Raw genomic sequence first — 85665 nt, 5'->3', positions numbered from 1 at the left:
CTGGTGAAACTAACATCGAATTCTCACGCACGAATAACTTTTCTGGGGCGACAGGCCTGATAAATAATCCTGTAGAGAGTGTTCTAGAAGGTGTATCACTAAGAACATTCGGACGTGCAGCTCAATAAGAAGGGTAATACAATGAAGCTTAATACATTAATGATCTTAACTGCCGCACTGTATTTATCAGGGATGGCGCAGGCTAGTGCTGTTGACAACATGGAAAAGAATGATATAAAGGTCAAGTCGCTAGGAACGATATCCGGAGCAAGAGCGAGCTCTGCTGAGTTTGGTATCTTTAGGGTTGAGCGATCAATGGCCAGTGTCCCATCATCGATTGCTGCACCAGAGCAGGTTGTTGCAATAAAAGGTGAAATGGCCATAGTGAATATCAATGCTGATGCAGCAACAGACATTGTTGCTAAAGGTACAATAGTACGAAATACACTTACCGATGAGCTAACAACTTTAACTGGTAATATCACAGTTTTATTAGGTAAAAATGTCAGCGCGTCAGAAGTAGCATCAGTTGCTGACATGGAAGTATTATCGGAATTTCCCGGCACTGACATTGCCATCTTGAAAGTTAGAGAAGGCATTGACTTGTTACAAGCTTTGAATGCGATAAAACAGTCGGACTTGACGCTTGAAAGTCGAGTTGAAGTTACAGAGACTATGAACAGAGCACAATAGTTAAAACTTACCTAAATTAGCAAGTTTTATCTGAGACAGACAAAGGACATCACCTTATAAGTGATGCCCTTTTTATGGTAGTGTTCAGAATTCTGAACACTACCAATAGTTTTATCTCGCATCATCCATATCGCACGCCATTCTTTTTCAGAATATACGTAAGCGCTCAACTAACACCAGGCTATAGGCAGAGAGTTTTGATAAGGGGAAATTCAGATAAAAAAGAAGAGCTCCAAATGGCCCTCTTTTCATTCCTGCGAGTTTTTGTCCAGTTTTTGTTCACCTAAAAAGAAGCCGAAAAACCTTCCCCCACAACCTCTTGATATACATGGGGAATTTGGTGGAGCTAAGCGGGATCGAACCGCTGACCTCAACACTGCCAGTGTTGCGCTCTCCCAGCTGAGCTATAGCCCCAAATGTTCTGCATTTTCTCCGAAAACGGGGCGCATTCTAACAAGGTTTGGACACCTGTCAACAGGAAAAAGCACTTTTAATCAGGGAGTTAGCAACCAACCCCCTGCGCTGAAGCCAGGAGTCCGCACATGGACTCATGCCAGTACGGCGTACTCTTTCTCCCAGCGTTTTAGCACTTTTTTCCCCGCCCCGCCCAGGGTGTCAATTGCCTGGCGCAACCGGGCGCGGCTGAGCTCTGGGCCCAGCAGTACCATCGCATCCATCACAGAAAAAGAGGTAGTGGTACCACTGATTGCCACAAACAGGGGGGCATTGAAGTCTTTGAGCTTGATACCCATGGATGCAGCCAGCCCTTTTACTGCCTGAAAAATGCTGTCGCGGTCCCATGCGCGCAACGCTTCCAGACGCCATAAGGCAAATTGCAGTAGCCGCTTTTGCTCATCCAGCGCCAGCCTGTTGCCGGTGAAACTTTCCTGTGTCAGATCGAGCTTTCCCGAGGCAAGAAAGCTGACTAGTGGTGCAAAGTCGCCAAAAGTCTCCATGCGCTCCCTGGCAAAAGGCAGGACCTTGAGCAGGTTTTCCCGATTGAACAGCCAGTCAGTCAGGCGATCTGCGAGCAATTCGTCCCCCAGTTCACGGATCCACAAGCCATTTAACCAGGACAGCTTCTCTACATCGAAAACCGGGCCACCAAGGGAAACCCTCTGAATGTCGAAGTGCTCAAGCATATCCTCAAGGGCGAACTTTTCCCGCTCATCCGGCATGGACCAGCCCATACGGGCAAGATAGTTCAACAGAGCCTCTGGCATAAAGCCGGCGCGCTGGTAATAGAGGATAGAGGTTGGGTTCTTGCGCTTCGAGAGCTTGGTTTTGTCCGGGTTTCGCAATAGTGGCAGGTGGCAGAGTACCGGCATCTCCCAGCCCAGATATTCATATAGCAGTTTGTGCTTGGGTGCAGAGCTGATCCACTCCTCACCTCGCAGCACATGCGTAATCTCCATCAAGTGATCATCCACCACATTGGCCAGGTGGTAAGTGGGCATACCATCGGATTTGAGCAAAATTTGTGCATCAACCTGGGCCCAGTCTATCTCTATGGGCCCCCGCAACAGGTCCTCTATCACACAGGTACCACTCTCCGGCACCTGTAAACGCACCACAAAAGGCATTCCGTCGGCACGGCGCTTTTCCACTTCTTCCAGCGGCAGTGCCAAATCACCGGGCTTGAGTGCTATGCGCCCGGATTCCCGCAGTGCTTCGCGGAGCTGTTCCAGTTCCTGTGCAGTTCGGTAACAGTGGAACGCATGACCTCTTTCCACCAGTTCATCGCAATAGGCCCTGTAGATATCACCGCGTTCACTCTGGCGATAGGGGCCATGGGGGCCGCCCACATCTGGCCCCTCCTGCCAGTCCAGCCCCAGCCAGCGCAGACTATCGAGAATCGCTTTTTCTGACTCCGGGGTACTGCGTTGCCGATCGGTATCTTCTATACGCAAAATAAACTGGCCGCCCTGTGCCTGGGCAAAACACTGGTTGAACAAGGCGATATAGGCTGTACCAACATGGGGATCGCCTGTGGGGGAGGGTGCTATTCGGGTTCTTACACTCATGGCAAACCTGATTCAAGCTAAAATTAGAGGCTGTTAAAAATGCGGGATTATAGCGCTGGCCAGCCGTGGGGCACAGACAGGGGAAGTAAAAAGTCCTTCACGCCACAGGGCAATGAGGGCATTAGAACTCGGCAATTCGTGTTACCGATAAACGTATTTTCACCGTGGCACAGAGGATACAGCCCGTTGAGCCTAAGAATCCAAGTTTCGCAAAAATTACTTTGACCAGCATCTATCCATACATTGGGCCAACTTCCTGACAAGCCACACCCTGTGAAAACATGTCGTTTATTCACTGCATACTCCCTTGTCAGCATTTCGGCAGCCCACGTCTCTCTCAAGGGTTATAGGACTGGTTGATGCCATCCTTTCCAGCCCGTTTGCAACAAGGTCCACAGCGTCTATTTTTCCTGTAAGGCTCGACTGTAGACCGGGGCCAAATCGCCTGTGTAGTGCTGAATAACGACGTGCCCCAGCTCTGCCAGTATATAGTATCTGCGTCCTGGAGCTGATTTACATGCCAATTACCGATCAGGACGACAACCTCTTTCCATCGGATAAAGTCACCTCCGTCCTTGAGGCAGCTCAGTACCAGGGGGCCTATGCCGTTCGGCACAATATCTGCTTCAGCCGCAGTGATACCCACCGGTATTACCGCAACGAACAGCCGTGCGACAGGCATTCGCGCTTTTCCTTCAAGCTGAAGGGCTCCCAGCCCCCAGTGCTGTTGCTGGATAGTTTTCATCTTATCGGCTTCGCTTCCAACGCAGCTGGGGTGAAACTACAGGACTGGAAGTGCAGTCGCCACATGCCCAATGTCCCGGCTAGCCAGAACTTTTACAGCTTACCCACCGCCCTGTCTATGGGGTGGTACAGGATGGTATTGCAGGTTACCAGCCTATCCCGCCGCCTGTCGGTGGATATTGAGACACTCGCCCAAGAGCACCTCCTGGCCCGGCACTGCTATATCAGGCACAAGAAATTACCACCAGAACCATTGCAACGGGTCTTCTTCCGGATCACAGCTGAGCCTCGGCAGACACAAAAGGGCATGCCATTCCCTGTCTTCAGGGAGCCTGCTGCAATTTATGTGCTTGCGGGAAATAGCTAATGTCTACGGATTTTGACGTTCTGGTGGTTGGCGCAGGTATCCTAGGTGCAGGTACAGCCGAAGCATTGTCCCAGGCCCATTACTCTGTCGTTATACTGGAACAACTCGGCATTGCTGCGGCCACATCCTCGCGCTCATCCAAACTGATCCACGGGGGATTGCGATACCTGGAGACCGGCCAATTCCGCCTGGTATACGAGTGTTTACGTGAGAGGAGTTGGCTATTACAAAATAAACCCCAGTTGGTGCGTATGGTGCCCTTTTATATACCTGTCTACCGACATAGTAAAAGGCCGCCTTGGATGGTCAGATTGGGACTCAGTCTCTATGCCCTGCTCTCCGGCGTGAATAGTGGCATTTCATTTTTCCGATCATTGCCAAAATCTGATTGGGACAGCCTGCCGGGACTTAAGCGGGAGGGGCTTCTCGCAGTATTTCGCTATTACGATGCTCAAACCGACGACGCTGCCCTGACTCGCGACGTGGTCGCATCAGCGGTCGCCAACGGCGCACAAATTATTTGTCCGGGCAGCTTGGTAGGCGCCGAAATCACCGAGGACGGTGTCCGCGTGGACTATGTGGCTGGCGGAAAACTCAATACACTGCGCGCCCGCGCCCTGGTCAATTGCAGTGGTCCCTGGGTGACCACCACCAACGCACGCTGCATCCCTTCACTGCCGCTGCCACCGATCGATTTGGTTGCCGGTACACACATTTTGTTGCCGTTATCCCTAGGGAACAAAATCTTTTATATAGAAGCGAGCGATGGGCGCGCGGTATTTGTTATGCCCTGGCAGGACAAAACGTTGGTGGGCACCACTGAGCGCCATTACCATGGCGACCCACGCGATGTAGCCCCCACTGCGGAAGAGGAGTCCTACCTGCTGCGCACGGTACAAAAGTACTTCAGTCAAACCCGCAGTTTGCAAGAAAAAGACATCTATGAGAGTTTTGCCGGTCTTCGAGTACTGCCGAGGGTTGCGAGAAGTCCCTTTTCCCGCTCACGGGAATCCATGATTTGTTGTGACAACAGCAGAAATCCACGCATCCTCGCAGTAGCAGGTGGCAAACTCACCAGTTATCGCGCCACCGCGCACAAACTGATCAAGAAACTTCAGCCCACCCTGCAGGATAGACACCATGCACTTCGGGACCCTGCGCGCGCCATCAACCCTTCGGAGCGGGAACGCAGCCCCTAGAGGTTTCAGTATTGATCAAAATCCTGCCCTAAATATCACTCGCACTACAAAGCCGACACTTCAGTTTTCATCAACTTTGGCCATGTCATCCCTTGTTGCACCATCTCCTTAAGGGAGATAAATTAAAAGGCTCTGGCGGCCCGGCATGAAACCTGCAACTCCCGTAGTGCTCCGTTGGGTAAACGCTCAAGCCAACATTTTTCCCCATCAGTTAAGAGTTGGAATTTCACCGGCCTCTGCATTTCCCGGCCAGTGATCCGCATTTGACGGGAACTGCGCTCTATGAGTAAAAGACTGTCTTTGGTCAGTACATCTGGCCCAAGGGTAACCGATATACCACCTATCGCCGCAGAAACCAGTTCTTGCAGTTCTGCACGAATTTGTGGGTTAACTTCAATGAGTAAGGCAGGCTGAAGTACCAAAGCAGCTGGCTGAGATTCGCAACCGAAAGTTATAGTAGTGACAAGACATACCAGCAGCAACACAGATGCTTTCACCTTTACCGCACCATAATACGATTGCTGCGGGCAATATCTTTGGGCACACGAGCATACACCCCCGATAACCGTTCCCTGGCCGGGGAAGGTGAGAATGCATTTACAGGGATATCTCCACAGCTACCTGTATCGATATAGTTTAGTGCCGCGGCAAAGCGAGCTTCATTTGTATCCCCGAGAAAATGTGTAAAATCATCGCCGAGTTGGCACCCAGGCAGATGTGCCTCGGCCTGGTGAGAACCACCTGGTACAAAGCCATCCGAATAATCACCAAATCCTTTGGCATTCACACCGGAAAACTGGATCGTGAAATAGGTCGTGCCACAGTTGTCCAACGGGTAAAATCCATACGGCTTTCCACAGGTAGTGTCACCAATTTGGACTACTTCGACATCAATTCCACGCAAGCCGTTAATGATTGCTTCACTGGCAGAACAGGTGCCCTCACCGGTAAGTACAAAAAGCCTCTGCAGGTTTAGGGATGGGAGTGTCATGCCGGACTGTACCGCACCAAATCCCCGGCTGGTATTATGGAAAGGCGTTGGCAGTAATTGCCGATTTGTAACTGGGTTGATATTGGGATGCTGGTCATTGAATCTGGACAACTCAAAAGTCCTGCCCGAAGTAGAATCACCGGCAACCATATAAGCCAGTTCACTGGCAATATCCAGATAGCCACCACCATTGTAGCGAAGATCCAGTACCAGATCTTCGACGCCTTCTCCCCTCAGATCGGACACTGCCCTGATTAACTCCCCTTCAGCAGTGGCAATATGATCATTAAAGAGCATATAACCCACTTTCCGTCCTGAATCTGTCTGTATAGACTTTACAGATTGTACAGGATCAGAAGTTACCACTTTCGCTGTGAGTGTCACGGTAACAGGATCGGTTGCACCAGGCGGCAGGAGTCTGAAGACATGCTGTTCTCCCGCCGAAGCAGGCCACATGCCTCTGTTTAGCGTATCAATATCGTCGCTATTGACCACATTGACACCATCCACACTCAGCAATTCTGTACCACGCATTATATAGTCGGGCAAGCCTTCGGCGCTTTCGGTATCCAGATAGGCAATCACTGCCCTACGGGGTGGCACAGCAGACAACAGCGCCCATTGGAAACCGTAACCAACAGAGATACCGGACTCTGTCAGGTCCAACCATTCCTCGGTGGGTAAGGTAAAGTGAAATCTGTCTTTCTCCTGACCGGAGGCCGTCAGTGCAAAAGTTTTAAGCTCAGCAAAATATTCCAGAGAATCATCAAACCCAGCAGGGTCTTGATCAGCAATTTCGTTATACCACAAGTAAAGTTCATTACTCATGGAGCGCAGCCAGTTGTTCTCATCCAGGCGGGTGCCCTGCACCTCCGTATAGCTCCCACCAGTGGTGGGGTCAATACCGCTGCGTGGAGAAACACACTTCCCCTCAAAGTCGGAAGCAGGCAGGAACTGCCCCTTTACCCAGTTGGAACTGCCCGGTACACCCCCTATGGGAATATCTACATTACCAGCACTGTCTCTACCGCCGCTGCCACCACCACAACCGACAACACAAATAGCACAGAAAATAACCAGACATCGCAGGGCCAAACTATGCACAATGGTACTCATCATTCATCTCATTATTCTTTTTATTATATTCAACCCTAGGAAAACGGCCTCCCATTGAAAGAGAGTACCATAGCCAATTATTTTTTAAAAATTAAAACCTATTGATGTTACACATCTCCAAAGTTTCGTCATTGGCAGCACAAAACAAAGCACATAAAGTACAAAGCCAATAAAACAGGCAAGGATATTATAAAGCCCGATTCATAGTTCATTGACTTGCCTGGTCAAAAAACCCAAAAGGTGAAAACCTAGCTCTACTCCGGCTGGGATGGATATTTAATAACCAGAGCTATTTCCTACAATTACTCATTCATCTTCCCCAGCACGCCCTGCAGGCTGTCTTTTGCATCCCCAAACAGCATCCGGGTGTTTTCCTTGTAGAAGAGCGGGTTGGCTACGCCAGCATAACCGGAAGCCATAGAGCGCTTGAGCACCACCACCTTGTGCGCTTTCCACACCTCCAGCACTGGCATCCCAGCAATGGGAGAACCCGGTTTTTCGACCGCATCCGGGTTCACTGTATCATTAGCGCCAATAACCAGCACCAGATCCGTACTGGGAAAATCCGGGTTAATTTCATCCATTTCCAGCACGATGTCGTAGGGCACGTTTGCCTCTGCCAGGAGCACGTTCATATGACCGGGCAGACGGCCCGCTACGGGGTGGATACCAAAGCGCACTGTCTTTCCCATTTTACGCAGCCGATCAGTCAGGTCGCTGACAGCCTGTTGTGCGTGAGCAACGGCCATACCAAAACCGGGGACAATAATAATATTTTCAGCGGCCTTCAGATCGTCGGCCAGATCTTGTTGACTGGTCGCCACAACCTCGCCACCAACTTCATCATCGGCAACCACTCCGCCTTCTGAACCGAAGCCTCCCAAAATGACGCTGATAAACGAGCGGTTCATGCCGCGACACATAATGTAACTGAGAATCGCACCGGATGAGCCGACCAGGGCACCTACAACAATCAGCAAGTCATTGCCCAGCATAAATCCAGTAGCTGCCGCTGCCCAGCCTGAGTAGCTGTTCAGCATGGAAATCACCACCGGCATATCGGCACCGCCAATCGCCGCCACCAAGTGAATGCCAAGCAGCAGTGCAATTGCAGTCATCAAAAGCAAATTGATCAGCGTACCGGTATTTACCTCCGCCGGTACAAATCCAACGCCCAGCACTATACAGGCCAGAATCGCAGCCAGATTCAGCCAGTGCCGGGCCGGTAGTGTCAGTGGTTTGCCAGACACCAGCCCCTGCAGCTTGCAGAAGGCGACAAGGGAACCTGTGAGGGTAATTGCACCAATAAACACACCGAGATAGATCTCTGTGCTGTGCACCACATGGGCGGCTCCATGCAAAATCACTTGCGGATCGAGAAAACCACCCCAACCAATCAATACCGCGGCAAGGCCAACAAAACTGTGCAGCAAGGCCACCATCTGAGGCATCTGGGTCATGGCGACACGCCTTGCCAGGGAAAGTCCGATAGCCGCTCCCACCACCATCGCGACGGCCACCATCCACAGAGCCCCTGTGGCGATGCCGGCTATGGTAGCAATAATGGCAACAGCCATACCAACCATACCGTAGAGATTTCCCCTGCGTGCTGTTTCATGGCTGGACAAACCACCCAAGCTTAAAATGAACATCACCGCTGAAAAGAGGTAAGCCATTGCAATCATTCCGTTCATCACTCACGCCCCCTAGCGGCGAAACATTTTCAGCATACGGTGGGTTACAAAGAAGCCACCAAATATATTAATACTGGCAACCAGTACACCGACAAAAGCGAGCACCAACACCAGGACTGAGCCTGTTGTTCCCAGTTGCACCAGAGCCCCGACCACCACAATACCGGAAATCGCATTGGTAACACTCATCAAAGGGGTGTGTAATGCATGGGTTACATTCCAGATCACCTGCCATCCAACAAAAATGGCGAGAACAAAGACGGTAAAATGGGAGACAAATGCCGGTGGAGCCACCCGCCCAAGCCAAAGTAGCAACACCGCCGCTACGGCCCAAAATACAAAAATAGCCAGAGGCGATTTTTTCTTTTCAATTTTTTCCTCAACAGGACCTTTGACCAGCTCGGCCTCCCTGGCCGGTGTCTTGGGCTGGACTGAAATCTTTGGGGGGGGCGGGGGCCAGGTAACTTCCCCAGCCTTGACCACCGTTGCACCACGGATCACTTCATCGGCAAAGTCAATCTGGAGTTCACCATTTTTTCCCGGTGTCAACTCACTCAGCAGGTGGACAAGATTGGTGGCATACAATCTGGATGACTGACTCGCCGCACGACTGGGCAGATTGGTGTAGCCTATAATGGTTACGCCACTGTGCACTACTTTTTCATCGGGCACCGTGTAATCACAATTTCCGCCCATTTCCGCAGCCAGGTCTACCACAACCGATCCCTGTGCCATGCTATCGACCATATCGGCAAGCCAGAGCTTTGGGGCTGGCTTGCCAGGGATCAGTGCTGTCGTAATGACTATATCCACTTCTCTGGCCTGCTCGCGGAACAGGGCCATTTCCGCTTCAATAAACTCCTTGGACATCTCCTTGGCGTACCCACCAGTACCGGAACCCTCCTCCTCTATTTCCACAGTCAGGAATTCCGCTCCCATGGATTCCACTTGCTCACGTACCTCTAAACGGGTGTCGAAGGCGCGCACAATGGCACCCATACTCTTTGCAGTGCCAATCGCAGAGAGGCCGGCGACACCAGCACCAATCACCAGGACTTTTGCGGGGGGAATTTTTCCTGCAGCCGTAATCTGACCTGTAAAGAAACGGCCGAAATTATGTGCAGCTTCGATTACTGCGCGATAGCCGGCGATATTCGCCATGGAACTGAGCGCATCCATTTTCTGTGCGCGGGAGATCCTGGGTACAGACTCCACAGCCAGTGCATTGATCTTTCTATCGGCCAGTTTCTGCAGGAGTTCTGCATTTTGCGCCGGCTTGAGAAAAGCAATCACGGTGGCCCCTTCGGGGATCAGTGCCAGTTCCTCATCAGTGGGGGCCTGTACTTTGAGGACCACTCCTGCATCCGCCAGGCATGTCCTCAAATCATTGCGGATTTCCGCCCCGGCCTCAGCATAAGCCGTATCGGGAAAGCTGGCCATATCACCAGCCCCTTTTTCCACCGCAATGGAAAAACCCAAATCGCGCAAACGCTTTACGCTGTCGGGAGTTGCCGCTACGCGCGCTTCTCCCTCCGCGGTCTCCTTAGGTATGGCTATTATCACCGCTGTGCCCCTCTTGGTTTGTTCTCTGGATGTACTGCTGGGTCTTCTTCGGATTGCCCAATTTATAAACAGCAGGAGTGTAAACCGGTGGGCTGGAGATGAAAAGTGGTCTCTTCTAATAGCGGTAATTGGTGAAATTTATAAGTCTCTTTTAAAAAACCAGAGTAAAGACCCGCTCTACTAGACTCCATCAAAAGTAACACTTGCAACCAAGTCTGTTGGCTGGGCCAGTTAACACGAGCTTTAAACCCGGCCAGTCTGTGAATTTACCCAGTGCATAGCACACAGAACCCAGGCGCTGCCGATCATTAACCGGCCAGAAACCTTATGGCCTACCAACATCACGCTTCATTGCGCTGATAGCTAACCCAACAGCTTTTAAAAGCAATTGGATTATCGGGCACAGACCTCCAACCATCGTTGAGGAGCGCCCAGATTAAAACAAATTTCCCGGCAAAATCCGCATTGGACCCTGGTGGGGAAGACAAAGACTATAAATGGAGCCAATGCGCAGTTACGCAGTTCCACTGTTGTGAATACATCTAAATCCAAACGGTTTGATTGTACAATGTATTTCTATTATATAATGTCGTTCAGTATAATCATGACTTTCTTTTAAGCTGCTAGTCAACATAATTTTTATACCGATGTTGCCTTTTCTATCGGCTCTTGATCCAAATTCCATTGACCAAGCTTGCACTGCCCAGAATAACCCCTTGACACAAACTATTTGAGCAGAAGAAAAACCTTAGCTCAGTTATTGCCTATTATCACCACCCTACTTAATCACTTTTAATATTTACAGAGGCACCCTGATTGTGCAAGAAAAATAATAACCGCAAGGTGCTGCACCAAAAAACTGCAGTTGTCATTATTCCCACTACCTGGAACAGGAAAAATAAATTCATCTTTACGGTGCAACTGTACGAAATCGTTTTTCTGCTGCGCCTCCAAGGAACAATCACACCAACTTTGTAATAATGGCATATTAATTGAATGGCAATAAATAGATGATCCAATGACCCAACCCGGATATATTACCTCGGTGGAGCGATTCCTCCACCGACATTAATTGGCAAAAAAGCGCAACGATACCAATCTCTAGACTTCAATTGTAAACTTTATATGCATCGGGAATTTACAAACAAGGGAAATGTGCATGTCAAGTGAGCCTTTCAACTTACTCTCATTCCGCGGCAAGATAAAAATACTTCACTTAACTTGGGTGGCTTTCTTTATCACGTTCTTTGCCTGGTTTAACCATGCCCCGCTCTTAATGGCCATTGCGAAAAGTCTATCCCTGACCCCGGATCAGGTCAAAACACTTTTAATTCTCAATGTAGCCCTGACCATTCCTGCGCGTATCCTAGTCGGTATGTTCACAGACAAATATGGACCGCGACTTACGTATTCCCTGCTCCTGGCCATTGGCAGTGTGCCCTGCTTTATCTTCGCACTGGCAGACAACTTTATACAGGCAGCGATCGGCCGCTTTCTTCTGGGATTTATCGGTGCAGGTTTTGTGATTGGCATCCGCATGGTATCGGAGTGGTTTCCCGTGCACCAGTTAGGCACTGCCGAGGGTATTTATGGCGGCTGGGGAAACTTTGGTTCCGCCGCCGCAGCCATATCCCTGCCAGCGATTGCCCTCATTGTTGGTGGTGACAATGGCTGGCGCTATGCCATTGGCCTTACAGGAATCATCGCACTGATTTACAGTGTCATTTACTACTTTTCAGTGACAGACACTCCCAAAGGCCTTGCCTATTTCAAACCAAAAAAAATCGGGGGCATGGAAATTACCAGCCGAGGGGATTTCATACTGCTGTTAATTGTGAAGATTCCTATCTATGCAGCATTGGCATTACTCACCTGGAGATTGTCCAGCGGAATTGGCCTTTTCTCCAACACCACTGCCACAATAATTTACTGTGGTCTCGGTCTGCTCTATATGCTGGATACACACAAGACCTACAAGGTAAACCGCGAAGTCCTCAACAACCCGCCAGCGCCGATACACCGCTATAAATTCAAACAGGTAGTGGTTCTCAATCTGTTGTACTTTGCCACTTTTGGCTCAGAGCTTGCTGTGGTTTCCATGCTGCCCCTGTTCTTCTCAGAGACCTTTACCCTGGACCCGGTAAAAGCCGGCCTGCTCGGTTCGGCCTACGCTTTCATGAATCTGATGTCGCGTCCAGCGGGCGGACTGATCAGTGACCGCTGGGGGCGCAGGCCCACCTTACTGGTACTCACAGCGGGGCTGGCTCTGGGATACTTCACCATGGCCCTTATCGATACCCAATGGCCGCTTTACCTGGCCGTTGCCGCTGCCATGGCCTGCTCTTTCTTCGTGCAAGCTGGCGAGGGCGCAGTGTTCGCAGTGGTCCCTTTGATTCAACGTCGCCTCACCGGCCAGATTGCGGGAATCACCGGCGCCTATGGCAATGTCGGTGCTGTATTTTATCTCACCGTACTGAGTTTGGTGTCCTATCAGGATTTCTTTCTGGTTATTGGCATTACGGCACTGCTTGGTTTTGCTGCCGTATTATTATTGGAAGAGCCCGAGGGGCAAATAGCGGAGACACTCCCAGATGGCAGTGTATCAATGATCAATGTTGCCTAAAAGGCCATTCGTATATCAATCCTTGGCGTTACCGCCCCACCCTGAAACCGCCGAATAGGGATTGCCAGGAATTTGAATAATGGATAAAGCAGAAGAAAAAAAGCTGATTGTCATTGGCAATGGTATGGTAGGACACCATCTCCTGCAGAGCCTGGCAGACCACCAGCAGGTTGGCCATTTCGAAGTCTCAATCTTCTGTGCCGAGCCCAGACCAGCCTACGACCGTGTGCATCTTTCGGAATACTTTGCCGGCTCCACTGCCAAAGATCTGGCAATGGGAAACGCAGAACAGTATCGGCAATGGGGTTTTGAACTGCATATCAAGGAGATGGTCATTGACATTGATCGCGCGAACAAGACAGTGACTGCGCAAAGTGGGATCGTCAAAAATTACGATCAATTGGTCCTTGCCACCGGCTCTTACCCCTTTGTTCCGCCAATCCCTGGAAGTGAACACAAAAAATGCTTTGTCTATCGCACACTTGAGGATCTGGATGCGATACGCAGTGCTGCAGACAAGGCAAAAAACGGCGTGGTAGTGGGCGGTGGGTTGTTGGGATTGGAAGCGGCAAACGCATTAAAAATACTGGGGCTCGAAGCCCACATTATAGAGTTTGCACCCGGGCTTATGCCAACCCAGCTGGATGCAGGTGGTTCGACTTTGCTGAAGAAAAAAATAGAGGAACTTGGTGTACACGTGCATGTTGATACTGCTACAGAGTTGATTGAGGAAGTTGGTGGGCGTCTGCGTATACAGTTCCAGGGTGGTAGTGACCTACTCACCGATCTGGTTGTATTTTCTACCGGTATTCGTCCCCGAGACAAACTGGCTGCATCGGCCGGATTGCAGCTTGGGGAGCGCGGCGGTATTGTCATTGATCAGTGCTGTCGCACCTCCGATCCTGATATATTTGCCATTGGCGAATGTGCCCTTTTTGAGCAACGCATTTTCGGCCTTGTTTCCCCCGGTTTTTCCATGGCACGCACTGTTGTCGCGCAACTGGCCGGCGAACAGAAATTTTTTTCCGGAGCAGATCTGAGTACCAGGCTGAAACTCCTCGGAGTTCAGGTTGGCTCCATCGGCGATGCACACGGGCACACTGAAAATGCCGCTGCAATTACTTTTATGGATGAACAGGCCGGTATATACAAACGCATGATCACCGACGCAGGTGGAAAGCAACTGCTTGGGGCCGTACTGGTGGGAGACACCGACGACTACGATACTCTGCTGCAATATTACCTCAATGCTATCACATTGCCCGAGCATCCAGAGCAATTAATCCTGCCCAGCGCGGACGACGCGGTCATTGCACCGGGTACTGTGGCCCTTCCCGCAACAGCAACCGTGTGTTCCTGCCACAATGTCAGCAAAGCCCAGATCGCTGATGCCATTGCCGAAGGGTATCTTTCCCTGGGCGAAATTAAAGATGTCACCAAAGCCGCAACCGGCTGTGGCGGCTGTGCCGCCTTAGTGAAAACTATCGTCGACGAAGCCTGCACCGCTTTGGGTATGGAAGTGAACAATCACCTCTGCGCCCATTTTCCCTTCTCACGACAGGAGATATTCCAGATAGTACAGGTAGAGCGCATTAAGACGTTCCCGGAGCTTTTGCAGAAACGCGGTCGCGGTTACGGTTGTGAACTCTGTAAACCTGCCGTTGCTTCCATTCTCGCCTCCTTGTGGAATGAACATATCCTGGAGCAACCTCATATAGGGCTACAGGATACCAATGACACCTTTATGGCAAATATGCAAAAAAACGGCAGCTACTCGGTAGTGCCACGTATTCCCGCTGGAGAAATCACCCCACAAAAATTGATCGTGATCGGACAGGTGGCAAAGCGCTACAACCTTTACACAAAAATTACCGGGGCTCAGCGTATTGATTTATTTGGAGCCCGCCTGGAACAATTACCGGAGATTTGGCGGGAACTGATCGACGCCGGGTTTGAAACCGGCCATGCCTATGGGAAATCCCTGCGCACAGTGAAATCCTGTGTGGGCAGCACCTGGTGTCGATTCGGCGTTCGTGACAGCGTTTCTATGGCACTGCATCTGGAGAACCGCTATAAGGGGCTGCGTGCACCGCATAAAGTAAAAATGGCAGTTTCAGGCTGTACCCGTGAATGCGCCGAGGCGCAGAGCAAAGACGTTGGTGTTATCGCTACCGAAAAAGGCTGGAATATGTTTGTCTGCGGCAATGGTGGTATGCGCCCACGCCATGCAGACCTGTTTGCTACCGATCTCGATGACAAATCCCTGGTCTGTTTTATCGATCGTTTTTTAATGTTCTATGTACGCACTGCAGATAAGTTACAACGCACTTCAAGGTGGCTCGAAAGCCTCGATGGTGGTCTCGAGTATCTGCGCGAAGTCATCATTGAAGATAAACTAAAAATCTGCAAGGAGCTGGAAACACAGATGGCCCGGGTGATTAATACCTATCAGTGCGAATGGAACACGACCATTAATGATCCTGAAAAGCTCAAGCGCTTTAGACAATTTATCAACAGTGATGCGGTCGATGACAAGATTGTCTTTGTCAAGGAGCGCGGGCAACCGCGCCCTGCCAATGTGAAAGAAATTTCAGCGCTCTCAAGCCAAGAAGAAATGATCGAATAAATTCATCTTTAATCCAGCGAGGAAAAGATCATGGCCTAGGCTGTGTTAAAACCACCCCGAAACAAGGCAATTGTGATCACCCACACTCACTGGCAACCGATTTGTCAGCGATCGGATCTGATCAGAGATTCCGGAGTCTGCGCCCTCTGGGAGAATATGTCCACATACAAGGAGAGAAAAGCCTGTACACTTTCTAAAAAGAGTATTGCGCTCTTTTTCCTGCCCGGCCAGGCGCAGCAGCTTTACGCCATTGACAATTGGGACCCGATCGCGCAAGCTGGCATCATTGCGCGCGGCATTCTCGCAGAAGTGGAGGGAGAATTAACCATAGCCTCTCCGCTTTTTAAGCATCACTTTCGCCTTGCAGATGGACTTTGTGTGGAAAACAGCAGTATTCAACTGGCCACCTATCCACTGACCTTTTTCGGGAACACCGTATTTATCGGCAGCAACAGCATACAGTGATGACCGTTAAGGAATACCCGGGTACGCATACTACCTGCCCCTATTGTGGCGTAGGCTGTGGAATTTCAATCAACGGGAAAAGTCACCCAGGCCCATCCGCAATCACGGTGCGTGGCGATACACAGCATCCCTCCAATGCCGGTCGTCTTTGTATCAAGGGCTCGGCTTTGGGGGAAACGCTGGGAGATCGCGGCCGTTTGCTGCGCCCGCACCTGCACGGCCAAGCAACTGACTGGAATACGGCCATGTCTTTTGTGGCCGACGCCTTTGCCGATAGCATTCGCGCACATGGTCCTGACTCCGTAGCTTTTTATCTTTCTGGCCAGCTACTCACCGAGGACTACTATGTCGCCAATAAACTGATGAAGGGCTTTATTGGCACTGCCAATATTGATACCAATTCGCGCCTGTGCATGTCTTCAGCGGTGGCCGGCTACAAGCGCGCCTTTGGTGCCGATGCAGTACCCTGTTGCTATGACGATCTGGATCGCGCCGATCTGGTTGTATTGACTGGCTCTAATGCCGCGTGGACTCACCCAATCCTGTTTCAACGCATGCAGGCGGGCAATGCCAAACTGGTGGTTATTGACCCGCGTGCCAGCGCTACAGCCGAACTGGCAGATTTATATCTGGGAATCCGCCCCGGCAGTGACACAGCACTCTTTAATGGGCTATTGTATTTCCTCGCACAACATCAGTATCTGGATAACCATTATATCCAGCATCACACCAGCGGTTTTCAGGAGGCACTCACCTCAGCCCGGGCGTGGTCTCTGCAACAAACTGCATTGCACTGTGGAGTGCCCGCAGAAAAACTGCTGGCGTTCTTCAGACTCTTTGCCGAGACGGAAAAAACGGTCAGCTTTTACTCCCAGGGTATCAACCAGTCCGGCAGTGGTACCGATAAGAACAACGCAATTATCAATTGCCACTTGGCCACAGGACGTATCGGCAGAGTCGGGGCAGGTCCCTTTTCCATCACCGGGCAACCCAATGCCATGGGTGGAAGGGAAGTGGGTGGCCTGGCCAATACGCTGGCTGCGCATATGGAATTTACCCGGGATAACACCAATCGACTGGGTCGTTTCTGGCACGCCCCACAGGTTGCATTGACGCCGGGGCTCAAGGCTGTGGATATGTTCCGTGCAGTGGAGAGCGGCCAGATCAAGGCAGTCTGGATTATGGCCACCAATCCCGCGGTGAGTATGCCCGAAGCCGGACGAGTGGCTGAAGCCCTGAGCAACTGCAAATTTGTTGTCGTTTCCGATTGCGTTGCCGATACAGATACCACCCGCTGTGCACAGGTGCTGCTGCCGGCCACGAGTTGGGGGGAAAAAAATGGCACTGTCACCAATGCGGAGCGACGCATTTCCCGACAACGCCCCTTCCTGCAACCACCCGGAGAGGCCCGCCATGACTGGCAGATCATTTGTGATCTTGCACAGCGGCTGGGTTATACAAAAGCCTTTGATTATTCGCATCCAGTGGAGATATTCCGAGAGCACGCAAGGCTCTCAGGCTTTGAAAATAATGGCAGTCGCGCCTTTGATATCTCCCTGCTAGAAAACATCCAGCGCCAGGAATACGATGCGCTGCAACCGGTACAGTGGCCGGTAAACCAGGATAACCCCCAGGGATGTGCGCGGTTGTTTAATGACGCCCGGTTTTTCACCGACAATGGGCGCGCGCACTTTGTGCCGGTCACACCACAAGCACCACTCCAGCAGACCTGTGCCCTCTACCCACTGTGGCTTAACAGCGGTCGCATGCGCGACCAATGGCATACCATGACCCGCACTGGCCGCGCACGCAAACTGCTGAACCACAGTGAAATTGCGGAAATCCAGATTAATCCGCAGGACGCACGGATGTACAACATTGAAGAGGGCAGCCTGATCGCCCTGAACAGTGCCCAGGGCAGAATGTCCGGGCGCGCTACCCTGAGTGAGGCACAAAGGCCCGGCGAACTATTCGCCCCCATCCACTGGAGTGAAACCCTGGCTCGGGACGCCAGGGTCAGTGCTCTGGCTGCTGCAGTTGTAGACCCCCACTCGGGCCAGCCGGAATTCAAACAGGTGCCAATCCAGGTGGAGCTACTTCCCTGCAAAAGTTTCGCCACCCTGATCTGCCCCGACATTGTCGCAGAAAAACTGTGGCAGCGGCTGCATAGTGCCAAAGACAAAAACCTGCTGCACTGGTACCGGGTACCCTGTGCCGAAGGCTATCGCTACGAGCTGGCCCTGCGCCATCCTCTGAACGGGCGCAGCCTGGGCACACAATTATTAGGTGATATCCGTGGTATATACTGGCAACAGATTGAGACGTTAAAAAACCAGCGCTGTCTGGCCTATAACAACACGCTACAATTGCTGATCATCGCGGGCAACCGCTGGCAAAACTTGCCAGACCGGCGCCCGCTTGAACGCTATCTGGAGATGGAACTCCCTCGGGTTCCCGCAAAACTACTGCGTCCCATTGCACCCGGTGTGAAGGTCCTCTGCACCTGCATGCAGGTTTCCCGTACACAAATTACCGAGGCTATTGGCAAGGGTCTGCACAGCCTGGCGGCCCTCGGTAACGTCTTGGGCTGCGGCACGCATTGTGGCTCCTGCAAAGCGGAAATATCCGCCCTGTTGCGCACCGCCCGGGTTGGTGTGGCAGAGGAATAAGGGCGCAGCGGCAACTTGGTGTCTTGTTACAATGTAGTGAAAATAGTAACAGGTTCGCTGTTTCACTCTCCCAAACACAGTCAGGCGTTAACAATTGCTATAAGACGCCACAAAATGCCCCCTTGTGACTTGCACCCCCAGCGACCTCCTACACTTAGAGCCGGTACGTCGCCACTTCCGCTAATGCCCGCGACACGCCTCCCCTAAAATTAAAGAGCTCCCATGTTCACTATTCAGCAGATTGATCACCTTGTATTGCGCGTAAAATCGCTGGATATCGCGCGTCGTTTTTACCAGGATATTCTCGGCTGCAAAATGGAACGGGAGAATCCCAGCCTCGGCCTGTATCAAATGCGCACCGGCCGCTGTCTGATTGATCTATTGCCGGTGGATCAACAGATTGAACGCACAGGCGCTTCCACTCCAGAATACGAGGGACGCAATCTGCACCATTTCTGTCTGCGTGTGGACCCTTTCAACGCCGACAAGATTCAGAGTTTCCTACAAGAGAGGCATATTAGTGCCTCACCGGTGGAGCAGCGCTATGGCGCGGAAGGCATGGGCCCCTCTCTCTATATCTCTGACCCCGAGAACAACCTGATTGAGCTAAAGGGACCGCCGGATGGCTAGGGAACCCCTGAGCAAGGGTGCCATCATGCTCTTGCCTGAACACCAACCACTGAGAGAAAAAACCCCTGAACTGGTGGAATTATGGCATCGGAAGTCATTGAATATGCAGTAGATGGGCAATCCTATACCGGCTATTTAGCCTGGGATGATCGCCTTGCCGACAAGCGCCCAGGCATTATTCTGGTGCACGAATGGTGGGGGCAGAATGCCTTTATGCGGGATCAGGCAGACCAGCTTGCCCGGCATGGCTACCGCGCTTTTGCAGTGGATATGTTTGGCAAAGGCAAGCACACTGACGATCCCGCCGAGGCACAGAATTTAAGCGATAAGGCGCGCAAAAGCCCCGTGGCTCTGGAAGCCCGTTTTCGCACAGCCCAGTCACTGCTACAACAGCACACCAGTGTCGACCCGACCCGTATTGCGGCCCAGGGTTATTGCTTTGGCGGAGAAGTGGCATTGAACATGGCACGGCTCGGCCTGGACCTGTGCGGTGTGGTCAGCTTTCACGGTGCCCTGGCCAGCGATATCTCCGCGCAGAAGGGCGGGATTCAAGCAGAAATCCAGGTGTATACCGGCGGTGCCGATGTCATGATCCCACCGCAACAAGTGGGTGCCTTTGTGGAAGAGATGCAGGTGGCAGGTGCCAAACTCACCCTGATCAGCTACCCCGGTGTGCTGCACGGATTTACCAATCCTACTGCCACAGAACGGGGCGAGAAACTCGGGCTGCCCCTTGCCTACAATAGGGAAGCAGCGGAGGATGCCCGGCAGGGAGCGCTGAATTTTTATCAGAAGATATTTAGTTGAAAGGGAATTCGGGCAGATACTGCCACTGGGCGGCTCTAAATCTGAAAGGCCATCCGGTCCCTCCTATGAGGATGGCAGCCAAAGGTCGCATGAAAAGCCCATTGGATTGCGGGGTTCCCAGAGATATAGGGAACTTCACTACAAATCCGGTCTCCACTCTCCGCCTTGCCCCGACCGGGAACGACTGCCCACCCAGCTATTCACCTTCCAAATAATTCGCACCACCCCCCTGCTCCGCCGCCCGGTCTCCGGGATTGCGCAACGGGCAACTGTCCATAGAGAGGCAACCACAACCGATACAGTCCTGCAGGCGATCGCGCAGTTGGGTCAATTGGCGAATGCGCTGATCGAGGGCTTCGTGCCAGCCCGTTGAGAGCCTCGCCCAGTCTTTGGCGGTAGGTGCACGGCCATTGGGCAGCGCGCCAAGCGCCTCGCGAATCCGGGCCAGGGGAATGCCGGTACTCTGTGCAACTTTGATAATGGCCACGCGGCGCAGTACATCCCGAGAATAACGCCTCTGGTTGCCACTGGTGCGCCAGCTGCTGATCAGACCCTTACTTTCATAGAAATGCAGCGCACTCACCGCCACACCACTGCGCTCGGCCACCTCCCCCACGGTCAGCGCGCAGCGAGTACTTTTCCCGGCGCCAGCTATCGTTTTGCGATTTTGCTCCCCAGTCATCGAAAAGTCCCCTACAGCCATTGACCTCAATATTGCTTGAGGTTTTACACTGCACAGCATTTCAATGCAAGTGGAGGGAAACAAGCAATGGACCGGAATCGCCAGCAAGCAAACCCTAGGCCCAAGACACCGGCAGTACCGTGCTTCTATTTATTGATGGTGGCTGCGCAAAGCCTGAGTATCGACCTCGCCCGGCAAATCCTAAACCACAGGCGCTCACCCACAGCCAACTTGAGCCCGGAAGACCGCGCAGAGGAAACCGGGCAACAAGCTTCGCAACTACCGCCACAGCATCCATGGCGTTAAAGGTACCCATTGCGCACCCGCTGACGCTGTGGTATCCGGCAAATTTCCCGGCCAGAACCGGGACGGCCGGACACAGCCACTGCCGGCGCTGCATACGCACCTTGCCGGCCATCTCAACCGTGCGCACCGGCTTAGAATCTAAAACATCCACTGAATTATTGTGCGGTAGGATGTAGAATGAACCGACAGCGCAAAGACGGAAAGCCCCGATCACCTTACTTTGACAAGGAGAAAAAGTGGAACCCATTATTTCCATTCGGGACCTCGGCAAAACCTATGCCGGTGGTTTCACCGCCCTGAAAAATATCAACCTGGATATTCGACCCGGGGAAATTTTTGCCCTGCTCGGTCCCAATGGTGCCGGCAAGACCACTCTGATCAGTATTGTGTGCGGCATCGTCAATGCCAGTCAGGGCAGTGTCACTGTCAGTGGCTACGATATCCAGCGGGATTACCGCAGGGCCCGCCGGGAAATCGGATTGGTACCCCAGGAGATCTCCACCGATGCGTTTGAGAGCGTTTGGAGTGCAGTGAAATTCAGCCGCGGGCTGTTTGGCAAAGGACCCAACTCCAATTATCTGGAAAACATCCTGCGGCAGCTGTCTCTGTGGGAAAAAAAAAGCAACAAAATCATCACCCTGTCCGGGGGCATGAAGCGCCGCTTAATGATCGCCAAGGCACTCTCCCACGAGCCCCATGTACTCTTTTTGGATGAACCCACGGCCGGGGTCGACGTAGAACTGCGCCAGGATATGTGGGCCATGGTGCGCGGACTGCGGGATTCCGGCGTAACAATCATTCTCACCACCCACTATATCGAGGAAGCGGAGGAGATGGCCGATCGTGTCGGGGTGATCAATCGCGGTGAGCTGGTCGTGGTGGAAGAGAAAAATGTCCTGATGCAGCGCATGGGGGAAAAGGAGCTCAGCCTGACACTGCCGGAACCGTTGCAAAAGATTCCCGACGCCCTCGCCGACCTGCCACTCAGGCTGAATAGTGATGGCAGTGAATTGATATACCGCTTTGACATCAAGAGCGAGGATACCGGTATCGCGGAATTCCTGCGCTGCCTCAATGCCGCCAATATCGATTTTCGCGATCTGCACACCAGGGAGAGCTCCCTGGAGGAAATCTTTGTGAATCTGGTACACGGTGGACATCAGAAACACGAGGGACAACTCAGCGGGGAGATGCAGGAATGAACTGGTATGGCATTGGTGCAATTTACAAGTTTGAAATGGCGCGCACCTGGCGCACCCTGATGCAGAGTATCGCCTGGCCGGTGCTCTCCACTTCCCTTTACTTTATCGTGTTCGGTGCCGCCATCGGTGCACGAATGGGCAACATTGAGGGTGTCAGCTATGGGGCCTTCATTATCCCCGGACTGATCATGCTGGCGCTACTGAGCGAGAGTATCTCCAATGCCTCCTTTGGCATTTTCTTTCCGAAATTCTCCGGCACTATTTACGAAATCCTGTCCGCACCAGTATCTGTATTCGAGATTGTGGCGGGTTATGTGGGAGCCGCAGCAACCAAGTCTATCGTCCTGGGTCTCCTGATACTGGTGACGGCGCGCTTCTTTGTGGACTATGAAATTGCCCACCCAGTGTGGATGGTGGTATTTCTTGTATTGACCGCCCTCACCTTCAGTTTGTTCGGCTTTATCATCGGTATCTGGGCCGACGACTTCCAGAAGCTGCAGATTATTCCCCTGATGGTGATCACACCACTGACCTTCCTTGGAGGTGCCTTTTACTCTATCAGTATGCTGCCGGCAGTCTGGCAGAAAATTACCCTGTTCAATCCGGTGGTCTACCTGATCAGCGGTTTCCGCTGGGCATTTTACGACGTGGCGGATGTCAATATTGGACTCAGTGTGGGCATGACCCTGCTTTTCCTGATCCTGTGCCTGCTTGCCACCTGGTGGATATTCCGCACCGGCTACCGAATCAAAACCTGATCAAATACAACCGGAATGGTATAGCGGCGATGTATGGCGGGAGAGTCTCGCGCAGGCGTCTATGGCCGGCGCATGCCCACACTCACTGAACCAGCACTGACAGTGGCGACCTGAGCGGATTTAACGGTAGGCCCGTATAAACAAATCCACCGCCCTGCACACCCGCGCGCGCTGCTCCGCCCCTGTCTCCACCTCTGAGTGCCCGATCAACACGCCCAGATGCCCACCGCCCAGCAAAATGCCGAGAAAGTTCTCTGCGGCAGCAGCCGGGTCCTCTACCCGCAACCTCTCCAACTGGGTGGCCCTGATCAGCAACTGCTCGATTTCACCAAGGATACGCTGGGGACCCGCATCAAAGAACAGCTGCGCCATCCTCGATTCCTGTGAGGCCACAGAACACAACAGTCGCAACAGCCGGACGCTATCCTCGCTGTACACCATCTCCAGAAAAGCCTGGCCGATCCGCTCCAGCACGTCCGCTACCGAATCCTCCTCTTCGAGCACAAAGATCGGCAGGGGCATCATACTTTCACAACGATCAGTAATCGCGGCACTGAAGAGCGTCTCCTTGTCGAAAAAGTGGCTATAGACGGTGAGTTTCGAGACCCCCGCCGCGGAAGCCAGTGCATCCATGCTCGTGGCGGCAAAGCCCTGGGTCAGAAACAACTCCTTGGCTGCATCGAGTATGGCTTGACGCTTGGCCGGGTCCTTGGGACGACCGCGCTGGACGTTTGCCGTTGACTGCTCAGACATAGTGCTCCATATACTGGACTCTCCAGTTTAATAAATTTACTATACTCGCCAGTATAGCATTGCTGGCTACCGGGCCCTGTCTACCCACTCCCGGTTTCAACCTGTTGCCTCGCCGTTGAGGAAGGGAACCCCTATGTATCGATCACTAATGCACACTGTATTGTTAATCAGCCTGCTTGCATCCGCCTGTACGCCATCCGAATCCACTGACCGGGAGGAAAAGCCACGCCCCGCAGTGATGGTTCGCCCGGAGGTGGCCAGCACCCGGTTGGATGTTTACCCCGGAGAGATACATGCCCGCTTCGAACCGGCCCTTGCCTTTCGTATCGACGGCAAGATCCACCGGCGCCTGGTCAACGTGGGGGATCGGGTTGAACAGGGCCAGGCCCTGGCCGAACTGGACACCGATGACCTGCTTCTGCAACTGGACTCCGCCCGCGCAAACTTCAATTCTGCCGAGGCCGACCAGCGTCTCGCCGGCAGTGAGTTGGAGCGTCACCGCAAATTGCTGGCACGCCAGTTGGTCAGCCACTCCCAGTTCGACGCCGTAACAACCCGTTTTGAGGCCAGTGAAGCCCGCCTGCAGCAGGCCCGGGCACAGCTGGATGTGGCGCGCAACCAGGCTGCCTACGCGGTGTTGAAAGCACCGGAGAGTGGCGTGATCGTCCGCCGTATGGCAGAGGCCGGCCAGGTTGTGGCCGCAGGCCAGGGCATTTTCACACTGGCTGCAGACGGCGAACGGGAAGTGCGTATCGACCTGCCGGAACAGTCCATCAACCGCTTTCGTGTGGGCCAGCCCTTGACAGTGGAACTCTGGTCGCAACCGGGCAAACCTTTCCCCGCCCAGGTGCGCGAGCTCTCCCCTGCCGCAGATCCCATATCCCGTACCTTCGAAGCCCGAGTGGCTTTCGACAACCAGGCCGTTGGCGCTGAACTGGGCCAGAGTGCGCGGGTTTTCGTGCCCCAGGCTACCGCCACGGACGTATTCCAGGTGCCCATGTCCGCCGTGAGTGCCGATAGTGGCCAGGCCTTTGTGTGGGTGCTGGACCAAGAACACCAGACACTGCACAAAACGGCAGTGACCCTGGGGCCCTTCGGTCAGGAGTTTGTCCCGGTTTTTGCCGGCCTGCACGCCGACGACTGGATTGTGGCAGCCGGCACCCACCTGTTGCGCGAGGGCCAGCGCGTGCGACCTGTAGACCGTATGAACCGCCCCATCAATCCGGACCGCACCCTGGTCAGCCAGGATTAAACGGCCGGTCAAAACACAGCGAAAAACTGCAGGGGGCAGTCCGTTAGGTGCCCCGACAATTTTACCAAAGCGTGGTCCCAACAAACCCGCCGCGCCCACCAGACAGAGACACTGCCATGGGATTTAACCTCTCCGAATGGGCATTGCAAAACCGCCCCCTGGTACTCTACACCATGATCCTGCTGGGGCTACTGGGCGCCGTCTCCTATACACAACTGGGGCAGAGCGAAGACCCACCCTTTACCTTCAAGGTGATGGTGATCAATACCCTTTGGCCCGGTGCCAGCGCCGGAGAGGTTTCCCGCCAGATCACCGAGCGGGTGGAAAAAAAACTGATGGAAACCGGCGACTATCAACACATCTCCTCCTTCTCACGTCCCGGACAGTCCCAGGTACTGTTTGTCGCCCGGGACGATATGCACTCTCGGGAGATCTCGGACCTCTGGTATGAGGTGCGCAAAAAGATTGGCGACATCCGTCACACGCTGCCCGCCGATATTCGCGGTCCTTTTTACAATGACGAGTTTGGCACCACCTTCGGCAATATTTATGCGCTTACTGGCAGTGGCTTTGACTATGCACTGTTGAAGGATTACGCCGAGCGTTTGCAACTGTCCCTGCAGCGGGTCAAAGATGTGGGCAAAGTGGAACTGCTGGGACTGCAGGATGAAAAAATCTGGGTGGAACTCTCCAACACCAAACTCGCCTCATTGGGAATCCCTCTGGCCGCGGTGCAAAACACCCTGCAGGCACAAAACCAGGTCACCGACGCCGGATTTGTAGATACCGAGAGCGACCGGGTGCGCATACGTGTGAGCGGACAGTTCCAGTCCGTAAAAGAAATTCGCCAGTTCCCCATCACTGCCGGCGGCCGCACCCAAAGGCTCGGCGATATCGCCGAGGTGCACCGCGGCTTCAGCGATCCGGCCCAGCCGCGTATGCGTTTTATGGGTGAGAATGCCATCGGCCTCGCCGTCTCCATGAAGGAGGGCGGGGATATTCTCCAGTTGGGCAGGCAGTTGGACGCAACCTTTGCCGAACTGCGACAGGACCTGCCCCTGGGTATGGCATTACACAAGGTATCGGACCAGCCCGCTGCAGTAAAACGCGGGGTGGGGGAATTCTTACAGGTACTGGCCGAGGCACTGGCGATTGTATTGCTGGTGAGTTTCTTCTCCCTGGGCACCCGCCCCGGCCTGATCGTGGCACTGTCGATTCCGCTGGTGCTGGCCATGACCTTTGCGCTGATGCAGTATTTCAACATCGGACTGCACAAAATTTCCCTGGGCGCACTGGTGCTGGCGCTGGGACTGATGGTGGACGACGCCATTATCGCGGTGGAAATGATGTCGATTAAAATGGAGCAGGGGGTCAGCCGCCTCAAAGCCGCCGGGTTCGCCTGGACCAGTACGGCCTTCCCCATGCTCACCGGCACCCTGATCACTGCCGCCGGGTTTCTCCCCATTGCCACGGCACAGTCTGGCACCGGCGAATACACCCGTTCCATTTTTCAGGTGGTCACCCTGTCACTGCTGGCTTCCTGGATCGCCGCAGTGGTGTTTGTGCCCTACCTGGGCCACTACCTGCTGCCCAACCTGACACGTCGCGACCACAGAGGTGAAGTGTGTGACCCCTATCAGAAACCCTTTTACCAGCGCTTCCGCAAGCTGATCGTCTGGTGCCTGCGCCATCGCAAAACCGTGATTGTGGCAACCCTGGCAATCTTTGTTGGTTCACTGGCTCTGTTTCGTCTGGTACCCCAGCAATTTTTCCCCTCTTCCGGGCGCCTGGAGCTTATGGTGGATCTGAAACTCGCCGAGGGCGCTTCCCTGGCCTCCACCGAGTACCAAGTCCAACGCCTGGAATCCCTGCTGGAAAAGAATCCGCTAGTAGAAAACTACGTCGCTTACGTGGGCACCGGCTCACCCCGTTTTTACCTGCCCCTAAACCAGCAACTGCCGGCGGCCAGCTTTGCCCAGTTCGTTGTCATGACCCCCAGTGTCGAAGCCCGCGAGCAGGTGCGCAGTTGGCTGATTGAGACCATGGAAACGGTATTCCCCACCCTGCGCAGCCGTGTTTCCCGCCTGGAGAATGGCCCGCCGGTGGGCTACCCGGTGCAGTTCCGGGTTTCCGGTGAGCATATTGCTACTGTTCGCAGCCTCGCCCGCGCGGTGGCCGGACACCTGCGGCAAAACCCCCAGATCACCAATGTCCACCTGGACTGGGAGGAACCCAGCAAGATGGTCAACCTGAATATCGACCAGGATCGCGCCCGCGCCCTGGGCATCAACAGCGCTGACCTGTCCCGCGCTCTGCAAAGCTCCCTTACCGGCATCACTGTAAGCCAGTACCGCGAAGACAACGAACTGATCGACGTGCGCGTGCGCGGAAAGGAGCGTGAACGCCACGCCCTGGGCCAGCTTGGCAACCTGGCGGTGCAGACCGACAGCGGCCGCAGCGTACCCCTAAACCAGATCGCTACCCTGGAATACGGTTTTGAAGAGGGTATTATCTGGCATCGTGACCGTCTGCCCACGGTAACCGTGCGGGCCGATATCTACGGTACAGCGCTGCCCGCCACCGTGGTGGATGCGATGTGGCCGCGCCTGCAGGCCGTTCGCAACCAGCTGCCACCGGGTTACCTGCTGGAAGTGGGCGGCAGTGTGGAAGAGTCTGCGCGCGGGCAGGCCTCCGTCAACGCGGGGATGCCACTGTTCCTACTGGTGGTGTTTACCCTGCTGATGCTGCAACTGCGCAGTATGTCCCTCTCTGCCATGGTGCTGATCACCGCGCCACTGGGCCTCATCGGCGTTACCCTGTTCCTGCTGCTGTTCAATAAGCCTTTCGGATTTGTAGCCATGCTCGGCACCATCGCCCTGGCCGGCATGGTGATGCGCAACTCGGTGATTCTGGTGGACCAGATCCAGCAGGATATGGCCCAGGGGCTCAGTGCCTGGAACGCTATTGTCGAGTCTACTGTGCGACGCTTCCGCCCCATTGTGCTCACTGCCCTGACCGCAGTTCTGGCAATGATCCCACTGTCGCGCAGTGACTTCTTCGGTCCCATGGCGGTGGCGATCATGGGTGGCCTGATCGTGGCTACGGGGCTGACCCTGCTGTTCCTGCCAGCCCTCTACGCAACCTGGTATCGGGTGCGGGAGGAGGCCGCCCCTACAATGGCCCAGCTTGAAACAAGGTTCACAGCGGATAGCGCGCTATAGAAACGCCGAGCAGAATGGCAAAACCCGAATTGCGGTCTGCACTAGCATTTTCCAAGCTAAATTCTCACGGGAAATTAGCCATCACATCTGTATTGAATACATTACAAAAAGGACTCGGGTTGCATAGCCTTAACTCTCTATGATCTCTCGAGAGACAGCATGGAAAACGCTGTGTCGCCGAGTACAGCAAAGCCAGTTAAAGATAAGCCGTCAAAATTCCCTGAAGCACCCCCCCACCGTGCAACCCTTCGCTAGTATAACTAGTATAAAGAGAGGCTGTAATGGGCTATCCCTCAAGCTCAAATACCCGAATCGCATTCTCGGCCAAAAACAACCGCTCTGTTTTTTCATCCAGCGCCAGGGTGTCAAATTCCTGCAGCGCTTTCTTGGCACTGATCATTGGATAGTTGGTACCAAAAAGCACTTTGTGAGCTCCATAGCTCTTCATATAACGCACCAATTCAGGAGGGTAGCGTTTGGCAGTATAAGCGGACGTATCGATATACACATGCTCATGCTTGGTAGCCACAGCGATGGCTTCTTCCGTCCATGGATAACCGATATGGCCAGCCACAATCTTGAGCTCCGGGAAATCCAGTGCAACCTGATCAAGATAAATTGGCCTGCCCACTTCTGAAGGCATCAGTGGCCCTGTGTGGCCAATCTGGGTGCAAAAGGGAATGCCAAGTTCACAACAAGCCGTGTAAACCGGATAAAACCAGCGATCAGTTGGTGGTTTGGACCAAAGCCAGGGCAATACACGAATGCCCTTAAACCTCAATGTCTTTACACAACGATGCATTTCCCTGACTGCTTTCATGGGATGACTGATATCAACCGACCCAATGCCAACGAACCGATCTGGTGCACTATCAACAACCGAAGCTACCTCATCATTGGAGATCATGGATTTGCCCGGTGCTTCCCATGCGCTGATCAAACTTTTGCTAACACCGGCTTCATCCATTTGTCTGATCGTCAGCTCTACAGGCAACTCTTCATTCAGATAATCCATTTTTTTCCAGCGTTTCAGGGAATCAAAAATCGGGTCATTGATATGACGAAGTGTGGGATGCTGGGCCCAGGCATCAATGACTACTGGCCGATCCTGTAGGTGAATATTCATATAATCCCTTTGAATCCTTAAGGAAGCTCCAATGACAGTTGCAAGCGAATTCGAGTGGGGTGTGACTGTTTTTTTCTTTTCCATACTATGGGAAACGGCCCTTATCCCCCAGGGGCCGAAGGACCTTGTCGTCCCTTCGGCGCAATCATAAACTGCCTTCCCGGTCTGCCTTGTACTAGGATTCCCCGCTTTTTCCCCGCTTCAGGGAGTCATAAACGATGCCAGTCCAATTATCCGGTGTCATAAAGCCCTGGCCATACTGGGCATCGAATTCCAGGGTAGGCCGGGCAGCAATGACCTGCTCGCGGCTCTTGCCAGTATCAATCAGCTTCTGTATACGACCTCGCAACTTAACCAGCATATCCCGCTGTTGCTTCAACTCTGCGGGATCGCTCAGGGGCCCGTGACCGGGAATAATTTTGGTTTTCTCACCGGTCATGGCCAGGGCCATATCCATCGCTTCTATCATCCCATCCACCGAGCCACCAGAAGAGAGATCGATAAAGGGATAGGTACCGTTAAAGTAGATGTCCCCCATATGAAGGACATCGGCCTCAGTGAAATAGACAATGGAATCTCCATCGGTGTGGGCAGGCCCCACATGCTGTACCCGCACCCTGTCGCCATTCCAGTGAAATGTAGTCGCATCAGTAAAGGTAATCACCGGAAGTGCTGCCGGCGGTGAGGGCATCACCTTGCTTTTAAAGGCTTCGATAAACTGCTCGGTACTCAAGCGCTTGCGCACATTTTCATGGGCCACAATCATGGCGCCGCTACTCCCCAGGTTTTCGTTGCCTCCGGTATGGTCACCGTGCCAGTGAGTGTTGATGACAAATCGCAGGGGCTGCTCTGCCAAGCCCGCCAGCACCTTCTGTATTTTGGCAGTCAATGGTGCATACTGGTCGTCCACCATAAAGGTGCCGTCTCTCCCCACCAATACGGCGATATTGCCACCAGCGCCCGTGAGCATATGGACATTACCTGCCACCGGAATACTGTTGATTTCTACCTTGGCAAAGCGGTCTTCTGCGAAAATTGGCGCGCAGAGCAGTGATACTGCCAACGCTGCAAAACCTGCCAACTGTTTCATAGGAAGCTCTCTGTTGTTATTGTCAATGGGTCTGGTTCAATGGTTGTGATGCTTTCATTGGGCCCGAACCGGACAATATAGCCATCAATAAGTCCGGCCGGTCGGTTACAATACCATCCACACCCAAACTGATATAGTGTTGCAAATCCGCTCGCCCGTTCACTGTCCACACCGATAGATGCAGGCCCAGTTTGCGGGCCGCGCGCAAGGTGCCTGTGGTGACCACCTCAATACCGAAATGATTCATAGGCAGTTGCACAGTCTGGTAGCGGGGCGAGAGCAGATTTTCTGCGCGGAACAGCTGGGCCACATACAACAGTATGGCTTCATCAGTCACCGCACCAGTCGCCGTATCCGGGCTCAAACGCCTGAACGCCCGGATTACACCCCGATGAAAAGAACTCACTATCACTTGATTGTGCTTGCTGGTGCGCTGCAGTACCCGGCTCAAAACCTGTGCAGCGCGGACTTGAGTACTCTTCAATTCCAGGATCAGCAAAGTATCCCCTACCGCCTGCAATGCTTCCTCAAGGGTAACAATACCCAGGGAATGACTTCGGAATGGATAGGTCACTCCATCGCGGGTCCAGTGATAGGCGATGTTCAACTCGCGCAACTGCGCCAGAGTCAAGTCACCAACAACGCCGCGCCCATCTGAAAACGCTTCCAGATCCGGGTCGTGCATCAGTACCAAGTGCCCATCGGCAGTCAGCCACAGATCCACTTCAATTCCATCAACTCCCAGCTCCACCATCTTGTGTAAGTACAACAGCGTATTACCGGGATAGAGTCCGTTGCCACAATCGTTGCCATGGGCAATCACCATAGGCCCCCTGTCCTCAGGAAGGGACAGGGCAGACTTCGGTGCCGGTCCGGAACAGGCATAGAGCAGCAACACGATCAATATGAGGCAAAAAACAAGCCACAGAAACATGAATCACCGTCATTTTGTACCAATAGATCCAATTATTCACGATGTGGAGATGCAGGAAAACAGGCTTCGAAGACGCTGTTTTCCCATCACACAACTTATACTTCTTTTGCCACAGGCTGTGCCTTGCTGGCAGACTGCGCAGAGGAGCTGTCTTTGTATTCCCCGATTCGATCTGCCACAGTTTTTGCACCAAGGGCAGCGGCCCGCTTTTCCCAACGCCGGCGCAAATAAAAAGTCTGCAACCACAGAAGCGGAAAAATGACCAGATCGTAGACCCGGTTGCACAAAATACCGACCTGCAGTGAGACTTTGGCAAGCAAGCGTACACACTGCGACAACACCCGCAACAGAAATACCAGAAACATCCCAAAGACCATGCGCCCTGACACAATACATTGCTCCAGGGGAACTGCCGTGAAGGCCAAAATCAATGGCAGGAGAAAACCGAGCCCCATCTGCGCCAGGGTGAGTGCCCAGGGTAAGCCCGAATCTGCCGAGGCTGATGCGCTCTGCCCAACAACCCCCGTCAACAGCGGGTCCCGCTGCACCAACAGTTCCCTGGAAAAGGCCAGGCTCGCCTCTACGCCTGCAAACAGAAACAACAAAAGCAGAGCGGCCCAAAGCAGGCGTTTACGTATCCTGTCTGCTAAGTAGCCAAGGGTGGGAAACAGCCGCGTCACCTGCAGACACTCCATCACCATAAGGCCAAGGCTGACTTGTATGAAAATCATCACAAAGGCAAAAATTTCCGCCGTGGCATACTCGCCGAGAAAAGCAGTACCTCCGAGTACCTCGGTGACAGGACGGACAATGAGTTGGAAATTTACCAGTATACCGCCCGCAGCCACAGCGACAGCGAAGGCGGCAATCAAAAAACGGGTAAAAGACGAGGCCGAAAGCATACGCAGGCTGCGATCATTCTTTTGCAGAATTTCCTCGTACTTCAGCATAAGACGATCGAGCGTCTTGGCCCTCAGAATCACGGATTCCACATTCTTGTTGATACGCTCAAGCACCGTCAGCATAGCCCGCCATTTGGGCAACATCCGCCTCAACAACTGGTGGCGCACACGGGTGGACTCCCGATAGGACTCGAGCGCCCTGGATTCCGCCCTGCGCATGGAATAGTGAATCGTGTCCAGTACATCCGCTACCACAGCGTCGTCCTGCAGGGGAATTTCCGCTACCGAGCGCACAGCCCGCTGCCAATTGGAGGGCTGTGGAGGCACTTCTGCACTGCTTGCATAATCCTCATCGACAGCGTTCATTTGTTCCACAAGCCGGCGATGCAATGCTGGATACTGCGCCAACTCACGCTGTATGGTGCCCGTGATAAGTTGAAATTCCCTTTCGATCCGGCGCTCTGTGTCCTCTCTTGCGACCACAAAGCCTATCTCCCGGTTGCGTTGAACCAGGCGCTTTTCCGTCACGTCCAGTGCATTGGCAGCATGCCTCAAAATGCGGGAGCAGAAACGTACCAGCGCGTAGATAACTCTGTGAGCAGGACCCCGGGCTAGGAACAGTATAAAAAATCCCGGCAGGCACCAAAGCCAAAGGGGTAGTCCAGTTGTTAACTGGGTCACAATGTACACTCCGTCTATGTGGCAGACTAATGTGCCATCCTAACAGTTGGTGGCAATAGAATCGCCCCAAAATTCACAGTTTGGATTCGCTAATCTGCTTGGCTTTTACCCGACAACTGGTTTGATCACAGCAATAACAGACTCGTACTGCGATCTATCGATACTGGGACAGCAGTATCACGGTGTATAGCCGATTGATTGCCATAAGAACAGGAAAAGAAAGAGCAGCATGAGGATATCTATCAAAGCAACGGTGTCCGGCCATATTCATAGGTATGCTTGCAGCATTGGTCTTAGCTGCCTCTCATAAAGCCTGTCAGAGGCTATCTTGCAAAAACAGTTTTTTAAAAATCGAATCATCTGTCGGCTGACTTTCGATGTCGCGCGATAGAAGAACGCGTACCATAGAATACGCTGCCCCTCTTTGATGTATTTCTGGTCAATGCGATCGGACTGCTTCTTGAGGCTTTTTTCATCACCCATCTGCCAGCTGTCCTGACGCCGGTGCACGAACATCAGCAACAATAGCGATGTCATGATCGCCGCCCAGGCCTGAGCCGTCAATCCGGTTATGCTCTTGCTCCATGCCTTACTGCTTGCAAAATCGTTCTTCCAGGTGTCGAAGCATTTTTCCTCATCCCAGCGGCGCAAGTATAGAAACGCCACCATACCGGGCGCCAGCTCCATTTCGTTGGTGAGAAACTCGAAGCTGTGTCCATCCGGTGTCTGGTATTGAATCAGTCACCAACGCACCTGAGAGCGTCACTTCCTCGTCCGATAGCACCCCTTCGTTGATTATGTCCTGTTCAAAGTCCAGAGCCTTTCTCTCTTCGATGATCAGGTTGTCTTTCAGGCGGGTAATGACGGTCTGTCGGAGGCGTCGATACTGGCTGTCCCAGAAGGGCATGTCCACATAGGCACGGTCCGCAACCCACAGCGCATGGCGCTCCCTGAGAAGGCTGTCCTCTCTTTGTGCGTACTGTGAATCCCCCCGGGTTTCTCGGAGGCTAACTTTCTTGAGAGAATTAACCAATGAGCAAACGACCTGGATACTCCCCCGAAGTACGGGAACGCGCAGTTCGCATGGTGTTGACCGGCGAGCACGAGCATCAATCACGCTGGGCAGCGATTACATCTATCGCTTCCAAGATCGGCTGCACACCCGAGACCCTACGATCATGGGTCAACAAGATGGAAGTCGACAATGGTACTAAGCCCGGCACCACCAGCAGTGACGCAGCCCGTCTCAAAGAACTGGAGCGTGAGGCGCACGGTGTCGAGTCAATCTGTGAGGTTCTGCCGATTACACCGTCGACCTTCTACCGCTACAAGCATCTACAGGCCAATCCAGAGCAACGCTGTGTGCGCGCTCAACGTGACGATGAGCTGAAATCTGAGATCCAGCGGGTCTTCGAAGAAAACCTTCACGTCTATGGTGCTCGCAAGATCTGGAAGCAGCTTAACCGAGAGGATGTAAAGGTCGCCCGATGCACAGTTGAACGGTTGATGAAGGTGCTACAGCTGGAAGGCGTCCGAAGAGGCAAACGCTGCATTGCGACTATCCCGGATGAGCTAGCCCAGATTTTGCACGGCCAGCTTCACACCGCAGCATTTTATGCTTTCGGCCTGAGTGGTGCTGGAACTGCTGACTTTTGCTGGCAATTTATCCTCTTCGAACAGATTTTGTTCGATTTAGGCTGCGTTGGACACAACTTCCCCTTACCCCGTTATTTGTCTGTGTCGGGAGCAGCACTTCAAGACTCTACGTCGGTACCAAACGGGTAGCCAGTTTGCAGAAGATTTCTCTGTCAGGAAACAATGTCGGCAGCATTGGCAACTCCTATGACAACGCACTGGCAGAAACCATCAATGGCTTATTCAAAGCGGAGGTCATCCACAGGGCAGGCCCCTGGAAAGGGCTTTTGAAATAGCCATAGGGTATTTTCTGTTAATGTCAATAAAGAAAATGTGAATAAGCGCGGCAAAAGTGACGCGCTTATTCATATGGCCAATATGGCAAAAGAGTTAAAAATCTACGGTTAAGCCCAGGAAGGCATAACGACCCAAAGCATCGTAGATGCCTGCGAATGTATTACCATTTCCAAAAATTCCTGCCCCTGCGTTTGCGGTCAGTGGAGGCTCTTCACCAGTAATATTATTGATACCTCCACGAATCACTACGCTCTCTGTAGCTGCCCAGGAAGCAGACAGGTCTAAGTAATTGATTGCATCGAAGTCCTGGTTGACATCAACGGTGTGAATTACACCATTAGCATCCTCAACACCAACGGTATTGGTGTCATTTACATCACTAAAGTGACGCCAGGCAGCAGTCACGTCAACCCCAACCGGAGTAGCCCAAGTAGCTCTCAAAGTGCTGACGAATTCCGGGGTGGGAGTTCCACAGGAGCCGCCCCATTGACCCACACAGTCCTCTACTTCAGCGCCTGGGATCTCTTGTTGGTCCCACTTGGTTAAATAAGTAGCAATGTAGTTTAGGTTTACAAACCCCATAGAGGCGAGATCAAAGCCATAGCTGGCATTAATATCAAAACCGGCCGTTTCAAAGAAGCCAATGTTGGTATTAATAGACTCTATATAGCTGTCTGGAAGCCATAGGCTACCATTCGAGTCGCGATTAATTTTACCACACAAGGTTGGATCACCAGTGCTTAAGCACTGGTTGAGTAAAGTTTGTGGATCTACAAAAGCAATAGCGTCAGTTACATCGATATTGAAGTAATCCAGACTCACATTTAGACCGTCAATGAAGCTTGGCGTAAAGACAATGCCAGCAGAAATGGTTTCGGACTCTTCGGGAGCCAAGTCCGGGTTACCACCCTGCCGATAATTGTACTGATTGGCTGGTGAGTTCGGGATGTTACCGTACTGATCTGCGGTTACCCCCGTCCGGGCGCATTGCTCTAATGTAACCTTAGGTGATGGCCCACCACAAGGGTCGACGTTCATGTCAAACAGAGCGAGGCCTTGACCGGTAAAAAGCTCACGAATGTTGGCGTGACGAACAGCAGATTGGAAGCTGGCACGGACCCTGACATCGGAAATTGGCTGCCAGTCGAGGCCGAACTTGTAGGTATCGGTAGTGACGCCAGTATCGTAATCGGAATAGCGGTAGGCAATTTCAAGGCCTGCATACTCAGCACCAGGCAAACCACTCAGTACTGGGATATTGGCTTCTGTGAAAAACTCCTTAACACTGAGGGAGCCACTTACCGGCAGAGTTGAGCCACCTTGACCGGCCCCATCGCCCGATTGGAAGCCACTATCGGGATTGAAGGTCAGAGCTTCACGGCGAGTTTCAGCTCCTATAACCACTGCGACGCCACTATCGGCAGTCGGCAGTTTCACTCCGTAGTCACCTAAGTTACCAGTTGCGTATGCAGAATAGATTTCCTGCTCAGTAGTGCCGCGTGCGAACAGTGGCAATATTAGATAGTCAAGCGCTTCCTGAGTGACGCCGCCCTCTTGGAAGATGTTCCAGGGCACGCAGTTCGGATCGGTACCGTCGAGAACCGATTGACACACGGCGTCTCCAGTGTCCGGATCGGTGACCACGTCCAGGGCGCGGCGGATATTGGTGTTGGACATATCATTGAGGTAGGTTTCCTCCATACTCACTTCGGCGTATTGAGCGTAAGCATCGTAAGACCAGGTCTCATTGATATCGCCACGCAAGCCAAATACACCACGGAAGGTGGTGTGGCGGAGGTCATCCTGCCGTGGACCACCCTCTACGTTACGCCGACCAATAAAATAGGGGGCGTCGTCTTCTGGGCCCAGCCCGGCACTCGTACAGATTAAATCGCGTTGTTGATCGGACAGAAGCGGATTGTCACAATTGATACTGCTAGTTTCGTAGAAGTTACCAGATGGTGCAATCTGCGCAACGGTGCGATCATCAGCGTAAGATAGCTGAGTGTAAGCAGTGACATTTTCGCTGATGTCATAGTGACCGAATACGCCCATGGTCCAGCGCTCATCTGGGCGTTGGAAGTAGTTTAATGGGCCGTAATTGTAGAGTTGCTCATCCCAAGGCACAAACTCATTGCCGGAAACAGTGTAGTCGTTCACACCATCAAACAGAGTAAATCGCCCGCTGGGCAGAGTGCCAGAGCCCCCGCATTCATCTCTCAGGTCGTCAGAAGTTGGGATGCCAGTGACGGTATCCGGGTCAGGTATGCTGATACCGAGAGCGCAACCACTATAGTCGCGGTCAGACTGGAGAACAGCATCGATTTTACGATAGTTGGCGTAAGCAGTGACGTTGCCACGGCCGTCATCCAGGTTGGCACCCATAATCATAGAGAAGTCGTTGATTTTTCCATCTGTTTGGTTGCCATCCGCCACATCATAGCCAGAGGATGTGACTAGATTCTGCATGCGGCTATTATCATTATTGTGTTGGTAAACACTGGTCTGGGTTTCGAAGCGTACGCCTTCGAAGTCATCCATCATTACGAAGTTCACAACACCAGCGATCGCATCAGATCCATACGCGGCAGATGCACCACCTGTGAGTACTTCTACTCTCTCTACCAGAGCGCCAGGAATCTGGTTCAAGTCAGCGGAGCTACCGCCAGAAATCGGAGAACCTGCTGGCATACGGCGGCCGTCAATCAGCACCAGAGTGCGCTCTGAACCAAGGTCGCGCAGATCCACGGTGGCTGTACCAGTGGCCCCATTAGCTTGACCTGCAGTCTGGGTGGCAGCTACTTGTGGCAAGTCATTGATTAGGTCTTCCACTCGAACAACGCCAGTCGCTTTAAAATCTTCCGCATTTACAGAAGTTACCGGGCTAACGCTTACTTCGTTTGCATCACGTTGTATTCGAGAGCCAGTAACGACAATTTCTTCTACCATTTCCGCATCTTGCTGAGCGAAAGCAGGCATAGCCGGAACCATAATCGCAGCTGCGCTGAAGCCCAAAGCCCCCTTTACAGCTACAGACAAAAGGTTCTTTTTCATTGTTAATCCTCTCTTAATCGTTGGATTTATAGTCTTTTGCCATGAAAGGCGATAATCGGAAGCGGTCACCCCCAAAGTAACCTGACTCCTCCCAACACCTTCCATGACGGCTAGAGTAAAAAATACCTCAATTTTTTAAAAAAGTCGCAATGGCATTCTCGACAGGTTACTCACCCACTCCAGATAGTGCTGATTCTGGATTTAGACATTGACAAGTAAAAAGTCACAATACTAAACAATTTATTAAGGCAAATTCCTATTTTTGTAATCAAATGAGGCATTTTTCTTTATTAAGCTTTTTTACTACGGCATTTTAGTCATGTTAGGATGTTATTGTCAAACCCACTATATACTCAGTATGCCATCCTCAGCGTCTCAGCCAGTGTGTCTAACCCATCATTTCCGCACTACCCCTACTTCAGATAGTATCGCTCCATCATCCGCAAAGTACTCAACTCGTGGCTGGTATCGCCACACTTCATAACCATTCATGCACCAATACAGGTCCGATCAGGGTTAATTCCGCAGCACTTGGCCAATTCTAATTCTATAGCCAGCGCTTGCACTCTCCAGGCAAACAGTAACAGCCTGCAATTGCACCTTACCTCCAACACCCAAATACCTGTGTATTATGTATCGGGTGGACCACAGCAGCAGAACGCCGGTGTCGAGCGCTGCAATCGGCCAGCGCGCAAGGATACGCTGAGCAAACCTGTTCTTCAGTGTCCAGTCAGCCCCCGCTGCTTGAACAGTTACTAAAGAGCCTTTCAGCATGGCTTCAGCGACACAATGTCTCAGCAGCAGCCATAACGCAAACATTTTGATTGTAATACCTGTCAGAGTTAAAGAGCTACCCCTTTAGGAATAGCAGACTGTGTGCAGCTATGGCGGACTTTCAAACATTTTTCCAGTGGTAAGCCGTATCTTCCACCCAGCGGGTTTTTAGATTATGAAGCCTCATTCGCAATACCTGAAAGGCCATAGAGTGACAATAAAGGTTCCCATTTGTTACGATCCTAGCTAAATCCAGTATGTGAGCTTCTGGTAAGAAGGGGCATATCAGTTTGACTGGTTGTAATTCTTTACAGCCTAACTCCCTTTATATCTAGTAAATGGTATTTATAGCCAGTTGAATCCCATAAGTGGAATTGTCCGACAGCATCAGGATGCACAACCATTAGGGAGAGGTGGCAGGTTTGGTCTGGACAAAACCATCCAGCAGCAAGTCTAATTTGCGTTTATAAGCACTGGCTGCATATGGGCTACCCACCAGGGAAAAGGCCTCCTTAAAGCTCTTGCGGGATGCGGCCATATGCCCCAGCTGAAATCTTGTCAGCCCCAGCAGGAAATGGAAACGGTGGTCATCATGATGCCAAATAGCGCGGCGCAAACGCTTCTCAGCCCGCGTGTATTTTCCCTGCTCATAGGCGTCGCGTGTCTGGTAATACAGGTAGTAGGGGTTTCGCTCCCGATGGTGGCGCGCGCGCTGCATAGGCATCGGCCAGTCTTTCACGACCACTGAAACGGTACAAGCGCGCTAAATCGCTCATGGCCACCAGATGGATATTATTGAAATACAGGGCCTGACGATAACTCTGTTCCGCCTCAGAGTAATGGCCAAAATGGCTGTAAAACGCCCCCAGGTTGGCCCACAGATCACTTTTTCTGGGGCGCAGTTCCAGAGCCTTGCGCAGATACAAAAAGGCTTTCTCGCCCTTGCCCGCACGCATAAGCTCAACCCCGCGGTTGCTGTAATACAATGAGAACGCACTGGTGTCTTCCAACCTGCGCTGGCGGTAGGCGGGATCATAAGCGGCCAGATTGAAGTCTATCACGCGGCGGCCACGGGGACCTTCCGAAACCATATTGACGTGGCGGTAGACCACAAAAGTCTGGGCCTCCTCGTGACTCCAGACCGGGGGAACCGAGACCTGGTTAAAGGAGGCCTCGACACCCAGCTCCCGCGCCATCGCCACTATCATCAGGGTAAATGACAGGCAGTTACCACGCCGATTATGAAAAGTCTGCGCGGCAGTCAGCGTTGTGGTTTGATCATATTCAACATGGAACTTCTGCGTTTCAAACGCTTTGATCAGCGATGTCAAGCGTTTCTGTGGCGATGCACCCAGAGCAATATCTGCGAGAAACCGGCGCATCTCCGCTGTTAGTGTCATCACCGGGTCTCGAGGTAATTCAGCGGCGTGCACGGGCCGGCCAAAGATCGCAGCACCAGACAGCAAGTGTTCCACCGCAACTTCTGCCGGTTTTTCCGTAAATGACTGGCCAGCGCAGGCCCCTAAAATGCCCATAAGCATTATGAGGATCAAAAGTACCAGGGCCTTTCTCATTGTGGTTTCCCTGGTCGGAGCACCCTACTTGGGCGCTTAGCATTTTTCCGACCGCTTGTGAATAGCAATGCGATGACCGGTTTGGTTGCAGTTGTAACGAGTCGCCTGCTGCACTCGCAACTGTTACACTTCGCAAGCTGCCTTGTAGGCCGGGCTGCCAGCACCACTGCAGAGCGGGCCAACCCGAGAAGGTATGGTAAAGGAAACTGCTGCGTGGCCGAGACCTCCATCGTCAATTACAACGGGAAAGTGGAATCATTTTCCAGGGTCTGGTTGGATTGCCAGGCCAATGGACCGAAATCGTTCATATGCCCCTGAATCCGTGAGCATCTTGGCAGGCCAAGGTATGCTTGAGTAAAGCTATAACAACTGGAACTTCAGCTTATGTCGTCGAATACACACCAGACTAGCGGTGGCTTCTTTGGTCACCCGAAAGGGCTTTCCACGCTGTTCTTCACCGAAATGTGGGAGCGGATGAGCTATTACGGTATGCGTGCCCTACTCGTACTGTTTATGACCGCCAGCCTTCAGGAAGAGGGCCTTGCCTTCACCGTTGCCGCTGCAGCCGCCATCTACGGCCTTTACACTGGTGCGGTCTACTTTCTCGGCCTGCCCGGCGGTTGGATCGCAGACCGCCTGCTCGGTGGGCAGCGCACTATATGGTATGGCGGCATCATTATCATGTGTGGCCATATCGTGCTGGCGATCCCCAGTGACAACACTTTTTTTCTGGGCCTGATCCTGGTTGCATCCGGGACCGGACTGCTCAAACCCAATATCAGCGCCCTGGTGGGCCACCTCTATCAACCCGAAGATGTGCGTCGCGACAGTGGTTACGCCCTCTACTATATGGGCATCAACATCGGCTCCGTGCTCGGTTCCACCATTTGTGGATACTTCGGTGAGAATATCGGCTGGCACTGGGGATTCGGTGCCGCGGCGGTCGGTATGGCCATCGGCCTGATTCAGTACCGCAGGACCATCGGCAACCTGGGTGATGCCAGCTTAAAACCGGAAAACCCCATGCCAGCGGATAAAACCAGGCTGGCCTGGCGCATCATCGGTGCCGCTTTAGTTGCTGTTGCACTGATCACCGGCTTGACTATGCAGGGCGTCATCACCATCGATCCGGTCACAGCTGCCCAGTACGTAGCTGTGGCCTTTACCCTGACTTTCCTCGCCTATTTCGGCTTCATCTATTTCCGTGGCAAGCTGAGCGGGTCAGAAAAAAGGAAGTTGTGGGCCCTGTTCCTAATCTGTGTAGCCTCCACCTTTTTCTGGTCGGGTTTCGAGCAGGCCGGATCCTCTCTCAACTTGTTCGCCCGCGATTATACCGACCGCCTGATCGGTGCCTTTGAGATACCGGCGACCTGGTTTCAAAATCTCAACTCACTGTTCATCATCACCTTGTCCCCTTTCTTTGCTGCGCTGTGGATCAACCTGGGCAAGCGCATGATGACCCCCTCCTACAACCTGAAATGTGCCATCGGCCTGATCATTATGGCCAGCGGTTTCTTGGTGATGTTCTTTGCCGCCCAATATGCCGCCGAGGGTCTGAAAGTAGCGCCATACTGGTTGGTTACCACTTACTTCCTGCACACCGTTGGCGAGCTGTGCCTGAGCCCGGTGGCCCTGAGTGCCGTCAGCAAACTGTCCCCTCGCCGCTTCGCCGGCCAGATGATGGGCGTATTCGTACTGACCTATTCCATCGGCAACATCTTCTCAGGCCTGTTGGCGGGACACTTCGATCCGAACAATATCTCTGAAATGCCAAATCTTTACCTGCAGATCAGCCTGTTCACTATCGGCATCGGCATTATCCTCGCGCTGATCAGCCTGAAGTCAAAACACTGGGAGAGTCTTGGGGAGGAGTCTCAAATAGCACCCGCTGAAGCCACCGCCAGAACGGTGTAAGGAGACGGCCCCACTGAACCTTACTGCGGGTCTGGAGTGAAAATAAGACAGGCCGCTGCCTGCAGCAGCGGCTTTTTTTAATCACCCAGAAGGTTCTTCTCGGACATTTCATCAACAGAGTACATCCGCACACCATGACTCTTTAGGTATAAAACCCCATTCCCCCAACCACAGTGGCGATGGGATCTTCACCTATCGTGCAGGGTGGGTGCAGACGGCCAATGACAGACAGTCCACCTGTTCTTCCCTATAAGAAACGGCCAATGTTCAGCCACATAAAGCGAAATCCGATCACGCACAACAACGCCGCAAAGCAGTGTTTTAACAATCGTGCGGGGAGGCGGTGGGCCAGTATGGCGCCAAAGCGGGCGAAAAAAGTGCTGGCCAGCACGATACCGAAAAAAGCGGGCCAGTAAATATAGCCACTGCTCCACCTCGGCAACAGCGTATTGTTCCAGCCCTGCACCGAAAAGCTCAGCGCACCGGCAACCGCAATGGGCAGGCCACAGGCAGCGGAAGTGGCGATGGCACGCTGCATGTTTACCTGGCAGCGGGATAGGAAGGGCACCGTCAGCGCACCGCCACCAATACCAAATATTGCCGAGACCCAGCCGATAACCCCGCCCGCAGTCATCAGTACAGGAGGGCCGGGCAATCTACCAGAGCCCTCTGAAACACCGCCATGGCGCAGACCACTCAGCCACATACGGACGGCCATCAAGATAGCAAAAACACCAATAAGCAGTTGTAACCAGGCTCCGGAAAGGCGTTCTGCTGTCATGCCCCCTACCCAGGAGCCCAGGAGTATTCCGGGCGTCATTACCCCAAAAACCCGCCAATCCACGGCGGCCTTCTGATGGTGCGTGCGCACCGAGCTGATTGAGGTGACCACAATCGTCGCCAGTGAAGTGCCCACCGCCATGTGGGTGAGGATGTCCGGGGAAATACCCATGGCGGTAAAAACCAGTACCAGTGCCGGAACTATGATCAGCCCACCACCAACCCCGAACAGGCCGGCGATGGTGCCCGCCACAGCCCCCACGAGAAAGTAAACAAAGAGTGTTTCCATACTCTTCCCCCTCTCAATTTACAACGATAAACAAACCCGTTCAGAGCCAAAGAGCTGCTGCTTAGTGGGGCACAAAATGACCATTGATTCAGGAGGCGGGGGAGTTAACCACGACTCTCAACAGCAAGCCAGCCAAAACCTGCCTCCTGACAGGCAAAGAGGCAGTTCCCCGCACCAGCAACAGCGTCTGCCAGCGCCTCTTGGACAAGTGCCAATCGATTATTTTTCTCACTGATATGTGCAAGCACCAGGTGCTGGAGCTGCTGATGGCCCACCCTCTGCAGAAAGCCGGCAGCCTGCTGGTTGCTCAGATGCCCATAGGCACCACCGACGCGCTGTTTCAAGCGGGGGGGATAGGGGCCCTGGACCAGCATCTTGGGGTCGTGATTAGTCTCCAGAACCAGTGCATCGCAGTCACCAAAATGCCTCTCCACATGGGGGGTCACGGTGCCCAGGTCGGTCAATAGCCCGAGACTGCAGCCGCAACTGCGAAAAACAAACTGCGCAGCCTCACGGGCATCATGGGGTACAGCCACTGGGGTAACCTGAATATCGGCAACCGTAAACGGCTGGTGCCCTTCAATCAGGTGCACCTGAGGCAACCTGCCGATACTGCGGGCGCGGAGAGTTCCGGCGGTCAGGAAAACCGGCAGTCCGTACTTGCGCGCAAGCGGCGCTACGCCAGACAAATGATCGCTGTGCTCGTGGGTGACCAGTATTGCGCAGAGATCTGATGGGGATATGCCCAGCCGCGCCATACGGCGCTTGGTTTCCTTAATGGTGAAACCACAATCCACCAACAGACAGTGGCCGCCACTGGCGACCAAGGTGCCGTTGCCCCTGCTGCCGCTCCCCAGGGAAGCGAAGCGCAGGCCCATTTAAATCAGGTTCTGCTGGATAGAAAGCAACAGTTGGGAAGCCTTGGCCCTGGACAGGGGCTGACCGCGTGTATCGCGAATGCGCACTTCAATCTCGTCGTCATTGCCCCGTATAACAACCAGATAACCGGGATATGCCTCATCAGGGCTCGCCCCCACACCCAGTCCCTTAATTTCCCTGAATAAAGGAGATTCAACCTCTGCATCCGGATCGATACCGGCGAGGATCTGTTGCAGAGTCACCTGATCTGCACTGTCCGCCAGTTTGTCTTCTTTATCTCCGCTGTTCCAGAAGAACCAGCCTCCGCCCTCTTCCTCACTGTTGGCCAGCTCTCGGTCCTCATCGTAGGTCACGTAAAAGAGCCCGATATCGGAATCTTCGCGGTGCAGGCGATAGGCGCCTGCATTGACCGCATGGGCCACTGTCGCCCAGGCCCGCTCCATCTCCAGTCCCATAGAGATATAGGGCTCGAGACCAACCGGTTCACGCAGCCGCACCTTGACCGTATCGCCACCGATGGCCTGGGCCACCAAAGAGGCTGAGGCACCGGAAGTATCAGTCGCCAGGGCAGTGGACATCTCGTCAATCATCCAGCCTTCACGCTCGGGACTCGAGGAGCGCTGAGGCCAGTTCACCGTGCCACCCACCGGTGCTTCCGCTGGCGTGGACAGGTGGCGCACATGGATTTCCGTGGTATCCGGCTGTACGCCGGTTTCAATCTGCAGCCGGTACTTGTCCTTGGTGTCAGGGCTTTCATTGAACGTCATCCAGGCGGTTTCCAAAATACCGGCACTGGCATCAGACATTTCCACACGCAGACCCGAAGTGCGCAGGAAGTAGTGCAGTTGCGGCCAGACTTCCTCCGGCGGCTGGGACACCAGCACCCAGCGGTTACTGCCCAACTTTTGAATTTTAACCCTGTCCAGGCTCGCGTTGATGGAAAGGGCCTGGGGCCTGGGCACTTCAAAATCCCCCTCTGCCAGTTCGTCTCCGGCAATCTGGGGAATCTCGTAGAGTTCTTCCTGGTGCTTGGCAGTGATGCCATCGGGCATCTGCAGTGGCGGCAGGCTATCGGCCTGCTGATAGTCGTTGCTGCGGTCACGGAAATAGCCATCGTTGCCGAATACACCGCAGCCGGCCAGGGTAAGGCTGGAAATACAGAGCGCGGCTGCAACGGTCAATTTGTTCATGAAAGCTTATCCTGATTCGTTCTCAATTCGCGGGTTCAGAGTATGCCGGCACTGCGCAGGGCTTCGCGCACTGTAGCATGGTGCTGGGGAGAAAGGCTGGTCAGTGGCAGACGAATTCCCCCGTCTATACGCCCCATTTCCCGCAGCGCCCATTTCACCGGTATCGGGTTGGACTCCAAAAACAGCACTTTGTGCAATATTTGGATGCGCTGATCAATGGCCTGCGCAGTGGCAGCATCGCCAGCCAGGGCGGTCTCGCACATCTGGGCAACCGCAGCGGGCGCTACATTGGCAGTCACGCTGATATCGCCGTGTCCCCCCATCAACATCAGCTCCAAAGCGGTACTGTCATCACCGGAGTACACGGCAAACCCCTCCGGCAGGATATCCAATAACTCCCTGGCGCGCGTCAAATCACCAGTCGCTTCCTTGATGCCGACAATATTATCGATGGTCGCCAGGCGCTTCACTGTGTCAGGCAGCATGTCGACAGCCGTGCGGGCGGGCACATTGTAGAGGATCTGCGGGATTGCCACCGCTCTGGCGATGGCCAGGTAGTGCTGGTACAGCCCCTCCTGGCTCGGTTTATTGTAGTAAGGCGTCACCAACAGACAGGCGTCAGCGCCACATCGGGCGGCGTTTTCCGTGAGGTCGACAGCCTCCGTGGTGGAGTTGGCACCTGTCCCCGCAATCACCGGGATGCGCCCCGCCACCTGATCCACAACACGCCGGATCATCTCCACGTGCTCATGCACATCGAGAGTGGCGGATTCCCCCGTGGTGCCAACGGCAACCAGCGCGCGGGTGCCCTGCTCGATATGCCACTCAACCAGGCTGCGCAAACTTTCCCAGTCCAGGCTTCCGTCTGCATACATTGGAGTGGCCAAGGCCACCATACTGCCGGTAAACATCCTCACTCCTTCATTTTTGTGCGCGCCCTGAAACAGCGGAATCGAACCCGTATGTTACTGAGGGCGCGGGATCTATGCCAGTGCGACTAGGTGGCCACGCGCCTGCGCTTCTTTTTCTTTTTACGCACACCTTCATAAATATTGGCCGCACCTTCCGGTCGGGTCTTGAAGCGGCGGTGCACCCACATGTACTGTTCGGGGGCTTCCCGGATACGCGCCTCGATAAACTGATTGACCAGCACCGCATCCCGCTGCTCGTCTCCCGAGGGGACCTGATCAAGGGGCGGGTAAACTTTCAGGCGATACCCGCCACCATCGTCGAGGCGGATCACCATATAGGGTACCACCTCGGCCCGCCCAACCCGGGCAAACCGCGATGTACCGGTGACTGTAGCCGCGGGGACACCAAAAAACGGGGCGAAAACCCCCTGTTTGATCCCGTAGTCTTGATCCGGAGCATACCAGACCGCACGCCCCCGCTGCAGGGCGCGCAATACCCCGCGCACATCCTTGCGCTGATAGACACAGCCATCGGCGGTGTGGCGCTCTCGCCCTTTGCGCTGCATATAGTCATAAACGGGGTTTTTGTGCGGCCGGTACATCCCATCCAGCGTGATACTCATGCCCATCAAGGCCGCTCCCAGTTCCAGGGTGGTGAAATGCATGGCCATCAGCAGCACTCCCCTCCCCTCTGCCTGTAGAGCCTGCAGGGACTCCAGGCCCTCAATAGCAACGCGCCTGCGCAGCCATCGCGCCGAACGGAACCACGCCATACCGGTTTCCATCAGGGCAATACCGCTGGATTCAAAATTGCGGTGCAGAAGATGCATGCGCTGGGCCTGGCTGAGCTCAGGGAAACACAGTGCGAGATTGCGCTCAGCAATGGTGCGGCGGTTGGGTGCAAATCTCAGCATTGCCCGGCCGATGCCGCGGCCCATATGCAACTGCCAGCGATAGGGCAGCTGCGCCACCAGGAACCAAAGTACAAACAGCAGCCAAGTCAACCAGTAACGGGGACGCAGCAGGGCAGCTCGAAAACGCGGTTTTTCCATTGGATATCGCTAAAGGCCCGGCACCCAGGCGCCGGTTTGATTGGTTGGATTTGGCGTAGTATAACCTATGAAAAAGAGCCCGCTCCGGCACTGGGACGCTTCAGTGGCGCAACAGGGAATCCAATTCATCAACAGCGACACACCAGTCGGAATCGTCTCTGATGGCTTCCTCGAGAAATTCCCGCTGCCCTTGGGTCCAAAAGGGGGCCGCCGCCAATTTCTCGTGCCGGTGTAGGTAGTGAGCGATCAGAAACTCGTCAATCGCTGCATCATCTGAAGCCAACCCCAACTGCGCAAAAAGGTCATTGAGGGTGTGGTGTCCGGTAGTTTCCATAATACCTCCCATCGCATGCTACGTGACTGCCCCCAGCTTAAGGTGACAGTCCCCATTATAGATAGCCCCGCAATCGATTTACGGTGCCGGATTGGGCTTCAACGGGTGTATAAATCCATTGAGGTTAGCAGTTACTCGTTCAGTTGCACTCGACACGGGCGATAGTGTCACGCAACGGTTCTATGATGGGATACTCGAGGTATCCCCGCAGTCATGTTCATCTCCCTCTGAAACCCCTGCATGACTAGGCGTTGAATAGCGTTTTACTTTTTCACACTCTGCGCTTCGCCGGTCAAGGAGCTTTGGACTTCTAGTATATCGATCACATTTTAACCGGAGATGAAGCAGTATCTGCCAATGGGGTTCACAGCCAGTCAGGTCACGGATGACACTTTTTTCACCAGACCCAGGTTTTCCAGATCCCTTGCAGTTAGGTAATAGGCTAACAGAATGCTCAGAATCAATGCCTTGCAGAAGAGAATTGCATGTGTCAGCAACCGCGCGCACATTCCAGAAGCCGATTTCCTGGTCGGAGCAGCCACAGAAACGATTGCCATTGGCCAGGGCAACGGCCCTTCGCTACTGGAGACAGACGTCTCCCGGATGCTACGCCCGTTGCCACTAGTTGCCCAGGCTGGCATGCCCATAATGCTCAGAATGGGGCAGGCCCTTACCAACTGGTCACACTCCGTCAGTACCTGCAACACAGGTGTTTGTGCGTACATAATTTTCGGATCAGCGCAGCCTGCCAAGTAGTCACACGCCAAAGTGAAGTGAGGACAGGCAGGGTGGCTTTCCATTCATGCACAAGAGTACTTTCACGAACCGGCTTTAAACCCCGCTTCCTGTTGGAGCAAGACACAATCTGCACTGCTTGTTAACATTGCTTCCAAAGCCCGTAAACACAACCTGTTCTGTGAAGACCATCGCAATGTCATTGGCATTACGATTCAGGCTCAGCAGACAAGCTTTTGGTCCAAAATAAAAAAATTCGAATTCAATCGGTAGAGGATGCGCCCAAAAGGTCGATTGTCATGGGGAGAAACACCGGAATGATCTTCATAAATCCAAAACGGATCCACAAGTCCGTAACACCAAGCAATCAAAGGGCAGTGAAACAAAAATCTGCGCTTACACTTAAAGCACAATAAAACCAGTGCTGCGGTGGTTTGGCCAACCGCAAACGAACCGATCGAAATGTAGGGTACAGTGCCGGTCTGAAAGTACGAGAGCGTATCGAAAAGAGATTTGGTTGAAGCAACATCCTGGGCCTGACTCAGCAAATCAAAATACGAGGATTGGCACGGGGTAATACCGTACTCAACATAACATTCACCCCTTGGAGTTTGCATCGGGAAGTGAATCAGCAGGGTGAGTCTATCTGGAAGAATAAAACAAGGGGATATCGCGAATAATAAGGATTCGCCGGCAAAATCAAATAAAATCGACGTATCGGTTTTTATTATAAAGATGACATACCGGATACAATAAAGCCGGAGCCGCCCTTCGTTACACTGTTTTATCAACAGGAAACCCGACAACAATGGACGCAAAGCACAGGTGTATTATTATTGGTGGAAGTCATGCCGCAGCACAACTCGCCCCTATGTTGCGCCAAAGGGGGTGGGCTGGTTCCATATCAGTGATTTCCAATGAGTATTATCTGCCCTACCACCGACCACCACTCTCCAAAGAATACCTTGTCGGGAAAAAAAGCCTTGAACAGATTTATATCCGCTCACCTGAGGTCTATCGTAAAAGTAATATCAGTATCTCCTTGGGTGTGACAGCAACTTCCATTGATCGAGGCAACAAACAACTGATTCTCAATGATGGCACTAGTCTCAATTATGACAAACTGGTATTTACCACTGGTGCACGGGTGCGCAAACTCGATATCCCCGGCGTCAACTTAAAAGGGGTATTTTATTTACGCAATCTGAGTAACGCCCAGCAAATTAAGCCGTTTACTGGCAGTGATAAACGAGCTGTAATAATTGGCGGAGGTTACATTGGGCTGGAGACTGCGGCTGCATTGCGAAAGCGAGGCATGCAGGTAACCGTACTTGAAGCTCTTCCGAGTATTCTACAGCGGATCAGCGCCCCCCAGGTCGCGGACTTTTTTATTCGAACACACCGTGAAGAAGGTGTTCAGATTGTAGCCAATGAACAGGCCAAAGCCATAACCGGTAAAAAGTCAGTGGTATCGGTGAAAGGTCAAAGTGGCACTGAATATCCAGCGGATATAGTGATTATTGGCATTGGCATAATCCCCAACACCGAATTAGCAGCCGAGGCTGGTCTGCATATTGATAACGGTATAAAGGTTGATGAGTACGCACGCACTAACGACGCCAATATTTTAGCAGCAGGCGACTGCACCTCACACTACAACCTTATTTATCAACGACAATTACGTTTGGAATCCGTACAAAATGCTCAAGACCAGGCTTCGGTGGTTGCCAACACATTATGTGGCAAACTAAAACCCTACGCCGCCCTACCCTGGTTTTGGTCTGATCAATATAATCTGAAATTACAGATCGCCGGCCTTTCACATGGCTATACTGATGTGGTGATACGTGGAGATATAAAGGGCAGCCGGAGCTTTTCTGCATTTTATCTTCAGGAGGGTAAATTGCTGGCTGTGGACACGGTGAACAGCCCTCAGGAGTTTATGCTCGGCAAGCGACTTATTCTCCAAGGTAAACCCCTGGATGCGGAGCAATTAGCGAACAAGGATATTACGTTGAAGAATTTATTGGACAACTAGTAAGGCCTGACTTTAAAATATTACAAATCAATAAGTTGCACAAGCAGTATCCATTCATCTTAAAATATCTGGATATTCAAGCCCCTCGTGTACCATTTTGTCAAGGCAGGAATGAGCGCTAACTGCGGTTTGCATAAGCCACAGTGTATGTGGTTGCGTTAGCTGCCACCACACTAAGAGAATAATATGATAGGCTAAGCGGGTTACAATCACCGATATAAAACACACTTATTCACCCAGCAGTTATATAGTGATGCATGAAAGCAAGCGTAAAATAGAGCTTTGGCTTAATATACCATCACTACATAACTGCCGAATTAATAAGAGGCACTCTGAATGCATTTTTTTCTTCCCACTGTGCCTGAAAACCGTGATAATCGAATCTTTAGAAATACAGAGTTTTATCTTGTGGGGTTATTCTTCGGTAATGCAAGCGCAAAAGTGCTCTAATTCCTGCATTTTTTCAACCAGCAGGAACGCTGTCGTTAAGCAGTAATAAAAGGGTTAAAGCCTAAATATGATGATATCGAATCCAGCTCTCAACCCCTGACTGATGACCCGAGCAATACCCATTATAGAAGAACTGAGTTGAAATCAGAGTAGTAAATAAATATTGATCATTGACAAATAATACGGCGCAGGAAAATTCGCAGTTATCCGATAAATTCCCTGCAATCATTCGCAGTCAAACAACTGGTGGATTTATACGGATTGATTTGTAACTGGGTAATATGTCTCGTCGTCTGACTCCTGTACACTGACCGCTCTTGATACATTGGCGAGTAAGCATATCATTTTAAAATCGCTGTACAGCTCAGTCACAGACGATGCAAGTTGCAGTAAAGGACTGTATTGAGACAATAAACTACCAACAAAATACTCAGTAAGATTAAAAAACTGGATGGAAGAATTATGCGGCTGATTTGAAGAGTAGATTGCATTCTTTAGATTGATACTTTATTTCCAAAATGACGCTGTACACCATACTTGTCTGATACAAGGAAACTGGGAGATTATTCAAGGGACACTCCTTAGGAGATTTCACATGAAACTTGGGTTTACCGCAGAGGATGAAGTGTTTCGTCATGAAATAGCAGACTGGTTAGCGGATAATTTAAGTGGCGAATTCGAATCGATTCGGTTTCGCGGCGGACCCGGAGACGAGCACATGCTTTTCCTTGAGCGTGTGACCTGGGAGAAAAAGCTCGCAGAAGGCGGATGGACAGGGATTGGCTGGCCAAGAGAATTTGGTGGACGCGGCTGCTCACTCGAGCAACAGGTTATCTTTTACGAGGAATATGCACGTGCGGGTGGTCCCGGACGTGCCGGACATATTGGTGAAGGCCTAGTGGCTCCGACATTGATGGCATTTGGTTCCAAGCAGCAGCAGCAACGGTTTTTACCAAAAATTCTTGGCGGCGAAGAGTTTTGGTGCCAAGGATATTCCGAGCCAGGTGCAGGCTCCGACCTGTCCAATATCAGTACTCGGGCTGAGTTCGATCCCATCGCACAGGTGTGGCGTTTGAATGGTCAAAAAATCTGGACATCCCTCGCGCAGGTGTCTGACTGGTGCTTTGTTATTGCCCGTACAGAGCCGGGGAGTAAAGGTCATAACGGCTTGGGGTTTTTTCTGGTCGAGATGGATCAAGCGGGTATTGATGTCAGGCCAATCCAACAACTTACCGGCACTTCAGAGTTCAACGAGGTATTCTTTGAGAACGCACTGGTCGCCACTGACTGTATTGTGGGACAACCAGGCGATGGCTGGAGGGTCGCGATGGGATTACTGGGTTTTGAACGCGGTATCTCAACACTGGGCCAGCAAATGTTGTTCCAAAACGAGTTGCAGGCAATTGTTCGCCTTGCCAGACACAATGGCGCCAGTAAAGACCCAAGCATCCGACAGCGTATTGCCGATGCACATATGGGCTTGAAGATTATGCGCTATAACGCGATGCGTACTTTGTCTTCAGAACCGACTAGAGCAGGCCTGGATTGCGCATCGATGACTTATAAACTCTATTGGTCAACCTGGCATCGCAACTTGGGCAACTTGGCTGTGGATGTACTGGGGCCTGATGCCAATGTTGTTGAGCGCGGAAGCTATGGCCTAAGCCGCTTGCAAACGCTGTTCCTGTTTACCCGTTCGGACACGATTTATGGCGGAACCAATCAGATTCAACGTAATATCATTGCTGAACGCGCACTGGGTTTACCCAAAGAACCAAGACCGGCGGTCTAAATCGAAGAGGAAGCCATGTCAGTAAAAGATTCACCTGCTTATGTACAGGGCCATCACTTACTGACAGGTAAGTCAGTGTTGATAACCGCCGCTGCTGGTGCGGGTATTGGATTTGCAGCAGCCACACGGGCTGTTGAAGAAAATTGCAGAGGTTTAACAATCAGTGATGTGCACGAGGGTCGCTTATACAAAGCAGTGGAACAATTGAGCAATAGCCACCCGGATACGCCGGTATTCGGGCAACTTTGTGATGTCACCAGTGAAGACGATGTACAGTTGTTAATCAAAATTGCTGAAGAGCAACATAGTGGCGTTGATGTATTAATCAATAATGCCGGTTTGGGCGGCACATGTAAACTGGTTGCAATGCCCGATAAACAGTGGTCCAGAGTATTGGATATCACTCTGACCGGCACCATGCGTATGATGCGTGCAATATTACCACTGATGCAGGCACGCAAGCGCGGTGTGATTATCAATAATGCATCCGTACTGGGTTGGCGCGCACAGCGGGAACAAACCCACTATGCCGCCGCCAAGGCCGGAGTGATGGCTCTAACCCGCTGTGCGGCGATGGAAGCAGCCGACTACCAGGTGCGTATCAATGCGGTTTCACCGAGCATTGCTTTGCATGAATTTTTGAAGAAAACCACACCAGTGGAATTACTTGAAGAGCTTGTACGTAAGGAAGCCTTTGGCCGTGCAGCTGAAGTATGGGAGGTTGCCAATGTAATGATGTTTTTGGCTTCTGATTACAGCTCTTATATGACTGGCGAAATTGTGTCGGTTTCAAGTCAGAGAGCTTAGATCAATTCAAAAAAAAGGGGGGCAACATGATACGCGTGGAACAGCCTCGAGACTTATTGCAGCAGGTCGGACGATCTCTTGGTGCTACCGAGTGGATGGCTATCAGCCAGGAAAGAATCAATCAATTTGCTCAGGCAAGCGAAGACCACCAATGGATTCATGTTGACCCGGAACGTGCGGCCAAAGGTCCATTTGGCGACTGCATAGCACATGGCTATCTTATTCTGTCCCTGGCCAATAAATTCTTGCCTGAGCTGTTACTGGTTAAAACTTACAGCTTGGGACTGAATTATGGCTGCGACAAAATTCGATTCCCTAATTCCGTAAAAGTCGCGCAACGAATTCGCGGTGTTGGTGAATTAATTTCGGGGGAAGCAAAGCCGGGTAGTGTGCAAGTAGTTGTGCGAATCGTTGTTGAAATCGAAGACGAAGAACGTCCAGCCTGTGTAGTTGACACCATCTCACGCTTTTACGACTAGCAGGTTATAAACGAAGTATGGAAAAGGATTTTGGAAAAGTATGAGTGATGCACTGATAGTTTCAACAGCTCGAACGCCTATTGGTAAAGCCTATCGCGGCGCCTACAACAATACTGAAGCACCAGTACTTGGCGGCGTAGTTATTCACGAAGCGGTTAAACGAGCAGGAATAGACCCGGCACATATTGATGATGTGATTATGGGGGCGGCTACACCTCAGGGAACGCAGAGTTATAACATTGGTCGGCTCAGTGCGATAGCGGCTGGTTTGCCGGATTCGGTAAGCGGAATGCAAATTGATCGGATGTGTTCTTCTGGTATGATCGCTATTGGCCTGGCGGCAAAAAGCATTTTAGTAGGAGAGATGAGCGTCACAGTTGCAGGTGGTTTGGAATCCGTTTCTCTGATCCAGAATAAATATAAAAACAGCCACAGGACAATGTCAAAAGCGGTGCTTGAAAAATCGACTCATATGTATATGCCGATGATAGAAACCGCGGAACTGGTTGCCGAGCGCTATGGCATTAGTCGCAACACACAGGATAGCTATGCATTGCAAAGTCAGCAGCGCACGGCAGCAGCTCAAGAGAAAGGGCTGTTTGATAATGAATTGATCTCTTTCACCACAAGTAAAAAAATCATCAACAATGAAACGCGTGAAGAGACCTTCGAGCAGATCGAGTTGAGTCACGATGAAGGCAATCGCCCAAAAACAACATTGGAATCGCTGAGCACACTTGAGCCGGTGTACACGGGTGGATCACTTATCGAACAGGGTAAGTGTATTACTGCCGGCAATGCCTCACAGCTATCAGATGGAGCTTCAGCCTGCGTTGTTGCCAGTGAGCAATACGTACTGCAGCATAATTTACCGGTGTTAGGTATTTATCGGGGGATTGCAGTATCAGGCTGCGCACCAGAAGAAATGGGAATCGGTCCCGTATATGCCGTTCCAAGGCTGTTAAAGCAACAGGGTTTGGCGATGAATGATATTGATCTCTGGGAGATCAACGAAGCCTTTGCCTGTCAGGTCTTATATTGCCGCGATCATCTCGGTATCGACAACGAAAAACTGAATGTCAATGGCGGTGCTATTTCCATAGGACACCCGTTTGGCATGTCCGGCTCAAGAATGGTGGGACATGCGCTGATCGAAGGAAAACGTCGGGGCGCCAAATATATAGTATGCACCATGTGTGTTGGTGGCGGCATGGGCGCAGCAGGATTATTTGAAGTGGCCCACTAAATATAACCTTACAGATAAACAGGAACGACTTGATGAAAACGATTTCTGTAAGCTGTGTTGCCAATGTGAGCACTGAGAAAGCCTGGGAGAAAATGCGTGATCTGAGTAAACCACATTTTTATGTACCCGGTGTTACGGGTGCTGTGATTATCAGTACTCAAAAGGAGGGCATTGGTACCAGTCGTCGTATATTCAGTAGTCGAGCGCCTTTGATAGAAACAGTGACAGCCTGGAATGAGGGTCGGGGTTTTACACTGAAATTACACAGTGACGACGGTGATGGTATACCACCTCTATTTAAAAAAGCCAGTTTTCAATATGCATTGGAGCCCCTCTCAAAATATCAAACCAGGCTCACAAATTGTATGAACTTTGAAATGAAATGGGGTAAGCTTGGTCATCTTTTGTCCGGCTTCATCATGAGATCAATGCGACAAATGCAGGAGAATATCATTACTGCCCAAAAAGAATATTACGAAACAGGAAAATCACAAAAAAAGTCTTAATATAGTAATTTATTACTTGAGACCGTGTTATTTATTCTTTTTAAAAGTAAAAAATAAGGAACCAAGCATAACGATTTTGAAGTTTTGATGCTATCGTGAGAATCAAATAGAAATCAATGAATTACTGATCCAAGGAGAATCAACGTGATCCCATATACAATCAATAGATTTTTTACCAACAAAGTCATGTTGATCCTCATTGGTTTGTCTGTCAGGTTTGGCATTTCGGTTCGGCTCACTGCATTTCCCCTCAAACCAGCAGATAACAGAGCATGTTGATCTGATCCATATGCACGATCCAGAAGTTAACATAACTGACCAATATTCGTTTGAATATCTGCTTGCTGATAGCGTTTCAACTGATTGATACCGCGACCTATTAAAAGCCCTGCTTAAGGTCACTGATTTCCAGGTGGAGTTTACAACTATTTCCACCTGTGAGTATAGGGGTCTATAAATAGCACCAATGAAAACAGACACTAAAAAATAGTGGATATCAATTGATATGTTAACATTGTATTTTGAATGAGACAATTTCACAGAGTATTTTCATAATAATCCGCTGGCATATTCTATTACCTAAGGAAGTGAATTCAATAACTTTATGGCTCTGCCGCTATTAACCATATCGGCGATGTCCATGCCAGCTCACGTATTTTTTTCAAACTATTGTTTATACAGCCTTCAGGTCGGTCAACTACAGGCAAGGCCTCGCATTGAGCTGAACTCCATCTGTTTGATTCTGTCTCAGCTACACGCAAGTAGTAATAGGTATTTAAGGAAGGATCGTACTCTGGATCAGCATAAACAGCACACAACATATCATCGCCTGTCAAATTGGCTGGTTCCATCTTGGCAATATCCGTAACTTTTATGTGCTTGTGGCCGCTGTGATCCAGCCAGCCTTTGACAATCTGTAGTTTTTCCAACCCCTTAGCAGAGGGATGTGGATCCCGCGTTGCTTGGGCCAATAGCTGAAAATTCTCTGTTTGGGAAGACAGTTTTGAGCCCATAGGTGTGCCATTTTGATAAGCTAGATAGAGCCAGTTTTTTCGCTTGCAAAGATCTGCGGGGTAGTGACCGACAAAAAAGCGCGGGGTAATACGTGTGCCCGATGTACCAAAAGCTTCGCGACGCTTCATAGATTGAAATAACGCATCGCGGGAATTTTCAACGGCCCAAACGCCAGCAAGGCCTCCTGGATTTGCCATGAGTTTATTATTACGACCCAATTCAGCTTCCCCCAAACGGCCCTCCAGTGTGGTTTCATCGGCAATATGTCCTGACCAGCTTGCTTCATCGGTTTGGCCTGGGGTACCGAGATGAGTGTCGCTACTACCGATGATACCGAATTCAAAGGGATTTACATGGTGATGGTCTTCCTCGGAAAGCCCCTCTAACAACGCACCACGTAAAAAATCATTGGAAGAAATACAGTAGCCTTTATAGAAATTGTCCTTCGGATCCATATCATTCGCTTCACACTCTTTGGTGATAACATCATACATACGTGGAATGTATGTTGAAAGGTCTATCGCCTTATCGGGTTTACCAATTTTCCGAATTGCTTCATAATTACAATATTCGTCTTCATCACTCAAAATATCAGCAAATCCGTTCTGACATTCTGAAGTCCCTTTATGTTGGGTAATTTCAGCCAATCGATCAAAGGCATTTCTTTGCTTTCGGTGGGCCTGTTGTGCTTCCTTTGAATACCCCCGCAAAGCTTCCGGATTAAAAGCATTGCCCCCGGAAAGATTGGAATTGTGGGGTATTGAAATGACATCACAAGCTTCAATGTCTTTCCGACAGGAAGTTTCGAGCTTGCCGAGAAGGCTCTGCAAGCTTGGGTAGTCAATGAAAGTGGCAGGTAAATCCGGCACGGATGCATTCTTAAATATGGTATTTCTATGTAGATGATTATTGTTGGTGGAGCGAGTATACTCATAGCCAACAAAGGTACTAAAGCTGCAGGTTTCAGTTTTATCGTATGCCGCTTCAGCGGATTCAATCATTTCACGCCAAACAATTCTGGACGCCTTTTCACAGTCTTCATTATTTTTACCGCACACCGACCTGTTTCTTTTTGGGCGCATGCGGGCTGTTTCTGTCATGAATACACGTACACCTGGCTGTCCCCCTTGCCGAAAGGTTTCGCAGGCCTTGGATGAGTAACCGGGAAACTTACCTTCGTTACGGCAAATATAGCCTTCACCCATAGCTTCAGAATGGTCTGTTACCGCAACAAAATCAAGGGGCCGTTCCAATTGAACGGACAGGGGGGGAATCCCCTCTGGTACAGGTAATGCAATAGGCGCGCCCTTGGCATATCTGTAGGCATCATCAGGGAAGGTACGTGTCCCATCTGGATAGGCATCTGCAGAAATAGCGGTATGCACATGCAGGTCGCCAAAAAAAGCCTTTTTCAGTGGATACCGAACACGACAGGGTCTGCGTGTTTCTGAATATTTCAGATCGGGCTGGTAACCGAATGCATAATATTCAGCTTGAGATTTAGTTAATACAGGAGATACAATGACCTCACTGTGATCAATGTGATAACGCGTTGTTCGCGATAGTAAAAAATACACTGCAACGAGAAATATAAAACAATATACTGCATATTTAAACCATCGCTTATTCATACTTTATTCTCATTTTTGATATTTGTATAGTGCATACTTAGCATTTATATTTTCAATAATGCTCCTTCTTATTCTCCTTTAAGGCTATACAGAAAAATCATTACGACAGGGAAAAGTTGCGGGCTGATGCCCTGTATTTTCACACTAATTGTATTTGGCTATTTTTCAGTACCGATATTATTTATCCTCATTTCGCAAGGTACGCCCAAAGGCGACATAATAGTTGTAATATTTACTTAGCGAGTATGCAAACCCAGCAGGCCTACTAACTTTTTATGGAATCGCATGTGTGGCAGCAAGAATCTATTATTTTTTTTAACAAAAACAATATGATGCATTTTAAATCCGGCATGATGTTTACTAACGAAAAATAAAGTTCAGTGATTAACTGATTGCTGTGACAATATTTTTCAGAAGCCAAACTTAAATATAGCTAAAAATCCCTATTTTCATTGACATACATCCTCGATGTAAGGATATCCTTAGACTGCGGAGCTACTGAGAATCTACTGCTACAAAACCCTGCATAATCTTCTACCCAGACCATGGATTTTTGGTAACATAGTGTTCTGTCAAGCAGGGTCAGCTTATATCATCACATTGTTAGTGTCTTCTACATACGAATATCTCACAGGAATTTCAGGGTATCACCACATCTGAACAGGCATTGCCGTTAACGACGCCATAGGATATCGGGCATAAGCACCGTTCTTGCTCTGAAAGATAGTTGTATACTAACCCGGTCTGTATTAGTTCATACTAACTCGTAACAGGTAGCAGCTCGAAGTAACAAAGCGATATTTATTTGACTCTTGCGGCTGCCGCTTTTCCAGCCATTCGACCAGAAAAGGTGGCATCCCCTACTGAAATGCCTGAGTTGTAGCCTGCGCCTCGGCGCGGTACACCGCAGGCAGTGCGCCCGGCCGCATACAAACCAGTAATAATACTGCCTTCTGGGTTTAAGACTTCACCGGAAGGTCTGGTGTCCAGCCCCCCCAGAGTAAAATAGGGGTAAAAAGCGCCTCTTCCAGGCGTAACATCCAAAGCAACATAGGGTGCGTTTAGCGGTTTAAGCCACTCGGAGCATTTATGAAACACTGGATCTTCACCATTTTTTGCGTGATTATTATAAGTTTGCAGCGTTTGTACAAGTTGGTCTTTTGGAAGATCCAGCTCTTGCTCAAGCTCTGCAATGGTTTCACCGGTACCTGCAACGGAAGCACCGAGATAGGAAACCTGCTCGTAATCGCCGTAATCCTCGGCACTTAAAACCAGATACACGCGATTACCGGTTTGTTGTAAAATATAAGCACCCACGCGGCCATGATAGCAATCTTCATTGATAAAGCGTTGTCCCTGTGCGTTTATAAACAAACCGTAGGTGAAACTGGCCGGTGGATAGTAGGGAACACTGACAAAACCTTCATGCATATTGATAGCGGCACCACCGACGCCCATACCCATTAGAATACCCGTGCCCATATCGCCAGGATTGCCAATGGGTTCGCTACAGCGCAGCAGGTTGGGCGCATATTTTTTTAGCATGGCACGATTCATTGCAAATCCGCCAGTGCAAAGTATAACGCCACGATCAACCAATACATTTTTCTCTTGCATGTCTTCACGAATACGAATACCACGAATCACCCCGGTATCGTCCTGAATCAACGCCAGGGCACGGCAATTGAAATGAACTTGTATCTCTCGCCGTTCTACCGCGGCGCCCAGAATTTTCATAAACAGCGGACCACCATTGTCACCCTCAACCTCAAGGTTATGTCCACGCGGACAAGGTGTAGCGATTTCTTTGAAAGGCCAGGCTTTTTCGCTACCGGTATAAAGTAAACAATCGTCGGTTAGTGCCATGATGGCACGTTCCTTATATTCTGAATCTTTGAATGGCACACCCTGTTCAACCAGCCAGTTAAAGTGGTCTCTGCTGCCCTCAACATAGGCTTTGATTTTATCTGCATCGGCCTGTGGTCCCGCGCATGCACTGAGATAATCGATCATGGCCTGATTGGTATCGTTGTGGCCAGTGGCAGCCTGTACCCGAGTACCGCCATCTCCGCCCATATAAATTTCTGCTGAAGACAGGGCAGTGGAACCACCAGCACCTGAGGATAATTCAAAGATCGTTACCAATGCTCCCGCATCTGCAGCTTCGATAGCCGCACATGCGCCAGCCCCACCGTAACCTATTACCGAAACATCCGTTTTGTAGTGCCACTTCTTTGTTTCACTGAATCTTATGCTTTTGGTTGGTGTTGTTTTACATTCATTCATGACAGTCACTCCGGCTTTATTCTGTATAGCCAGTTATTTTTTTCGCGGCCTGATAACCCATTGTCATTGCTGGCCCTAATGTAGATCCCGGTCCGGGATAGGTCGGCAGTATTGCTGCTGCGCAGTTGCCAATAGCATATAAACCGTCAATAGTCGAGCCATCTTCCCTTAGTACCTGCGCGTCTGCATTGGTACTCAAACCACCGGCGGTACCAAAATCACCTGCTTCAATACGCATAGCATAAAATGGTGCTTCATCAATAGATGCCAGACATGGGTTTGGCTTTATTTTCGGGTCAGCATAATAGCGGTCGTAATCAGCTTCACCCCGGTGGAAGTCTTCATCAATACCCGTAACTGCATAGCGATTCATTTTTTCAATAGTTGTCGAAAGTCCTTTAGGGTCAATGTCCATCTGTACTGCCAGCTCAGCAATAGTGCTGGCCTTGCCAACAAACCCCATGTCATACCATTTTCTGGGAATACTCCAATCCGGCTTGCTAGATTTTGTCATCAATGGCCCTGCCATATAGTTTCTGCGAAAACGTGTATCAAAGATATGAAAGGCCGGTGCGCAGGGGGTATCATCAGAATGCGCTTTAAATTGCGCTTTTTGAAAGGCCATGTAGTTTTGAGATTCATTGGCAAAGCGGTGTCCGGCTTTGTTTACCACGCAGGAGCCGGGAAATGATTTTTCCATAATGCTCAGTCGAGGTGCGGGCTCATCCGGCACACAGAGTGTGGTGCACCACCATGCATTACCCATTAAACGGGTAACAGCGCCCAGGTTAATGCCCGCAGTAATGGCATCCCCGGTGCTGCCTGTAGTGCCAGCACTCCATTCAGTGTTAGTCGGTTTTGGCAGGTACTGATCGCGCATCTTCTGGTTTTTTTCAAAACCCCCGGCTGCCAGTACCACGGCTTTACGCGTCTGAATTCTGGTCAACCTCCCATCGCGATTGACTTCAATACCGACTATACGTCCACCTTGCTCAACCAGGCGTGACATTGGGGAACTGAACCAGATTGGTATACCAACTTGTTTGATTGATAAGTACAAGCGAGCAATGCCCGCACTACCACAACAAAGCCGGCGCGATATTCTGCTTTTCAAGCGCCAGGGAATGTCTGAGATATAGTCCCAGATCATGCGTCGCAGCACTTTATGGTATCCTGGCAATTTGAGCATCAGTAAATGTGCCTCAGCCTGAGTGAAATGAATAACACCAAACAGGCGCATCATATGGTGTGTATACGTCAGCTTGCGATAGTCCTCCCCCAATTCAGAGGCATTAATCGGGGCCGGTTCCAGTGATCGGTGCCCCTGTTTTGCACCTGGTAAAGTTGAATAATAATCAGGGTATTGTGCAAGTGACTCATAGCGAACCAGTGTTTTATCGTGCAGAAATTTGAGCATTCTGGGGCCGTTTTCCAGATAAGAACGCACCAGTTTCGACGGCACATCTTCACCAGCCAGGGTTTGGTCGAGATACTCCTGTGCCTCCGAAAGCGTGTCTTCAGCACCAGCTTGTTTGGCATAATGGCTACAGGGAATCCAGATGCCGCCCCCTGAGGTGGCACTTGTGCCACCAATTTTCATGCTCTTTTCAATAATCAGAACATCGCCAGCACCCATAAGCTTATTGCATAAAGCGGAAGTTAAACCACCGTTACCAGTCCCCACAACTAAAACATCGACCGATTCATCCCACTGATTATTTTGTTGTTCTGTCATGGAACTCTACCTGCCTGGTGTTATAAGGAATATTTGGTTTAGTGCTCTTCAAGTAATCGCTTGACCTTTCGACGAAGTATTTTCCCCATCTCGTTATAGGGCAGGTGCTCTACACGAATAATTTTGCTCGGCACTCTGGATGAGCGCAATCTTGTCGTTATCATCACCGCAATTTCATCGTCACTAATCGAATGGTCCTCAGTGAGCACAATGGCGGCAGCAATGGCTTCGCCCCAGTGTTCGTCGGCAATGCCGACGACTGCTACATCCGCAACAGCCGGACTTTCTCTAATAACAAACTCGATGTCACCCGGCGAGATATTCTCACCGCCCCTGACAATTATGTCGTCAGCTCGACCCATTAGATAGAGGAAACCGCTATCATCGATATAACCGTGATCACGAGTGGGAAACCAACCATCAGATTGCAGTGATTCTTTTTCACGATATTTACCGGAAATCTGATCACCGCGTAAAAATACTTCACCGGTTTGTCCTGCGGCCAATGGCTGATTTTTATCATCGCGAATTTGTAGTTCGATGCCCGGTACCGGTTTGCCGACGGATTGTAATCGATTGCGTAGTGCTGGCATTATACTTTTAAACGCCTCGCGATGTTGTTCAGGGTCCAACACACATACTGTAGAACTGGATTCGGTAAGCCCGTAGGCATTGGCAAAATCCACTCCAGGAAAATGCTGTAGGGCCTCCTCGATAGTGCTAAGAGGCATTTTTCCCCCGCCATAAGCAATGGCTTGCAGACTGTCTAGGGTTTGTCCTTGTTGTTTATGCTCCGCCATAATTTTCGACAACATGGTAGGTACCACAAAAGCTTGGGTCACTTTTTCCCGTTCACACAAGAAGAGCCATTCACTGGCATCAAAATTTTTCATATGAACGATGCGTCTGCCGGAATAGAAACTACTCAGCATTGCTGAAATACCTGCAATATGATAAGGCGGCACGCTAACCAGCGTTGCTTCTGCTTCAGCTGCTGCTGCAAATGCAACAGTATTTAAAATATACGACATCAAATGTTTATGCTGAAGCAAGGCAGCTTTAGGGGTACCTGTCGTTCCGCTGGTAAATAATTGGATAGCGATAGACTCTTCTGCATCAGTTACAGGGTCAAGTTCTTCGTCCGGTTCACCTGCTGCCAGCATGGTTTGACAAAACGTCTCCGTTAATTGATATGTACAGTCAGGCAAAGCGATTTCTGGCATCTGATTGCTGATCACATAGGCCTTGTTTAATCGAGACAGCAACGATTCCAGTTCGGATTTACTCAAGCGATAGTTCAGAGGCACGTAGGGAATACCGGCAATGGCAGCAGCAAAAATTGAAATTGGTACCGCTGGACTGTTGGCGTCCAAATAGGCAATAAAATTGAATCCTGAACATTGGAATAACTGGGCTGCCCGCTGTGCGGCAGCGTAAATCTGTTTGTAAGTGTAATGCCCACCCCTGTATGTTAATGCAGTGCGGTTTGGAAATGTTTGGGCAGGCATCTGCAATAATATGGATATATTCATGAAGAGACCTTCAGTTACGGGAAAGGGTGCGGGCTAACGTGTTGACCAGGTCAGGGTCAAGCCTAGACAACCGTATGAATGTTTTTTAAGTCAGCCAGCATTTTGAAATATCTACCATTATTCAAAAATTACTCAGCTTGTGATTTATAAAGCGCTATAAAAATTGCCCCGTCTCCGGAACTCCTGGCCCAATGCTACAGGAAAATGTGTATACCCTGTGACCAGTCAGTGACGAAACCGTGTTATACCTCCGGTGCAAGCTCAAGTTGCAGGCCGCAATGTTCTTCACATAGTGTAATCTGGCAGGCAAGACGAGAGCCTGGCCGCACTTCTACCATATCGGCTAGTGCCTCCAGCATGTAGGATTCGTCCTCAGTTTGCTCACCAAGAATTTGTGTCCAGGTCGCATTCAGATAAATGTGACAGGTACCGCACGATGCTGATCCGCCGCAGGTTCCGGCCACATCAAAGTCTTCGCTCAATACCTGCATTAGATTGCTACCTGATTCGACCTCGATTGACTGTGATTCCCCTTCACGAGTTTTAACCTGAATTTCCATTGGCTATGTCCAAGTTGCTTTATGCATTGACTTTGTCAATATTCAAATTGTTGTTTGTTATTTGAGATTGTATTTCGGAAATGTATTCGTTATTATCAAAACATGCAAACCCCAAAGAGTCAAACTTCCGATTCGGTTAATCAGAAAAGAGGCATTATCCGCCAGAGGCCTGCGGCACTGGTGTTGGACCAGCTATAAGTCAAGAGTGAGTTACCCAAACGCACTGGGTGTAACTGGAAAGATCACCGACGGGAATTTTACCAGTCTTTACATCAGGCCGTGCTCTGGCGGTGCAAGCCAATCAGCCAGTGGAAGAACGTGGCCCTGGTGCTGAGGTCAGATACAGGCCCAAACCTGTTTTTTATCGACGAAACTCTCGACACAGGTAGACTTCGGAGGTGTCTGAACAGATTTAGGTGGCCGTGGCCAAGCGTCTAATCGCACGGCGATGAAAAAGGTGGTATTAAAGCCAAAACCACAAACACACAACAGGGTATCTGACAGGCACCTCTCTTAAATTAATACAATAAAGCAACGACTATCTGGTTGATACTGCGATGAACACAATCCTATTTTTCCATAACAGTTGCACCTAACCGTTCAAAGTTAAATTCCTGCCCAGAAAGGCGATCTGTTTACCAGTAGGCACTTTTAGAAGGCCCCTATAGGAAACAGACAAGCTGAGTAACGGTGAGAGATCAGGCCCTGAGCCAGTTATCAAATTAAGACAATTCGGAGAATTCTATGCCAAGTCAGATCATCCTGAGGCTACTTTCAAGTGTTGTGCTTGCCATTATCGCACTATCGGCAGCTGCACAAGAGAATCTCATCCTGGAAGAAGTGGTAGTAACCGCTCAGAAACGCAAACAGTCTGTACAGGAGGTGCCAATTGCCATATCCACATTCGACAAAACAGCAATTCAACACCGGCGCATTACCAACATCACAGACATCAGCCTGAGTGCGCCCAACGTGGAGATTGTCGACTCTCCTGCAAACACCACCGCTGCTACTATCGCTATTCGCGGCGCCTCACAAATCAGCCCGGCAATTACCTGGGAAAACTCAGTAGGGATTTATCTCGATGGTGTCTTCATGGGTAAAAATCTGGGTGCCGTCTTTGACATCGCCGAACTGGAACGAGTTGAAGTACTACGCGGCCCCCAGGGCACCTTATACGGTAAAAATACAGTGGGGGGTGCAGTGAATCTTATCACCCGTAAACCGGGTGATGAATTTAGTGGCTCCCTCATCGCCGAATTGGGTAGCGCGGGCTATTGGTCTGGACGCACCACGATAAACCCACCGAATTGGAAGGGCTTGAAAAGCAGCCTGACACTCTTTAAGGCGGAACGTGACGGCTTCTCTGACAACCGGCCAGACGAATTTGACAACCCCCTGACGGCACCACCATCAAGCCATGAATTTCACAACCTGGACGAGCAGGCCGCACGGTTGGCGTTGCAGTGGGATACCAGCGAAAACCTGAGTGTCAGCTACACCTTTGACTACAGTGATCAGGACAATAAACCCCGCTTTGGTCAACTGACTCAGACCAGCAGCAACTCCTACCTTTACTCTGGCATACAGGAGCCTTACCTCACCAGGGACGATGAGCGTGCAGACAAAGGGAGTAATGACTGGGCAATAGAGGAAGCATCGGAATCAACAGGCCATGCCCTTGATATACAGTGGCAGGGGGATAACACCACTCTGCGTTCTATCACAGCCTACCGAGAGCTGGACTGGAACGACACAATTGATATCGATGGCACTGCCATTGATATCTTTCACTCAAGCCGGTACGTCAACTACGATGCGTTCTCTCAGGAGCTGCAATTGTCAGGCAACCTGGATCAACTGGATTACGTGGTTGGCGCTTACTATTTTGAAGAAAATGCAGATGTTTTAAACCCTATCACCTTCTTCGGTGCGTTTGGTAACCCGACTTCTCACAACCGCTACGGACTGGACACAAACTCTGTTGCGCTCTATGGGCAACTGGATTGGCGCCCTGCGATCTTCGACGATCGTCTGACAGTGACTGCCGGCCTGCGCTGGACAGAAGAGAAGAAGGATCAGTACATTATCCACCCCAGTATATTCACCGCACAGGCAAGTGACACCTTCGACAACACCTCCCCGTCGATCGCACTAAACTGGTCCTTCACTGATGACATCAACGTCTACCTGCGCCATGCCAAGGGCTGGAAGTCGGGTGGCTTCAATGGCGAAGCCGCATTACCAGCGGAATTCTACCAAGGCTACAAGGATGAACAAGTGACCTCCTACGAGACAGGCCTGAAATCGATGCTTCTGAACGGACGTTTGCGACTGAACGGCGCTGTGTTCTACAACGAGTTTGACAATTTTCAACTATCGGTTTTTGAAGGTGAATTCGCTGCGTCTGTCATATTCAACGTACCAAAGTACGAAACAAAGGGCGTGGAGATCGAAGCGATCGCACTGGTCAATGAAGGCCTACAATTGACTGCGTCTTACGGGTACCTCAATGCACAGTACAAGAAGTTTCCTAACAACTTTACTTACTTCAATAAAGAAGATGCGGGTACACCCTATTCCCCAAAAAATTCTCTGACGCTTGGTATGGACTGGCGCATTGACCAGAAGACCTTCGGCCTGTGGGATTTACACATAGAATACAGCTACCGCGATGACTATGTACCCTACATTGACCCAGACCAGAATGCAGCGTCGGCAATAAATGATCGCACACTGCTCAATGCCCGTCTGGCATTCGACGAGATAAAGCTGGGGAACAGTGGCACTCTATTGATTGCGCTGTGGGGACAAAATCTAACCGACGAGGACTACCGAATTAATACCATCCCCTTTGGCGGTGTTGATCAGCGTATTGATCCTAATAGCGGCAGCGGTGTTGGCTGGACAACCAGTTACTTCGGGGATCCACGCACTTATGGTATAGAGACTCGCTACAGTTTCTAGGCAGTAGATGACAGGCTGAAGGCCCAGACCGCACTGAATTTTTTATTTTTTAAGAGGAGGAAAGCAAAGTCAATTGGACAAATAGGTGTGGCCGGAGTGATGGAGCAACTTTTGGGAACATTGTGGGCGCAGTGATGCCCGCTCGAAGGTTTTGTATTATGTACTAATCGAAAAGAGCGTCCAATCCAACATGTAAGGTTCACCCACGACCTGTTTTGCAAGTATCCAAGCTTATGTGGAATCCGGGTCAATATAGCAGGTTTAGCGTAATACTGACTTTGCGCAATAGTGGCTTTAGGTCGCCATCTCATTTAATCCCTCTTACCTGAGGTTCACACTCATGTGTGAGAATCTTTATTGTCACTGCTGTATATCAAAGTTTTTTATACATAGACTTTGTCGGTTTTCGAATAATTGTTTGTTATTTTAGATTGTATTTCCGAAATACATTCGATATTATCAGAAGATGCAAACAGAAAAGAAGCAATCCTCCAATTCGGTGGGTCGGCCAAGAAGTATTAGCCGACAGAAAATCATTGATGCCGCCTTGTGCCTGGGTGGCGATAAAATCACTATGAAACAGGTGGCTGACGAGTTGGGTGTTGGTATCGCGACACTCTATAAGTACGTGGCCAATAAAGATGAACTGCAGCAGTTGGTAGTAGGCCAGCTATTGGCCAATCTCTCTTTACCCAAGCGCCGTGGGCGTCACCGTAGAGAGTACATACGGGATTTTTATCAGTCTTTATGCCAGGCAATGATCAGGCAGCCCAAGGCGATCAGACAGTTAATGGAGGGCGGCTTTGGTGTTGAAACCAGTCAAAAGCTCAAATCTGATTTTACCCAGGAAATTCTCAACTCAGGCATGTCATCAGAGATGGCCGCACAGATTTATGTGGCCGTTTGCCAGGCATCCATTGGAGCAGCGGTTACAGAATTAGAATTAGAAGCTCAAAGACAAAGGCGTAGAAAAATTTCAAATAATGATTCTTCAAACCAGATCATAGCGGAAAATACTGGGAATTTTTTGATTGATGCATTACTCGAAAAAATTGACTCATCGATAGAGCTTTACGTGTAGTTTAGACAATAGCGTTTTTTATGGCGATCCAAATCCCTGATCGCACTTCACAACACTAAATCAACAATAGGTGAATACTATGAAAGACCAGATTGTACAAACCTCTACTGAACTCGAGCGCTGCCCATTCCCGATTCCATACGGGTGGTATGTTATAGAATTATCGGAAAACCTGGCAGTGGGTGACATTCAAAACGTCGAAGCATTTGATCAGCAGTGGGTTATGTTTCGTGGTGAAGATGGTTCGGTGGGCGTAACTGACACCATTTGCCCGCACCTTGGAGCGCATTTAGGACATGGTGGTAAAGTGGTCGGCAACAATATACGCTGCCCTTTTCATCATTGGGAATATGATCACCAGGGTTGGTGTAAAAAAATTCCCTATGGCAAGGTAATGCCAGGCATTGCAAAGAAAAAGCCAATATTGCGTTCCCTGCCTACTCAGGAACGCTATAATCTGATATTTGTATGGTATCACCCAAAGGGGGAGGAACCCACCTTTGAAGTGCCGACTATTCCAGAACTTGAATCTGAAGGCTATATTCCGGTAAGACACGGTCAATGGGATATAGGGACATGCTTGCAGGAAATCGGTGAGAACAGTGTTGATAATGCGCACCTAAAGTTCTTGCATGGATCGCCTGTCATTCCACCGGTAGAAGCATCGATAGATGGACACAATTTTAACTTTGATATCGGTGGTGGATACATTGTTGGAAAATGTCATGGCGCAGGCATTCAGGAGCTTCGTCATAATCAACAGGGTGTTTCCATGCTGATGTTTTCTACCGGTTTGCCGGTAAATCCTGAACTGACACGGACGCGAATGCACTTTACTTTTAAAGATTATCCTGAAGGTTCAAAAGAGCGTAACGTGGCCGAGACCTTATACCAACACTCTATTGGAGAAGCTGAAGGGAAAGATTCCGCGGGCTTTGAGTCAGTTGATATGCTTGTCTGGAATAATAAGAAATACCGGCCAGAGCCATTGTTATGTGACGGTGATGGTCCCATTCAATTGTGGAGAAAATTTAGTCAACAATTTTATGTTGATGCCTAGAAGCTGCTGATATTTAATCCCAAGCGCAATAGTCTGCCGTGATTGTTACCGCCAACGAGGTACCCACCTGTGAGGATTGGCTGAGTCGGCAGACAGAGCCCGTTATCGCTGTTTCTGAGCGGGACCAAAACTGCACACAAATGCAATTTCGAAACACCGATGTTATCGTCACCGACTTTCCTTCTGCACAAAAATTAGCCGACAGAATCAACCAAGCCCCAATACCTGCACTGCAACTGGTACAGGTATTACGTGTAACGGAGAACATATCGGTTGAGCAAGGCTTACTGATTGAGTCCCTGGCCTATTCGACATTGCAATCCGGGCGCGATTACCAGAAATGGCTCGCTGGAAGACCTGATCCCCCTCAACACATTTCCGGTACCAATGGTGAACCCATTTTGCTGGAACGCAGGGAGGATATCGTTTACGCCCGAATCAACCGTCCCGAATTCCATAACGCGCTGACGATTGAAATGCGCAATGCCTTGTTAGAGGTGCTAACCTTGTTAGAAGTGGATACGTCGATTACTCAATTGAAAATTTCTGCACTCGGCAAATGTTTCAGTATCGGTGGTGAGTTAAAAGAATTTGGCTTGGCGCCCGATCCGGCAGCAGCCCATAGCATTCGTTGCAAAACCAACCCGGCGTATCTGTTTGCTCGGCATAGCCCTCGAATTCACTGCCACCTGCATGGCGCATGCATTGGTTCAGGGATTGAATTGCCCGCATTTTCGTTTTATTTAACGGCAAACCGAAAAACTTTTTTTCAACTGCCGGAATATTGCTTTGGCTTAATGCCAGGCGCTGGTGGTTGTATTAGCATTGCGCGCAGAATAGGTCGTCACCGTACGGCTTTATTAGTGCTTTCAGGTAAAAAGATAAATGCAAAAACAGCGCTTGAATGGGGCTTGATTGACGCGATTGTTGATTGAATACAGTCAGTGTAATGCAAGCTGAATCTGTTGTATTGATCTGCTGGAATTGACTTCGATATAGAGTTTGAGGCCTATGAATTAGTATCTGGACGAAAGAGATTTTCAATACCTTGCCAGCATGGGTGAAATCTGAACAAACCAAGATCTCTGCAAAACCATCCGGGGAAAATAATACACAAGCATTCTATAAGGTAGACTGTGAAACCCGACAAGAAACTTCGACAGAATACCTGTAGGAATTGATGCTTTTCTGCTGATGAGCTTGATGCACATGCTTATCTGTCTTTTTGATAAATGATCTGGCCGTTACTAACAGTCAGGCGACAGTGTCTACTATTTAGATCGTTACGTACAATCTGCCAGGGCGCATCGAGTAAACACAAATCAGCCTGCTCCCCTATCTCTATTTGCCGGTAACGTCGCCCGGGAAATTGCGCACAACTGATAAACAGATCAAGCGCCTGTTCAGGTGTTAATCGATCTTGTGAGCCCATTACAAGCCCGCTACGGCTTTGCCGTCGCACTGCTGAATTCATTGAGACCCAGGGGTCGGCACTGCCAAAGGGTGCATCGGAACCTGCTGCCAGCGGTACACCTGCCCTTAAAAAACTCTGTCCAAGATACAGCCAGGGTCGATCTTTACGCTCAACCTCTGCAAGATAGCGGTCTCCTTGCTCCCAGAGAAAGTGAGGTTGTGTGACGACAGCTAAGTTCAACGCAGTGATCCGATGCATAAGTTCAGGGGGAGCAACCCCCGCATGCTCCAAGCGGTCTCCTGTCAATACACCGCATTCGCCCAATATAGCAAGTGCAAACACCAACTCAGTTCGTGAAACACAGTGGATTGCAATCCTGCGGTTTTGCTGCCTGCAGATCCGGACCTGTTGGCAAATGTCATCAAAATCCGGCAGCCTGCTTTCCAGCAGATGTATCTTTAATTCGGCTGTTTGCAAACGTGGGTTATCGACGGCCTGATTTAAATGACTGCACCCCATCATGCGCACTGATTGACGCAACATACCGGTATCCTGTGCATGCTGAAAGTAGTCAAATTCTTTTGTTGAGTTTCTAGGACTGCAATCCGTAATTCCCGTTACACCGAAGCTGGCAAGGGTATCGCTGGCACTCCTAAGACCCGGCATTTTTTGACCAAGTTGTGTGCTCAGCCACGCATCTTCTTCATATAACCGGCCTGTATAACGGCCTTGAATGATCTCGGCACCCTTTGGTATGGTCGGCGGCAAAGCCGCTTTCGCTTGCTCTATCAGTCCGAGTTGGCGCAACGCCAAACTATTGAGTATCCACAAACGACCACTGCGGTGCTGTATTCTTACCGGGTTATCAGGAATATGTTGATCCAGCCAGTCGCGATCAATATCGCCGATAAGATAGGGGTGATAGGCATAGCCTCTCAGCCACTCGCCAGGATGTTGCTTTCCATAGTGAGCGAGATGGTCAATAAGTTGTCGCCTGGTTTCTAAGACTGGCGCACCGCATTGCAGTGAGCCCAGGGAACTTGCGTAAGCGCTTAGGTGGATATGATGATCATGTAGACCAGGTATTAAAGTTGCTCCCCTGGCGTCGATTGTTTTGATCCCCCAAACTTCAGGGAAGGGCGGGGTAATAGCCGAAAGTTTGTTATCCACAATATGGACCGCACAGCGAGCCTGATTCACTATGTCATTTTTTGAGTAACAATTAACATTGTCGATAATCAGCGCAGAGGTCTTCATCTTGCAGCTAAATTAGAACCACAAACATTCTTCACAAAGGTTGATTCAGGCTGCAGGTATAGGTGATTGTGCTGTCCCAGTTTAGCGGTACTACACTGTATTGTGAGCTTTTCTATTGCGGGGCGGGCCGGAATTTGCAGCAAATACTGCTTCCATTCCCGATAGCGACGGGAATAATCGTTATCTTGCGGTGCGGTGACTGCAATACAGTGTCGAACTACATCGTACAGGGACAGTTCAATGAGTTTTCCGCCCCCTGATCGCCAAGCTGTCCAGCCTGCCAGAGCCGCGTGTAGCCCTGTGAGTGGGTCGGCGATTGCATCCCCACAAAAACGCCACGTCCCGCAAACTTGGTAAAGAATACGACTGAGACCGGCAGCTACAGCCGTTTCGTCACCATAGCCTGGCCAGTTTTGTGCAGGTTTCCCTCGACCATAGGCGCTGATGCTAAGCCAAGTTAAGCCCGGGTTGCTTGCCAATAATGCTTCGGCGTGGATGCCCATTTGTCGTAATGCTCTGGGTCTGGAGCCCTCTATGACAATATCTGCTTGCCGGATCAGGTTCTCCAGTTGTTTCTGTCCCTGCCGGGTATCAAGTGCCAGACTTACGGATTGCTTGCCCTGGTTAATCAGCTGATAAAATTCAAGATTTCCCTGTCTTGCGCCATCGGGACGTCCGGTGCTTTCCACCTTGATAATATGGGCACCAGCTTGCTGCCATAGGTATGAACACAGGGGCCCCGCCCATAAAGAGGACAAATCTATAATTACAGGTGATGGTTTCAAAGGGGTTTGGCGAAGTGCCTCTTGCGTATTGTGAACAGAAAAGGGTATGCGGAACCAGCTTGGTGTACTGGAATCTGATGCGAGTGCATCGGCAATCGCCAGGCCAAGTAAGCGGCCAGAATCTAGCAGTTGTTTTGTGGGCAGCTGCCTGGAGTGGTGGCGAACGGATTCCCAATCGCAAACAGGTGCTTCAGTGGCAAATAATGCCGGTAGCGATTCCCAGTCCTGTGGGCGAGCAAGGTTGAGCGCAATTTGACCATCCAGAGACGATATCAAATGGCAGCTTTTCCCGGCGGATTGTGTACCCATTGGGATGAATCCAGTGATTAATGAGCGACAGCCGAGCATTTTTGCCCCCTGTTCCGCATCCGGGATCTGCAGATCTGACAAGGCGCAAAAGCATTTCATGGCAGCGATGGCGCAACTGGCTAAAGGAACCGGACAAAGCTTGTCGGCTATAGCACCATTTCTGGAGTGAAGTAAGCCACTCGCTAACCAATCGTCTACGGGGTGACTTACCTGTAAGTTGGATACCGGGTGAACTATGATGCCCAAATCGGCCATCAGTTTATTTGAGTAAGCTCCACACACGCCGGATAGAAACTGATCAATCGAAATATTAGCAGGAAAAAATTGCATTATTGGGGCAGAGTAGTCCTGGTGTTCTGAGCGAGCATGCCATGGTCATGTCCGCTGACAAGTGGAACGTTCACATCTGATGCGTCGGGAGTTATCAGTCAGAGGCCGGCAGTGCTTCGGTCTGTTTTATTTGAAGTGCGCTCTCCCGTTTCGGACCCAATGATAGGCTACCCAATCCCGGCTTGGTACAAAGAGCTTCTATACTGCCATCACCATTGACATATCTTTTACCCATCAGTGTTCCGGCGGCAAACCCGGAGTCAGAAACGAGTTGGGCAACCTCAGGGCCCGTTGCATTAAACGCTTGCATGGCAACCCCTCCACAACGAAGATCATGTGCGCCCTTTCCTTTCACTACCATGATTTGTGTATCGCAAACAGCGCTTTTCAAACGGATACCCGGTTTTAATTCGATCATTTCCCAACGCTCCAAAATCAACAACCACCCGCAGAGCAGGTGGTATGGTGAAAGCCCCTTCAGTAGGTACTGTGACAGCCCTGTCAATCTCATCAGCTCCTGACCGCACTGATCACGTGTTTAATGCTCTTTAAAATACCGAACCACCTGCTTACGCAAGCCAAATGTACAAACATGGTGGCTTCCGGCCTAGAGACCCCCGCCAGTGAAGTTTGCTTGACTCACAATAGGCACAAGTACCCGAATCGCCAGCTCGCCTGTAGGGGACCCTACCCTACGGAACACACGTATCTTTGTACAGCGCATCAATATCACCTGGATAGGCGCCTGTAAGGCATATCCTTCGTCAGCACACCCCCTGATTGATCGCAAAGATTACAGAAGATGACTCTGATTGCTCTGCATGATGTCCCAAAATCCCCTTTTCCTGATATTTCAGCATTCATACTGTGTGATCCCGGCAATGATGCTTGAGGTGAACGCGGCTTTACCAGTCTCTCTTATGACTTCCCAATAAATTCTGCCCGTACATGGGAGGCCATATTTCTGTTCTGCACAACTGAATGGTAAAGCCGTGTCAAGTCTCACCGCCAGAAGCAGTGACTTATTGATGTCCTGATCATGGATTGGTATAAGAAGCCTGGGGGTTAGTGCTCACCTGACCAGACAATACACAGGATGCCCCAGAGGGAACACCCGGAAGTGCTGCGTTGTCGAAGGTCAGTATACCAGTGGATTGATCAAAAGTGCCGGTTAAATCGCCAGCGCAGTCACCGGTTGCACCATCAACATAGATATTTTGTATGGTCACCGTCCCATCTGCATTCCCTTCCATGTTGTAGGGCAGGTTCTCAAATTGTGCACTAACGCCACAAAGATTAAAGGGGCCTCCTGAAACCTCTAAAGCACCAACAGAGGCATTCTCACCATCTAAGTCAACTGCACCCATGAGATTGCAAGTCAAACCCAATGTCCCTTTGGATACCTCTAGGCCATCAATACTGGCCATGGCAACGGCGCCATTGGGAAACCAGGTCTCCGCATGTACCTGGCCGGCAAAACCACTGACAATAACAAAGAGACATACTGCGGTGCATATTTTTTTTAAAATCATAGTTTTTTTCCTTATTAGTTAAGTAAAATACTACGGCACAGCATCACACTCCCTGTTTAATAATGCACGAACAAAAGAGCGTAAATTCAGAATCCAAGCCCAAACTCGTGGGGTAACTCAAGCCAACCCTCCACGATTACAAAATAAGCCCATTGGTAATTAGACCGGACCATTATAAGATACAGGTGCCGGCATAATGTACAAGCATTAAAACTGATTACCAAAGGCCTTATATACACTTAAGCCTACAATCCTGGGATCCAAAGTAAACACATTGGTACTGAGCCCTGTATCATCGGCGTTGGTGAAGGCATCGATAATGGGTGCATCGTCAAAAACATTTTTGACATATAGTTCTACCTGAAAGTCCCAGTTAGGCTGGGTGAGCGTTGCCGAGATATTCAGATTATCCCAGGCTTTCAAACGGTCGTATTCTGTGTTATAGACACGCGCATAACTCTCTCCCTGATAGTAGTAATCGGCGCGCAGCCTTAAGTCCCAGTCCTGTATCCCAATAATATGCTCTACACCAAAATTTAAGGTATAGTTGGGTGAATTGGGCAGTTCGTTGCCCCCCAGATTCACATCAAATCCCCGACCGCCATTGGGGGCGTCGGTGAGCGGTCTGTATACGTAGTCAATCAAAGCATCAAAAGGAACACCCACGTCTGTTTCAGGGTCAAAATCACCCCAACGCAATGTGCCAGGGCAAGCAGACCACAGCATAAAGTGACCAAAACTGGGGAAAAAAGCAGAATCGAGAATTGTATTCACCAATTCAGTTGGTGCAATACAACTTGTACCGACTTGAAAATTGGGGCGTAGTAAGGTCCAATCCTCATTACCCTGGGTACGATTCAGAACGTCGACAGATTTTTCGTTATCACCGATACGAGTTTTAAGGTAACCCAGGTTTGCATTAAAGCGGGTATTTGAGGTCGCCAGCCAAACAGCTTCTAATTCTAAACCAAAGGTCCGGGTATCGAAGTTTTCATTCAGGGTACTGCGTTCCACGATCTTAGAAACCTGATAGTCTTTATACTCGTAAAAAAACGCAGTAGTATTGAATGTCATATTGCCACCTAGCAAGGTATTCTTGCTACCGAATTCCATAGCATTTACAAATTCCGGTTCAAAAGCATCCGCCAAATCAGGAACTTGCACCACGGAGGGATCAACACCCAATTCCGGGGGATTTGTGCCCCCTGCTTTATAACCACGTGCATAGGAAACATAAAACATCGTCTCATCGGTAAAAGCGTTCCGCGCTTGCCAATCCAGAACTATGCGACCAGTAAACTCATTCCATTTCTGTACGACATCCGGCAGGGGATCGAAGCCACGACGAATACTGCCACCTGTCGCCTCTCCAGTTTCCAGTTCGCCTTCGGAATTTATACTCGCTCCTAACAATATCTGAGGAGGTATAGGCGTGGTTATCTTGTGATCCCTGGTATAACGCAGTCCCGTGGTGAGCTTTACATCGTCGGAAAGGTCCCAATAGAGTTCCCCAAAGGCAGCAGAGGAACGAGTCTCAACCGGGTTCGGGCCGTAGAAATAATTGTGCCCTTCCCCATCTACATTTTCAATACTATTTAAATCAGAATAGAAACACTCATTCTTATTTTCGTCATTACACGGTGTATACAGGGATTCAAAGATAACTTCAGCCAGTAGACTATAGGTATTATTAAATAGAAAGTAGCCCTCCAAAGATTCAAAATCCAGGTAGTTAATACCTGCGGAAAAATTAATAGGACCATCGAAAGCAGACTGCAGGCGCAGCTCGTGAGCCCACTGGGTACTATCCGATTCGTACACTTCAACTGCCGTCAACCCGGTGGTGGCACCGAGCTGGGGGTCCATAAAGACACCACCCGGTGTTAATCCTTGCGTGTCTTTAAGAGGTTCATCATTCTTATCAAACAACCCAGAGGTATCGTTAAAAATGGCATTGGACTGAAAGCGGCTATAATCTTGAAAACTATAATAATCGTCTTTAATGTATGTAGACTGCGCAAAGAAAGTCAAACTGTCTGCCAGAGCCACTTCAAAATTCAGTTGTACCACATCGTTTTCAGCGTTAAACATCGGGTCATAATTGGTGGCAATCTTACGCAGATTCCGTGACTGGTTAATATCCTTATAGGGATTACCTGGTTTAAAAACAAGAACTGGATTACCGTCCGCATCGTATCCTGCAGGATATGTTTGAAACCATGCCTGAAGGTAGGCAAAATTGGCAAGGGTGAATCCATTGGGCGCACCATAGGATTCCTCATCATATAAAGAAATCGGCTTACAGCCTTGGGTAAAATGTAACGCATAATCCTCAGAGATCTCTCTATCATCGATCTGGCCAGGCCCTGGGTCCGGTGTACAAAGCTGTTTACCGGTACGGGAACGCTGGTCATCCTCTTCAAAGTGTTGCCAAATCAAGTTTGCATTGAATTTTGCACTGGGTGACCAGTCAAGCATCAGGCGTGTGGAATAGAGGTCACGGTTGTTGACATCGTTATTGGTAGCGGTGTTGTAGTCATAGCCATCCCGTTTAGTCATGGCCCCAGATACCCGCGCCGCCAAGGTGTCACTTAAAGGTAAATTCAACATGCCGCTCATTCGTCTGGTATCGTAGCTTCCAACCTCTGACTTAATATCAGCTTCGAATTCCTGTGTGGGCAAACGTGGCAACATATTCACCACACCGCCTGTGGCGTTTCTGCCATATAACGTGCCCTGTGGGCCACGCAATACCTCCACCCGCTCCACATCGAAATACTCTTGCTCGTGCAGGCGATCACGCAGCAGAGGTGTATTGTTAAAGCTCACCGCAACCCCCGGATCAGAGCTGGCGGACAGGGCTTTAGAGCCTATACCACGGATGGAAAGGTTGTACCTGTTAAAGTTACCTTTGGAGAAGGTGACATTAGGTGCCGCTCGTAATAATTCATCACCACGTTCAATTTTCAAGTCTCTTAGCGCTTCCTCGGAAATAGCGGTAACTGCAATAGGAACATTTTGAATATTTTCTTCTATTCTTTGCGAAGTGACGATTACCTCTTCCATATGCAGTTGTTCACTGCTTACTTTTTCATTACTCTGCGCATTGACCGCGGTAGTGCTCAATACAAGGTAACAACCGGTTAGGCCATACCAGATAGGTGTAATAGGCTTATTTATCCCCATCTCACAAATTGCTTGAATAATCAGTTTTTTTGGATTGTATAAGTTTCGCATCGTGACTTATCCTTATCGTTATATATGTTATCATTAGTTTTTATTCCCAGTCAGGATCCAGAGAGGTCCTCCCTCTGATAAGACGCCATATCTGGGAACAAAAATTCACTCGATTACCGTTCCATGGCAATTCCGTACTGAGATTGTTATTTTTTTTCTTTGAAATATTGGCAATTTCCCCATTCTTTTATTGCAATCCTCCCCAAATAAGAAGATCCAGAATTTACTGCCACACATCGATATAGTATTGAATTCAAGACAAACTATTGAAACTGTAAAAAATACTTGGTGTTTTAATAAACTGATTGTTCTAAAGAAAACTCCAATCATGGGGAACAACGACGGATAGAGTATTCCTTTTAGTGGATACAACATTAAGAACATACCGGTGGAAATCGGTGTGCCCATAATATTTATCCATAGTTGCCCCCACCACTCTCTTTCTTGAGTAAAGTTACTAATCTTTCAAATGGAGAAAATTGTGAATTTGAAGATAGGTATATTGTTTGAGGAAACACCTATTCTCATGAGTATTACCTGCGCTACCAATATCATCAGCGTCTGGATACGGTACTTTGATCTTTTCAATATCCAGTTCAAACTGGTCAAAAAAACTGGCTTTGCCACATCCAGGGGTTGACGCCATGTAACTGGTATGCAATCAATATCTGGGGACATAGACCAAGCCGAATGTGCTGTATATTGCCTTTCACCATCCACCAATGCAGGGTGGCATGCAGGTTTTACTGGAACTGACAGAGATTGACGATACAGACATATCCAGTCTGGGAAACTTATACTCAGTATCCCATAGGATTTGACAGGGGAATCATTAACTGGCAAGTCCTTGCTGTATGAGCAGACCAGCTTTCGGTTATGATTGAGTTTCATACCTTGCTCAATAATTGGTGCGACCAGGTTGCTATATTTCCCAGCCAGCATTCTTGTCTTTTTTGGCATTGCCGAACGCATATTTATACCATCAGCATCAAACGGTATGCATGTAGACCTCATAAGGGTCTCTATCCAAAACTCTCGTAAAATCGTCCGTACTGGCAATCAGTTTGCCTTTCAGGGCAGGCTCCTCAATCTGATTGGCTATGGAGTGCCTGGTACAAGGAATTTGGGCTGTGGTCATTGCAGTATCAGACAGTTGTTGACTGTTTTATTGTATTAATCTGAGAGAACGCCCTAAAACCTGAAGGGATCTAAGTTTTTACCTGTGGGTCTGGCCTTTCTTTTGTGACTGTCCGTCGTTTTATTTTGTATTAATTCAGAGGTATTGATACGATCATATAACATTTTAGTAAAAAAAGTGACATCAATCGTAAAATAGTTGCAAAAAATATACGAAAAGTGATATGGTTGCCAAAAGACGTATAAAACAACAAATAGGGATATCAGGAACAGAGTATGGCTGGAGTACTCGATAAAATTAAAATTCTTGACTTATCGCGGGGCATTGCTGGCCCGATGGCCACAATGGTTTTATCAGAAAGTGGCGCGGAGGTTATCAAAATCGAAGGGCCTGCGGGCGATCCCAATCGAGATACACAGCTCGGATACCATGTTTGGCAAAGAGGTAAGCGCTGCGCCTGTTATGACTTGAAAGATTCTGCTGAACTTGATCTTTTTTACCAATTGGTTAGGAGTGCAGATATCCTGGTCGAAAGTTATTCACCCGGTGTCGCCAAAAAATTGGGGGTTGATTTTGAAAGCCTGCAACGGATCAACCCAGCATTGATTGTCTGTTCTATCACTGGCTACGGACGAGACACCCCTTATTCGGATCGCCCAGCCGTGGATGCGCTGGTTTCCGCCAAGCTTGGTCTGCACTATGAACAACGTGGCCGCGTTGGTGCACAGTACCATGTGAAAGGGGGTGAAGTACCCTTCGCCGATATTCATTTCACATCAGATAGCGTAGTTGGCCCTCGTCATGAGGACCGCGATGGTCCCCTTTTTACAGGTACCTATTGGCCTAGTCTGGGCGCTGCTTACGCTGCTATGACCAGCATTAATGCAGCCCTGCTGGTGCGCCAGAAAACGGGCCTTGGTCAGTGGGTTGAAACCAGTCTGATGCAGGGGGCACTGACCGCTGGAACACTTGCCTACAGCTATGGAGAATTCCCTCATGCACCGCATTTTTCAACCTGGATCAATGACAGCCGCTCACCACGGGGCAATTTTGAATGTGCCGATGGTCGCTGGATAATCAACTGGGTGCCAAACCCAAGGTTTGTGCTTGGTGCTTCCCGTGGTAACACATTGAACCCAGCACCGGATATGTCATCCCGCGACGATCCGGATCGTATCATGCCGGCAATGGACGACATGCTGGTACTTGACCACTACTATCCGCAGTTGACAGAGGCATTTAAGAAATTCACAGCCGACGAGTGGGTGGCGGCGGGTGAGGTAGCGGGACAATGTATACAGAAAATTCGCACTCCTGAAGAAGCTTTAAGTGATGAGTTGTTTTTACAGGATGGCTGTGTCGCCAAAGTTGACGATCCTAAATATGGTACTACACATCAGGTTGGCAGCCTTTATTCCCTGGAAAATCATAAAGCGCATGTAAAGCAGGGCTATGCAGTTTCTGGAGAGCATACTGATGAAGTAAGGCAAGAGGCTGCAGGACATATACGCACAACTGACCAGTTTGGTAATGCATTATTAAAGCAGCCACTTGAAGGTGTTATCGTGATTGATTTGGGACTTGCGATTGCAGGTCCATTCGGAGCGCAGTTATTATCTGATCTAGGCGCGCGCGTTATCAAAGTGAATGCAACATACGATTGGTATTGGCATTCCAATGCAATCGCAATGTCAGCTAACCGTGGCAAAGACAGTATCGCCATCAATATGCGAGATCCACAGGGTGTGGAGATCATCAAACAGTTAATTTCCAAAGCCGATGTTGTTATTCACAATATGCGCTATAATGCGGTTGAAAGTAAAGGTTTGGATTACGCCTCCTTGCGAGAAAGTCATCCCGAGTTAATCTATTGCCACACCAGAGGGTTTGAAAAAAGCCGCAGAGAAAAACTGCCGGGTAACGATCAAACTGGTTCAGCATTAGCTGGAGTGCAATGGGAAGATGGTGCCTGTGGTGACGGTGGGCGTCCCTATTGGAGCCTAACGACACTAGGCGATACGGGCAACGGTTATCTGGCGGCCAATGCAATTATTCAAGCCTTGCTGGAGAGGGAGAAAACCGGTAAAGGGCAATTTGTGGATACATCCATTGTTAATGCCCACCTCTTTAATACTTCTCATATCCTGGCTAAAGAAGATGGCGGAGCTGTGCAGCGGCCCTATATGTCACGAGATGCGTTGGGTTTCAGTGCGGGATACCGTTTATACAAAACTCTGGATGATTACATTTGCATAGCACTCAGTGAAAATCAACATTGGGATAAATTATTCGAGCTGCTTGGAATGCCTGAGTTGAGATGCGATGAGCGTTTCAATAGTGTCCCAGCGCGCAGTGACAATGATCACGCACTGACAGAATTGCTAATGGAGCATTTTCAGGCCCACAGTGCCGCCGAGTGGTTTAATCGGCTTGACGGTGCAGGGATTCCCTGCGAGGTGGCCAATAGCAAATTTAGCCGTGATATGTGGCGAAGTGATTCCTTTTTATTGGATCGCAACTGGCTGTCCTCTTTTCCACACCCGGTAGTTGGTACAATCGGCCAAGTCGGTGTACCCTATGATTTTTCCGCAACACCTGCATTGGCGAAAAGTGGACCGTTGATCGTCGGCAAACAAACCCGAGCAATCCTCAGTGAATTAGGTTATGACGAAGCCAGGCAGGCAAAGCTGTTTGAGCAACAAATAGTCGCAGATGAGTCCTCTTATAGGTATCCATTGGAAACCCCAACGAGCTGATTTTTTATATCAAAGTATAATAGAGTAGGTGCCTTCTAAGAATAAAACAGCCACCAATTATGAATACAGCCCAACTTTCTCGTAACGGCCATACCATAACCATTCAGATAGAAGTATCTATCCAGAAAGGCAATCTGCTTGCCAGTGAAGACAGTCTTCAAAAAGCACTTAATGAGGCGGGCAGACTGGGCACAGCGGAGATTCTGGCACATTATGAGAAACCAGGCCATGAGCCAATCATTGTCAATGGGCGTAAGCTTACCTACAAGCACCAGGTAACTAAACGCTATGAAACGCCCTATGGGCCTGTCTCATTAGACAGAAATGTTTATCAAGGGAGTGGCGGCGGCCCTACCTTCTCACCGCTTGATTTTAACGGCGGAATAATAGGTGCAGCAACACCGAAGCTGGCCAAAATGGTTACGTGGAAATATAGCAAAATGGCTGCCCCAGTTGTTGAAGAAGACCTTGAACTCAACCATAACCGCAAGCTGGCACGCTCATACATCAAACGATTGTCCGATGATGTTGGTTCACTCGCCAAAACCTATAGGGACGCTGAGTATGAACTCCCAAAATTGAATGCACCTGTATCGTCAATCTCAATCAGCCTAGATGGTACTTGCTTGTTACCATGCGATGATGGATGGCGTGAAGCAACTTGCGGCACAATCAGTCTGTATGATAAACCCGGAAATCGCCTACATATTATATACACGGCGTCAAGCCCTGACAATGACAAAGCCACCTTTCTAAAACAGCTTCAAAAAGAAATTGAAAAGGTCAAGGTACAATATCCTGGAGTTAATTATATTGGTGTTATAGATAGCGCCCACGATAATCTGGTGTTTCTAAAAAGACATACTCATTTTCAGATTCTTGATTTCTGCCATTTAACCGAACATGTATCAAATGCTTCCCAAGTCTTGTTTCCCAAGAATGAAACACAGCGGAGGATATGGATGGAAGACTGGCTGCACCGATTGAAACATAAGAAAGGCGCAGCCCGTAGACTGTTAAGTTATTTAGTATCAGCTGATCTACCGAGTAAAACAGCATCGCTTACTGAAAAGCATTCTCAGACAATCAATTTTCTGAAAAGCAACCATATGCTTATGCGATACCCTCAGGCTGTTAAAAACGGCTGGCCAATAGCTTCAGGAGTGACAGAAGCTGCCTGTAACACTTTGATAAAACAGCGATTATGTAATTCCGGTATGCGATGGAAGTACGACAGCGCCTGTGCTGTACTAAGAGTAAGGGCACTTACCCAAACAAAAGGACGATGGGAGCAGCTATGGAGAAATATTATGGGTTCAGTGATTCCCATTGGAATACCTTGAAACCAATGTTCAGCAAAATGGACGCACATTAAAATGATGCGACCAGATCCGGTGCCGAGCCCTGAAAACCAATTCTTTTGGGATGCACTGAACCGCAATGAGTTACAGATTCAGCAATGTGCTCAATGTCAAATTTTTTTGCATCCACCACGTCCGATGTGTCCACAGTGCTATAGTCTCAAGCACAAGCATGTCTCGGTAGACGGTAAGGCGGTATTATATTGTTGGTGTTTACCTCGTCACCCAAAAATCCCGATGTTTGAATATCCATTGATCACTGCTCTGGTGGATTTAGCCTGCGGGGTGCGTCTATTAAGTAACCTGGTTGAGTGCGATACCAGAAATTTAAGGCCTGGAATGGATCTTGAAATCTGTTTTATACAAACAGTTGGCGGCAAGACTATTCACCAATTTCGCCCGATCCAAGCGAACCCTGAGAATACCCATGTCTAAACTGAATGCTGCAATTGTGGGTATCGGGCAAACAGAGTTTTCAAAAAACTCTGGAAGAAGCGAACTGCAACTCGCCTGTGAATGTATCAAACAGGCGCTTGACGATGCCGGTGTTTCGCCATCGGATGTCGATGGTATGAGTACATTTACGCTGGACAATAGTGAAGACATTGATCTTGTGCGGTCTCTTGGTATTGAAAACTTGCGTTTTTCCTCCAGAGTGCCGCACGGTGGAGGTGGAGCCTGCGGTGTCGTGTCTCATGCAGCGGCGGTCGTAACTGCAGGATTGGCTGATATGGTGGTTGTTTGGCGTGCCATGAATGAACGCTCTGGACAACGCTTTGGTCAAGCACAATTGGTACCAGGCAGACAGGGTTCTGGTTCTGACTTCATCACCTGGAGTATGCCATTTGGAGCGCTGTCTCCGGCCAATTGGATGGCAATGAATTTACAGCGTTACATGGATGTATATGAGGTCAGTAATGCTGACCTTGGACATGTTTCCGTTGCTATGAGAAAGCATGCAGCAACGAATCCCGCAGCCTGGTTTTATCAAAAACCCATTACCCTGGATGAACACCAAGCCTCAAGGTGGATTATAGAGCCAACTCTGCGTCTACTCGACTGCTGCCAAGAGAGTGATGGCGGAGTTGCAATGGTCATAACCAATAGTGATATTGCTCGTGATCTTAAGCAAGCACCGGTGCAAATAAAGGCCGCTACTCAAGTGGTACCATTTGGTGTTGAAGTTGTCACTAATTATTATCATGGTGAGTTATCGATATTTAAAGAAGCTCGATTTTTGGGAAAAGAACTCTATCGGCAATCGGGGCTGACTCCAGAGGATTTCCAGGTGGCGATGCTCTATGACCATTTTACACCGATAGTGCTAATGCAACTTGAAGCTCTTGGTTTTTGTGATTATGGACAAGGTAAATATTTTGTCAAAGAGGGAAATATCGCCTTGGACGGACGGATTCCGGTGAATCCAAATGGCGGCCTTATTGGAGAAGCATACATACACGGCGTTAATAATATTATTGAGGGGGTGAGACAGTTGCGTGGAAGCGCAGTTAATCAAGTGAAAAATGTGGAGCATGTACTGGTATCATCAGGTATGAGTGGGCTGGTTCTAAACCTATCATGAAATGTGAAACACTGTCATCATTAATATTCTCAAACAGCGGTATAGGATGTACACTCTGCTTGATAGTTTAGATAAACTGTATTGTCAATTCGGTTATTGGTTTCTCTAATTTTATTAGATAATGAACTATTGTCTAATACTCCAATGACCACATTTCAAATTATTATATCAGCCATTTTATGGCTATCAGGCTGCTGAAAAACCCAAGAAATGCGATAATTCCATAGAAATTTCACTGGGGCCA

63 protein-coding genes, 1 tRNA gene and 2 pseudogenes are annotated in these 85665 nt (G+C 50.3%); 32 read left to right on the top strand and 34 right to left on the bottom strand.

The annotated features are described in order from the left end of the window. The first annotated feature begins 141 nt into the window (after positions 1-141). The gene (locus Q5Y71_RS07585) at positions 142-693 is read left to right on the top strand and encodes a hypothetical protein (RefSeq protein ID WP_306041311.1); all 552 of its coding nucleotides are present in this window, start codon (positions 142-144) and stop codon (positions 691-693) included. Positions 694-1031: 338 nt separating this feature from the next. On the opposite strand, the gene Q5Y71_RS07580 is transcribed toward Q5Y71_RS07585, so the two are convergent. Further along, positions 1032-1107 (bottom strand) — tRNA-Ala (locus Q5Y71_RS07580). A gap of 134 nt (positions 1108-1241) precedes the next feature. Beyond that, positions 1242-2717, bottom strand: coding sequence for a glutamate--tRNA ligase (gene gltX / locus Q5Y71_RS07575; RefSeq protein ID WP_306041310.1), 1476 nt, complete (start codon positions 2715-2717; stop codon positions 1242-1244). Between the two features lie 517 nt (positions 2718-3234). Here gltX and Q5Y71_RS07570 point away from each other — a divergent pair. Both Q5Y71_RS07570 and Q5Y71_RS07565 read left to right on the top strand, forming a co-directional pair. Further along, a complete protein-coding gene (locus Q5Y71_RS07570; protein WP_306041309.1) occupies positions 3235-3828 on the top strand; it encodes a hypothetical protein in 594 nt (197 codons plus the stop codon). Beyond that, positions 3828-5027, top strand: a complete 1200-nt coding sequence (locus Q5Y71_RS07565; protein ID WP_306041308.1) for a glycerol-3-phosphate dehydrogenase/oxidase — start codon at positions 3828-3830, stop codon at positions 5025-5027. Before Q5Y71_RS07570 ends, Q5Y71_RS07565 begins: the two co-directional genes overlap by 1 nt. Before the next feature lie 122 nt (positions 5028-5149). Here Q5Y71_RS07565 and Q5Y71_RS07560 read toward each other — a convergent pair whose 3' ends face one another. From Q5Y71_RS07560 to Q5Y71_RS07545, 4 genes are all read right to left on the bottom strand, one after another. Continuing rightward, entirely contained in the window at positions 5150-5512 is a 363-nt protein-coding gene (locus tag Q5Y71_RS07560; protein WP_306041307.1) for a hypothetical protein, read from the bottom strand. Between the two features lie 14 nt (positions 5513-5526). Further along, a complete protein-coding gene (locus tag Q5Y71_RS07555) occupies positions 5527-7137 on the bottom strand; it encodes a S41 family peptidase (protein WP_306041305.1) in 1611 nt (536 codons plus the stop codon). 299 nt (positions 7138-7436) lie between these two features. Then, positions 7437-8828 (bottom strand): Re/Si-specific NAD(P)(+) transhydrogenase subunit beta, encoded by a 1392-nt coding sequence (pntB, locus tag Q5Y71_RS07550; protein WP_371877012.1) that lies wholly within the window; start codon positions 8826-8828, stop codon positions 7437-7439. A gap of 12 nt (positions 8829-8840) precedes the next feature. Beyond that, positions 8841-10391: a Re/Si-specific NAD(P)(+) transhydrogenase subunit alpha gene (locus Q5Y71_RS07545; RefSeq protein WP_306041302.1), complete on the bottom strand. Its 1551-nt coding sequence runs from the start codon at positions 10389-10391 to the stop codon at positions 8841-8843. Positions 10392-11550: 1159 nt separating this feature from the next. On the opposite strand from Q5Y71_RS07545, the gene Q5Y71_RS07540 reads away from it, so the two are divergent. The 6 genes from Q5Y71_RS07540 (at position 11551) to Q5Y71_RS07515 (ending at position 20211) form a co-directional block, all read left to right on the top strand. Beyond that, a complete protein-coding gene (locus Q5Y71_RS07540; RefSeq protein ID WP_306041301.1) occupies positions 11551-13014 on the top strand; it encodes a NarK family nitrate/nitrite MFS transporter in 1464 nt (487 codons plus the stop codon). A gap of 79 nt (positions 13015-13093) precedes the next feature. After that, positions 13094-15640 carry a nitrite reductase large subunit NirB gene (gene nirB, locus Q5Y71_RS07535; RefSeq protein WP_306041300.1) on the top strand — a complete coding sequence of 849 codons (2547 nt, stop codon included), beginning with the start codon at positions 13094-13096 and terminating at the stop codon, positions 15638-15640. Positions 15641-15682: 42 nt separating this feature from the next. Beyond that, on the top strand, positions 15683-16105 hold the full coding sequence (nirD, locus tag Q5Y71_RS07530; RefSeq protein ID WP_371877011.1) for a nitrite reductase small subunit NirD: 423 nt from the start codon (positions 15683-15685) through the stop codon (positions 16103-16105). Continuing rightward, complete coding sequence (locus Q5Y71_RS07525) at positions 16105-18774, top strand: nitrate reductase (RefSeq protein WP_306041297.1); 2670 nt, start codon at positions 16105-16107, stop codon at positions 18772-18774. Before nirD ends, Q5Y71_RS07525 begins: the two co-directional genes overlap by 1 nt. A 222-nt stretch (positions 18775-18996) precedes the next feature. Next, positions 18997-19404, top strand: coding sequence for a VOC family protein (locus Q5Y71_RS07520; protein ID WP_306041296.1), 408 nt, complete (start codon positions 18997-18999; stop codon positions 19402-19404). A gap of 81 nt (positions 19405-19485) precedes the next feature. Then, positions 19486-20211 carry a dienelactone hydrolase family protein gene (locus Q5Y71_RS07515; RefSeq protein ID WP_306041294.1) on the top strand — a complete coding sequence of 242 codons (726 nt, stop codon included), beginning with the start codon at positions 19486-19488 and terminating at the stop codon, positions 20209-20211. 196 nt (positions 20212-20407) lie between these two features. Here the strand turns inward: Q5Y71_RS07515 and soxR are convergent, their stop codons facing one another. After that, complete coding sequence (gene soxR, locus Q5Y71_RS07510) at positions 20408-20893, bottom strand: redox-sensitive transcriptional activator SoxR (protein ID WP_306041292.1); 486 nt, start codon at positions 20891-20893, stop codon at positions 20408-20410. Positions 20894-20980: 87 nt separating this feature from the next. On the opposite strand from soxR, the gene Q5Y71_RS07505 reads away from it, so the two are divergent. The 3 genes from Q5Y71_RS07505 to Q5Y71_RS07495 all read left to right on the top strand — a co-directional run bounded on the left by Q5Y71_RS07505 (position 20981) and on the right by Q5Y71_RS07495 (position 23159). Next, a complete protein-coding gene (locus tag Q5Y71_RS07505) occupies positions 20981-21199 on the top strand; it encodes a hypothetical protein (RefSeq protein ID WP_306041289.1) in 219 nt (72 codons plus the stop codon). Between the two features lie 236 nt (positions 21200-21435). Continuing rightward, positions 21436-22401, top strand: coding sequence for an ABC transporter ATP-binding protein (locus tag Q5Y71_RS07500; RefSeq protein WP_306041286.1), 966 nt, complete (start codon positions 21436-21438; stop codon positions 22399-22401). Further along, entirely contained in the window at positions 22398-23159 is a 762-nt protein-coding gene (locus tag Q5Y71_RS07495; RefSeq protein ID WP_301414784.1) for an ABC transporter permease, read from the top strand. The genes Q5Y71_RS07500 and Q5Y71_RS07495 overlap by 4 nt, the downstream gene beginning before the upstream one ends. Before the next feature lie 120 nt (positions 23160-23279). Here Q5Y71_RS07495 and Q5Y71_RS07490 read toward each other — a convergent pair whose 3' ends face one another. Next, positions 23280-23912: a TetR/AcrR family transcriptional regulator gene (locus tag Q5Y71_RS07490; protein WP_306041283.1), complete on the bottom strand. Its 633-nt coding sequence runs from the start codon at positions 23910-23912 to the stop codon at positions 23280-23282. 133 nt (positions 23913-24045) lie between these two features. Here Q5Y71_RS07490 and Q5Y71_RS07485 point away from each other — a divergent pair, with 133 nt between their 5' ends. Next, the gene (locus Q5Y71_RS07485; RefSeq protein WP_306041282.1) at positions 24046-25164 is read left to right on the top strand and encodes an efflux RND transporter periplasmic adaptor subunit; all 1119 of its coding nucleotides are present in this window, start codon (positions 24046-24048) and stop codon (positions 25162-25164) included. Positions 25165-25280: 116 nt separating this feature from the next. Next, positions 25281-28385 carry an efflux RND transporter permease subunit gene (locus Q5Y71_RS07480; RefSeq protein ID WP_306041280.1) on the top strand — a complete coding sequence of 1035 codons (3105 nt, stop codon included), beginning with the start codon at positions 25281-25283 and terminating at the stop codon, positions 28383-28385. A 286-nt stretch (positions 28386-28671) separates the two neighbouring features. Here Q5Y71_RS07480 and Q5Y71_RS07475 read toward each other — a convergent pair whose 3' ends face one another. The 6 genes from Q5Y71_RS07475 to Q5Y71_RS07450 all read right to left on the bottom strand — a co-directional run bounded on the left by Q5Y71_RS07475 (position 28672) and on the right by Q5Y71_RS07450 (position 34151). After that, the gene (locus tag Q5Y71_RS07475) at positions 28672-29595 is read right to left on the bottom strand and encodes an amidohydrolase family protein (protein WP_306041278.1); all 924 of its coding nucleotides are present in this window, start codon (positions 29593-29595) and stop codon (positions 28672-28674) included. Positions 29596-29686: 91 nt separating this feature from the next. Further along, positions 29687-30601, bottom strand: a complete 915-nt coding sequence (locus tag Q5Y71_RS07470; protein ID WP_306041276.1) for an MBL fold metallo-hydrolase — start codon at positions 30599-30601, stop codon at positions 29687-29689. Positions 30602-30623: 22 nt separating this feature from the next. Beyond that, entirely contained in the window at positions 30624-31499 is an 876-nt protein-coding gene (locus tag Q5Y71_RS07465; protein WP_306041273.1) for a glycerophosphodiester phosphodiesterase, read from the bottom strand. A 131-nt stretch (positions 31500-31630) separates the two neighbouring features. Beyond that, positions 31631-32965, bottom strand: a complete 1335-nt coding sequence (locus Q5Y71_RS07460; protein WP_306041271.1) for a hypothetical protein — start codon at positions 32963-32965, stop codon at positions 31631-31633. Between the two features lie 420 nt (positions 32966-33385). Continuing rightward, positions 33386-33787, bottom strand: coding sequence for a hypothetical protein (locus tag Q5Y71_RS07455; RefSeq protein WP_306041269.1), 402 nt, complete (start codon positions 33785-33787; stop codon positions 33386-33388). Further along, positions 33753-34151 (bottom strand): hypothetical protein, encoded by a 399-nt coding sequence (locus Q5Y71_RS07450; RefSeq protein ID WP_306041267.1) that lies wholly within the window; start codon positions 34149-34151, stop codon positions 33753-33755. The genes Q5Y71_RS07455 and Q5Y71_RS07450 overlap by 35 nt, the downstream gene beginning before the upstream one ends. On the opposite strand from Q5Y71_RS07450, the pseudogene Q5Y71_RS17535 reads away from it, so the two are divergent. From Q5Y71_RS17535 to Q5Y71_RS07440, 3 genes and pseudogenes are all read left to right on the top strand, one after another. Then, a pseudogene (locus Q5Y71_RS17535) lies at positions 34151-34324 on the top strand (IS3 family transposase); the annotation flags it as partial. The gene Q5Y71_RS07450 and the pseudogene Q5Y71_RS17535 sit on opposite strands and share 1 nt — an antisense overlap. Before the next feature lie 57 nt (positions 34325-34381). Further along, positions 34382-34696 (top strand): annotated as a pseudogene (locus Q5Y71_RS17530) (IS3 family transposase); the annotation flags it as partial. A 212-nt stretch (positions 34697-34908) separates the two neighbouring features. Next, complete coding sequence (locus tag Q5Y71_RS07440; protein WP_306041312.1) at positions 34909-35049, top strand: hypothetical protein; 141 nt, start codon at positions 34909-34911, stop codon at positions 35047-35049. A gap of 94 nt (positions 35050-35143) precedes the next feature. On the opposite strand, the gene Q5Y71_RS07435 is transcribed toward Q5Y71_RS07440, so the two are convergent. The 3 genes from Q5Y71_RS07435 to Q5Y71_RS07425 form a co-directional block, all read right to left on the bottom strand. Continuing rightward, positions 35144-38173 (bottom strand): TonB-dependent receptor domain-containing protein, encoded by a 3030-nt coding sequence (locus Q5Y71_RS07435; protein ID WP_306041265.1) that lies wholly within the window; start codon positions 38171-38173, stop codon positions 35144-35146. A gap of 1108 nt (positions 38174-39281) precedes the next feature. Continuing rightward, positions 39282-39602, bottom strand: coding sequence for a hypothetical protein (locus Q5Y71_RS07430; RefSeq protein ID WP_306041262.1), 321 nt, complete (start codon positions 39600-39602; stop codon positions 39282-39284). Next, on the bottom strand, positions 39526-40452 hold the full coding sequence (locus Q5Y71_RS07425) for a tetratricopeptide repeat protein (RefSeq protein WP_306041261.1): 927 nt from the start codon (positions 40450-40452) through the stop codon (positions 39526-39528). Before Q5Y71_RS07425 ends, Q5Y71_RS07430 begins: the two co-directional genes overlap by 77 nt. Before the next feature lie 384 nt (positions 40453-40836). Here Q5Y71_RS07425 and Q5Y71_RS07420 point away from each other — a divergent pair, with 384 nt between their 5' ends. Then, on the top strand, positions 40837-42366 hold the full coding sequence (locus tag Q5Y71_RS07420) for a peptide MFS transporter (RefSeq protein ID WP_306041259.1): 1530 nt from the start codon (positions 40837-40839) through the stop codon (positions 42364-42366). A gap of 247 nt (positions 42367-42613) precedes the next feature. On the opposite strand, the gene Q5Y71_RS07415 is transcribed toward Q5Y71_RS07420, so the two are convergent. The 6 genes from Q5Y71_RS07415 to Q5Y71_RS07390 form a co-directional block, all read right to left on the bottom strand. Beyond that, positions 42614-43435: a sulfite exporter TauE/SafE family protein gene (locus Q5Y71_RS07415; protein ID WP_306041257.1), complete on the bottom strand. Its 822-nt coding sequence runs from the start codon at positions 43433-43435 to the stop codon at positions 42614-42616. A gap of 104 nt (positions 43436-43539) precedes the next feature. Continuing rightward, on the bottom strand, positions 43540-44313 hold the full coding sequence (locus Q5Y71_RS07410) for an MBL fold metallo-hydrolase (protein ID WP_306041255.1): 774 nt from the start codon (positions 44311-44313) through the stop codon (positions 43540-43542). Continuing rightward, positions 44314-45504 carry an outer membrane protein assembly factor BamC gene (gene bamC / locus Q5Y71_RS07405; protein WP_306041253.1) on the bottom strand — a complete coding sequence of 397 codons (1191 nt, stop codon included), beginning with the start codon at positions 45502-45504 and terminating at the stop codon, positions 44314-44316. A gap of 35 nt (positions 45505-45539) precedes the next feature. Further along, entirely contained in the window at positions 45540-46415 is an 876-nt protein-coding gene (gene dapA, locus Q5Y71_RS07400; protein ID WP_306041252.1) for a 4-hydroxy-tetrahydrodipicolinate synthase, read from the bottom strand. Between the two features lie 86 nt (positions 46416-46501). Then, a complete protein-coding gene (gene lpxL, locus Q5Y71_RS07395) occupies positions 46502-47467 on the bottom strand; it encodes an LpxL/LpxP family Kdo(2)-lipid IV(A) lauroyl/palmitoleoyl acyltransferase (RefSeq protein WP_306041251.1) in 966 nt (321 codons plus the stop codon). A 100-nt stretch (positions 47468-47567) separates the two neighbouring features. Next, a complete protein-coding gene (locus Q5Y71_RS07390) occupies positions 47568-47801 on the bottom strand; it encodes a DUF2789 family protein (protein WP_301414800.1) in 234 nt (77 codons plus the stop codon). Positions 47802-49344: 1543 nt separating this feature from the next. Between Q5Y71_RS07390 and Q5Y71_RS07385 the strand changes: the two genes are divergently transcribed. The 6 genes from Q5Y71_RS07385 (at position 49345) to Q5Y71_RS07360 (ending at position 55854) form a co-directional block, all read left to right on the top strand. Further along, complete coding sequence (locus tag Q5Y71_RS07385; RefSeq protein ID WP_306041248.1) at positions 49345-50574, top strand: NAD(P)/FAD-dependent oxidoreductase; 1230 nt, start codon at positions 49345-49347, stop codon at positions 50572-50574. A gap of 1045 nt (positions 50575-51619) precedes the next feature. Continuing rightward, on the top strand, positions 51620-52816 hold the full coding sequence (locus Q5Y71_RS07380; protein WP_306041247.1) for an acyl-CoA dehydrogenase family protein: 1197 nt from the start codon (positions 51620-51622) through the stop codon (positions 52814-52816). Positions 52817-52831: 15 nt separating this feature from the next. Then, complete coding sequence (locus tag Q5Y71_RS07375) at positions 52832-53623, top strand: SDR family oxidoreductase (RefSeq protein ID WP_306041245.1); 792 nt, start codon at positions 52832-52834, stop codon at positions 53621-53623. Between the two features lie 26 nt (positions 53624-53649). Next, on the top strand, positions 53650-54102 hold the full coding sequence (locus Q5Y71_RS07370; protein WP_306041243.1) for a MaoC family dehydratase: 453 nt from the start codon (positions 53650-53652) through the stop codon (positions 54100-54102). A 40-nt stretch (positions 54103-54142) separates the two neighbouring features. Beyond that, positions 54143-55348, top strand: a complete 1206-nt coding sequence (locus Q5Y71_RS07365; RefSeq protein ID WP_306041241.1) for an acetyl-CoA C-acyltransferase — start codon at positions 54143-54145, stop codon at positions 55346-55348. Positions 55349-55380: 32 nt separating this feature from the next. Beyond that, a complete protein-coding gene (locus tag Q5Y71_RS07360) occupies positions 55381-55854 on the top strand; it encodes an SRPBCC family protein (protein ID WP_306041239.1) in 474 nt (157 codons plus the stop codon). A 602-nt stretch (positions 55855-56456) separates the two neighbouring features. On the opposite strand, the gene Q5Y71_RS07355 is transcribed toward Q5Y71_RS07360, so the two are convergent. From Q5Y71_RS07355 to Q5Y71_RS07335, 5 genes are all read right to left on the bottom strand, one after another. Next, on the bottom strand, positions 56457-58499 hold the full coding sequence (locus tag Q5Y71_RS07355) for a DUF3604 domain-containing protein (protein ID WP_306041237.1): 2043 nt from the start codon (positions 58497-58499) through the stop codon (positions 56457-56459). A gap of 801 nt (positions 58500-59300) precedes the next feature. After that, positions 59301-60785, bottom strand: coding sequence for an FAD-dependent oxidoreductase (locus tag Q5Y71_RS07350; RefSeq protein ID WP_306041235.1), 1485 nt, complete (start codon positions 60783-60785; stop codon positions 59301-59303). Positions 60786-60801: 16 nt separating this feature from the next. After that, positions 60802-62520: an FAD-binding protein gene (locus tag Q5Y71_RS07345; protein ID WP_306041233.1), complete on the bottom strand. Its 1719-nt coding sequence runs from the start codon at positions 62518-62520 to the stop codon at positions 60802-60804. A gap of 38 nt (positions 62521-62558) precedes the next feature. After that, a complete protein-coding gene (locus Q5Y71_RS07340) occupies positions 62559-64052 on the bottom strand; it encodes a class I adenylate-forming enzyme family protein (RefSeq protein WP_306041231.1) in 1494 nt (497 codons plus the stop codon). Between the two features lie 242 nt (positions 64053-64294). Continuing rightward, positions 64295-64612 (bottom strand): 2Fe-2S iron-sulfur cluster-binding protein, encoded by a 318-nt coding sequence (locus tag Q5Y71_RS07335; protein WP_306041229.1) that lies wholly within the window; start codon positions 64610-64612, stop codon positions 64295-64297. 744 nt (positions 64613-65356) lie between these two features. Between Q5Y71_RS07335 and Q5Y71_RS07330 the strand changes: the two genes are divergently transcribed. The 4 genes from Q5Y71_RS07330 (at position 65357) to Q5Y71_RS07315 (ending at position 70655) form a co-directional block, all read left to right on the top strand. Beyond that, a complete protein-coding gene (locus Q5Y71_RS07330; RefSeq protein WP_306041228.1) occupies positions 65357-67579 on the top strand; it encodes a TonB-dependent receptor in 2223 nt (740 codons plus the stop codon). A gap of 466 nt (positions 67580-68045) precedes the next feature. After that, positions 68046-68660 (top strand): TetR/AcrR family transcriptional regulator, encoded by a 615-nt coding sequence (locus Q5Y71_RS07325; RefSeq protein ID WP_306041226.1) that lies wholly within the window; start codon positions 68046-68048, stop codon positions 68658-68660. A gap of 79 nt (positions 68661-68739) precedes the next feature. Then, positions 68740-69720: a Rieske 2Fe-2S domain-containing protein gene (locus Q5Y71_RS07320; RefSeq protein ID WP_306041225.1), complete on the top strand. Its 981-nt coding sequence runs from the start codon at positions 68740-68742 to the stop codon at positions 69718-69720. A gap of 38 nt (positions 69721-69758) precedes the next feature. Next, the gene (locus tag Q5Y71_RS07315) at positions 69759-70655 is read left to right on the top strand and encodes an enoyl-CoA hydratase/isomerase family protein (RefSeq protein ID WP_306041223.1); all 897 of its coding nucleotides are present in this window, start codon (positions 69759-69761) and stop codon (positions 70653-70655) included. A 278-nt stretch (positions 70656-70933) separates the two neighbouring features. Here Q5Y71_RS07315 and Q5Y71_RS07310 read toward each other — a convergent pair whose 3' ends face one another. From Q5Y71_RS07310 to Q5Y71_RS07285, 6 genes are all read right to left on the bottom strand, one after another. Next, on the bottom strand, positions 70934-72304 hold the full coding sequence (locus Q5Y71_RS07310) for an amidohydrolase family protein (protein WP_306041220.1): 1371 nt from the start codon (positions 72302-72304) through the stop codon (positions 70934-70936). An 83-nt stretch (positions 72305-72387) separates the two neighbouring features. Continuing rightward, positions 72388-73815 (bottom strand): CoA transferase, encoded by a 1428-nt coding sequence (locus Q5Y71_RS07305; protein WP_306041218.1) that lies wholly within the window; start codon positions 73813-73815, stop codon positions 72388-72390. A 94-nt stretch (positions 73816-73909) separates the two neighbouring features. Beyond that, entirely contained in the window at positions 73910-74233 is a 324-nt protein-coding gene (locus Q5Y71_RS07300) for a hypothetical protein (protein WP_306041216.1), read from the bottom strand. 619 nt (positions 74234-74852) lie between these two features. Then, positions 74853-75347, bottom strand: coding sequence for a hypothetical protein (locus Q5Y71_RS07295; RefSeq protein WP_306041214.1), 495 nt, complete (start codon positions 75345-75347; stop codon positions 74853-74855). 207 nt (positions 75348-75554) lie between these two features. Then, on the bottom strand, positions 75555-78584 hold the full coding sequence (locus Q5Y71_RS07290; RefSeq protein WP_306041213.1) for a TonB-dependent receptor: 3030 nt from the start codon (positions 78582-78584) through the stop codon (positions 75555-75557). A gap of 465 nt (positions 78585-79049) precedes the next feature. Then, the gene (locus Q5Y71_RS07285) at positions 79050-79598 is read right to left on the bottom strand and encodes a hypothetical protein (protein WP_306041211.1); all 549 of its coding nucleotides are present in this window, start codon (positions 79596-79598) and stop codon (positions 79050-79052) included. A gap of 399 nt (positions 79599-79997) precedes the next feature. Between Q5Y71_RS07285 and Q5Y71_RS07280 the strand changes: the two genes are divergently transcribed. The 4 genes from Q5Y71_RS07280 to Q5Y71_RS07270 are packed head-to-tail and all read left to right on the top strand — an operon-like array spanning position 79998 to position 85421. Beyond that, the gene (locus Q5Y71_RS07280) at positions 79998-82478 is read left to right on the top strand and encodes a CaiB/BaiF CoA-transferase family protein (protein ID WP_306041209.1); all 2481 of its coding nucleotides are present in this window, start codon (positions 79998-80000) and stop codon (positions 82476-82478) included. 59 nt (positions 82479-82537) lie between these two features. Then, positions 82538-83821, top strand: a complete 1284-nt coding sequence (locus Q5Y71_RS07275; protein WP_306041207.1) for an ISKra4 family transposase — start codon at positions 82538-82540, stop codon at positions 83819-83821. A gap of 33 nt (positions 83822-83854) precedes the next feature. Further along, positions 83855-84274 (top strand): Zn-ribbon domain-containing OB-fold protein, encoded by a 420-nt coding sequence (locus Q5Y71_RS17525; protein WP_371877009.1) that lies wholly within the window; start codon positions 83855-83857, stop codon positions 84272-84274. Then, the gene (locus Q5Y71_RS07270) at positions 84267-85421 is read left to right on the top strand and encodes a lipid-transfer protein (RefSeq protein ID WP_301414824.1); all 1155 of its coding nucleotides are present in this window, start codon (positions 84267-84269) and stop codon (positions 85419-85421) included. The genes Q5Y71_RS17525 and Q5Y71_RS07270 overlap by 8 nt, the downstream gene beginning before the upstream one ends. Positions 85422-85665: the final 244 nt, after the last annotated feature.

This window comes from Microbulbifer sp. 2205BS26-8 (assembly GCF_030731025.1).
Classification (GTDB): Bacteria; Pseudomonadota; Gammaproteobacteria; order Pseudomonadales; family Cellvibrionaceae; genus Microbulbifer; species Microbulbifer spongiae.
This window is presented reverse-complemented; position numbering and strand designations above follow the sequence as displayed.

Excerpts from the sequence above, each read along its gene's own strand:
- Q5Y71_RS07300 (WP_306041216.1), bottom strand. The coding sequence starts at position 74,233 with ATGATCGAATTAAAACCGGGTATCCGTTTGAAAAGCGCTGTTTGCGAT.
- Q5Y71_RS07420 (WP_306041259.1), top strand. The coding sequence starts at position 40,837 with ATGTCGTCGAATACACACCAGACTAGCGGTGGCTTCTTTGGTCACCCG.
- Q5Y71_RS07470 (WP_306041276.1), bottom strand. The coding sequence starts at position 30,601 with ATGAAACAGTTGGCAGGTTTTGCAGCGTTGGCAGTATCACTGCTCTGC.
- Q5Y71_RS07480 (WP_306041280.1), top strand. The coding sequence starts at position 25,281 with ATGGGATTTAACCTCTCCGAATGGGCATTGCAAAACCGCCCCCTGGTA.
- Q5Y71_RS07495 (WP_301414784.1), top strand. The coding sequence starts at position 22,398 with ATGAACTGGTATGGCATTGGTGCAATTTACAAGTTTGAAATGGCGCGC.
- Q5Y71_RS07475 (WP_306041278.1), bottom strand. The coding sequence starts at position 29,595 with ATGGAAAAGAAAAAAACAGTCACACCCCACTCGAATTCGCTTGCAACT.
- Q5Y71_RS07490 (WP_306041283.1), bottom strand. The coding sequence starts at position 23,912 with ATGTCTGAGCAGTCAACGGCAAACGTCCAGCGCGGTCGTCCCAAGGAC.
- Q5Y71_RS07330 (WP_306041228.1), top strand. The coding sequence starts at position 65,357 with ATGCCAAGTCAGATCATCCTGAGGCTACTTTCAAGTGTTGTGCTTGCC.
- Q5Y71_RS07565 (WP_306041308.1), top strand. The coding sequence starts at position 3,828 with ATGTCTACGGATTTTGACGTTCTGGTGGTTGGCGCAGGTATCCTAGGT.
- Q5Y71_RS07335 (WP_306041229.1), bottom strand. The coding sequence starts at position 64,612 with ATGGAAATTCAGGTTAAAACTCGTGAAGGGGAATCACAGTCAATCGAG.
- Q5Y71_RS07505 (WP_306041289.1), top strand. The coding sequence starts at position 20,981 with ATGGACCGGAATCGCCAGCAAGCAAACCCTAGGCCCAAGACACCGGCA.
- Q5Y71_RS07415 (WP_306041257.1), bottom strand. The coding sequence starts at position 43,435 with ATGGAAACACTCTTTGTTTACTTTCTCGTGGGGGCTGTGGCGGGCACC.
- Q5Y71_RS07410 (WP_306041255.1), bottom strand. The coding sequence starts at position 44,313 with ATGGGCCTGCGCTTCGCTTCCCTGGGGAGCGGCAGCAGGGGCAACGGC.
- Q5Y71_RS07320 (WP_306041225.1), top strand. The coding sequence starts at position 68,740 with ATGAAAGACCAGATTGTACAAACCTCTACTGAACTCGAGCGCTGCCCA.
- pntB (WP_371877012.1), bottom strand. The coding sequence starts at position 8,828 with ATGAACGGAATGATTGCAATGGCTTACCTCTTTTCAGCGGTGATGTTC.
- lpxL (WP_306041251.1), bottom strand. The coding sequence starts at position 47,467 with ATGGAAAAACCGCGTTTTCGAGCTGCCCTGCTGCGTCCCCGTTACTGG.
- Q5Y71_RS07290 (WP_306041213.1), bottom strand. The coding sequence starts at position 78,584 with ATGCGAAACTTATACAATCCAAAAAAACTGATTATTCAAGCAATTTGT.
- Q5Y71_RS07350 (WP_306041235.1), bottom strand. The coding sequence starts at position 60,785 with ATGAATGAATGTAAAACAACACCAACCAAAAGCATAAGATTCAGTGAA.
- Q5Y71_RS07285 (WP_306041211.1), bottom strand. The coding sequence starts at position 79,598 with ATGAGGTCTACATGCATACCGTTTGATGCTGATGGTATAAATATGCGT.
- Q5Y71_RS07305 (WP_306041218.1), bottom strand. The coding sequence starts at position 73,815 with ATGCAATTTTTTCCTGCTAATATTTCGATTGATCAGTTTCTATCCGGC.
- Q5Y71_RS07485 (WP_306041282.1), top strand. The coding sequence starts at position 24,046 with ATGTATCGATCACTAATGCACACTGTATTGTTAATCAGCCTGCTTGCA.
- Q5Y71_RS17525 (WP_371877009.1), top strand. The coding sequence starts at position 83,855 with ATGATGCGACCAGATCCGGTGCCGAGCCCTGAAAACCAATTCTTTTGG.
- Q5Y71_RS07325 (WP_306041226.1), top strand. The coding sequence starts at position 68,046 with ATGCAAACAGAAAAGAAGCAATCCTCCAATTCGGTGGGTCGGCCAAGA.
- Q5Y71_RS07380 (WP_306041247.1), top strand. The coding sequence starts at position 51,620 with ATGAAACTTGGGTTTACCGCAGAGGATGAAGTGTTTCGTCATGAAATA.
- Q5Y71_RS07345 (WP_306041233.1), bottom strand. The coding sequence starts at position 62,520 with ATGACAGAACAACAAAATAATCAGTGGGATGAATCGGTCGATGTTTTA.
- Q5Y71_RS07570 (WP_306041309.1), top strand. The coding sequence starts at position 3,235 with ATGCCAATTACCGATCAGGACGACAACCTCTTTCCATCGGATAAAGTC.
- Q5Y71_RS07355 (WP_306041237.1), bottom strand. The coding sequence starts at position 58,499 with ATGAATAAGCGATGGTTTAAATATGCAGTATATTGTTTTATATTTCTC.
- Q5Y71_RS07375 (WP_306041245.1), top strand. The coding sequence starts at position 52,832 with ATGTCAGTAAAAGATTCACCTGCTTATGTACAGGGCCATCACTTACTG.
- Q5Y71_RS07385 (WP_306041248.1), top strand. The coding sequence starts at position 49,345 with ATGGACGCAAAGCACAGGTGTATTATTATTGGTGGAAGTCATGCCGCA.
- Q5Y71_RS07425 (WP_306041261.1), bottom strand. The coding sequence starts at position 40,452 with ATGAGAAAGGCCCTGGTACTTTTGATCCTCATAATGCTTATGGGCATT.
- Q5Y71_RS07365 (WP_306041241.1), top strand. The coding sequence starts at position 54,143 with ATGAGTGATGCACTGATAGTTTCAACAGCTCGAACGCCTATTGGTAAA.
- Q5Y71_RS07390 (WP_301414800.1), bottom strand. The coding sequence starts at position 47,801 with ATGGAAACTACCGGACACCACACCCTCAATGACCTTTTTGCGCAGTTG.
- Q5Y71_RS07585 (WP_306041311.1), top strand. The coding sequence starts at position 142 with ATGAAGCTTAATACATTAATGATCTTAACTGCCGCACTGTATTTATCA.
- Q5Y71_RS07455 (WP_306041269.1), bottom strand. The coding sequence starts at position 33,787 with ATGGTGGCGTTTCTATACTTGCGCCGCTGGGATGAGGAAAAATGCTTC.
- Q5Y71_RS07275 (WP_306041207.1), top strand. The coding sequence starts at position 82,538 with ATGAATACAGCCCAACTTTCTCGTAACGGCCATACCATAACCATTCAG.
- Q5Y71_RS07525 (WP_306041297.1), top strand. The coding sequence starts at position 16,105 with ATGACCGTTAAGGAATACCCGGGTACGCATACTACCTGCCCCTATTGT.
- Q5Y71_RS07340 (WP_306041231.1), bottom strand. The coding sequence starts at position 64,052 with ATGAATATATCCATATTATTGCAGATGCCTGCCCAAACATTTCCAAAC.
- Q5Y71_RS07360 (WP_306041239.1), top strand. The coding sequence starts at position 55,381 with ATGAAAACGATTTCTGTAAGCTGTGTTGCCAATGTGAGCACTGAGAAA.
- Q5Y71_RS07430 (WP_306041262.1), bottom strand. The coding sequence starts at position 39,602 with ATGCCTATGCAGCGCGCGCGCCACCATCGGGAGCGAAACCCCTACTAC.
- gltX (WP_306041310.1), bottom strand. The coding sequence starts at position 2,717 with ATGAGTGTAAGAACCCGAATAGCACCCTCCCCCACAGGCGATCCCCAT.
- Q5Y71_RS07270 (WP_301414824.1), top strand. The coding sequence starts at position 84,267 with ATGTCTAAACTGAATGCTGCAATTGTGGGTATCGGGCAAACAGAGTTT.
- Q5Y71_RS07515 (WP_306041294.1), top strand. The coding sequence starts at position 19,486 with ATGGCATCGGAAGTCATTGAATATGCAGTAGATGGGCAATCCTATACC.
- bamC (WP_306041253.1), bottom strand. The coding sequence starts at position 45,504 with ATGAACAAATTGACCGTTGCAGCCGCGCTCTGTATTTCCAGCCTTACC.
- Q5Y71_RS07370 (WP_306041243.1), top strand. The coding sequence starts at position 53,650 with ATGATACGCGTGGAACAGCCTCGAGACTTATTGCAGCAGGTCGGACGA.
- Q5Y71_RS07540 (WP_306041301.1), top strand. The coding sequence starts at position 11,551 with ATGTCAAGTGAGCCTTTCAACTTACTCTCATTCCGCGGCAAGATAAAA.
- dapA (WP_306041252.1), bottom strand. The coding sequence starts at position 46,415 with ATGTTTACCGGCAGTATGGTGGCCTTGGCCACTCCAATGTATGCAGAC.
- Q5Y71_RS07295 (WP_306041214.1), bottom strand. The coding sequence starts at position 75,347 with ATGATTTTAAAAAAAATATGCACCGCAGTATGTCTCTTTGTTATTGTC.
- Q5Y71_RS07280 (WP_306041209.1), top strand. The coding sequence starts at position 79,998 with ATGGCTGGAGTACTCGATAAAATTAAAATTCTTGACTTATCGCGGGGC.
- nirB (WP_306041300.1), top strand. The coding sequence starts at position 13,094 with ATGGATAAAGCAGAAGAAAAAAAGCTGATTGTCATTGGCAATGGTATG.
- soxR (WP_306041292.1), bottom strand. The coding sequence starts at position 20,893 with ATGACTGGGGAGCAAAATCGCAAAACGATAGCTGGCGCCGGGAAAAGT.
- Q5Y71_RS07555 (WP_306041305.1), bottom strand. The coding sequence starts at position 7,137 with ATGATGAGTACCATTGTGCATAGTTTGGCCCTGCGATGTCTGGTTATT.
- Q5Y71_RS07520 (WP_306041296.1), top strand. The coding sequence starts at position 18,997 with ATGTTCACTATTCAGCAGATTGATCACCTTGTATTGCGCGTAAAATCG.